The organism is Sphingorhabdus sp. EL138 (assembly GCF_945882965.1).
In the GTDB taxonomy this organism is placed as follows: domain Bacteria; phylum Pseudomonadota; class Alphaproteobacteria; order Sphingomonadales; family Sphingomonadaceae; genus Sphingorhabdus_B.
Window position 1 is genome coordinate 1 of record NZ_CAMCWY010000008.1, and the last position, 104256, is coordinate 104256.

At 55.2% G+C, this 104256-nt stretch carries 90 protein-coding genes, 1 tRNA gene and 3 pseudogenes; 39 read left to right on the top strand and 55 right to left on the bottom strand.

Going from position 1 to position 104256, the window contains the following annotated elements; translation table 11 throughout:
* A pseudogene (locus Q0N43_RS04830) lies at positions 1–135 on the bottom strand (S-(hydroxymethyl)glutathione dehydrogenase); the annotation flags it as partial.
* A gap of 38 nt (positions 136–173) precedes the next feature.
* The gene (gene purU, locus Q0N43_RS04835) at positions 174–1031 is read right to left on the bottom strand and encodes a formyltetrahydrofolate deformylase (protein WP_295443316.1); all 858 of its coding nucleotides are present in this window, start codon (positions 1029–1031) and stop codon (positions 174–176) included.
* 240 nt (positions 1032–1271) lie between these two features.
* Between purU and Q0N43_RS04840 the strand changes: the two genes are divergently transcribed.
* The 7 genes from Q0N43_RS04840 to Q0N43_RS04870 all read left to right on the top strand — a co-directional run bounded on the left by Q0N43_RS04840 (position 1272) and on the right by Q0N43_RS04870 (position 12624).
* Positions 1272–3932, top strand: coding sequence for a TonB-dependent receptor (locus Q0N43_RS04840; protein WP_295443319.1), 2661 nt, complete (start codon positions 1272–1274; stop codon positions 3930–3932).
* A gap of 129 nt (positions 3933–4061) precedes the next feature.
* Positions 4062–6062 (top strand): tetratricopeptide repeat-containing sulfotransferase family protein, encoded by a 2001-nt coding sequence (locus Q0N43_RS04845; RefSeq protein WP_295443567.1) that lies wholly within the window; start codon positions 4062–4064, stop codon positions 6060–6062.
* A gap of 11 nt (positions 6063–6073) precedes the next feature.
* Positions 6074–7381 carry an MFS transporter gene (locus Q0N43_RS04850; RefSeq protein ID WP_295443322.1) on the top strand — a complete coding sequence of 436 codons (1308 nt, stop codon included), beginning with the start codon at positions 6074–6076 and terminating at the stop codon, positions 7379–7381.
* Complete coding sequence (locus tag Q0N43_RS04855; protein ID WP_295443324.1) at positions 7374–8813, top strand: aldehyde dehydrogenase family protein; 1440 nt, start codon at positions 7374–7376, stop codon at positions 8811–8813. The genes Q0N43_RS04850 and Q0N43_RS04855 overlap by 8 nt, the downstream gene beginning before the upstream one ends.
* Positions 8810–9997, top strand: a complete 1188-nt coding sequence (locus Q0N43_RS04860; RefSeq protein WP_295443328.1) for a mandelate racemase/muconate lactonizing enzyme family protein — start codon at positions 8810–8812, stop codon at positions 9995–9997. The genes Q0N43_RS04855 and Q0N43_RS04860 overlap by 4 nt, the downstream gene beginning before the upstream one ends.
* Complete coding sequence (locus tag Q0N43_RS04865; protein WP_295443331.1) at positions 9994–11619, top strand: GMC family oxidoreductase N-terminal domain-containing protein; 1626 nt, start codon at positions 9994–9996, stop codon at positions 11617–11619. Before Q0N43_RS04860 ends, Q0N43_RS04865 begins: the two co-directional genes overlap by 4 nt.
* A gap of 69 nt (positions 11620–11688) precedes the next feature.
* Positions 11689–12624 carry a LysR substrate-binding domain-containing protein gene (locus Q0N43_RS04870; RefSeq protein WP_295443334.1) on the top strand — a complete coding sequence of 312 codons (936 nt, stop codon included), beginning with the start codon at positions 11689–11691 and terminating at the stop codon, positions 12622–12624.
* Between the two features lie 10 nt (positions 12625–12634).
* On the opposite strand, the gene Q0N43_RS04875 is transcribed toward Q0N43_RS04870, so the two are convergent.
* The 3 genes from Q0N43_RS04875 to Q0N43_RS04885 form a co-directional block, all read right to left on the bottom strand.
* Positions 12635–13588: an NAD(P)-dependent oxidoreductase gene (locus tag Q0N43_RS04875; RefSeq protein ID WP_295443337.1), complete on the bottom strand. Its 954-nt coding sequence runs from the start codon at positions 13586–13588 to the stop codon at positions 12635–12637.
* Positions 13589–13734: 146 nt separating this feature from the next.
* Positions 13735–14517 carry a lysophospholipid acyltransferase family protein gene (locus Q0N43_RS04880; RefSeq protein WP_295443340.1) on the bottom strand — a complete coding sequence of 261 codons (783 nt, stop codon included), beginning with the start codon at positions 14515–14517 and terminating at the stop codon, positions 13735–13737.
* A gap of 116 nt (positions 14518–14633) precedes the next feature.
* Positions 14634–15398 carry an SDR family oxidoreductase gene (locus Q0N43_RS04885; RefSeq protein ID WP_295443343.1) on the bottom strand — a complete coding sequence of 255 codons (765 nt, stop codon included), beginning with the start codon at positions 15396–15398 and terminating at the stop codon, positions 14634–14636.
* Between the two features lie 162 nt (positions 15399–15560).
* On the opposite strand from Q0N43_RS04885, the gene Q0N43_RS04890 reads away from it, so the two are divergent.
* Genes Q0N43_RS04890 through Q0N43_RS04905 form a run of 4 tightly spaced genes read left to right on the top strand, consistent with a single transcriptional unit; the run spans position 15561 to position 22744 of the window.
* Entirely contained in the window at positions 15561–17978 is a 2418-nt protein-coding gene (locus tag Q0N43_RS04890) for an FAD-dependent oxidoreductase (RefSeq protein WP_295443346.1), read from the top strand.
* Between the two features lie 4 nt (positions 17979–17982).
* Positions 17983–20427: an FAD-dependent oxidoreductase gene (locus Q0N43_RS04895; protein ID WP_295443349.1), complete on the top strand. Its 2445-nt coding sequence runs from the start codon at positions 17983–17985 to the stop codon at positions 20425–20427.
* The gene (locus tag Q0N43_RS04900; RefSeq protein ID WP_295443351.1) at positions 20427–21677 is read left to right on the top strand and encodes an aromatic ring-hydroxylating dioxygenase subunit alpha; all 1251 of its coding nucleotides are present in this window, start codon (positions 20427–20429) and stop codon (positions 21675–21677) included. The genes Q0N43_RS04895 and Q0N43_RS04900 overlap by 1 nt, the downstream gene beginning before the upstream one ends.
* On the top strand, positions 21674–22744 hold the full coding sequence (locus Q0N43_RS04905) for an alcohol dehydrogenase family protein (protein ID WP_295443354.1): 1071 nt from the start codon (positions 21674–21676) through the stop codon (positions 22742–22744). Before Q0N43_RS04900 ends, Q0N43_RS04905 begins: the two co-directional genes overlap by 4 nt.
* On the opposite strand, the gene Q0N43_RS04910 is transcribed toward Q0N43_RS04905, so the two are convergent.
* Positions 22741–24057: an aspartate aminotransferase family protein gene (locus Q0N43_RS04910; RefSeq protein ID WP_295443357.1), complete on the bottom strand. Its 1317-nt coding sequence runs from the start codon at positions 24055–24057 to the stop codon at positions 22741–22743. The genes Q0N43_RS04905 and Q0N43_RS04910 overlap by 4 nt on opposite strands.
* 121 nt (positions 24058–24178) lie before the next feature.
* Positions 24179–24661 (bottom strand): Lrp/AsnC family transcriptional regulator, encoded by a 483-nt coding sequence (locus tag Q0N43_RS04915; RefSeq protein ID WP_295443362.1) that lies wholly within the window; start codon positions 24659–24661, stop codon positions 24179–24181.
* Positions 24662–24789: 128 nt separating this feature from the next.
* Between Q0N43_RS04915 and Q0N43_RS04920 the strand changes: the two genes are divergently transcribed.
* Positions 24790–27132 (top strand): transketolase, encoded by a 2343-nt coding sequence (locus Q0N43_RS04920; RefSeq protein WP_295443365.1) that lies wholly within the window; start codon positions 24790–24792, stop codon positions 27130–27132.
* Between the two features lie 283 nt (positions 27133–27415).
* Here Q0N43_RS04920 and purC read toward each other — a convergent pair whose 3' ends face one another.
* Positions 27416–28195, bottom strand: coding sequence for a phosphoribosylaminoimidazolesuccinocarboxamide synthase (purC, locus tag Q0N43_RS04925; RefSeq protein ID WP_295443368.1), 780 nt, complete (start codon positions 28193–28195; stop codon positions 27416–27418).
* Between the two features lie 154 nt (positions 28196–28349).
* On the opposite strand from purC, the gene aat reads away from it, so the two are divergent.
* A complete protein-coding gene (gene aat, locus Q0N43_RS04930) occupies positions 28350–29111 on the top strand; it encodes a leucyl/phenylalanyl-tRNA--protein transferase (RefSeq protein WP_295443370.1) in 762 nt (253 codons plus the stop codon).
* Between the two features lie 35 nt (positions 29112–29146).
* Here the strand turns inward: aat and Q0N43_RS11495 are convergent.
* From Q0N43_RS11495 to Q0N43_RS04970, 8 genes and pseudogenes are all read right to left on the bottom strand, one after another.
* Positions 29147–29557, bottom strand: a pseudogene (locus Q0N43_RS11495) (DUF2155 domain-containing protein); the annotation flags it as partial.
* On the bottom strand, positions 29554–29940 hold the full coding sequence (locus tag Q0N43_RS04940) for an NADH:ubiquinone oxidoreductase subunit NDUFA12 (RefSeq protein ID WP_295443373.1): 387 nt from the start codon (positions 29938–29940) through the stop codon (positions 29554–29556). The pseudogene Q0N43_RS11495 and the gene Q0N43_RS04940, both read right to left, overlap by 4 nt.
* A 40-nt stretch (positions 29941–29980) precedes the next feature.
* A complete protein-coding gene (locus tag Q0N43_RS04945) occupies positions 29981–30493 on the bottom strand; it encodes a DUF192 domain-containing protein (RefSeq protein WP_295443376.1) in 513 nt (170 codons plus the stop codon).
* A gap of 46 nt (positions 30494–30539) precedes the next feature.
* A complete protein-coding gene (locus Q0N43_RS04950) occupies positions 30540–31121 on the bottom strand; it encodes a class I SAM-dependent methyltransferase (RefSeq protein WP_295443379.1) in 582 nt (193 codons plus the stop codon).
* Positions 31122–31334: 213 nt separating this feature from the next.
* Positions 31335–32534 (bottom strand): FAD-binding domain-containing protein, encoded by a 1200-nt coding sequence (locus Q0N43_RS04955; protein ID WP_295443382.1) that lies wholly within the window; start codon positions 32532–32534, stop codon positions 31335–31337.
* Positions 32535–32536: 2 nt separating this feature from the next.
* A complete protein-coding gene (locus Q0N43_RS04960; protein WP_295443385.1) occupies positions 32537–32881 on the bottom strand; it encodes a thiol-disulfide oxidoreductase DCC family protein in 345 nt (114 codons plus the stop codon).
* A 116-nt stretch (positions 32882–32997) separates the two neighbouring features.
* A complete protein-coding gene (locus tag Q0N43_RS04965) occupies positions 32998–33525 on the bottom strand; it encodes a CarD family transcriptional regulator (RefSeq protein ID WP_295443387.1) in 528 nt (175 codons plus the stop codon).
* 211 nt (positions 33526–33736) lie between these two features.
* The gene (locus Q0N43_RS04970) at positions 33737–34252 is read right to left on the bottom strand and encodes a helix-turn-helix domain-containing protein (RefSeq protein WP_295443390.1); all 516 of its coding nucleotides are present in this window, start codon (positions 34250–34252) and stop codon (positions 33737–33739) included.
* 194 nt (positions 34253–34446) lie between these two features.
* On the opposite strand from Q0N43_RS04970, the gene Q0N43_RS04975 reads away from it, so the two are divergent.
* Both Q0N43_RS04975 and Q0N43_RS04980 read left to right on the top strand, forming a co-directional pair.
* The gene (locus Q0N43_RS04975; RefSeq protein ID WP_295443393.1) at positions 34447–34803 is read left to right on the top strand and encodes a hypothetical protein; all 357 of its coding nucleotides are present in this window, start codon (positions 34447–34449) and stop codon (positions 34801–34803) included.
* Positions 34804–35026: 223 nt separating this feature from the next.
* Positions 35027–37120 carry a bifunctional (p)ppGpp synthetase/guanosine-3',5'-bis(diphosphate) 3'-pyrophosphohydrolase gene (locus Q0N43_RS04980; protein WP_295443396.1) on the top strand — a complete coding sequence of 698 codons (2094 nt, stop codon included), beginning with the start codon at positions 35027–35029 and terminating at the stop codon, positions 37118–37120.
* A 28-nt stretch (positions 37121–37148) separates the two neighbouring features.
* Here the strand turns inward: Q0N43_RS04980 and Q0N43_RS04985 are convergent, their stop codons facing one another.
* Positions 37149–37682 carry a RecX family transcriptional regulator gene (locus Q0N43_RS04985; RefSeq protein WP_295443398.1) on the bottom strand — a complete coding sequence of 178 codons (534 nt, stop codon included), beginning with the start codon at positions 37680–37682 and terminating at the stop codon, positions 37149–37151.
* A 106-nt stretch (positions 37683–37788) separates the two neighbouring features.
* Here Q0N43_RS04985 and Q0N43_RS04990 point away from each other — a divergent pair, with 106 nt between their 5' ends.
* Positions 37789–39516, top strand: coding sequence for a fatty acyl-AMP ligase (locus Q0N43_RS04990; protein ID WP_295443401.1), 1728 nt, complete (start codon positions 37789–37791; stop codon positions 39514–39516).
* A 9-nt stretch (positions 39517–39525) separates the two neighbouring features.
* Here Q0N43_RS04990 and arsC read toward each other — a convergent pair whose 3' ends face one another.
* Entirely contained in the window at positions 39526–39873 is a 348-nt protein-coding gene (arsC, locus tag Q0N43_RS04995) for an arsenate reductase (glutaredoxin) (RefSeq protein WP_295443403.1), read from the bottom strand.
* A gap of 162 nt (positions 39874–40035) precedes the next feature.
* Between arsC and Q0N43_RS05000 the strand changes: the two genes are divergently transcribed.
* A complete protein-coding gene (locus tag Q0N43_RS05000) occupies positions 40036–42138 on the top strand; it encodes a TonB-dependent siderophore receptor (RefSeq protein WP_295443405.1) in 2103 nt (700 codons plus the stop codon).
* Here Q0N43_RS05000 and Q0N43_RS05005 read toward each other — a convergent pair.
* From Q0N43_RS05005 to Q0N43_RS05015, 3 genes are read right to left on the bottom strand one after another with little or no spacing between them, the layout of a single operon-like run.
* Positions 42135–42695, bottom strand: a complete 561-nt coding sequence (locus Q0N43_RS05005) for a gamma carbonic anhydrase family protein (RefSeq protein ID WP_295443408.1) — start codon at positions 42693–42695, stop codon at positions 42135–42137. The genes Q0N43_RS05000 and Q0N43_RS05005 overlap by 4 nt on opposite strands.
* A 46-nt stretch (positions 42696–42741) precedes the next feature.
* On the bottom strand, positions 42742–43743 hold the full coding sequence (hemB, locus tag Q0N43_RS05010) for a porphobilinogen synthase (protein WP_295443411.1): 1002 nt from the start codon (positions 43741–43743) through the stop codon (positions 42742–42744).
* A gap of 39 nt (positions 43744–43782) precedes the next feature.
* Positions 43783–45372, bottom strand: coding sequence for a M23 family metallopeptidase (locus Q0N43_RS05015; protein ID WP_295443414.1), 1590 nt, complete (start codon positions 45370–45372; stop codon positions 43783–43785).
* A 235-nt stretch (positions 45373–45607) separates the two neighbouring features.
* Between Q0N43_RS05015 and Q0N43_RS05020 the strand changes: the two genes are divergently transcribed.
* Both Q0N43_RS05020 and Q0N43_RS05025 read left to right on the top strand, forming a co-directional pair.
* The gene (locus tag Q0N43_RS05020) at positions 45608–46228 is read left to right on the top strand and encodes a 2-hydroxychromene-2-carboxylate isomerase (RefSeq protein WP_295443416.1); all 621 of its coding nucleotides are present in this window, start codon (positions 45608–45610) and stop codon (positions 46226–46228) included.
* Entirely contained in the window at positions 46225–47022 is a 798-nt protein-coding gene (locus Q0N43_RS05025) for a crotonase/enoyl-CoA hydratase family protein (protein ID WP_295443419.1), read from the top strand. Before Q0N43_RS05020 ends, Q0N43_RS05025 begins: the two co-directional genes overlap by 4 nt.
* On the opposite strand, the gene Q0N43_RS05030 is transcribed toward Q0N43_RS05025, so the two are convergent.
* From Q0N43_RS05030 to Q0N43_RS05040, 3 genes are all read right to left on the bottom strand, one after another.
* Positions 47019–47453 (bottom strand): acyl-CoA thioesterase, encoded by a 435-nt coding sequence (locus Q0N43_RS05030; RefSeq protein WP_295443422.1) that lies wholly within the window; start codon positions 47451–47453, stop codon positions 47019–47021. The two genes, Q0N43_RS05025 and Q0N43_RS05030, sit on opposite strands and share 4 nt — an antisense overlap.
* Positions 47454–47588: 135 nt before the next feature.
* On the bottom strand, positions 47589–48743 hold the full coding sequence (locus tag Q0N43_RS05035; RefSeq protein ID WP_295443425.1) for an acyl-CoA dehydrogenase family protein: 1155 nt from the start codon (positions 48741–48743) through the stop codon (positions 47589–47591).
* 88 nt (positions 48744–48831) lie between these two features.
* Positions 48832–50445 carry an MFS transporter gene (locus Q0N43_RS05040; RefSeq protein ID WP_295443571.1) on the bottom strand — a complete coding sequence of 538 codons (1614 nt, stop codon included), beginning with the start codon at positions 50443–50445 and terminating at the stop codon, positions 48832–48834.
* 277 nt (positions 50446–50722) lie between these two features.
* Between Q0N43_RS05040 and Q0N43_RS05045 the strand changes: the two genes are divergently transcribed.
* The gene (locus Q0N43_RS05045; RefSeq protein ID WP_295443428.1) at positions 50723–51472 is read left to right on the top strand and encodes a Bax inhibitor-1/YccA family protein; all 750 of its coding nucleotides are present in this window, start codon (positions 50723–50725) and stop codon (positions 51470–51472) included.
* A 143-nt stretch (positions 51473–51615) separates the two neighbouring features.
* Positions 51616–52365, top strand: coding sequence for a hypothetical protein (locus Q0N43_RS05050; protein WP_295443431.1), 750 nt, complete (start codon positions 51616–51618; stop codon positions 52363–52365).
* A gap of 22 nt (positions 52366–52387) precedes the next feature.
* On the opposite strand, the gene Q0N43_RS05055 is transcribed toward Q0N43_RS05050, so the two are convergent.
* Positions 52388–52816, bottom strand: a complete 429-nt coding sequence (locus tag Q0N43_RS05055; protein ID WP_295443434.1) for a CBS domain-containing protein — start codon at positions 52814–52816, stop codon at positions 52388–52390.
* A gap of 63 nt (positions 52817–52879) precedes the next feature.
* On the opposite strand from Q0N43_RS05055, the gene Q0N43_RS05060 reads away from it, so the two are divergent.
* Positions 52880–53173, top strand: coding sequence for a hypothetical protein (locus tag Q0N43_RS05060; protein ID WP_295443437.1), 294 nt, complete (start codon positions 52880–52882; stop codon positions 53171–53173).
* Complete coding sequence (locus Q0N43_RS05065) at positions 53170–53565, top strand: acyl-CoA thioesterase (protein WP_295443440.1); 396 nt, start codon at positions 53170–53172, stop codon at positions 53563–53565. The genes Q0N43_RS05060 and Q0N43_RS05065 overlap by 4 nt, the downstream gene beginning before the upstream one ends.
* A gap of 71 nt (positions 53566–53636) precedes the next feature.
* On the opposite strand, the gene Q0N43_RS05070 is transcribed toward Q0N43_RS05065, so the two are convergent.
* Positions 53637–54374, bottom strand: a complete 738-nt coding sequence (locus Q0N43_RS05070) for a DUF4167 domain-containing protein (RefSeq protein ID WP_295443443.1) — start codon at positions 54372–54374, stop codon at positions 53637–53639.
* A gap of 180 nt (positions 54375–54554) precedes the next feature.
* A complete protein-coding gene (gene prmC, locus Q0N43_RS05075; protein ID WP_295443448.1) occupies positions 54555–55403 on the bottom strand; it encodes a peptide chain release factor N(5)-glutamine methyltransferase in 849 nt (282 codons plus the stop codon).
* Positions 55404–55518: 115 nt separating this feature from the next.
* On the opposite strand from prmC, the gene Q0N43_RS05080 reads away from it, so the two are divergent.
* Positions 55519–56112 (top strand): fasciclin domain-containing protein, encoded by a 594-nt coding sequence (locus tag Q0N43_RS05080; protein WP_295443451.1) that lies wholly within the window; start codon positions 55519–55521, stop codon positions 56110–56112.
* Between the two features lie 113 nt (positions 56113–56225).
* Here Q0N43_RS05080 and Q0N43_RS05085 read toward each other — a convergent pair whose 3' ends face one another.
* From Q0N43_RS05085 to uvrA, 4 genes are all read right to left on the bottom strand, one after another.
* Positions 56226–56546: a hypothetical protein gene (locus tag Q0N43_RS05085; protein WP_295443454.1), complete on the bottom strand. Its 321-nt coding sequence runs from the start codon at positions 56544–56546 to the stop codon at positions 56226–56228.
* A gap of 88 nt (positions 56547–56634) precedes the next feature.
* Complete coding sequence (locus Q0N43_RS05090) at positions 56635–58137, bottom strand: alkaline phosphatase (protein WP_295443457.1); 1503 nt, start codon at positions 58135–58137, stop codon at positions 56635–56637.
* A gap of 139 nt (positions 58138–58276) precedes the next feature.
* Positions 58277–58492, bottom strand: coding sequence for a hypothetical protein (locus tag Q0N43_RS05095; protein WP_295443460.1), 216 nt, complete (start codon positions 58490–58492; stop codon positions 58277–58279).
* Positions 58493–59606: 1114 nt separating this feature from the next.
* Positions 59607–62591, bottom strand: coding sequence for an excinuclease ABC subunit UvrA (gene uvrA / locus Q0N43_RS05100; protein ID WP_295443463.1), 2985 nt, complete (start codon positions 62589–62591; stop codon positions 59607–59609).
* Between the two features lie 201 nt (positions 62592–62792).
* On the opposite strand from uvrA, the gene Q0N43_RS05105 reads away from it, so the two are divergent.
* Entirely contained in the window at positions 62793–63611 is an 819-nt protein-coding gene (locus Q0N43_RS05105) for an NUDIX domain-containing protein (RefSeq protein ID WP_295443466.1), read from the top strand.
* 155 nt (positions 63612–63766) lie between these two features.
* Here the strand turns inward: Q0N43_RS05105 and Q0N43_RS05110 are convergent, their stop codons facing one another.
* On the bottom strand, positions 63767–64084 hold the full coding sequence (locus tag Q0N43_RS05110) for a 2Fe-2S iron-sulfur cluster-binding protein (protein ID WP_295443470.1): 318 nt from the start codon (positions 64082–64084) through the stop codon (positions 63767–63769).
* A gap of 154 nt (positions 64085–64238) precedes the next feature.
* On the opposite strand from Q0N43_RS05110, the gene trxB reads away from it, so the two are divergent.
* Positions 64239–65192, top strand: coding sequence for a thioredoxin-disulfide reductase (gene trxB / locus Q0N43_RS05115; protein WP_295443473.1), 954 nt, complete (start codon positions 64239–64241; stop codon positions 65190–65192).
* A 6-nt stretch (positions 65193–65198) separates the two neighbouring features.
* Here the strand turns inward: trxB and Q0N43_RS05120 are convergent, their stop codons facing one another.
* Positions 65199–67271 carry a malate synthase G gene (locus Q0N43_RS05120; RefSeq protein WP_295443475.1) on the bottom strand — a complete coding sequence of 691 codons (2073 nt, stop codon included), beginning with the start codon at positions 67269–67271 and terminating at the stop codon, positions 65199–65201.
* A gap of 369 nt (positions 67272–67640) precedes the next feature.
* Between Q0N43_RS05120 and Q0N43_RS05125 the strand changes: the two genes are divergently transcribed.
* Positions 67641–68858, top strand: a complete 1218-nt coding sequence (locus tag Q0N43_RS05125; RefSeq protein WP_295443478.1) for an argininosuccinate synthase — start codon at positions 67641–67643, stop codon at positions 68856–68858.
* 193 nt (positions 68859–69051) lie between these two features.
* A complete protein-coding gene (locus tag Q0N43_RS05130) occupies positions 69052–70791 on the top strand; it encodes a D-aminoacylase (RefSeq protein ID WP_295443480.1) in 1740 nt (579 codons plus the stop codon).
* Positions 70792–70825: 34 nt separating this feature from the next.
* Here the strand turns inward: Q0N43_RS05130 and dnaN are convergent, their stop codons facing one another.
* Entirely contained in the window at positions 70826–71941 is a 1116-nt protein-coding gene (gene dnaN / locus Q0N43_RS05135) for a DNA polymerase III subunit beta (RefSeq protein WP_295443483.1), read from the bottom strand.
* A 142-nt stretch (positions 71942–72083) separates the two neighbouring features.
* Between dnaN and Q0N43_RS05140 the strand changes: the two genes are divergently transcribed.
* From Q0N43_RS05140 to Q0N43_RS05155, 4 genes are all read left to right on the top strand, one after another.
* On the top strand, positions 72084–72731 hold the full coding sequence (locus Q0N43_RS05140; protein WP_295443485.1) for a histidine phosphatase family protein: 648 nt from the start codon (positions 72084–72086) through the stop codon (positions 72729–72731).
* A 314-nt stretch (positions 72732–73045) separates the two neighbouring features.
* On the top strand, positions 73046–74071 hold the full coding sequence (locus Q0N43_RS05145; RefSeq protein WP_295443488.1) for a histidine kinase dimerization/phosphoacceptor domain -containing protein: 1026 nt from the start codon (positions 73046–73048) through the stop codon (positions 74069–74071).
* Positions 74072–74120: 49 nt separating this feature from the next.
* A complete protein-coding gene (rlmN, locus tag Q0N43_RS05150) occupies positions 74121–75362 on the top strand; it encodes a 23S rRNA (adenine(2503)-C(2))-methyltransferase RlmN (protein WP_295443491.1) in 1242 nt (413 codons plus the stop codon).
* A 3-nt stretch (positions 75363–75365) separates the two neighbouring features.
* Positions 75366–75947: a septation protein IspZ gene (locus Q0N43_RS05155; protein ID WP_295443493.1), complete on the top strand. Its 582-nt coding sequence runs from the start codon at positions 75366–75368 to the stop codon at positions 75945–75947.
* Here Q0N43_RS05155 and Q0N43_RS05160 read toward each other — a convergent pair.
* Together Q0N43_RS05160 and Q0N43_RS05165 are read right to left on the bottom strand one after the other, a co-directional pair.
* On the bottom strand, positions 75944–76717 hold the full coding sequence (locus Q0N43_RS05160) for a thioesterase family protein (protein ID WP_295443496.1): 774 nt from the start codon (positions 76715–76717) through the stop codon (positions 75944–75946). The genes Q0N43_RS05155 and Q0N43_RS05160 overlap by 4 nt on opposite strands.
* Positions 76718–77308: 591 nt before the next feature.
* Positions 77309–77383: transfer RNA gene (locus Q0N43_RS05165), tRNA-Val, on the bottom strand.
* 160 nt (positions 77384–77543) lie between these two features.
* Here Q0N43_RS05165 and Q0N43_RS05170 point away from each other — a divergent pair.
* Entirely contained in the window at positions 77544–78413 is an 870-nt protein-coding gene (locus tag Q0N43_RS05170) for an N-formylglutamate amidohydrolase (RefSeq protein ID WP_295443499.1), read from the top strand.
* A 225-nt stretch (positions 78414–78638) separates the two neighbouring features.
* Here the strand turns inward: Q0N43_RS05170 and Q0N43_RS05175 are convergent, their stop codons facing one another.
* The 3 genes from Q0N43_RS05175 to Q0N43_RS05185 form a co-directional block, all read right to left on the bottom strand.
* Positions 78639–78956: a cytochrome b/b6 domain-containing protein gene (locus tag Q0N43_RS05175; RefSeq protein WP_295443502.1), complete on the bottom strand. Its 318-nt coding sequence runs from the start codon at positions 78954–78956 to the stop codon at positions 78639–78641.
* 16 nt (positions 78957–78972) lie between these two features.
* Positions 78973–79752, bottom strand: coding sequence for a SapC family protein (locus Q0N43_RS05180; RefSeq protein WP_295443506.1), 780 nt, complete (start codon positions 79750–79752; stop codon positions 78973–78975).
* 66 nt (positions 79753–79818) lie between these two features.
* Positions 79819–81258 (bottom strand): FAD-binding oxidoreductase, encoded by a 1440-nt coding sequence (locus Q0N43_RS05185; protein WP_295443510.1) that lies wholly within the window; start codon positions 81256–81258, stop codon positions 79819–79821.
* A 90-nt stretch (positions 81259–81348) separates the two neighbouring features.
* Here Q0N43_RS05185 and Q0N43_RS05190 point away from each other — a divergent pair, with 90 nt between their 5' ends.
* Entirely contained in the window at positions 81349–81852 is a 504-nt protein-coding gene (locus tag Q0N43_RS05190; RefSeq protein WP_295443513.1) for a hypothetical protein, read from the top strand.
* Between the two features lie 115 nt (positions 81853–81967).
* Positions 81968–83362 (top strand): DEAD/DEAH box helicase, encoded by a 1395-nt coding sequence (locus Q0N43_RS05195; protein ID WP_295443573.1) that lies wholly within the window; start codon positions 81968–81970, stop codon positions 83360–83362.
* A 199-nt stretch (positions 83363–83561) separates the two neighbouring features.
* On the opposite strand, the gene Q0N43_RS05200 is transcribed toward Q0N43_RS05195, so the two are convergent.
* The 4 genes from Q0N43_RS05200 to Q0N43_RS05215 form a co-directional block, all read right to left on the bottom strand.
* Positions 83562–86231, bottom strand: coding sequence for a TonB-dependent receptor (locus Q0N43_RS05200; protein ID WP_295443516.1), 2670 nt, complete (start codon positions 86229–86231; stop codon positions 83562–83564).
* A 273-nt stretch (positions 86232–86504) separates the two neighbouring features.
* Positions 86505–87521, bottom strand: a complete 1017-nt coding sequence (locus Q0N43_RS05205) for an NADP-dependent oxidoreductase (RefSeq protein ID WP_295443518.1) — start codon at positions 87519–87521, stop codon at positions 86505–86507.
* Entirely contained in the window at positions 87521–89206 is a 1686-nt protein-coding gene (locus tag Q0N43_RS05210; protein ID WP_295443521.1) for an amidohydrolase, read from the bottom strand. The genes Q0N43_RS05205 and Q0N43_RS05210 overlap by 1 nt, the downstream gene beginning before the upstream one ends.
* Positions 89207–89292: 86 nt before the next feature.
* A complete protein-coding gene (locus Q0N43_RS05215) occupies positions 89293–90162 on the bottom strand; it encodes an NAD(P)-dependent oxidoreductase (RefSeq protein WP_295443525.1) in 870 nt (289 codons plus the stop codon).
* Positions 90163–90218: 56 nt separating this feature from the next.
* On the opposite strand from Q0N43_RS05215, the gene Q0N43_RS05220 reads away from it, so the two are divergent.
* Entirely contained in the window at positions 90219–91439 is a 1221-nt protein-coding gene (locus tag Q0N43_RS05220; protein ID WP_295443528.1) for a threonine ammonia-lyase, read from the top strand.
* A gap of 104 nt (positions 91440–91543) precedes the next feature.
* Positions 91544–92293, top strand: a complete 750-nt coding sequence (locus Q0N43_RS05225; RefSeq protein WP_295443530.1) for an arginyltransferase — start codon at positions 91544–91546, stop codon at positions 92291–92293.
* 64 nt (positions 92294–92357) lie between these two features.
* Here the strand turns inward: Q0N43_RS05225 and Q0N43_RS05230 are convergent, their stop codons facing one another.
* The 11 genes and pseudogenes from Q0N43_RS05230 to Q0N43_RS05280 form a co-directional block, all read right to left on the bottom strand.
* Positions 92358–92840, bottom strand: coding sequence for a GAF domain-containing protein (locus Q0N43_RS05230; protein WP_295443533.1), 483 nt, complete (start codon positions 92838–92840; stop codon positions 92358–92360).
* 12 nt (positions 92841–92852) lie between these two features.
* The gene (gene arfB / locus Q0N43_RS05235; RefSeq protein WP_295443576.1) at positions 92853–93254 is read right to left on the bottom strand and encodes an alternative ribosome rescue aminoacyl-tRNA hydrolase ArfB; all 402 of its coding nucleotides are present in this window, start codon (positions 93252–93254) and stop codon (positions 92853–92855) included.
* A gap of 52 nt (positions 93255–93306) precedes the next feature.
* Positions 93307–94020, bottom strand: a complete 714-nt coding sequence (locus tag Q0N43_RS05240) for a pirin family protein (protein WP_295443536.1) — start codon at positions 94018–94020, stop codon at positions 93307–93309.
* Between the two features lie 137 nt (positions 94021–94157).
* Positions 94158–95483: pseudogene (locus Q0N43_RS05245) on the bottom strand (M20/M25/M40 family metallo-hydrolase).
* Positions 95484–95499: 16 nt separating this feature from the next.
* Positions 95500–96264, bottom strand: a complete 765-nt coding sequence (locus tag Q0N43_RS05250) for a metallophosphoesterase family protein (RefSeq protein WP_295443538.1) — start codon at positions 96262–96264, stop codon at positions 95500–95502.
* 30 nt (positions 96265–96294) lie between these two features.
* On the bottom strand, positions 96295–97470 hold the full coding sequence (locus Q0N43_RS05255; RefSeq protein ID WP_295443541.1) for a saccharopine dehydrogenase NADP-binding domain-containing protein: 1176 nt from the start codon (positions 97468–97470) through the stop codon (positions 96295–96297).
* Between the two features lie 75 nt (positions 97471–97545).
* Positions 97546–97899 carry a hypothetical protein gene (locus Q0N43_RS05260; protein WP_295443544.1) on the bottom strand — a complete coding sequence of 118 codons (354 nt, stop codon included), beginning with the start codon at positions 97897–97899 and terminating at the stop codon, positions 97546–97548.
* Positions 97900–97914: 15 nt separating this feature from the next.
* The gene (gene dcd / locus Q0N43_RS05265; protein ID WP_295443547.1) at positions 97915–98469 is read right to left on the bottom strand and encodes a dCTP deaminase; all 555 of its coding nucleotides are present in this window, start codon (positions 98467–98469) and stop codon (positions 97915–97917) included.
* A 102-nt stretch (positions 98470–98571) separates the two neighbouring features.
* A complete protein-coding gene (locus tag Q0N43_RS05270; RefSeq protein WP_295443550.1) occupies positions 98572–99003 on the bottom strand; it encodes a cytidine deaminase in 432 nt (143 codons plus the stop codon).
* Positions 99000–99626 (bottom strand): GH25 family lysozyme, encoded by a 627-nt coding sequence (locus tag Q0N43_RS05275; protein WP_295443553.1) that lies wholly within the window; start codon positions 99624–99626, stop codon positions 99000–99002. Before Q0N43_RS05275 ends, Q0N43_RS05270 begins: the two co-directional genes overlap by 4 nt.
* Before the next feature lie 147 nt (positions 99627–99773).
* Positions 99774–100256 carry a UPF0262 family protein gene (locus Q0N43_RS05280; RefSeq protein ID WP_295443556.1) on the bottom strand — a complete coding sequence of 161 codons (483 nt, stop codon included), beginning with the start codon at positions 100254–100256 and terminating at the stop codon, positions 99774–99776.
* A 149-nt stretch (positions 100257–100405) separates the two neighbouring features.
* Here Q0N43_RS05280 and Q0N43_RS05285 point away from each other — a divergent pair, with 149 nt between their 5' ends.
* Positions 100406–101890, top strand: a complete 1485-nt coding sequence (locus tag Q0N43_RS05285; protein WP_295443559.1) for a replicative DNA helicase — start codon at positions 100406–100408, stop codon at positions 101888–101890.
* 249 nt (positions 101891–102139) lie between these two features.
* Here the strand turns inward: Q0N43_RS05285 and ubiG are convergent, their stop codons facing one another.
* Positions 102140–102874 carry a bifunctional 2-polyprenyl-6-hydroxyphenol methylase/3-demethylubiquinol 3-O-methyltransferase UbiG gene (ubiG, locus tag Q0N43_RS05290; protein WP_295443562.1) on the bottom strand — a complete coding sequence of 245 codons (735 nt, stop codon included), beginning with the start codon at positions 102872–102874 and terminating at the stop codon, positions 102140–102142.
* Between the two features lie 54 nt (positions 102875–102928).
* On the opposite strand from ubiG, the gene Q0N43_RS05295 reads away from it, so the two are divergent.
* Positions 102929–104185, top strand: a complete 1257-nt coding sequence (locus tag Q0N43_RS05295; protein ID WP_295443564.1) for an aspartate kinase — start codon at positions 102929–102931, stop codon at positions 104183–104185.
* The last annotated feature ends 71 nt before the right edge of the window (positions 104186–104256 follow it).

Genomic DNA, 104256 nt, shown 5'->3' on the forward strand with positions numbered 1-104256 from the left:
ATAGGCATCAGTATGGCAAATGCCAGTCGCCATGATCTCGACCAACACTTCGCCAGCCTTTGGACCTTCCAAATCAAGCTCGACAATCTCCAATGGCTTCTTCGCTTCAAATGCAACGGCTGCGCGGGTCTTCATGGCAGGGATCCTTAATTGTTATGTGATGTGCGCGTATTTTATTTAAACACAATAGTGCGGTTGCCGTTCAGCATCACGCGATGTTCCAAATGGAGCTTGACCGCACGGGCAAGTACCCGGCTTTCGGTGTCTTGGCCCTGCGCAATTAAATCATCGACGGTGTCGGCATGGTCAACGATGGACACGTCCTGCGTGATGATCGGCCCTTCGTCAAGGTCGGCGGTTACATAATGCGCCGTGGCACCAACCATTTTGACGCCCCGTTCATACGCACGGTGATACGGCTTTGCGCCTTTGAATCCCGGCAGAAAGCTGTGGTGAATGTTAATCACACGGCCATCGAGTTTGCGGCAAAGCTGGTCCGACAGGACCTGCATATAACGCGCAAGGATGATGAGATCGACTTGCTGTTCTTCCACCATGGCCAGCAATTTGGCCTCTTGTTCCACCTTGTTTTCTGGCGTGATCGGCAAATGGTGAAAGGCCATGCCTTCATGCTCTGTGCGGCGTTGCCAATTCAAGTGGTTGGATACCACGCTGGTGACTTCCATCGGCAGCCGGTTGGTGGAGGTTCGGTACAGCAGGTCGTTCAAGCAATGACCGCCTTGGCTCACCATGATCATGGCGCGGAGTTTTTTGCGCAAGTCGTGGATGCGCCACTCCAACTGGAAAGCGGTCGCAATGGGCATAAATGCGGCGCTAAAACTTTCTTGTGTCGTTTCGGCGGCGCACGCAATCGCAATACGCATAAAAAACCTGCCGGTATTTTCATCGCTATACTGCGAGCTTTCGACGATGTTGCAATCCTGGCTGGCGATTGAGTTGGCGACAGCGGCGACGATACCCTTTCGGTCCTCGCACATGATTAACAGAACAAAGTCGGCGCCCGTTTTCATCTTGTACCCTACTCCCATAGAAATTGGCCCCCGCCTAGCCTCCCAACGCCGCAGGCACCAACTCGTTCAGGCATATATTAGGTCTTCTAATCGGGATATGTAGATGATGTAATTGATTGACGAATTTATTTTACCAATCGCGAAAATTTGGTCAGTTGCTTGCGTGGGCCTCCAGTTTCAATCTGCAAAGTGGAGTTTAAAAACCCTCGCAATGTCGGGGGATGGTTGAGGGGAAGAAAATTGAAAAGTTATTTGAAAGTTTCGACTGCGGCGCTTGTGATTGCGTCGGCCAGCGTTGGCATCGGCATCAATCCTGCATTTGCTCAACAGTCGGCTGAGGAGCAGGACCGCGGTATTGCGGATATCGTTGTGACCGCAACACGTCGCGAAGAGTCGGTAAACAAAGTTCCGCTCGCGATTACCGCTTTGGGTGGTGACACGCTGAGCGATCTCAACATAACCAAATTCGACAAGTTGATCGAATATCTTCCTAATGTGCGCGCTGCTTCACGCGGTCCTGGTGCATCTTCGATCTTTATTCGTGGCCTCTCGACGGATTCGCCGGGTCTGCAAATTGCCGGTACTGCCGGTGCGCAGCCTACGGTCGCGCTCTACATTAACGATGCACCTGCATCGCTTGTTGGCCGTAACCTTGACCTTTACGCAGTTGACCTTCAGCGCGTCGAAGTTTTGGCAGGCCCACAGGGCACGCTCTTTGGCGCAAGTGCGATGGGCGGCGCGGTCCGCTACATCACGAATAAGCCAGACACGAGCGCGTTTAGCGCCGGTTTCAACTCCAGCTATGCCTTTACCAAGGGCGGTGAAGAAAGCGTTGCCGGCGATGCATTTATCAACATCCCCGTCGTGCAGGATAAGTTGGCCGTTCGCGCCGTATTTTATACCGACCGTCAGGGTGGCTATATTGACAATATTGCGGGGACATACCAAATGCCGTTCAACGGCAATGTTGGCGTTGCCGGAAAATTACCGACGGGCAACCCATTGTTGGTAACTCGGGCTCTTCAGTCGTGTACTGCGGTTCTGAATTGCACAGGAAGCGGTTATCAGGCACCGACGCGCCAGACTATCGATAATGACGCATTTGTCGAAGATAATTATAATGACGCGACCTATCGCGGTGGCCGTATTGCCCTGACTTGGAAGGTGACCGACGATTGGTCTGTCGACCTCATGCACGTGCGCCAGGAACTAGATACTGATGGCGTGTTTGACTTTGAGCCCGATGTTGGTGACCTTAAGGTAACCAAGTTTGCTGATAACAGTCTTCGCGACAAAGTTAACCTGTCTACTTGGGCTGTCAACGGCCGCTTGGGCGCGCTTGACCTGATCTACACGGGTTCGTTTATGAAGCACAGCGCCACTCAGGTTGCTGATTATGCGGGTTATTCGAACATTGGGCTTTATTTGCCTTATTATGAATGTGATGCGGGGGTTTATTATAGCAGCCAGGCCCAGACCGCGGGGAATACATGTTACGCGCCAAACAAAAGCTATCAGGTTCGCAACCGGACTGAGCGTATGACGCAGGAGCTTCGTATCACAACGCCTGTTGACAAGCGCATTCGCGGAACATTCGGTCTATTTTACGACGAGAACAAATTATTCGACAATACCGACTGGTCGTATCTGCAAGAGGCTGCTGGATATATCTACCGCCGTGCGCCGAATGCTTCGGTCAATGCTAACGACACTAGTATTCGTCCCGTCAAGGTCGGCTTCTTTAACGACATCCAACGCAAGGATAAGCAGTTTGCTGCTTATGGTGAAGCCTCGTTCGACATCATTCCTGAAAAGCTGACGCTCACCGGTGGTCTGCGTTACTACAACGAAAAAGCATCGATCAATGGCTCGTCCAATGGTAGCTTTGGCGGAGCACGGGGCGTTTACAATGCCGTTACGGGAACATATTCCGCCGCAGGATCACCGCCCACAACGTATAACGTTAGTGCCAACCTCAATCAGCTTTACGCCGATGCCTCACCTGCAAAATATGATGGCGTATTGTACAAAGCCAACTTGACCTATCGCATCGGCGACGGTTCTCTGGTTTACGCAACCTATTCGGATGGTTTCCGTCCAGGCGGCTTTAACCGGCGTCCTTGTCGTGTACCAAGCGCGATTTGCCCCACCAATGCAGATTTTGTCCGCCTTGGTACATATGTGCCTGACAAGGTACAAAATTATGAAGTTGGTGGGAAGTTCTCACTGCTCGACCGGCGTTTACAGGTCAATTTTGCAGCGTATCAGATCGATTGGAGCAATATCCAGATCACGATATTTGACCAGAATATTTCCAACCAGACCTTTACGACGAACCTGCTTGATGCGCGGATCAGAGGCCTTGAGGGTGATGTAACATGGCGCACAACGCCAGAACTCACATTCAACAGTGCGTTTTCGTATAACGATTCGGAAATGACGAAGTATCGGAAGAATACCACCTTGCTTCGTCCGCTAGGAAGTCCGTTGGCGCTAAGCCCCAAATTCCAGTTCAATGCGCGTATGCATTGGGAAAAGGAACTTTCGTCGGGCCTCGCTCCATTTGCTCAAGTTGGATTTCATTATGTCGGTAAGAGTATTTCCGACGTAATAGACAATGTCGACATTAGGTATGGCGGCAGCACGGCAGTCGTATATAACGGTGTCACGGTCAATCCGGGTGACGTGATTGCGCCAATTAAAGCCGCGCAAAACCTTGGTTCATACAGCACGGTTTCGGCATCGTTCGGCGTCTCCAAAGACGAATGGCGGCTGGAATTATTTGGTGACAACCTGACCGATGAGCGGCCCGAGCTTTACAAGAGCGGGAATGACGGTGAGCTTCGTACAACAACCTCACGTCCACGTACAATCGGACTGCGTTTCTCGTACAAGATTTAAGCACCACGGCGGGCGCCCCTAGGAAACTAGGGGCGCTTTGCCATTTCTGCATTTCTGCATTGCGTTAAGCGTGCGAATTGCTGCAGGGTTCGTGCAATCGTTCGTCACAATATGGGAGAATAGGTGACAATGTTGGCCGAGGCCTCGCCGGATACTATTGACGCCAACTTGCGTGAAGCTCGGTCGCATTTGCAAAATGCCCGCTTGGCTGAAGCAGAGGCCTTGTGCGTTGGCATACTTAAAAACGCATCCGATAACATTGATGCTATGTATACTTTGGCAGTCACGCAGCGGATGCGGCGGCAAGTGCCGTCAGCACTCGCTACTCTTGATGGATTGCTTGCTGTTAACTCAGGCTATGGCCGTGCGTGGCAAGAGCGTGGGCATTGCTTTCGCGATGCCGGTCGTGTCGAAGAAGCGGTCGCTGCTTATCAACGTGCCGTGACGCATAATGGCGCGCTTGTTGCAAGCTGGCGTATTCTTTCCGAATTACATGAAGCGGCTGGGCGCGAAGGGCCGGCTAACTTTTCGCATGCGCAATATACGCATCTGTCTGCCCTTCCGGCTGAGTTGCTAAGCGTCGCGAGCTTTATTCAAGAAGGGCGCATCTACAAGGCCGAGCAATTGTGTCGCGCCTTCCTGCAGCGCAACGGCCACCATGTTGAGGCGATGCGATTGCTTGCCGACATCGGCATGAAATTCAATGCCTATGACGAGGCGGAGTTTCTGCTCGAGTCTTGTAAGGTGCTGGAACCTGACAATGTCAGCGCGCATTTCGACTACGTAAAAGTATTACGTAAGCGGCAAAAGTTCGAACAGGCACTCAGCGAAGCATCAGAACTGCGCGGAAAAGAACCGGGTAATCCCGAGTTTGAAATGTTGTACGCCAATGAAAATCTTGCCGTCGGCAATTTTGATGAAGCGATGTTGATTTATGAGGCCCTGCTTGGGTCAATGCCCAATAATCCGGGTATAAATCTGACCTATGGGCATGCGCTAAAAACCGTTGGCCGACAAAATGAAGCAATTTCCGCCTACCGACGGGCGTATGAAGTGCGGCCGGACTGCGGCGATGCCTATTGGAGCCTCGCCAATCTGAAGACCTACCGGTTTGATGACACCGAAATTGCGCAAATGCAGACGCGACAAGCCTCGCCCATGACGGCGCTTGATGACCGGTATCACTTATGTTTTGCGCTTGGTAAAGCGTTGGAAGATCGGGGCGAATATCGTGCTTCGTTCGAATATTATGAGCTGGGCAATCGTTTAAAGCGTGAGGAGCTGAAATATAATCCGAGCCGACTGTCGAACGAAATGCGGCTGCAACGCGAATTGGTGACGGCTGATCTGCTTGAAAAATTTTCAGGGGCGGGTTGTCCTGCCCGTGACCCGATTTTCATTGTCGGGCTGCCGCGCGCGGGGTCGACCTTGCTGGAACAAATCCTCGCCTCGCACAGCCAAGTGGAAGGGACGATGGAGCTCCCGAATATCTTTGCTTTGGCCTTCCGGCTCGACCGGCAGCGCGTTGTGGGGGAAGAGCCCGAATATCCCTCCAATTTGGCGGATTTGACGCATGAAGATGTGACCCGTTTCGGTGAAGAGTTTATCCGCGACACGCAGGTCTATCGCAAAAAGGGCACGCCCTTCTTCATCGATAAAATGCCAAATAATTTCCGTCATATTGGCCTCATCCACATGATTTTGCCGAACGCCAAAATTATCGATGCGCGGCGCGGAGCCATGGGTTGCTGCTTTAGCGGGTTTAAGCAACTCTTTGCCGAAGGTCAGGAATTTACCTACGGACTAGAGGAAGTCGGGCAATATTATGCCGATTATGTGCAGCTCATGGATCATTGGGATAATGTGCTGCCGGGTAAAATATTGCGCGTCTGTTATGAGGAAGTCGTTGCGGATCTGGAAGCCCAAGTCCGGCGCTTGCTCGATTATTGCGGCCTTCCTTTTGAAGAAGCATGCCTCAATTTCCACCAGAACGAGCGCGCGGTCCGCACCGCGAGCTCGGAACAGGTGCGACAACCCATTTTCAAAAGCGGTGTCGATCAGTGGGAAAATTTCAGCAGTTTTCTGGATCCACTGCGCAATAAATTAGGGCCAGAACTGGCTACAACCTGAGAGGGAGTTTCATGGCGAACAATACACAGTCGGTTCCGGTAAATGTCGATGAAGTCTCCTCGCTGGGGCAGCGTTGGTATGTCCTGATCATCATGATGTTGGTGTATACGATCAGCATCGCGGACCGTTATGTCTTGTCCACATTGCTTGGCCCGATTAGCGAAGAATTGAACCTAAGCGATACGGAAACGGCATGGCTTGGACTGCCGCTGGCGCTTTTCTATGTGATCATGGGCATCCCCTTGTCATGGTTGTGCGACCGAACGAACCGCCGCAACCTTCTGGCCGCGTCGGTTGCAGTCTGGTCATTTATGACGGCGATTACGGGCTATACGCGCGGTTATTTAGACTTGCTTTTGGCCCGTGTGGGCGTTGGCATCGGTGAGGCTGGCGGCACACCGGCGTGCAATTCGATTATTGCTGATTATTTCCCCGCCGACCGGCGTTCCATGGCCATGACCATATTCGCACTGGGCGCGCCCATCGGGGCGTGGCTTGGTTCGGACATTGCGGGCTATGTCTCTACATTGCGCGGCTGGCGCGCCGCTTTCTTTGTGCTGGGCGTACCGGGTATCATTTTGGCGCTGATCATCCTAGTAACGATTAAGGAACCAAAGCGCGGACGCCTTGACCTAGTGCAGGAAGATAAGGCGCCGACAATCATGGAAACGTTGAAATTCCTCTGGTCACAAAAATCGGCCGTGCATGCGATGACGGGCAGCGGCCTGTCTGCACTTTGGGGCTGGGGATTGATGTGGTTCACGCCACTGTTCCTGCAGCGCACTTATGGCATGGATGAAGGCGAAGCTGGCGGCATGTTGGGCTGGATTTATCTTATCGGCGGTATTGGTGCGTCGTTGTTAACGGCATGGGTGGTGGCTCGCCCTACGTATACCGATCCACGAAAAATCGCTCGGCTTTTGGCCGTGGTAACGGCATTGGCCACTATCCCCTCATTCCTTGCATATTATACGCGGGATCTGGGGCTAGCGCAGGTTATGTGGTGGTTGTTTATTCCGGCAATCTATTTCTACATCGGTCCGGCATTTGCACTATGTCAGAACTTGGCTGCACCCAAAATGCGGTCCATGGCCGTGGCTATATCCTTGCTTGTTGCGAATGTTCTGAACCTGATTGTTGCGCCAACTATTGTTGGCAGCCTCAGTGACTTTTTTGATGCTACAGGCGGCGGCAATGCAGATTCTCTACGTCTTGCACAGCTCATTCTCGCGCCAACGGGTTTGTGGGCGGCCTGGCATTATTGGCGCGCCGAAAAATACATTATTGAAGATCAAAAGAGAGCCATTGGATATGTCTAATTCCGCACTTAAGTCTTATATCAATGGCGCATGGGTCTTGCCTGCGACATCCACGGCAACGGTGGATGCGGTAAACCCTGCCACAGAAGAAGTCTGCGCCATTGTTGCGGTTTGCGGGTCCGACGATGCTGATCGGGCCGTCCACGCCGCACGGGCGGCATTTGATGGCTTTGCCGCGACCACGCTTGAACACCGGATTGCCTTGGTGGAGAAGCTGATCACCATTTTTGAGCGACGCTATGACGAAATGGTCAATGCCATTTCGACCGAGATGGGCGCGCCTTATGACTTGTCGCACGATGCGCAGGCGGAAAGCGGTCCCGGCCATTTGAAAGCGACGGTTAAAGCCGTGCGTGAAATGACTTGGGAATATGATGTCGGCACAGATGGCATTGTCACGCATGAACCTATCGGCGTCTGCGTGCTGATCACGCCATGGAATTGGCCGATAAATCAGATCGTCTGCAAGGTGGGTCCTGCGCTTATTACCGGTTGTACGATGGTATTGAAACCCAGCGAGATTGCGCCATTGTCAGCGCAATTATTCGCCGAGATGGTCGAAGAGGCCGGATTTCCGAACGGCGTATTCAACATGGTCCACGGCACGGGTGCGTCGGTCGGCGATACGCTGACCAGCCACCCCGAAGTCGACATGATCTCCTTCACCGGATCGACACGGGCGGGCATTCAAATTGCCAAAAACGCCGCAGATACGGTCAAGCGTGTTGCCCAAGAACTGGGTGGAAAATCAGCTAATATCGTTTTTGCGGACAGCGATTTGGAAGCAGCGGTCACGCGCGGCGTTTTGGATTGCTATGGCAATACCGGCCAATCGTGCAACGCACCGACGCGTATGCTTGTCGAAAAATCGGTTTATGACGCGGCAGTTGCCATTGCGGCCCGTGTTGCGAAAGCCGCAGTGCTTGGCGACCCGATGGAGAAAGGGCCGCATTATGGCCCGGTGGTCAGCAAGGCGCATTATGACAAGATACAGGCCCTTATTCAGGTCGGGATTGATGAAGGTGCGCAGCTTGTTGCCGGCGGCACTGGCCGGGCCGAGGGCTTTGATCGGGGCTATTATGTGAAACCCACGGTCTTTGCCGGCGTCCATAACAAGATGCGTATCGCGCAAGAAGAAGTGTTCGGGCCAGTGCTCGTGCTGATTCCCTTTAAAGATGAAGCCGATGCCATCGCTATCGCCAATGACTCGCCATATGGCCTTTATGCGTATGTGCAGACCAGCGACATGGATCGTGCGCACCGTGTCGCGCGGCGTATGCGGGTGGGCGGTGTGAGCATCAATGGCACAAGCCAGGATTATATGGCGCCGTTTGGTGGGTATAAACAATCGGGTAATGGCCGCGAATATGGCGAGTTTGGGGTTCGCGATTTTCTGGAGATTAAATCGATCAGCGGGTTCCGCACTGCATGAAGCTGACCGATATCGAAACCTTTGTCGTGGGCAATCCGCCGCCGCATTTTGGCGGACGCTATTTTGTCTTCGTCAAGATAACGACCGACAGCGGTGTGTCGGGCATTGGTGAGGCCTATTGCGTGCCGTTTGAACCGCATCTTGTGGCCAAAATGATCGAGGATGTGTTTGCGCGTTATGTCGCAGGCAATGACCCGCACGATATCGAAAATATGTGGCGCAGAGTGTATTCCAGCGGCTTTACCCAGCATCCCGATTTGACCCTGATGGGGGTTTTGTCCGCGCTCGAAATGGCGTGTTGGGACATCATCGGCAAAGAGGCGAACAAACCAGTTTACAAGTTGCTTGGCGGACAGGTGCATGAACGATTGCGCGCCTATACCTATATCTATCCGCGACCCAGCGATACAAAAGACGTATATCACGACCCCGACCTCGCGGCGGAGCGGTCGGCGGAATATTTGGCCCAAGGCTTTACCGCATTGAAATTTGATCCCGCAGGTCCGTATTCCGCGTTTGATGGGCGGCAATTGTCGTTGGAAGCCCTTGATCTGTGCGAACGCTTTGCAAAGTCTTTGCGCGAAGCGGTTGGCATGAAAGCCGACCTATTATTTGGCACGCATGGCCAAATGACGGCGGCGGGTGCCATTCGCCTTGCGAAGCGGCTAGAGACTTATGACCCTTTGTGGTTGGAAGAACCCGTGCCGCCCGATGCGCCCGAAGAAATGGCGAAGGTGGCAAGAGCAACATCGATTCCCATTGCAACGGGTGAACGGCTGACAACCAAATATGATTTCGCACGGCTGTTGCGCGCGGGCGCGGCGGCCATTTTGCAAATGAATCTTGGCCGGGTCGGCGGCATATTGGAAGCAAAGAAAATCGCCGCCATGGCGGAGGTTGATCATGTCCAGATTGCGCCGCATTTATATTGCGGACCAATTGTCGGCGCGGCCAATATCCAGATTGCGACGTGCTCGCCCAACTTCCTTATTCTTGAAAGCATTGAGAGTTGGGGTGGCTTTCACACCGAAATCCTGAAATCACCCATCCGTTTTGAAGAGGGGCATGTCATCCCGTCGACTGCGCCTGGTCTAGGGGTGGAATTGAACGAAGATGTCGCGCGCGCCAACCCCTATACGGGTAATATGCTCCACCTTGAAATGACGCAGCACCCCGTTCAGTGACTGAGGAATTCGACTATATCATCGTCGGCGCAGGCACCGCGGGTTGTGTGCTTGCCAACCGGTTGACCGAAGACGGCAAATACAGCGTCTTGTTGCTTGAGGCAGGCGGCAGCGATTGGTCCATCTGGATTCAAATGCCCATTGGCTATGGCCGCACCTTTTTCGACAAGCGGATTAACTGGATGTACGATACCGAGCCAGTTGAAGCGCTTGGGGGCAGGCGAAGCTACTGGCCGCGCGGCAAGGTGATTGGCGGTTCGGGCTCGATCAATGCCATGGTCTATGTGCGCGGACAGCCGTGCGATTTTGATGACTGGAAAGCCTTGGGCAACGCAGGCTGGGGCTGGGACGATGTGCTGCCTTATTTCAAAAAGTCAGAGGATTTCGACTGGCATAGCGCGCATCACGGCCAGGGCGGGCCGCAGCATGTCACCGATGCTTCGCCATTTGCGCACCCCATCTGCCGTAGCTTTATCGAGTCTGCGCAGGCATTGGGCTTTCCTGCCAGCAGTGACTTCAACGGCGGCCGGCCAGAGGGCGTGGGATATTATCAAATCAACACGCGTGGCGGTTGGCGTGCATCAACGGCGAATGCGTTTTTGCATCCGGCGCGCAAGCGCAAGACGTTGAAGCTTCAGACATTAGCGCATGTTTCGCGCATATTGTTCGAAGGACGACGCGCAGTAGGCGTTGCTTATACCTGCAAAGGCGTAAGCAAAGAGGCAAAGGCGCGGCGCGAGGTCATTCTTTCGGGCGGCGCGATTAACTCGCCCCAATTGTTAATGCTGTCGGGTATCGGTCCCGCGGAGCATTTGAAAAATGTCGGCATCGATCCGCTGATCGACGCCAAGGCCGTTGGCCGTAACTTGCAGGACCATATTGCCGTGTCCTATTTCTACAAGGTCCGGACGGCAACGTTGAATGATGTGCTCCACCCGTTGCTGGGCAAATTGCGGGCTGGTTTGCGTTATGTCGCAGACCGGGCAGGACCATTGTCGTTAAGCGTCAATCAAAGTGGTGGGTTCGTGCGGAGCGATGCGACCAAAGAGCACCCCAATTTGCAACTCTATTTCAGCCCGGTCAGCTACACCAAGACCCCCTTGTCGGAACGCAAACTGCTGAATCCCGATCCGTTTTCGGCATTTTTGCTGTCGCACAACCCTTGCCGCCCAACCAGTCGGGGGCATATTGAACTTAACAGTTCGGACTCTTCCGAACATCCTGCCATCCATCCCAATTATCTGGCAACGCAGGCGGACATTGACGACGTATTGGCCGGTAATCGGATATTGCGCCAGCTCGCGGCGACCAAGCCGCTTGCCGATATAATAACCGAGGAGCTTATTCCGGGCGCGCAGGTTGACGGTGATGAAGCCTTGTTGGCTGACTTCCGCGCCCGCGCCGACACGGTGTATCATCCGACAAGCAGTTGTATGATGGGGACGGACCCTGCCACTTCGGTGGTTGACGTTCGCTTACGCGTGCACGGCATTGAGGGCTTGCGGGTGGTCGATGCATCCGTGTTTCCGACTATTACATCAGGAAATACCAACGCACCAACGGTCATGGTCGCGGAAAAAGGCGCTGCGATGATTTTGGAAGACGCAAAATTGATGCGTTAATTTAATTTACCAGTCCTTTTCGGCTGTGCTATTCCCGTGCCACCGCGCGAATCTGGGGAGGGAGTGGCAATGCATCCGAAGATTGATCTTAAGCAATTGCCGCCTTTAAAAGCGCTGAAAGGCTTTGAAGCGGCGACGCGTCACCAAAGTATCCGCGATGCGGCCGATGAGCTTTGCCTGACGCACCCTGCGGTCAGCCATCAAGTTCAGCTTATCGAAGATGCGCTGGGCGTAACTTTGTTCGTTCAAGAAGGACGCCATATTGTCTCGACCGAAGAGGGCAAGGTGCTTTACCCTTATGTGCGGGCCGCGTTTGAATCATTGTTGGAGGGCGTCGAAGAAGTTCATCGCAATGCCCTGGATAAGCCGCTTCGGGTGCAAACCTATGTGACGGCGTCAATCCGCTGGCTTGCAAAGCGCGTGCCGCAATTTCTGGCTGACCATCCCGAAATCAAACTCACGCTCAATACGTGCGCGGTTGAATGGGAATTTGACGATGTGCATGCTGATGTTGGGTTGGTCTATTGCGCAACCGAACCCGACCCGGCCAAGTTTCATTGGGTACCGCTGTATGAATATGCCCTATTCCCGGTATGCAGTCCTGAGGTGGCAGCAGCCATGGGGCAGAATCCCGCCCCACAACAATTGATGACTAAACCTCTCGTCGCCATTTACACCGAAGTGCAGAACTGGGAAACGTGGTTTGCTTCTGCCGGTGCCGAGTTTGAACCTTCCGTGCCGTATCTTATGGTTGATACCTTGGCTGTTGCGCTTGAAATGGCGCTAAATGGCGAAGGGATTGCTCTGGTCAACGGCCCGTTTGTGGATCAGGACCTAGCCGCAGGCCGGTTGGTGCAGCCTATCGCGCACAAGGCGGTATGTCCCGGCGCGTGGGGGTTGATCTGCCGTAAAGATATGCGGGAGAATCCCCGAATCCGGACTTTCATGGATTGGGTGTTCAAAAATGTCGCAGATAGCCAGTCGGCTAAGGTTGCGGCCAGCTAGGTCCTAAGTCTTAGCGCTTGGCCACAACTTCGTACCCGGGTTCTTCGGGTTCATCATCGACCATATCGGCAGGGAAGCCAGTGCCCAACACTTTAATTCCAAGCGGCTCTTCATAGCGGCGGATGATGTTCGGTGAAAACTCACGCGGACCGTAGGCGGCCTCACCCTCTTTGAATATCTTCACGATAAGCGGCGAAAGCTCAACGGGCACATTGGCAGCATGGGCAATTTTGTCGAACAGGCCGACATCCTTGCTGACCAGATCCATCGTAAAGTTGATGTCGCGGCTTCCGTTCAGGATAACCTGACTTTCGGTTTCATGGACAAAGCTGTTGCCCGATGAAATCCGGATAGCTTCATATGTTGTGTTCATATCAAGGCCGATCGCCTTGCATGTCGTCAACGCCTCAGCCAACGCAACGAGATGCACAGTGCATAGATAGTTCGTCATCACCTTCAGTTGCGATGCAGTCCCCAGATCGCCTGTGTGCAATATGCGGCGTCCCATCGTTGTCAAAACAGGCAGAACGAATTCGAACGCGGCACGTGGGCCGCCAGCGAAAATCGCGATATTGCCCGTGTCGGCACGGTGACAGCCGCCGGAGACGGGACATTCCATAAACATCGCGCCGCGCGCTTCGACGAGCGCGCCAAGTCGTATGATTTCACTGTAATCGGTGGTGCTCATTTCAAGCCACGCTTGCCCTGGGCGCATCACTTGCAAAAAGCCATCTTCGCCTTCGGCCACGGCTGCACTGGCGGCAGGCGATGGCAGGCAGGTGACGATTAAATCAACAGCCTCGCCCAGTAACTTGGGTGAGGCCGCCGATGACGCGCCGCGCGCGACATATTCGGCGACTAAAGCGTCATCAAGATCACGGACAGTCACGTCATGTCCGTTACGGATCAGGCTTCCCGCCAGTTTTCCGCCGACATTGCCAAGCCCGATAAATCCGATTTTCATGATTGCACCCAGTTGTTTTTCAAAAAGCGTTACCCGCCGATTGAAAAAGTTAGAGCGCCGTCGATGCGTGGCCACAATTGAAAAATTTGGCCGATTGGGTGAATTATTTTGCTATTCCTGCGCGTATGGCAGCGTAGCTGGCTGTTTTAGTAAACGTCGTAACCAAGCTTTGCAGATAATGCCTCGGCCATCCGTGTCCGCGCAAGGGCGCACACAAGTTTACGGTCAGCAAGCGCGCCGGGGTCGAACGGTTCGAGGAAATGCACACCAACGTCATAGCTGCCAGGCCGCGTAAATGCGCGCCACGCGCTTTCCCAGCCGGTTTCTTCGCCCAGCCAAGCTATCTCTGGGCCATCATTGCCGAAATCGATCAACACAGGTTGAATCAGCATTGGCTTGGGTGGCGGAGCCAAGGTCGCAAACAGGGATTGTTTGAACGGCAAAAGCCCACTGCCATCGGACGTCGTACCTTCTGGAAAAAGCGTTACCGACCAATTTTCTGCAATCGCTTCGCGCAATTCGGCCACTTGCTGAGCGACATTTTGTTTTTCGCTGCGGCTAATGAAAACGGTTCGGTTCAGTTTTGCGAGCCAGCCAATCACTGGCCAATCCCTCACACCATCCTGCGCCACAAAAGAAGAGCCGGTAATCCCCGCCAAAATCGGGATATCGTGCCACGAGATATGGTTGGCGACAAAGAATACGTCTTTGCGCAATGGATTTCCGTAAACCGTTACCCGCGCGCCCAGCGCACGTGTGGAAATGCGCAGGAACAACATAGCCCATGGCGAAGGCAGTTTTAGCAGATGCCAGACGAGATGTAGTGGTAACAAAGCCACCAACGGTAACGCGATCCAAAGCACCCGAACGATGCACAGAGCATAGGCCTGAACATCTAACTTCCGGATAGAAATGGAAATGGTTGCCATTGAGCTTCGCTTTACAGTTAAGATTTCTTCTCAGACCCCTTCGCCGTAGATGTCAACTGTGACTATGTTGTGACGGTGTAAGGGGACGGCGTTTCTGCCAGTCCACGCAAAATCCTTCAACGTTTTTTCAAACGAAGATCATCCCAACTGGCATCCGCGACCCATCCGCCGTCTACAGGGAGGCTAACGCCGTTTATAAAGCTGTCTTCCTGCGCCAGAAACGCAATGGCACGCGCAACATCTTCTGGTTTTGCAAAACGGCCCATGGGCACGCGGTTGATAATGTCTGAATCAGAATAGGCGCCCGAACCTTGGTCCGCTTCGTCCATTTCGGTCTTGATCCAGCCGGGACATATCGCGTTGACGCGCACGCCGCGACTGCCCCATTCGGCGGCAAGTGTGCGTGTTAATCCGATCAGCCCATGTTTTGACGCGTTATAGGCCGAACGGTCGATAACGCCGTGCAAGCCCGCAATTGAGGCGACGTTAACAATATTACCCTGCCGACGCGCCAGCATTTGCTTGCCAAATTCCCGGCACAACAAAAACGGTCCGGTCAGATTAATGTCCATGACGCGCTGCCATTGGTCTAGGCTTGTGTCTTCGGCGGGGCATATCATGCTGATACCGGCATTATTTACAAGGACGTCGACTGCCGTGTGATCGCGCGCAACTTTTTCGGCCAGTTCGGTCACGAAAGCTTCCGAGGAAATGTCACCCGACACAGCGGATACGCTTTGCCCAAGGGCCGATAGCGTTTCGATTTGCGCATCAAGCGGCTGCACATCTGTCAGGACGACATGATATCCCATCGCGGCAAACGTCTTCGCGGTCGTATAGCCGACCCCTTGCGCAGCACCCGTAACCAATACAACCCGCATGTTTTACCTTCATATCAGAATATTATATTGCCTTCCTTACAGACACCATCGGTTGTGATCCAAAAATTTTTTTAACCGATCCCGTCATATTCCCCATTTGTGCCTGACCTTGAACCCGCCATAAGGTTCGACGAATTTAATGCCTAAAGGAGCACGGCTGTCATGCAAACATCGGCGCGGGTTGTCATCATTGGCGGGGGCATAATGGGCGCCTCGCTGCTATACCATCTCGCTGAGCTTGGATGGACCGACTGCTTGTTGATCGAAAAGGATGAGCTGACGTCCGGCTCGACTTGGCACGCCGCCGGGCAGTGCCCGAACATCACCGGAAGCTATAATCTCGCCAAAATGCATGCGTATAGCAATCAGCTTTATCCAAAGCTTGAAGGGCTGACGGGGCAATATGTGAGCTGGCATAAATCCGGCGGAATTCGCCTTGCGACCAACGGGCGCGAGTTGGCTTGGATGCGCTATATCGAGGGTTTTTCCAAAATCATCGGCTTTGAAATGGAAATTATCCCGCCAGAGGAGATCCTGCGCCATAATCCTTTTATGACACTCGAAGGGGTCATTGCGGGCGCACGTACAACTGAGGACGGACATGCTGATCCTTCTGGTATCTGCAATGCGCTTGCGATTGGTGCGAAGAACATGGGCGCAAAGATTGTCCGCAAAAACCGTGTGACTGGGCTGACCCAATTGCCGTCGGGCGAATGGGATGTTGAGACGGAAAAAGGCACGATTAGAGCAGAAATCGTCGTGAACGCCGCGGGCTGCTATGCTCGGCAAATCGCGCAAATGGCGGGTATCGATATTCCGGTGACCAATATGGAGCATCATTATGTCGTCACCGATCCCATTCCGGCGTTTAAGGATCGCGAGGAGGAAATCCCGGTTATGCGCTGTCCGCATGTATCGGGCTATTTCCGGCAGGAACAGAAAAGCGGCCTGATAGGCGTGTATGAAACGACAGGCTTGGCCGAGGCGTGGGCACCACGCGGCGGGCACCCGGAATGGGATTCGACCAGCGAGCTGTTCCCCGAGGACCTTGAGCGGATTGCCCCATGGCTTGAACGCGCGATTGAGCGGATGCCGATATTTGGCGAGGTTGGCCTGCGGCGCTTTGTAAATGGCGCTATCCCGCATACCCCTGATGGCGGGCCTTTATTGGGGCCAGCGGTAGGGCTGAAAAATTTCTGGCATTGCTGCGGCACCAGCTTTGGTATTGCGCAAGGCGGCGGCGCTGGCAAGTATATGGCGCAATGGATGGTGTTTGGCGATGCCGACATCAACATGACCGAGTTCGACCCGCGCCGTTATGGCCCTTATGCGGACGAAAATTACAGCCGCGACAAGGTTTTCCTCGATTACCGGATGACGTTTACGACGCGACTTCCGGGTGAAGAAGAACCCGACGGTCGTTCACAAAAGACCAGCGCGCTATATGGCAAATTGCTGTCGGCGGGTGCTGTCTATGGCGAAACCTATGGCTGGGAACGGCCCAAATATTTCGCGCTTGACGGGGCCGAGGAGCAAGGCGGCTATCAACGCACCAACAGCTTCGACGCGGTCGCCGCCGAGGTGAAAGCCGTTGCCGAAGGCGTCGGTGTGCTCGATCTGTCCGGTTTTGCCAAATATGACGTGTGCGGGCCCGATGCCGAGGCTTTCCTCAACCGTATTTGTGCGAACCGTATGCCAAAGAAAGTGGGCGGTATCGGCTTGGTACATCCACTGTCGGTTCAAGGGCGCATTTACGGCGAAATGACGGTCACGCGCTTTGCCGACGATCATTTTTATTGCCTGTCGGCGGCGGCGGCCGAACAACGTGACTGGGATTTGCTGATTCAAAGCAAATTGCCGCATGAGGATGTAACCATCCGCAATTTGACGATGGACTTGGGCGTGCTGGTGATGAACGGCCCACGTTCGCGCGATGTGCTGGCAAAGCTCACCAATGCGGACTTAACGAATGACGGTTTCCGCTGGTTAAGTGGTCAAGAGATCACAATCGCGGGCATAAAAATGCGCGCGCTGCGTGTGTCCTACGCCGGTGAGCTTGGGTGGGAGCTGCATCCTGCGATGGAGGATCTTGCGGCGCTTTATGATGCTGTTTGGGAATCTGGGCAGGAATATGGCATCGTCAATTACGGGCTATATGCCGCAAATACGATGCGGATCGAAAAAGGCTATAAGGCTTGGGGTTCCGAACTCACGAACGAATTGACAATGATTGAGGCCGACATGCCGCGCTTCATCAATTTCAACAAGGATGACTTTGTCGGCAAGCAAGCGACACTCGATGCGCCCGACCGCTTCCGCATCGTTTATGGTGCGGTGGACGCTGCCAATGTCGACGTGCGCGGCGCAGAACCATGTTTGATTGGCGACCAATGCATCGGCCTGACGACGTCAGGTGGCTACGGCCACCGTGTGGGTAAAAGCCTGTTCTTTGCTTGCGTGCCGATTGAAAATGCAGCGCCCGGGTCCCGTTTCGACATCATGCTACAGGGCGAACGACGTGTTGGAACGGTGCTGGAGCATCCTGCCTATGATCCCGATAACGCAAAAATGAAGGTGTAATCTAGTGGCTGAACTCCCCAAAAAGGCGAAGGTCGTCATTATCGGTGGCGGTGTTATCGGTTGTTCGATTGCCTATCACCTGACAAAGATTGGTTGGGACGATGTGGTGTTGCTTGAACGCAAGCAATTGACCAGCGGGACGACATGGCATGCGGCAGGTCTGGTGGGCCAATTGCGTCCGTCGATTAACATGACCAAGCTCGCAAAATACACAGGCGAGCTGTATCGGGGGCTTGAGGCGGAAACCGGGCAGGCCACAGGCTATCGCCAGTGCGGTTCCATTTCGATGGCAACCAATGCAGAGCGTTTTGAAGAACTGAAACGCAGCGCCTCTATGGCGAAAGTGTTTGATCTACCCGTCCATGTGGTGACGCCACAGGAAATCAAAGAGCTCGCGAAGATCGTCAATGTTGATGATGTTGTCGGCGGCATTCACATCCCGAGTGATGGTTATGCCAATGCGGTCGATATCACGCAGGCGCTTGCCAAAGGCGCACGTACCGGCGGCGCAAAAATATTTGAAAATACCAAAGTCACCAAAATCCGTCACAATGGCGACCGGATAACGGGCGTTGATACGGCAGACGGTTCGATTGATGCCGATTATGTCGTGATATGTGGCGGCATGTGGACGCGCGACTTGGCGGCTAGCGTGGGCGTGGCTGCGCCATTGCATGCATGTGAGCATTATTATGTGTTGTTTGAGGGCGTCGAGGGTATCGACAACACGCTGCCTGTCCTGCGCGATTATGATTATTGCGGCTATTATAAATATGACGCGGGCAAATTGCTCGTTGGCGCATTTGAACCCAATGCACGGCCATGGGGTATGGACGGAATTTCCGAAGATTTCTGTTTTGACGAAATTGCGGGCAGCTTCGAACATTTCGAACCGCTGTTGATGGATGCGATGCGCCGCGTTCCCGCGCTTGAAAAGGCAGGTATTCAGAAATTCTTCTGCGGCCCCGAAAGCTTCACACCCGATGTGCGGTACCATCTGGGCGAAAGTGCCGAATTAAAGGGCTGCTTTGTTGCAGCGGGCTTAAACTCTATCGGCCTGCAATCCGCAGGCGGCGTTGGCAAGGTTATGGCCGATTGGATCCGCGACGGCATTCCACCGGCAGATCTTTGGACGGTCGATATTCGCCGCAACATGCCGTTCCAGATTAACCGCAAATATTTGCGTGAGCGCGTTACCGAAAGCCTTGGTCTGCTGTACGCAACGCATTATCCGTTCAAGCAGTATGAAACCGCGCGTGGCGTCCGCCGCTCTGCCATTCATGATCGGCTGGTCGCAGCGGGCGCTTGCCATGGCGAAGCCTTTGGCTGGGAGCGGCCCAATTGGTATGGCGAACCTGGCAGCACGCCCAAATATGCATATAGCTATGGCCGCCAAAACTGGTTTGAGGCCAATGCCGAAGAGTGCAAGGCCGTGCGCGAGGCTGTGGGCCTGTTTGACCAAAGCTCCTTTGCCAAATTCCGGCTTGAAGGGCGAGATGTCTGCGCTGTGCTGAACCGCGTGTGCGCCAATGACGTCGATGTGGCACCGGGCAAGCTGATTTACACCCAATGGCTTAATGAAAAGGGTGGGATTGAAGCGGATTTGACGGTCACGCGGCTGTCGGAAACTGCTTATTTGATTGTCACTGGGGCCGAGACTGAGATCAAGGATTTTAACTGGCTGAAACGCCACACGCCCGATGACGCGCACGCTGTCCTGACCAACGTGTCGTCGGGCATGGGAGTCATTTCCATCATGGGGCCAAATGCGCGTGCGCTGCTTCAATCGATTTGCCCCAATGATCTGTCGCATGAGGCGTTTCCCTTTGCAACATCGCAGGAAATCGAACTTGGCTATGCCATCGTGCGTGCCTCGCGGATCACCTATGTCGGGGAATTGGGTTGGGAGCTTTACGTCCCGACCGAGTTCATGACGGGCGTTTATGATGAAATTGTCGCAGCAGGGGCGGCCTTTGGCCTGAAACATTGCGGTTATCATGCGCTCAACGCGCTGCGCATGGAAAAGGCCTATCGCCATTGGGGCCATGACATAACCGATGAAGATACGCCCTTGGAAGCCGGGCTCGGCTTTGCGGTGAAGATGGACAAGGTTGGCGGATTCATTGGGCGTGATGCGTTGTTGGCGCAAAAGGAGGCTGGCCTGAAGCAGCGCCTTGTGCAGTTTCTTTTAAAGTCACCCGAACCCATGCTCTATCATAATGAACCCATCTGGCAGGGTGACCGGATCGCCGGATATATCCGTTCGGGCATGTACGCCCACACCCTTGGCGGTGCGTGCGGGCTTGGCTATGTCGATGCAGCAGACGGGGGCGTGGTCGGACCAATCGGACCTGATGATTATGAGATCGAAATTGCCGGTGTCCGCTATCCAGTGACCGCCTCGCTTAAACCATTTTATGACCCTTCAAACATGCGGATCAAAATTTAATGACCGAAACATCACATGCCATCATGCAACAGCTCGCTGCAAAGACTCAGGTCGGGTACAGCTTTGATCAGGAATTTTACACCAGCGACGCGGTGTTCAAGGCGGATTTTGAACAAGTCATCAGCCAGAAATGGCTGCTGGCCGGGCATGTGTCGCGAATCCCCAATAAGGGCGATTATTTCCTGTTTCGGGTTGGCAATGAGCAGATCATTGTCATTCGTGAAAATGCCGACAGTGTCCGCGCCTTCTTCAACGTCTGCCGCCACCGTGGATCGACGATCTGCCAGTCGGAAAGCGGCAATGCGCCGCGCCTGGTCTGTCCCTATCACGCTTGGACCTTCGGTCTTGATGGGCGGCTTATTTCTGCGCGGCTTATGCCAGAAGATTTCGACAAAGCGGAAAACAGCCTGTTTGCATGCCATATCCGCGTGTTCCACGGCCTGATCTTTATCAATATGAGCGAGGATGAGCCGGTCGATTTCGATGCCACCTTCGGCGATATGGGGGCCATTCTCGATTATCACGGCTTTGCAGATGCGCGTATTGCGTATGCAGGCAGTTATCCAACGACCGCAAACTGGAAACTGGTCGTGGAAAATTTCTTTGAATGTTATCATTGCGTGCCGTCGCACCCGGAATTCTGTTCGATGCATGCATCGGAATCGATTGTTGCCGTTGGCGCTGGGCCAAGTTCCGGACCAGCAGACGCCATCGCCAGCTTCGCGCCTAAGTTGCAAGCGTGGGAACAAAGTGCCGCAGCCGCAGGCCGCCCAATCGGCACTATTGATGAGGCACCCAGCAGCAGCCACCTGCGCCTTTTGATGCAACGCATGAACAAGGACGGCTGGGCCTCAGAAACGCAAGATGGCTCTGCACCCGCACCGCTCATGGGCAAGCGTACCAAAGCGGATGGCGGACGGATGCACTTAAGCTTTAGCCCGTTCAGCCAAATTGTTGCAGATGATCATTTCGCCATCCTGTTCCAATTCACGCCGCGCGGCGCATTGGCGACCGATGTTGAGATGATCTGGCTGGTGGATGGACGCGCGACCGAGGCGGAAGTCGACATTGAAAAAATGATCTGGGGCTATCACGCAACAACGACGCAGGACAAAGTCATAACCGAAAACAATCAGGCGGGCATCATGTCCAGCCGCTATCGCCCTGGCCGGTATTCCGACCAAGAAGGCAGCGTGCTCAACTTCCAGAAATGGTATCTCAACCAATTCGGACTGGAACGCGCCGAGTGACAATAGCCGCCAATATGCGCGCGGTCCTGCTGACCGGCCATGGCGGCTATGATAAGCTTAGTTTTCGAGACGATGTTCCGGTGCCTACACCGGGGCCAAATGAGGTATTGATCCGCGTTGCGGCAGCGGGCGTCAATAATACCGATATAAACACCCGCATCGGCTGGTATTCCAAGTCAGTGGCAGAAGCCACGGACGCGGGCGCTGCATCTGGTATAGATGGCGCTGGCAACGATGGCTGGTCGGGCGCAGCCTTTCAATTTCCGCGTATTCAGGGGGCCGATGCGTGCGGGCGCATTGTAGCGGTGGGCGATGATGTTGACCCAGCACGCATTGGGGAACGCGTGTTGGTTGAACCTGTCTTTCGCGGCGCGCGCGCCTTTGATATTCGCTATTTTGGTTCCGAAGTCGACGGCGGCTTTGCGGATTATGCCTGCGTCCCGTCGTTGCATGCGCACCGCGTTATTTCGGAGCTGTCCGATATTGAGCTGGCAAGCTTCCCCTGCGCTTATGGGACCGCAGAAAACATCCTGACGCGGATTCATGTGCAGGCGGCCGAACGCGTGCTGATTACCGGGGCATCGGGCGGCGTTGGCTCTGCCGCGGTACAACTTGCCAAAAGGCGTGGTGCTGAGGTGACCGCCATGGCAGCCGACGCAAAGGCGGAGATTGTTCGGTCGCTGGGCGCGTCGCGGGTCGTTCCACGCGATGCCAATCTTGAAGCATTGTTTGGGCAGGAATCTTTCGATGCCGTTGTCGATATTGTCGGAGGATCGCAGTTTGGCCCCATCCTAAACGTCCTGAAACGCGGTGGTCGTTATGGCGTTTCAGGTGCCATCTCTGGGCCCATTGTCGATCTTGATCTGCGGACTTTGTACCTTAAGGATTTGCGCTTGATTGGCTGCACCGTTCTGGAACCCGACGTATTCCCAAACCTTGTCTCTTATATCGAACGCGGTGAAATCCGGCCAGTGGTGGCCGCAACTTATGACCTATTCGACATCGTCAAAGCGCAGGGAGCATTTTTGACCAAGCAGCATGTTGGAAAGATTGTCCTGTCGCTTTAATCGACAGTTTCGATCAATTCACTGATCCGGCCGACAATTTCATCGATATGGGATTTTTGCAAGATCAGCGGCGGAGACAGCGCGATGATATCCCCTGTCGCGCGCACGAGCACGCCATTGTCGAAGCATTTGTGGAACAATTGCATGCCGCGCTTGCCAACGCCGGCGGCATGTGGCGCAAGTTCGATAGCCGCAACGATGCCCATGTTGCGGATGTCGATGACATTTTTCTTGCCTTTCAGGCTGTGTACCGCGTCCTGCCAATAGCCGTGGAGGGAACCTGCATTTTCGAAAATGCCTTCCGACTTGTAAAGGTCCAACGTTGCCAAGGCTGCCGCTGCGGCCAAGGGGTGACCGGAATAGGTGTAGCCGTGGAACAATTCGATGCCATCGGGACCGCCTTCGACAACGCCGTCGTGGATATGGCGGCTGACCGCGACAGCGCCCATCGGCACAGCGGCATTGGTCAGGCCTTTTGCCATCGTAATAATGTCGGGCGTCACGCCTAATGTTTCTGATGCTGTCGTACCGCCGACACGACCAAACGCCGTGATGACTTCGTCAAATATCAGCACGATGCCATGCTTACGGGTAATCTCACGCAATTTTTCGAGATATCCGATCGGCGGCACCAACACGCCAGTTGAACCCGCCATGGGTTCGACAATGACCGCCGCAATGGTCTCCGCGCCATGCAGCGCGACAATGGCCTCCAGATTATCTGCAAGATGCGCGCCCCATTCGGGTCGGCCCATCGTAAAGGCGTTATGTTCAAGATTATGGGTGTGCGGAAGATGGTCAACACCCGTCAACAGGGTGCCGAATTGCCGCCGGTTGTTGACGATGCCGCCAACCGAAATACCACCAAAGCCGACGCCATTATAGCCGCGTTCTCGTCCGATCATGCGGGTCCGTGTGCCTTGGCCAATCGCGCGTTGGTAGGCGAGCGCAATTTTGAGAGCCGTATCGACCGATTCAGAGCCCGAGTTGGTAAAGAATATCCGGTCGAGGCCTTCAGGCATGAGCGTTGCGAGGCGCGAAGCCAGTTCAAACGCCAGCGGATGTCCCAATTGGAATGGTGGGGCATAATCAAGCTCTGCGGCACATTTCTGGATCGCTTCGACAATAGGTGGGCGGCAATGACCTGCGTTGACCGCCCAAAGCCCAGCTGTGCCATCAAGGATCTGCCGCCCATCATCGCTGGTATAATGCATGTCCTTCGCAGATTTGAGCTGGCGCGGCGTCGTCTTGAACGCCCGGTTTGCCGTAAACGGCATCCAAAATGCAGCGAGGGGGTCATTTTCCAGTTTCATCACGTCACTCCACCAACGGGTCTTTCGCTCTTATGCGACGGTAATACCGTCATTCTCGATTGAAAAGATTGTTGTGTCCGGAAAATTTTATAGGGGGCCTCAGATGCCGACAGCTGCGCGATCATATGGGGGCTTCCAAAGTGGGAACGGATGTCTTGTAAATGACAGGCCGAAGCGCAAAGCTGGTGGTCACATTGGCAACGCCCTTCACCCGGGTCAGCCGGTGGCGCAGAAAATCCTCAAATTGCGTCAAGGATGCAACCAATATGCGCAATTGATAATCTGCCTCGCCTGTCATCAGATAACATTCCATGACCTCAGGAAAGCTGGCGACAGCCGTCTCAAAATCCTCCAAATGACGATCATCCTGTTGATCAAGGCGTACGCGGACAAATGCTGTCACGGAAAGGCCGATCTTATCAGGGTCAACCAAAGCGACATAGTGCGTGATGGTGCCGTCGGATTCCAACTGGCGTACCCGGCGCAGACAAGGGCTGGGCGATAAGCCGACCCGTTCGGACAGTTCCTGATTGGACATTCGGCCATCGGATTGAAGGCAATCGATGATCTTGCGGTCAATTGCATCTAGGTCAGTTTTTGGCATAATTTATACCTATTTGAAGTAATTTAAGCATGTTCTACCAAATATCATGGCATCTGCCGTTGCGATACGCAAGGACATGCGGGGATGTGCTGGCTAAAGTCTTGCTTTGATTTAAGCGGAACATAGCCATGGCCAATATTGTCGCCGACAAGCGTGAAGAGAAAATAGCAGCCATCGAAACCATCGACTCGCGGCTGCGTTGGTTGGCCTCGTGGACCGTGCATAACGCTAACCACATCCGGCCAAAGCGGGACGGGTTGAAGGTCGGCGGGCATCAGGCAAGCTGTGCGTCGATGACGGCGATTATGGCGGCGTTGTATTTTCATGCGCTGCGCCCGAATGACAAGGTTTCCGTCAAACCACATGCGGGACCTTTGCTGCAAGCCATCCATTACCTACTGGGCAATCAGTCGCTGGAACAATTGCAACAGTTTCGCGCTCTTGGCGGCGCACAAAGCTATCCGTCCCGGACAAAGGATAAAATTCCGGTGGATTTCTCCACTGGGTCCGTAGGCTTGGGTGTTGCGATTACCGCCTTTTCAAGTCTGGTGCAGGATTATTTGATTGCGCACGGATCGATAGAAGAGGGCAATGCAGGCCGCATGATTTCGTTGATGGGCGATGCTGAACTGGATGAAGGCAATATCTACGAATGCCTCATTGAAGGGTATAAGCACGACATCCGGAACTGCTGGTGGGTGGTCGACTATAACCGGCAATCGCTCGACAGCACGACGGCAGACCGGATGTTTCGGCGCTTTGACGATATTTTCGAGACCATGGGATGGCGGGTCATCACCTTAAAGCATGGTAAGTTGCAACATGCAGCTTTCACCCGGCCCGGTGGGAAGTCGCTGGAGGACTGGATCGAAAATTGCCCCAATGCGGAATTCGCCGTTTTGACGTATCAGGGCGGTGCGGCTTGGCGGGCGCGCCTGATGGCAGATATTGGCGGCAAACCGCATGTGAAAAAGCTGCTGGATAGTTTTGAAGACGATGGTCTGGCCGCACTGATGACCAATCTGGGTGGCCATTGCATCGAATCATTGATGGATGCTTTTGACAGTGCCGGTGATGAACGGCCCACCTTGTTCATTGCCTATACGGTCAAAGGCTACGGCCTGCCGCTGGCGGGGCACAAGGACAATCATTCCGGGATGATGAACCCCGGTCAGATTGATCAGCTGCGCATGGCCATGGGCATCGCGGCGGGGGAGGAATGGGAGCCATTTGCCGGTCTTGGTGGTAACATGGCGGCACGGCTCAAAGATTTTATCGGGAACAGCGTTCTTGCCGCCAAGCCGGAAGAGCCCGTATCGCCGCAAATACACGTGCCCGCTCGCTTCGCAGTTCCGTCGGGTGATGTACAATCCACGCAGGCGGCATTCGGCAACGTACTTCTCGATCTTGCCAAATCATCGGAGGAGCTGGCAGACCGGATCGTGACCACTGCGCCTGATGTGACGCAGACAACCAATCTGGGCGGTTTTGTGAACCAGCGCGGGTTGTTTCGCCGGTCGGACGTGGCGGATATTTTCCGTGAGGCCAAAATTCCATCCGCTCAGAAATGGGCGGCGCATGCGGCCGGTCAGCATATTGAACTTGGAATTGCGGAGAACAATTTCTTCTTGTTGCTGACGTCGCTTGGTCTGGCGGCACCGCATTTCGGCACGCGCCTTATTCCGGTTGGTACGGTGTATGATCCCTTCATCGCCCGTGGTCTCGATGCGTTGAATTATGGTTGTTATTCAGATTCGCGTTTTCTGCTCGTCGGAACGCCGTCTGGTTTGACTTTAGGACCAGAGGGCGGCGCGCATCAGTCTATTAACACGCCGTTGATTGGCATGGGACAACCGGGCCTTGCGTATTTTGAACCTGCTTATGCCGATGAAGTTGCTTTATTCATGCGGTGGGCGTTTGAATATCTGCAAAAACCCGAGGGAAGCTCTGTCTATCTTCGGCTGAGTACGCGTCAGGTCGCGCAAGTCGAACGGGCCAATACGGATTGGGAGGCAGATGCTCTCAAAGGTGGATATTGGTTGCGGCCACCCGCGGCAGGCGCAGAAGCGGCTATTGCATTTACAGGGGCCATCGCGCCTGAGGTGTTGGCGGCGTATGAAGACATGCTGGATGATATTCCCGGTTTAGGCGTTTTGAACGTGACCTCGCCCGATGTGCTGCATCGTGAATGGTCCGCGAGCAAGGCTGCGCGCTGGACAGACCGGAACGCGCAAACATGTCATGCGGAGGATTTGTTGTCCATTTTGGCACCCGATGCAGGCATTGTGACGGTGATTGACGGTTCGCCGGGCGCTCTGTCCTGGCTGGGCGGCGTACACGGTCGGCGGGTCAGTCCGCTGGGCACGGATCGTTTCGGTCAGACGGGGGATTTGCCCGACCTATACAGCGAATATCGGCTCGACTCCGCTGCGATTATGGATGCCATGGCGGAGCTGTTTTTAAAAAGGTGAATAACCAAAATTGACTTGAAATGGCTTCGAACTTTATTCAGCCGATTTTGCGCCACCGCTGACCATGTCTTCTGGGAGTGCGCGGAATATCAAAACGCCCGTGCCTTACGCTCCAGCCCGGTTAAAGTTGCGCGCTATAATCCTTACCATCATCTGCGCGCGTTAGCGGTTCTGCCACAGACGATTGCGAGTCCAAGGATAAGGCGCAGCGCATTTTTCATACGCTTAGATTTCTTCCATGGACGCGTGGAAGCTGCAATATTTTCTCGTGCAAATTATTGATTTACTTACCTTTGCGTAATCGGTGGCTGACCATGTCGAGGACCGCCCCTTCGCTTTCGTCCGGCATTAGGCCAAGGCGGCGGGCGACTTCTTGATAGGCTTCTGCTTCGCCGCCAAGGTCACGGCGGAACCGATCCTTGTCTAGCTTCTCGCCGGTTTCAATATCCCACAAGCGGCAACCATCGGGGCTGATTTCATCGGCAAGGATGATTCGCGAAAAATCACCGTCGAACAAGCGCCCAAACTCAAGTTTGAAGTCCACAAGCCGGATGCCGATGGCGGCAAACATGCCACACATGAAGTCATTGATGCGGATCGCCATGGACGAAATGTCCTGCATTTCCTCCTGCGTTGCCCAGCCAAAGCAGGCGATATGCTCCTCTGCGACCAATGGGTCGCCAAGGTTGTCGTCCTTATAACAATATTCCAGCAAGGTATGCGGAAGCGGCGTGCCTTCTTCGATACCAAGGCGTTTTGACAAGGAACCGGCGGCCACGTTGCGCACGATCACTTCAATCGGGACGATTTCGACCTGACGGATCAACTGCTCACGCATGTTCAGGCGACGAATGAAGTGCGTCGGGATGCCGATATGGCTTAACCGCGTAAAGACATGTTCCGACACGCGGTTGTTGATAACACCCTTGCCGGAAATTGTGCCCTTTTTCTGGTTATTGAAGGCGGTGGCATCATCCTTGAAATATTGGATTAACGTGCCGGGTTCAGGACCTTCATAAAGAATCTTGGCCTTGCCTTCGTATATTTTGCGGCGGCGGGTCATATGCGGTCCCTGACTTTGCTTGAAATGACACGCCCCGGTGGAGTTGGCCATTGAGGAGCCTAACTCTGCCGGGGCGATTACAGACACTATAATCCATTGCATGCGTCGGCGCAATTCGAGATAGGCAAATAGGACGGACACGAAAGGACATCATTTGCCCATCGATCTGGATTTACTGCTTCAGGCCTACGCCAATGGCATATTCCCGATGTCTGATGCCCGTGATGACCCCGATACCTTTTGGATTGAACCGGAGTTTCGGGCGGTCATGCCGCTGGATGGCTTTCGTTTGTCAAAGTCGCTTGCCAAAACTATCCGGCAGGACCGGTTTGTGGTCACCGCCGACACCGCTTTTGCGCAGGTCATTGCCACTTGCGCCGAAGCGCAAGCTGACCGACGGGACACTTGGATTAATCCGGATATCGAAGAGGCGTTCTGCCGCTTGCACCAAATAGGGCGGGCACATAGCATCGAATGCTGGTCCCAAGGTCGCCTCGTGGGCGGGCTTTACGGGTTGGCGTTGGGGCGCGCGTTTTTCGGGGAAAGCATGTTCTCGCGCGAAACCGACGCGTCTAAGGTTGCTTTAGCGTGGTTGGTCGCACGGCTTCGACTTGGCGGGTTTGAATTGCTCGATTGCCAGTTCATGACCGACCATTTGGCCAGCCTAGGGGCAATAGAAATGACCCAGAGCGCGTATCTTAAACTGCTTGAGGCTGCTCTAACAAAAGCCGTTCAAGCCTCTTCAGGGCTGGCTTCTTCAACCGCAGCGGGGGCGGCCTCAGGCGGCGACTGGGGGTCACTTGACGGCGCTTTGGCTGCTGGATCCGCTTTCGGAGCCTCTTCAGAAGATTTCTTCTCTACAGGTGCCTCTTCGCCGGGGAAGCGCATCTTGCAAGCCTTGACCCACACATCGTAAATCGGGTGCTCGACAACATTGGCTGCGGGATTTTCCTTGAACAGCCAACCCGAAAAAACATTACGCCATCTTTCGGCCTCAGTCGTCCCGGGGGGGCGCTCATTCACGAGCAATTGCACAAATGCACCTTCCTCAGGTGGATTTTCCCACGGCGCTGTTTTCTCGCAAGCCCTCAGCCGGATGACCACTTTGTCGAAGCGAATAGCTTGGCCGGGTTTCAGCTCAACGTCGCGCGTTTGACCATTTCGCTTGTTCAGCAGGCCAAGCACCGCAACGCGTTCTGCCATAGGGGTGCCAATGGTTTTGCCGGACATGGCAATAATTTTGTCTTTTGTCGCAAGAGCCTTGCCCGATTTTGCGGGCGCAAGCGTTTCATCCTGTGCAGAACCGCACGCGGCAAGCGTTGCCAATAAAGACAACCAGATTAAACCGCGCGAACGGATCATGATGCGTCGGGACTCCACGCCTCATAATCACCCGCCGCGCGCGCACGATGGCCGCCACGCTCAATGGATCCTGCTGGACGATAAGCAGCGTCGGTGCCGGTGAGATTTGGCATCGCTGCGGTTTCATACCCCCTGTGTGGCGGCAAGTAGCTCTCGGGATCGCCATCATGTGTGCCATGCAGCCAGCCATGCCAATCGGGCGACACGCGGCTTGCATCATTGGGGCCGTTATAGATCACCCAGCGGCGTTTGCCGTCGGATGATTGATAATATCGGTTACCTGAGGCGTCGGCGCCCACCGCTTTGCCTTTGCGCCAGCTATAGATTGCCGTGCCGATGGTCGCGCCATCCCACCAAGTGAAGATTTTTCCGAATATACCCATGCTTTTGGCGATTAGGAGCAAGCATGATTCCGTGCAATCCTTATTTGGTTGTCCATTGCACCCTGTCGCCGGCAACGATCCCCAGTTCAGCCGCGAGACCGCCGCGCAATTCCAACACAGCAGCAACTGGCTCGCCCGACGCAACGGGTATGGTGGAATAAGGGATCGTGTTGTCGGCGATACTCTCAATCGTGCCATCCGCGCGCACGAAGATGATGTCCAAAGGGATCACAGTATTTTTCATCCAGAAACTCGCAAAGCGCAGTTCTGGAAAGGGAAAAATCATACCCGCATTGTCGGCCAGCTCCGTCCTGAACATAAGCCCCTTGGCTTGCTCTGCGCTTGTTCTTGCGGCCTCAACGGTGAAGCTATGCGTTTTGGTGGCATTGGTGACGCATAAGGTCACTTGTTCCAGTCCCGCTATGGACTGGCCTGCGGCTGCGCCCGGAGTGCAACCAGCCGCCGAGGTTACGCCATTGGCTGGCATATTGCAGGCGGTGAGCGACAGTGCGATGGCAAAGGCACTGTACCGACTAAACGGGCTTAAGGTCATTAACGGTATTCCTCTTTTTTGATCCCGGGACAATGGATGGCAGCGTCTACAGCCTGTTTGGTGAGGCAGCGTTCGCTCCAGCCAATCGTGCCTCACCCCATTCAACCCAGCCAAGCCATTTTGGCGTCCGTTTCATATAATGTCCTTGCGGCGCATTACACACAAAGCCAGCGTCAGATATGGCCTGGGTCACTGGCCGGGTCAAATGGCAACCACCGGCAATCCGTTTCCAGATCGGCTCGATACGGCTTTGCCACGCGGCGGCCGATGGATTTGGAGCGCGGCCATGTTCGACAAACAGCAAGCGTCCGTTTGGCCGGAGCACGCGCTTTGCCTCTGATAAAGCGGCGCTTGGGTCCTGCACTGAACATAGCGTGAAGGTTGTGACAACGCAGTCGAAACTGCTGCTGGCGAAGGGAAGCGCCTCTGCGACGCCGGGCATGAAGTTGGCTTTCATCCCTTTGCTTTCCAACGCCAGTTGTGCGCGGGCAAGCAATTCAGCAGATGGGTCGACCCCTGACAGCGAACGCACCTTGTCCCAGTCATAATAATCGAGATTGGGCGCGCCGCAGCCAAGTTCAAGAACATCGCCAGAGGCGTGCGGCACGACCTTGGCCCTATCACGCATCACCGCAGGTTGCGTACATGCGCAACCTATTAATCGCGGAACGACGTTCCTGTCCCACCAATTGCTCATGTTATTTTGACACCGTGATTTAGGAGCAAATGATGCTGCCTAAACTGTCCCAGAAAACATATGGTATGATCCATGAAGTGCCCCCTTGTGTATATTGCCCAAACAATATGCTCGGCTTGGTTTCGCGCAACCCATTTTTGCGGTCTATCTGGAAAGGCCCATTTCCTTAAGGATTTTGGAAATATTTTCTTTGAAAGGGAAGAAGCCTTTCGTTGCATGTGGCCAGAAGTTTTCGTCCCAAGCGCGTCGGACTTGAAACAGCGGAACGCCTTCGGCGGCCAATATTGGAGCGATGCGGCAAAGCGCGTCGGCTACCGGGCCTGTGGGGGCGTAGGATGTGATGACTTGTTCTGCCCCTGCCGCGCGCGCTTGTGTAATAAGGGCTGCCGCATCCAAGTTACCGAGCAATGCTGTCGGGCATTTGAAGGCGTTACTGACGCGTTCAGTGACGTCATGGGTCGTGGCCGCGACAAAGGCTCTGGCATTGTCACCCCACAAAGTTTCCGGGTCGACCAAGATGCTGGCGCCGATGATTTTGGCAGGTGCGCCAAAGACCGACTCAGGGTGCATATCCTCCGGCGTTACCAACAGATATGCAGGCTTATGCGCGTCGAAAAATGCGGCTTGCGGCAAAGGACGCAGCGCTGGTGTCGTCACGTCCGCTGGCATCGTTGCAATGGTCGCCAGACCCTTTGGCACAAATCGTCCATTGGTAAAGCGCGCGATATTGTCGGCTGTTGCAAGATAGGTTTTGCCTGCTGTTTGTAAGCCCGCAACCCACCGCCAGGACAATGTATTGCTGGCCGCGTCGGCATCCACCAAATGCCGCAGGAAGAAGTCAGCGCCCAAGGCCCAAGGGAGGCGCAGAGTGAATATCCAGATTGACGCAAACCACATTCTGGCATGGTTGTGGAGATAACCGGTTTGCACCAATTCGCGCGCCCAGTCGTCAAACCCTTCGATGCCGGTCTCGCCTGCCTCTGCACTGCGGATCGCGCGGGCATTGGGGAAGCTGTCAAGTTGCCGGTCACGCTCTTGCCGATATTGTGTCCATACCGACGGCCGCATCTCAAGCCAGCCCTTCCAATATGTCCGCCACAGAACTTCTTGTACATATTTTTCGGCGGCTGGCAGGCTGTGTCGGCCAAGCGCGGCACCGACGACTTCTTGCTCGGTTAGCATGCGATAGCGCAGGTATGGCGAGAGCTTTGACACTGCGCCTGCTTGCTCCGGCCCGGGGTCAATATTGCGGCCAGACGCATAGGCGTGGCCAGCCCGCGGCGCAAACTGTATGAGACGAGACAGCGCAGCATTCCGCGTTGCAGGGAAGGTATCGAGAAGCATATCTAGTCCAGTAATTTTTGCAGGCGCGGCCTGATGATGAGGAAGCGGTTATAGAGCCGTTCGAGCAACTGCAGCACAAGGCGGTTACGGGCGATGAGGCCAAGCGGTTTCAACAACGGAATGGCCCGCCACATGGCGGCAAAGGCGGCGGCGCCCGATAGGATGATTCCGTCTTCGCTGGCGTGGAAGCGCGCGAGCATCATTTGACGGTCAAGCGGACACACCGCATCTGCAGGCGCTATGTCGAGGAAATCGATTGCCTGCCGCGTGTCGAGCCGACGCATCAATGCAATCTCGCGAATGCACAAGGGGCATGCCCCATCGTACCAGACTATTACCATGGCCATGTTGCCTCATATCATTCGGGACATCTAATTGTCAGGCTGGGCGTTACGCGGTAGCATAAGGCCAGAAAAAAGGGCGCCGTTTCCAGCGCCCTTTAGATTTTTCCGGTAAGGAAAGTTTATTCCGCTTTTTCGTAATACTGTGGTGCGGCTTCGTTGAGGATCACGAGGATCTTGGCAAGCGCCGCTTTTTCATCGGTTTTTTCCATGGCGGCCAGTTCGCGCGCGAGGCGGCTTGAGGCGGCTTCGAAAATCTGCCTTTCGGAATAGCTTTGCTCTGGTTGGTCGTCGGGACGAAACAGATCGCGCGTCACTTCGGCGATTGATACCAGGTCGCCCGAGTTGATCTTCGCTTCATATTCTTGCGCACGACGTGACCACATGGTGCGTTTAACCTTGGGCTTACCGGTCAAGGTGTGCATCGCTTCCTTCAGCGTCTTGTCGCTCGAAAGCTTGCGCATGCCAACGCCTTCGGCCTTGTTGAAAGGCACGCGAAGCGTCATTTTTTCTTTTTCAAAGCGCAGCACATAAAGCTGAAGCTGCATCCCTGCGATTTCGGAATCCTGAAGCTCTATTACGCGACCAACCCCGTGCTTGGGATAGACCACATAATCGCCTACATCAAATATCGCCGCGGTGGACGTCATATTACGACCTTTCTGATTATTCGGGAGAATAGCGTGTTCAGGCAACAGAGCGTCGCCCATCAGACTTTCTTCGATCGTCCCTTACGTCATGAACCTGTCGCTGCCTGGATTGGACGCGCAGTCATCAACCATTTTTGGCTTGTCGACACATGGTGTAACAGATTCGCAATAAAAATTCAATGGCCGCTTTACAGCATGTCAGTAGCGCGTGTTAAATCGCGCTTAACTTCCTAACGCGATCATCGACTTCATGCGTGTCGGCGCTGATCGGCGTAATGTCTGCCGCGTTCATCCAGCATAGGTCCATGTGGCCAAGAACCCGTGTATCATGGCTGCGGATTGTGACGGGCAGGATTGGTTGTCTGTCACGGTCATCGACCAAAACCGGATTGGACAAAACGCCCGTACCCCATTTTTCGCCCCATTGGCGCAGGGCAATCATCGCTGGCAGGAGGTCGAGCCCTTTTTCCGTCAGGCGATATTCAACCTTTCGCCGGTCGTCGGGGCAGGGGGTGCGGTGTAATATCCCGCTTTCGGTCAAGCGAGTCAGGCGGTTGGCCAATATGTTGCGCGCAATGCTGAATTCGGACAGAAACTCCTCAAAATGCCGAACGCCATTAAAGGCCGCGCGCAATATCATGAATGACCAGCGTTCACCCATCGCCTCCAGCGCCGTGGGCAGGCCACATTCGGCGAGCTGGTGCAAAGGTTCCCGCAATTCAGCCATAAAACATCCTCCCAATCGTAGATTGCGACCTTTGTTCCAAATAATCAACCCAAATTGCAAATTTAAGTTGCAAATAGAAACTTATAATAATAGGTATTGATTCGCAACTGATTTATCAGAGGCGCAAACCACAGACGAAGAGCAAAAGTTCCGGGCTGTAATTTGAAAGTATAGCAAATCTGAAGGATTATATGATGACTCTCTCCCATATTTCCGCCCGTATGGGCGCGCTTGTTGCCGCCACTGCTTTGAGCGCAACTTTTTTGTTCGTAGCGCCGCAGGCGCATGCCGCCACCAATGGTAGCTATTATAAAGCCGAGCTGGCACAGACGACCACTGCTGAGCCACAACTGCTGCGCAGCGTATATGTAAAGTGCGAAGGCACAAGCTGCCGCGCGCCAATGGCGTCGACTGCACCAAAGAATATGTGCGTCAGCATCGCACGTAAATTCGGTGCAATTACGGCCTTCACCGCTGGTGAGCGCGTGTTCACGGCTGAACAAGTTGCGGCATGCAATGGTGATAATGCACAGGCAGTCGCCAAGAACTAAGCCGACACGGAATTTTTTGGCTCCGCTCTCCTACCCCCAATGCTGCCTGTTTCGGGCAGCTTTAGGAGCCGAATGCAAACTGCGCTGGAAGATCCACGTCTTCCAGCGCATTTTTGTTGTCACGCGGCTAAGCTTAAGCCCTTCCAAGTCGTAAAGTGGTCCTGACCCTAGCCCAAAAACATTTTCCTGTTGCATCGCAGCGTAAAAGACCCAAGTTGGACTGATGATGCGGCAATATGAACTGGTTGAGCGGGTGCGGGCGTATGCACCTGATGTCGATGAAGATCGGCTTAACCGGGCGTATGTGTTCACTGTGCAAATGCATGGGGCGCAGAAACGGGCCTCTGGTGATCCGTATTTCAGCCACCCGGTGGAGGTTGCAGGGCTGATGACTGACCTCAAAATGGATGAGGACACGATCATCACCGCGTTGCTGCACGACACGGTTGAAGATACGCTGACCACTATTGAGGATGTTGAACAGCGCTTTGGTCCCGAGGTCGGGCGCTTGGTCGATGGCGTTACCAAGCTGTCAAAGATTGAAGCGCAGACCGAGGATGAACGGGCGGCGGAGAATCTGCGCAAATTCTTGCTCGCAATCTCCGATGATATCCGCGTGCTTTTGGTCAAGCTCGCCGACCGGCTGCATAATATGCGGACGCTGCATTTCATTAAAAGCCCCGAAAAGCGGCGCCGTATCGCCAAGGAAACGATGGATATTTATGCCCCGCTGGCCGAACGGATTGGCATGTATGAATATATGCGCGAGATGCAGTTGCTCGCCTTTGAACAATTGGAGCCTGCCGCCTATCAGACGATAACAGGCCGCCTGAAACAAATCCGCGACAAGGCGGATGTCGAGATTGACCAGATCAACCAGACCATCGCTTGGGAAATGGAGCAGGCTGGCCTTAAAATCAAAATTTTTGGCCGCGAAAAGCACCCATATTCGATCTGGAAAAAGATGCAGGAACGCCATGTCGCGTTTGAACAACTGACAGACATCAATGCCTTTCGCGTTATTACCGAAACGACCGAAGACTGTTACCGCGCCTTGGGCGTGCTGCATCGGCGCTGGCAAATGGTGCCCGGAAGGTTCAAAGACTTTATCTCCACGCCTAAGCGCAACGGGTATAAATCGATCCATACCACGATTATGTTCGCCAAGAATATGCGGGTGGAGGTGCAAATCAGGAGCGCCGAGATGCACCGCAACTCGGAAAGTGGTTTTGCTGCCCATTGGGCCTATAAGCAGGATGACAAGCCCGATGGGCAGGCGGGCTGGCTGCGCGATCTGATCGAGATACTCGAGACAAGCCAAGACGCCGAAGACATTCTCGAAAACACGCGGATGGCGATGTATCAGGACCGCATTTTCGCCTTTACACCTAAAGGCGCGCTGCACCAGTTGCCGAAGGGTTCAACGGTCGTTGATTTTGCATATGCTGTGCACACCGACCTCGGAGACAATGCCGTTGGTGGCAAGGTCAATGGCCGTCATGTGCCGTTGCGAACGCAGTTGCGCAACGGTGACATGGTCGAAATTCTGAAGTCAAAGGCGCAAGAACCGCAACAGGCGTGGCTGAACTTTGTGACCACGGGCAAGGCACGCGCCGCCATCCGTCGCCATGTCCGACACCGGGAACGTGATGAGCTGGTTGTGATTGGACGCAAGCTGTATGAAGAAATTGCCGCGCGTATGCCGGGCAAAATCGGCAAAAAGGCGCTTGCGGCGGCGCTGACGCGGTTAAAGCTGGAGGATGAGGACGAGCTGATGCATCGCATTGGCTTAGGTAAAATCAACGACCGTACGGTGATGGAGGCGCTGGTGCCTGGTTTCGACGCGGATGGCAGCCACATCGATTTTCCGGGCCAGGAAAGCGCGATCTCTATCCGTGGCTTGACCCCTGGCGTGGGGTATCATCTTGGCGAATGCTGCCATCCCATTCCCGGCGACCGAATTGTCGGGCTGCGGCTGGCGGGGCAGCCGGTTGAGGTGCACACCATTGAATGCGACCGGTTGGCCAATGGGACAGACGCGGACTGGGTTGACTTGAGCTGGGGGCAGGGCAGCGACGGCGCGTCGGCGCGGCTTCGGGTTATCATCCATAACAGGCCCGGCACATTGGGCGAGATTGCCGGGATATTCGGCTATCACAAGGCCAATATCATCCACCTGCGGATGACCGCGCGCGATATCGAATTTCACACATTTGAGGTGGATTTGGAAGTGCATGATCTGCAACACCTCATGCGCATCATCTCCGCACTTCGGGCGTCAGAGGCGGTGGCGACAGCAGACCGGGTTTACGACTAGGGTAGGACCCTAGGTCCTGACCCTAAACTCAGTCTTCGCTGATCTCATCGCCGGGTTCGGCATATACAAACCGTTTTGCCAATTCAAAACTATGTCCGGCGCGCAGGAACGCGTTCAACTGCTTATGCCGTTTCTCTTGTGGTGCGGCTTCCTGTGCAAAGGGACCAAGCCGTTTTCGCCTGGCGAAGTTTTGGGCAGCGGTGAAGATGCTATCGTCCATATGCGTTTTAGCATGTATAGCATCGGCGTCACCAATCCCGCTGGCGCGCAAATCCTCGTTTAGCCGTCGCCCGCCAAAGCCCCTGTGGACGAAGGACCGGCTGCGGGCCTCGGCAAATTGGGCGTCGTTGATATAGCCCAAGGACGTGAATTGCTCGGTCAATCCGGCAATGTCTGCGGAATATTCATCCTCCCAGCCCCGTTCGCGTATTTTGCGCGTCAAATAGCCAGCCAATTTTGACTGTGTAGTGGCATATTTACCGACATAATGCAGCGCCAATTGACGCAGCCTTTCCGCATTTAACGGTGGAGCGGGCTTTTTGGCAGGGCGGTGTTGGTTCACGCCCTATTCTTGCCACAGTCGGGCCGAAATTTGAACTGCTATCCTCGGCTAAGGAAGTTAATAAAAGTGATATGGGCTAATGCGCAATTACGCTATGGGAAACATTATGAGCGCACTCGCATCCACGCCAACGCAGGACAGCTTGCAACGCCGCTTCTCCGACTTTGCAACGCTTGGTGAGGCGCTCGATTACGCTGCCTTGGGTAAGCGCGGATTGAACTTCCATGATATGCGTGGGCAGTTAGCGCGGCCTTATCCTTATAGCGAAATGCGCGAAGACGCGCTGAAAATGGCCTATCGGTTGATCAGCTATGGCATTTGTAAAGATGACCGCGTTGCCTTGGTCGCTGAAACAGGGCCAGATTTTGCGGCGCTGTTTTTCGGATGTGTCTATGCGGGCGCATGGCCCGTCCCACTGCCGCTACCGACCTCGTTTGGCGGCAAGGAAAGCTATGTCGATCAATTGTCGGTGCAGTTGAAAAGCTGTGATCCCAAGATATTGTTTTTCCCCGCCGAACTGGCTGACATGGCCAATGATGCGGCGCGGGCATGCGCTGTCGAAGGCCTGGATTGGGAAAGCTTCAGCGACCGTATTGCGCCCAAAACCGAATTGCCAGCGGCGGAAACGGACGAAATTTGTTATCTGCAATATTCCAGCGGATCGACCCGTTTCCCGCATGGTGTCGCGGTGACGCATAATGCATTGTTAAACAATCTGTCGGCGCACTCGCACGGTATGGAAGTGACCGAAAATGACCGCTGCGTGTCGTGGTTGCCTTGGTATCATGACATGGGCCTTGTGGGTTGTTTTCTGTCGCCAGTGGCGAATCAGGTGTCGACCGATTACATGAAGACGGAGGATTTTGCCCGTCGCCCGCTGGCGTGGCTTGACGTCATCAGTGCCGCCGACGGCACGGTTATCAGTTACTCGCCGACATTCGGCTATGACATTTGCGCGCGGCGGATTTCGAGCCAGAGCCATGTGAACGACCGCTTTGACCTGTCCAAATGGCGGCTTGCAGGCAATGGTGCGGACATGATCCGGCCTGACGTGATGCAGGCATTTGTGGACACCTTTGGCGATGCAGGGTTCAAGGCGTCGGCGTTCTTGCCAAGCTACGGCCTTGCCGAAACCACGCTTGCGGTGTCGATCATGCCGCCGGGTGAAGGCATTCAGGTTGAATTGGTTGAAGAGGCCGAGCTTACAGGCCACCCCGGCGCTTCGGACCGCCCGGTTCGATATCGTGCAATCGTCAATTGCGGGCGTGCCGTAAAGGACATGACCATCGAGATCCGCGACGATAACCGCGCGGCAGTTGCGGACAGGATAATTGGCAAAGTGTGGTGCACTGGCCCGTCCTTGATGAAGGAATATTTCCGCGACAAGGAATCTACCGATGCTTGCTTGGTCGATGGATGGCTCGACACTGGCGACATGGGATATCTGTCGAATGGCTATATCTACATCGTTGGCCGTGCCAAGGACATGATCATCATCAATGGCAAAAACCATTGGCCGCAGGACATTGAATGGGCGGTGGAACAATTGCCGGGCTTTAAGGCTGGTGACATTGCTGCCTTCGCCGTCACAATGCCGGGTGGCGAAGAAACGCCAGCGGTGCTGGTGCAATGCCGGACCACGGACGAAGCCGAACGTGCCAAGCTACGTGAACAAATTCGGGACAAGGTTCGTTCGGTCACTGGCATGAACTGCGTCGTTGAATTGGTACCACCGCGCACCTTGCCGCGGACAAGCTCCGGCAAGATGAGCCGAGCCAAGGCGCGCAATTTGTATCTGTCGGGTGAAATTCAGCCTTACGCCATCGCGGCGTAATAGGGTGGCTTACAGGATTTCGTAGACCTTTTCCTGAGGTCGACATAGCCGGACGCCCTTAGCTGTTTCAACAAAGGGCCGTTCAACCAAGTTTGGGTGCTCGACCATTGCGTCCAATATCTGTTCGGGCGATGCACCTTCGATAAGGCCCAATTCTTCAGCAGGCGATCCGCGTGTGCGTAATGCCTCGCGCGGCGTCAGGCCTGCGTCATGGAGCAGTTGTTCAAGCTTTTCGCGGGCAAATGGCTGTGTGCGATAGGCGATGACATCAACCACGACGCCTTTGGTTTCCTCCAGGATTGCCAAAGTTTTTCGGGAGGTTCCGCAATCCGGATTGTGCCAAATCGTTGCATGCATAAGTGAAAATCCCTCCTGTCTGGGTTCAATACTGCAAACCTGCGACCAGATGCAAAAGCAATCCAACGATTTTTACAATTTTCAATTGCATATGATAACGCTTCTCAATAGTGAACCAAAATAGATTTGCGAGTCATTCGCAATAAAGTAAAAAGGCCCATTATGCTCCGCCTGTCCGCGTCTGTTATCGCTGTGTTGTCTGCTTCCGCATTTGGGCAACCCGTAAGTGCCGAAGAAGCGTTTGACGTCGAAGCCTATGATGACAGCCGGGCGATCATTGTGACTGGCATAAGCGACGGCTATCTTGCGACCAATTCGGTTACCGCGACAAAAACCGATACGCCGCTTATCAATATCCCGCAGACCATCAACGTCGTGACCCGCGCGCAGTTGGACGATCAGGCGCATCATTCGCTTGCGGACATATTGCGCTATATTCCCGGCACAACCGTGGGCCAAGGCGAGGGCAACCGCGACCAGATTACCTTGCGCGGGCAAAACACCACCGCTGACTTCTTTTTGGATGGTGTGCGCGATGACGTCCAATATTATCGCGGGCTTTATAACATCGAGCGGGTCGAAATCCTGAAAGGGCCTTATGCCCTGATCTTCGGTCGCGGCGGTGGCGGCGGCATTATCAACCGCGTGCAGAAATCTCCTTTGAGCGATGATTATATCTATGCAGGTCAAGCCAGCATCAACAGCTTTGGCGCTTATGATATGTCGGCGGATGTCAACGCGCCCTTAAGCGATGTCGCAGCCGTGCGCATCAACGCTGTTTACGAAAACTTTGACAGCCATCGCGACTTCGTTGGGGGTGCGCGCTATGCTTGGAACCCTTATGTAGCGTTCAAATTGAATGACGCGTGGAAGCTTGGGCTCTCCTATGAATATGTGCATGACGACCGCACAACCGACCGTGGCATCCCTTCAATCGCCACTGGTCCCGGTCAGCCCAACCGACCGATCGCTGGCTACCGCGACCAATTTTTTGGCGTTCCTGGCGTCAACTACACCAAGTTGGAGGCGCAAATCGCTAAACTGCGGCTTGATGGTGCGTTGACTTCAAATTTGAGCTTTAGCGGCACAATATTATATGGCGACTATGACAAAACTTACCTGAACGTCTATGCCAATATTGCTGCGACTGCGCAAAATGGCACCGTTGCTTTGGCCGCTTATAGTGATCCGACTCAACGTGAAAATTTCATCGCGCAAGCCAATTTGGTCTGGGATGCCGAAACTGGCCCGCTGATGCATAAAATCTTAGTCGGCACCGAATATGGAGACCAAAAATCGGCCAATCGGCGTTTCAATGGCGCGTTGTCCACGCCAAGCTTCAATCTTGCCAATCCTATTTTCCCGACCGTCAATTTCAACGCATTGTCGCGCGATACCGTGTCCGACGTAAAATTCTTCTCCGCTTATGTTCAGGATCAAATCAGCTTTGGCGACCATATCGACGTTGTTGCTGGCCTGCGTTATGATAAATTCAACATTGAAGGCACTGACCTGTTTCCCGTCGTTGACCGGCCCTTTGCCCGGAAGGACGAAAAAGTCAGTCCGCGCCTTGGCCTGATTTTCAAGCCGCAGGAAAATATCTCTTTATATGGCAGCTACAGCCAGTCTTTCCTGCCACGCTCTGGCGACCAGTTTTTGGCGCTCACGGTGACGCAGCAGAATCTCGCGCCGGAAAAGTTCACAAATTACGAGATTGGCGCCAAATGGGATGTGCAGCCCAATCTGAACCTGACGCTAGCCGTGTTTCAGTTGGAACGCAGCAATGCGACGACCCCTGATCCACGCAATCCTGTGGCCAGCATCAATATCGGCACGACCCGGACGCAAGGCGTTGAACTGGCGGTCACGGGCAATATTACGTCATCATGGCAAGTGCATGGCGGCTACAGCTATCAGGACGCAACCCTGGCTGGCAATGACAGCGTGCGCTTGGGGCAGGTTCCCCAGCATCAGGCGAGCCTGTGGAACCGCTATGAATTTAACGATCGATTTGCCGCTGGCCTTGGCATCATTCACCAATCAAGCCAGTTTGCCGCAATCCGGACCAATTCCAATACAACAAAGCTGCCGGCTTTCACGCGGGTTGATGCGGCGTTTTATTATGACCTGAGTGATGCTTTACAATTGCAGTTGAATGTCGAAAACCTGTTCAACACCGATTATTATTCGGATGCGCATAACAATAATAACATATCGACGGGTGCGCCGATCAATGGCCGCTTCACCATAAGGGCGAAGTTTTAAGCCGAGGTTGCGGCGGCATGTGCCTTGGCATTGTGGACATAATGCGCAACGCCAAGCCGCATCCCCATGACCGCAGCGTCGTCCAGATCGCGCACAAAGCGCGCAGGCGAACCCGCCCATAATTGCCGCGTCTCTATCCGTTTGCCTTGGGTCAGCATGGCACCAGCGGCGAGCATAGCGTCGCTTTCAATCACTGCGCCGTTCATAACGGTGGAGGACAGGCCAACAAATGCGCGATCATGCAAGATGCAACCGTGCAGCATGACATTATGTCCAACGAGCACATCGTCACCAATGATGGTGGGAAATCCGTCCTCAACCCCGGGCATCGGGCCATCGCAATGGACGATGCTGCCGTCCTGAATATTCGTTCGCGCGCCAATGACCACGCGGTTCACCTCTGCGCGGATGACGCAATTATACCAGATGCTTGCGTCTGCCCCGATGGTGACATCCCCGATGATACGGCAACCCGGCGCGATAAAGGCGCTGTCGTGGATTATTGGTGTTTTACCGTTCAGCGTAATGATGCTGATGTCGTTGCGGGTGTGTGTCATTGGCTTTTCCATAGCTAAGGTGCGGAAGGACGGATGCGCTTAGGCGTTACGCCTTAAGTAAACGCGCCGCCAATGCCGCATGATAGGTCAATATTCCCGAACATCCTGCGCGTTTGAACGCCGTGAGCGTTTCCAGCACAAGCGCATCACGGTCGCCTGCGCCGACCGCTGCGGCAGCCTCAATCATCGCATATTCGCCCGATACCTGATACGCGAACACAGGCACGTCAAAGCGCTCACGCACCCGCTGGACAATATCGAGATAGGGCAGGCCGGGCTTCACCATGACGCTGTCTGCGCCTTCGGCAATGTCCATGGCAACTTCGCGCATGGCTTCGTCGGTATTGGCAGGGTCCATTTGGTAACATTTCTTGTTACCCTTTAATAGGCCGCGCGAGCCGACGGCATCGCGGAATGGCCCGTAAAAGGCGCTCGCATATTTGGCGGCATAGGACATGATCTGAACATTATGGTGCCCGTTCATTTCAAGTGCTTTGCGAATAGCGCCAACGCGGCCATCCATCATATCGCTTGGCGCGATGATGTCTGCGCCCGCATTGGCTTGGTTGATCGCCTGGTCGACGAGCACGGCTACGGTGTCATCATTGACCACATAGCCGTCATCATTGATCAGCCCATCTTGCCCATGGGTGGTGTAAGGGTCGAGCGCGACATCGGTCAAAACGCCGATCTGGTCCCCATGCGCTTGTTTGATAGCGCGAATGGCGCGGCACATGAGGTTATCGGGATTGAACGCTTCTGCGCCATTTTCTGTGCGGCGGTCCGCCTGCGTATTCGGGAACAAAGCAATGCAAGGTATGCCCAATTCTATGGCTTCGGCAGCGCGCATCACAATCTGGTCAACGGACCAGCGCGAAACCCCGGGTAAGGTCGCAATCGGTTCCTCAACGCCTTCGCCTTCGGTTACGAACAAAGGCCAGATAAGATCGGCAGGGGAAAGCATATTCTCGCGCACCATCGCGCGGCTCCAACCCGTTACGCGGGTGCGGCGCAGGCGGCTATTTGGGAAAGAAGATATATCGTTCATCCAAAACACTTAGCGGCGATAGTTTCTTTCCTCAACGCCTTATCCGCCAGTGAGTGTCTTGTTATCCCGAAACGTTAATCGATCGATTTCCCGTTTTGGCGCTTCGTCTTTTTTGGTTGCCGTACGCAATTGCGCAAGTGCCGCGCCTGGCTTGACGGACTTCATGCTTTGAAGCTTGACCTTGAAACGGGTGAGGTCACTGCCGGACAGCTGCGCACGCTCGGTAAACTTCACGGACATTGGGTTTACCGCGCGCCCGTTGCGATACAGCTCATAATGCAAATGCGGTCCTGTTGACAGGCCTGTGGAGCCGATATAGCCAATAATTTGCCCCCGCCGGACTCTGCTACCGGCGCGCGCTGCTATCCTGCTCATATGACCATAGCCACTCGCAAGACCGCCACTGTGGTTGAGCCGCACAAAATTGCCATAGCCGCCATTGCGCCCAGCAAAAGCCACTACGCCGTCGGTCACCGCAAAAATGGGCTGGCCATAAGCCGCCTTGAAATCAAGGCCGGCATGCATCCGCATATAGCCCAAAATCGGGTGTCGCCGTCCGCCAAAACCGGAGGTCACGGCGCCATTGACAGGACGGCTGAGGGTGCCTTTCGATTCACCGACGCCCGATGCCTCAAACCATTGGGTGTTGTTACCCATCGTCCATTTCAGCATCTGGATATTGGATTTTCCATCGCGATCTACGCCCGCATATTGCAGTTCACCCACTTTGACTTCGCCGGTTTCAGCGCGCTTGTAATCGATGATGATGTCAAATTGGTCAGTCGGCCGGATGTTGTATAAGGATGTGCGTCCGGTAATGACTTTCAGATAATCCTGAATAGCACGCGCAGGCGCGCCAGCGGCCCGCGCCGAACGGTAAATGCCCTCGCTACCCACTGTCCCGCGAATACGCAGCGGCGTGTTGTCGACGTTTATTGGCTTTTTGCGCAATCTTAAACTGCCGCCCTCACGATTGATTTCGAGATTGAGGTCAAATCGCGCGCGAAAGGTAACCGATTCAAGCGGTCTCGGCTGGTTTTTCGACGGTCGCGTCCCAAGCACAATATCAATGGGCGTACCAGGCTCAATCTCCGACAATGCCGTTACACCCGATACCATGTTCACGACATTATCTGCCTCACTGCCGCCAACACCCGAACGTTGGAGCACGCGGGCAAAGCTATCGCCGCGCCCCAAAGATGCCGTGAGCGCGATGCGCGGGCGTTCCGGGCTGTCGGCCAGTGCGACAACAGCGTCGGTGGCGGCCATGCGCTTGCCGGTGTCGCTGCCATAACCGATTGGCATAATCATTTGTGCGCGCGCCTCTTCAAACTCTGCCGCGTTGGGCATTGCAGGCTGCACGCCGTAAATCGGTCCGTAATCTGGCAGAAGGGCAAGCGCAGCGACGCTTAATGCTATTAAGGTGCCAAGCCCACGGAACCAGCGAAGCGATCCAATATCTTCGCCAAGGTCTGGCACAAAATCGATTTCGGCCAGGCGGTGAACCCAGCTCGTGACAGACGCATGTGGTTCGGATTTTTGACGCATCGAATGGGTCATGGCATCGGGCACCGACACATCAATGTCCCAGCCCTGTCCAGCAAGCCGTGTTTCTTTGCCGTCAAACATAAGGCGCATAATCCACGACCGTCTTCCCAGCCCCACGGGGGTTCCCGCATGCACTCCTGTGGCGTATGGCGGTTAAAGTCAAATTAACAGCAACCTTGCCAGTGTCGAACTGCGGCAAACGGTGCAAATTCCTGGACAAGCGTTGGAACTTTTGCCCATGGGCAAAAATCAAAATTTATCAGCTTCATAAAATATGACGCAATGCTATGGCTGATATTGGCAAAAGGAGAGGCACATGAACGGCGAACGGGTTGAATTCTTCTACGATCTTTCAAGTCCATGGACGTACATTGCGTTCCACAATCTTGATGCCCTGATCGCACGCACCGGCGTGTCTGTCTGCTTGCGTCCCATATTGGTCGGCGGCGTTTTCAATGCAGTCAATCCGTCTGTATATGCCGCACGAGAAGCGGCCGATAACCCCAAGTTTAAGCATAGTTGGCGGGTTATGCGCGATTGGGCAAAGCTGGCGGGCGTGGAAATCAACTTTCCCAGCATCTATCATCCGGCAAAAAGCATCCATGCGATGCGTATGGCAACTGCGCTCGCAGGCGATCAGGTGGCGCTAAAGACGTTCAGTAAGGCTGCCTTCGAAAGCTATTTTGGCGCGCAGGAAAATCTTGACGACCCCGATGTGTTGGTCGCGGTGGCGAACAAAGCGGCGCTTGACGGAGAGGCCATGCGCTTGGCGTCACAGACCGATGCGGTAAAGGCCCAGTTGCGCGCCAACACAGACGAGGTAATCGCGCGTGGCGGCTATGGTTCGCCGGCCATATTTGTTGACACTGACAAGATGTATTTTGGCAATGATCAATTGCCTTTAGTGGAATTTGCATTGAACAGGAGCGAAGCATGAACGACCGCGTATCCATTTCCATCGACAATCATGTCGCCGACGTCCGCTTGACGCGTGCGGACAAGATGAACGCGCTTGATCCAGCGATGTTTCAAGGGATCATAGCCGCAGGTGAAGAGCTTGCCAGCACGAAAGGCATACGCGCTGTGGTGTTGTCGGGCGAAGGACGCAGCTTCTGCGCAGGCCTTGACATGGCCAGCATGGCCAGCGGCGGCGCAAGCGCGAACAGCGGAATGGGTAGCCTGACCGACAGGACGCATGGCAACGCCAACACATTCCAACAGGTCGCCATGCTGTGGCGCAAATTGCCGACGCCAGTGATTGCGGCGGTGCATGGTGTGTGTTTCGGCGGCGGGTTGCAAATTGCGAGCGGCGCAGACATCCGCGTGGTCGCGCCTGATGCGCGGCTTGCGGTGATGGAAATGAAATGGGGCCTTATCCCCGACATGGGTGGATATGCTTTGTGGCGCGGGATGGTGCGAGAAGATAGTTTGCGTGAACTGACCTACACCAACCGTGAGTTTTCAGGGGCCGAAGCGCTCAATCTGGGCTTTGCGACGTTTGTGGACGAAAACCCGCACGCCAGCGCGATGGCCATTGCGCGCGAAATTGCCGACCGCAACCCGCACGCGATGCTTGAAGCAAAAGCGTTGTTCAATGAATATGCCGATATGGACGAAGACGCGATATTGATGGCCGAAAGCGTCCGCCAAGCCCGCGTCATCCGCAAGCCCAACCAGATTGAAGCGGTGATGGCCGGAATGCAGAAGCGGGCGGGAGTGTTTGCCGATTAAGCCGACTTAACGTGCAACCTTTCAAACTCCGCGCGCAACTCTTGCGGTAAGGGGGTCGGGCCGTTCGCATCGGTTAGCACGACGGTGGTGATGCAGGTCGCCTTGCATTCGCCACCTTGAAACGCAGCAGAGGCGATGTCCCAGCTGCTGCGGCCGATCCGCAATATGCCGCTGGCAATTTCCACATGTTCGGGGAAATGCGCCTCGGCAATATATTCAAGCGCCACGCTGACGATTAGCCAGCGTTGCCCGGGCGCGCGGCGTTCGACCGCGATGGCGTGATTGAACATACCGCGGCCATGTTCGAACAATCCGGCCATCGAGACATTGTTAATGTGGCCCAGCAAGTCCAGATCGGCAAAACGCGTTTCTGTGCGGTGTTTGAACGGATAGCTTGCAGGGTCAAGCTGCCAGCTTTGCGGTTTGGGCATAAGGAACCTTTATCAACAGTCGTCACCCTGAACTTGGTTCAGGGTAAATTTATCAGCCTCAACCGCCGGTTGTGTGGCAAGATGGACCCTGAAACGAGTTCAGGGTGACGGAGTAGTCCGGGAATATAGATCGTTCTAAAGACCCCGACCAATCAGTTCTTTCATGATCTCGTTCGTACCACCAAAAATTCGCGTTACGCGGGCGGCGCGCCACATGCGGGCGATGGGATATTCGTTCATATATCCCGCACCACCATGTAATTGCAGACAGGCATCGACCACTTCCCATTGCAAATCGGTGTGCCACAATTTGGCAGCTGCGCCTTCTTCGGCGGTCAGTTCTTTTTTGTAATGGCGGTTCAATGCCCAATCGAGATGCGCCCAGCCGACTTGCAGTTTTGCCTTGATATCGGCCAGTACGAAGCGGGTGTTTTGGAAGTCGAGCAATGGCTTACCAAAGACGATCCGGTCGCGGCAAAAGGCGACGGTTTCGTCAAATGCCTTTTGCGTGCTTGCCATCGATGACACGGCGATGGAAAGGCGCTCTTGCGGCAGTTCGCTCATCAGATAGATAAAGCCCTTGCCCTCTTCACCCAAGCAGTTGGTCATTGGGACGCGGACATCTTCGAAGAACAATTCCGACGTGTCGGCTTCGTCCATGCCGATTTTGTCGAGGTTGCGGCCGCGCTTGAAACCTTCACGGTCAGCCTCGACGAGGACAACCGACATGCCCTTATAGGCGGGCTGAATTTCGGTGTCGGTTTTGACGCAGACCAAAATCAGGTCGGCATTCTGGCCATTGGTGATGTAGGTTTTGCTGCCATTGATGACATAATGATTGCCGTCTTTCTTGGCAGTGGTCTTCATGCTTTGAAGGTCGCTTCCGGTGCCAGGCTCGGTCATGGCGATGGCGGTGATAACCTCGCCCGAAATCATCTTAGGCAGCCAATGCTTTTTCTGCTCTTCGCTGCCATAGCTGGTGATGTAGTTGACTACGATGTCGGACTGGAGCGAAAAGCCGGTGGCGACACCGCCATAATAAGCCGATTCCTCGTCAACAATGGCGTTATAGCCAAAGTCGAGGCCAAGGCCGCCATATTCCACTGGAACAGTGGGGCAGAGCATGCCGACTTCGCCCGCCTTGGGCCAAATGGATTTGGGGACAATGCCGTCTTCCTGCCACTGCTTTGCGTGGGGCGCGACTTCCTTTTGCAGGAATTGGCGCACCGACTGGCGGAACGCCTCATGATCTTCATTATAGGCAGTGCGTGGAATGGTATCGAGCGACATGGTAACTCCCCTGCAAATTTGTCCTGCGGATATGCCTTATCAATGGCAGGAAGTTAACGCGGACGTCAAGCCGAATTTAATCGTTCGATTAAACCGGTTCGCCCGCTTCGCGTGCGCGCTCGACTATCGTCTGTTCCGACTTGGGTACAGTGCGATAGGCGGCTATTAACAAGGCCAAGGCAACAGGTGCAACGGCGATGAGCGACAGGATGCCAACGCGCAAATTGCCCACCAGCTTCCCTTCGACCATCGTTCCGGCAAGGTCGGAAATCTGCCCGACCATATAAGGTCCAAACGACAGCCCGACGAGCGTGGTGCCCAAGAAAAACGCGGCGGTCGCAGTGCCGCGCATCCGTGGCAACACGAGGTCCTGCGTGGTGGCTGCTGCTGCGCCGAGTGCCGTTGCGCCAAGCATCCCCGCGAGGAAGTTCATGACGTAGAACAATGTTGCATTATCGGTGGTGTGGCCAATAGCGATAGGAATGATCGGGCCGAGGACGCCGAGAATGATGACAAGGATCCGGCCGGCGGGATTTTTGGTGCGCAGTGCATCTGCCACGCGGCCACCGACGATTACGCCCAAAAAGCCGCTTAGTGCGCCGTTGGCGCCGAGGATGAAGGCCAATTCCTGCTTCGGCAGGCTAAGGACTGTCTCAGCATAAGGTGCGGACCAGAATGCGAGTGCATAGGCCGCCAGCGCGACAAGGCCATAGCCGAGGGTTGTGCAGATAAAGGCAGGCGTGCCCCAAATCAGGCGGAAGGTCGCAGGGTCCTTGGCGCGAAGCGTCGATGCCCATGAGAACACGGCATAATAGCCAAAACCAACGGCGGACCATTGCGGCAGATTGCCTGTGAGCTGGATCATCCAATACGCAAAGGCCGCAATGGCCGCGCCGGTTGCGACGTTGAGGGCGAGCGCAGCAGGGCCGCGCTGCCAAGCGCCGAGCAGCGTAAAGGGCGGAACGATCATCGACAGGTCGCTCACAAATGCGCGGAAAGGGGCGGGGTGTGCAGGCGTTGCCAAACCATCCATCGCACCGCGTTTGGGCTCGCGCAGGCTTGCGACCCATAATCCTACCAAAACGCCTGGAACACCAACGGCGAGAAACGCCGCTTGCCAACCGACCAGTCCAAGTGGCCCTCCTTGCGGATAGGCTTCGTTCCAGCCTTGGACGATGAGCGCGCCAATGAACAATGACACGCCGCCGCCAATATATAGGCCCGACGAGTATATCGCGAGCGCGGTCGCGCGCTGCCGTTTCGGGAAATAATCGGAAATCAGCGAATACGCCGTTGGACTTGCCGTGGCCTCGCCAACGCCAACGCCCATACGCGCTATCGTCAACTCTGCCTGATTGCGGGCAAAGCCTGACAAGGCAGTCATGATTGACCATAAAGCAAGGCCAATTGAAAGCAGTTTCACCCGGCTCCAATTATCCGCAAGTCGTCCAAGAGGAATGCCGAACAAAGCGTAAAACACGGCAAAAGCCGCGCCGCCCAAAAAGCCCATATCTGCGTCGGTCAGGCCAAGGTCAGCCTTGATATCGACTGCCAAGATGCTAAGGATTTGGCGGTCGATGAAGTTGAGGATGTAGACGATCACCAGCACCAAGAGCACATACCAGCTGTAACTGCTTGCCCCTGGCAATGGGGCTTCGGGTTCCGGTAAAGCGACGTTGTTGTTGTCATCTTCGGTCGTCATACGCACATCACGCTCCCTATCGGGCTGTTTGCGCCCTCTGGCGTTATGGCTAGCAGAACAGCAAAGCGGTGCAACCCGATTCACGAAAGGCGTGTTCACGCCCGAAATGCGGGTATAGCTGCGGCCATGAACGAAACGGGCGAGGCAAAGACACCCTTTTTGTCATGATCTGTTAAAAACGTTACGTTCCATGTCGTGTTTCGCTTGAATCTGGAACGATTTCATCCAATATACTGTGCTTACGGCCATATTGCCGTGTTTTGAGGAGAAATAAGTCATGGCACAGTGGTCCGATCCGCGGGTAACCGGGACCCAGTCAAGTCTTGCAGGTGTCGGCTCACGCGCCGGTGACGTCGCTTTTGACGCCGGTCTGCGTTCGCACATGCTCAAGGTTTACAATTATATGGCGTCGGGCGTATTGCTGACTGGCATCGTTGCGATGTTGTTTGCAAGTAGCGCCTTTGGTCAAAATCTGATGATAAACGGCGGCGCGTTGCGCTGGGTTGTTATTCTGTCACCGCTTGCGCTGATTCTCGTAATGAACTTCGGCTTGAACAAGCTGTCGACTGGTGCATTGCAAGCCTGTTTCTGGGCCTTTGCAGGTCTGATGGGGCTGTCGATGTCGACAATCTTCTTGGTCTATACAGGGGCGTCGATCGCAACGACTTTCTTTGCGACGGCAGCGGCTTTTGCTGGACTTAGCCTTGTCGGGTACACGACCAAGAAGGACCTGAGCGGCATGGGCACGTTTCTGATCATGGGCGTCGTCGGCCTGCTCGTTGCGTCACTTGCCAATATCTGGTTCCAGTCGAGCACCTTGCAGTGGGTTGTTAGCGCTGCTGGCGTGCTGATCTTTGCGGGCCTTACCGTTTACGACACACAGATGATCAAGAATACCTATCTGCAACTGCGCAGTTCGAATTCTGACTTCATCGGCAAGGCAGCGATCATGGGCGCGTTGACACTCTATCTGGACTTCATCAACATGTTCCAGTTCTTGTTGAGCTTCCTAGGTAACCGCGAATAACCATCCGCGGTTCAAACTAAAAAGATCATTATGGCCCGGTGGTGAACCACTGGGCCATTTTTCTTGGGGATTTGGTCGAACATGGCTTTTCTTTCCGTGTAAAATCTTGTTGAGGTCAGGTTCAGCGTATCGGAGACCAAATAATGCGTCGGGGTATAACAAATCTAGCAGCGCTCATCCTCGTCACTGCCGTCGCCGCTTGTGCACCGCCGCCTGTTAAGGTCGCCCCTGCCGCCATTCAACTGCCACCCCCACCGCTCCCTATTATGCCCTTGCCACCGGGCGGTGCTGCTTTGTCGATGACCATACCGCCTGTGGGCTTGGATGGCATCCGCGTGACCCCAAATCGCGGCCTCAGCCGGGACGAGCAGATATGGCATTTCCGTTCTGCATTAAACGTTGCCGCGCTCAATTGTCAGGGCCCAGTGTGGGGACAAATCGCGACCGAGTATAATAAGTTCATTGTCATCCATAAGGTGCTGCTGTCGAAAACCAGTAAGTCGGTTGATCGCGAATATGTGAAGCGCTATCCAAAGCAGAATGGCCTGCGTATCCGCGATACGCGCATGACGGATTTGTACAATTATTTCGCGTTGCCGCCTGTGCGCGGGCAATATTGCGATATGGCGTTGCGCAAGCTGCAAGAGGCTAATCAGGTGCCGAAAGAAGCTTTGCCCGAATATGCTATGGGCAGCCTCGCAGATATCGACAATGTGTTTGTCAATTTCTACGAAACCTATGTAAAATACGAACTTGATCTGGCGGATTGGAATATGAAATATGCGCCAAAGCCTGTTTATAGCCCGGCCAACAACATCATGGCCCCGCCGGTAACAACGCAGCCCGTGGCGGCCCCTCCCGCCAATGTGACGACGCCATCGCAACCGCAATAGCGTTAACGGGCGGGCACTTTTTTCACGCCATGCTGATGTAATCGCGCATCGCGGCAGCTTCACCTTCGATTTTTTCGATGCGGTGCTTAACCAAATCGCCGATTGAGACAAAGCCCACAAGTGCATCATCCGTGATGACTGGCAAATGCCGGATACGGCGTTTCGTCATCAGTGATAATGCCGATAATATTGCGGTGTTAGGTGTAACGCAAATGGCAGGCGCGGTCATCGTATCGGCAACCGCCTTGGTCAGAAAATCCGGACCATATTTGGCAACGCCATACACAATGTCGCGTTCGGAAAATATGCCGACCACGGACATACCATCAACCACGGGCAATGCGCCAATGCGCTTTTCCGCCAACCGGGCCACAACATCTCCAACACTTTCATGCGGCGATGCCGTCAACACGTCGTGATGGTGATTGGCCAATATTGCAGAAATCGTCATAGACTCTCTCCCTATATCCTTGCCCCCGATGGAACTTATAGCATAAGACGGCCTTATCAAGCTATGACTCGTCCCTCCCGCCTCGATGATCCCGAATATGCTAACTTCGCGTGGCAGCGATACTGGCGTCTCATGCGGTGGATGTTTGGCGTCACATTGCTTGTAACCGCCATCGTATTGGGGACATTCTGGTGTCAGAATGGTATGGTTTCCATCCATTTCTTCATCGCGACCGCAGGCGCAATTGTTGGCGCAATCATGCTCACGGCGGCGCTGATGGGCTTGGTTTTCTTATCTAGTGGGTCGGGCCATGATGAAGCCATTGATGATCCATTTGAAGATGAAGCCGACCGGTGACGGAGAATATCCGAAACCTGCCGCAACGGAATGACCCAGTATTACGCGTCATTCCGGGGCCAGCGGATATCAATGCCAATGGCCACATCTTTGGTGGCTGGGTGCTTGGTATGATGGATCAGGCCGGCGGCATAGTGGCGGGCCGTATCGCACAGGGTGCCTGTGCCACGGTCGCTATCGAAAAAATGGAATTCATCGCGCCGATATTGTTGCGCGACATTATCTCCGTCTTTGCAACACTTGAACATCGCGGGCGGACATCAATGGGTGTCCGGGTTGAGGTAATAGCCACGCGCGCGCGTGGCCAACAAGAGGTAAAGGTCACCGAAGGATTATTTACCTTCGTCGCGTTAGACGAAAACCACAAACCAAGGCCCTTGCCCGAGGGTTGAAGGCGCCGGAAACCCATCAAGCGCCAGTTTTCTTGTTCCAGCAGAAACGGCGTCATTGCCTTAGGTTGAAATCATTCCGCCGCAGTCGCAACCGCATCTCCACCAACAGGCTTCACGCGGCGGGCACGGGGCTTACGCGCTGGCTTTTCGGCGGCATCGTCTTCACTGGACGATATCGCAATGGAAGGCGGCAATACGGCAAGGTCGAGGCTAGCGGGGGCATCGTCAACGTCTTCGCTGTGATGGCGGCGCGGGCCGCGATTTGCATTCCGGTTATTTGCAGCGCGCTGAGCACGCTCATTGCGTTCTGGGCGGCGTGGGCGCGTATCGCGCGGTTCGCTGTCGTGAGATTCCTCATCGGATGCGTCTTCTGCGTCGTCATTCCCCGATGAAGGCTGGTCATCATAATTGGGCGATCGATCATAATTCGGGGTGCGGTTGTCATTTTGCCAATCGTCGCGATCATCGCGATTGTCATCGCGCGCATCGTCACGGGGGCGGCGCTCGCCTTGCTGTTCCTGACGCGCTTCTTGGCGACCACGGAAATCGGCGAGTACGCGGAAATAATGGTCGGCAAACTGCAGATGATATTCCGCGTTAACGCGGTCACCGTTAAACTGCGCATCTTGGGCCAGCTTCTTATATTTTTCCAACATCTGCGCTGCGTTACCGCGCGCACGATTATCGATCTGGTTCTGATAGTCAAAACCACTGCGATTGTTATTTTGCTGCCGGTTGCTGTTGTTATTATTGTTATTGCGACCGCGCCGACGATTGTTGTTCTGCTGCTGCCTGTTGTTGGTATTCATCAGGGCTGACCCGTCCTCTTTTTAGCACTTTGATTGCATGAAACCCCTGAACCCGGTTTGGGTTGCGCGCGGGTCAGCGTTGACCCTTATACTTTGTCCATCTGCGCTGGGGGGGCGGCTTCGCGCGAAAAAACCATGAAGTCGGAGTTTTTGCTGTGAAGCGTTTTTGTCCTAGTCCCACTATTCTGGGATTCCAAGCGAAAAGCGTATGCCCCGCGGATTACCAGCAAGATCATGATGTAGTTCCGTAAAAAATCCTTCTTTTGCAGAAATTTGGTTAACGGCTTGTGCCTGATTATATCCGATTTCGAAAAAGGCAACTCCGCCTAAATTAAGCAATTCGCGCAGCGATGGGATCAGGACTCGGTAGTCATTCAGACCGTCTGCCCCTGCAAACAATGCGCTGTGCGGTTCATGCGCCGCCACCATCGGGGCAAGCATAAAGCTGTCCTCAATATATGGTGGGTTACACAGGATAAGGTCAAATTGGCCAAGCCCGTCGGCCCACCCCGATTTGGTCCAGTCGCGCAGTTCAAATTGGACACGGTCGGATAATCGGCAGCGGTTGGCATTATCGCTGGCGACGGCAAGCGCCTTTGCGCTGATATCAATGCCGATAGCTTTGGCGTTCGGAAAGATAGACAGGGCCGCGAGCAACAGCGCCCCTGACCCTGTGCCAAGGTCCGCAATGCGCATGGGTGCGTTATGTTCGCCAAACCAATCAATCGCCGCCTGAAGCAAGGTCTCGCTGTCTGCGCGCGGGATCAGCACGTCAGGCGTGACACAAAGTTCAAGGTCCCAAAACGCCTGCACCCCAGTGATATAGGCGACCGGTTCGTCGGCCACCCGGCGCGCGAGCAGGCCACTATAGCTCTCGGGCACGGTTAAGTCCTGCTGCTGCAACAGCATCGCTGATCTGTCGATGCCAAGCGCATGCGCCATCAACAACTCCGCGTCTAATCGCGGTGTCGGGCTTATGCCTTCAAGGGCAAAGGTTGCTTCCCGCAGGACAGGGGCAAGGCCAGTCATCACCCGTCCGTATATCGCGCAGCAGTTAAAGCCCAACTATATTTCCGCCTTGTGCACCCATTCAGCCCCTTGCGACGTTAAGCAGATTGGGAAACCATATGGAAAGACTTAGATTATGAAAAAATCGACATTAACATGGGCCATAGGCCTGTCTGCGCTGGCTTTGTCGGCATGTAGCGGAAGCGAGCCTGCGCCAGCCGAAACCGAAGTTGTACAAGACGACGCCATGGCATCTGACACGATTGTTGCAACCGAACCGGCCGGGGACAAGACTATCGTCGCATTGGCACAAGGCAACACACAGGTATCGACACTCGTCACCGCCATAACCGCTGCTGGCCTTGGCGAAACCTTGTCGGGCGCTGGCCCATTCACCGTGTTCGCGCCATCAAATGACGCATTCGCCAAGTTGGACAAGGCGACGCTCGACGGCTTGTTGAAGCCGGAGAGCAAGGCCAAGCTTGCTAGCCTGCTTACTTATCATGTCGTTGCCGGCAATGTGAAGTCGGGCGATCTTGCCAAGCTGATAACGGACGGAAACGGCACTGCGACCGTCAAGACGGTCAATGGCGGCACCTTGAAGGCCAGCATGTACGGTAGCAAAATTGTCCTGACCGATGCCAAGGGCGACAAGTCAACCGTCACTGCGGCAGACATGGTCGCGTCAAACGGCACGATCCATTTGGTCGATACTGTCGTAATGCCATAAGATTTCGGGCCACTTCGGCGGCCTGAATGTCCTCATTATCCCCCTAGCAGGCGAAAGAGGACCAAATGAACCCCGTCCGGACCCCTCCCCCGGACGGGGTTTATGCATGTGCTTCATCCTGCCGCGGGATTGACGGTTACTGGACCAAGCTCTTTGAAGCAGGCCTGCAACTGGGCAATGCCTTCGGACGGGCTGGGCGGGTTAGCGACAAGATCGCCCAAGCTTTTGCCGTCCATGACCTTGTCCGCCGCACAGCCGCAGACCTGATTGACGTCGACCTGAATGCCCTCGGGGATTTGTTCGCTGCCGGCGGTGGTGCAGGTAGCGACGATGGACTCGCGCACACTGACCTTAATTGTGTCGTTCAACGCCCCGCCTTCACCGCACGCGGCCAGCGTGAGTGATAAGAGTGCGACTGATAATATGCGTTTCATGGCTTTTCCTCTGTCCAGACACCCCCGAACAGGAAATGTGGGCGGCGCGGCGGGCTTTACAAGCCCGCCTTGCTTGAAACGCGCCACATTACTTAAAACCCAACGCCGCGCGCATGATCTGGAATATGGTGTTCTGTTCAATCGTCCCTTTGAACAAATGCGCCTTTGGCCCTGCGGCGCGGGCAACGACGTCGTCACCGCCATGCGTTTCGGCGAACATGCTGATCAACGATTGCTGACGATAGTTAAGCGCCTCGGTGTCCTGTTTGGACGGGTCAGGGCGCTCGGCCGCGTTCACTGCGCCGGGGCCATTGGCATAGCCCAAGGTGGTGTAGGCCTTTCCATCCATCGCCAGGGTCGGCGTGCCAACAGGGGCAGAGACCACGCCAAGGATCGGGTTCCCGCGCTCTGGATAGCCAGCGATCGTGAACACATGGCTATGGTCCGATGTCACGACAATCAACGTATCGCGCAGGTCGACGCTGTCCATCGCGGCCTTTAACGCAGTGTTGAGCGCAACGGTGTCTTGCAAGGCGCGGCGGGCATTACCGCCATGATGGGCATGGTCAATCCGGCCCGCCTCGACCATCAGGACATAGCCCTTTTTATTCTTGGACAGCATCGCAATCGTCTTAGTCGTCATTTCGGCGAGCGATGGTTCTTTGCCGCCAGCCGCCGTGCGGTCGGCCTCAAACTGCATATGCGATGGTTCAAACAGGCCAAGCAGCTTGGTCGTTTTCTTTGGGTCAACGGCGACGAAACTGTCATGGTTCCACACATAAGCGCCCTTGGGGTTGGCGGCGGCCCAGCTTGCGGCTAGGTCCTTGCCATCGGCGCGCTTGCCCTTTGCATTGGGATATTCAGGGTCAGCCATGGTCGCCGGAATGAAGTGCTGACGCCCGCCGCCCAACATGACCTCAAGCCCGTCACCATGCGGCCATTCGACCATCTGCCGGGCAATGTCCGTGCAGCCTGCGGCCTTGGCCGCAGCGGGCATATTGGCATCCACCTCCCAATCGCGCTGCGCCACATGGGCGTAGGTGGAGGCGGGCGTTGCGTGCGTGATCGTCGCGGTGGAAACGATGCCCGTGGCAAGGCCCCGGTCTTCTGCCATGCCGAACAAGGATTGCACCTTGTACGGCGCAGTCGCGGCGCAGTCATTCTCAATGGCTTCGGGGCCAACGCCAATCACGCCATTTTTGGTTTTGACGCCAGCGACAATCGCGGTCGCGGTCGGCGCGCTGTCGGGCACTTGCGCGTCATGGGAGTAAGTTTTGACTAAGGCGGTGTGCGGCAAACGGTCCATTTGCGCGACATAGGATTCGCCGTCGAGGCCAAGCTGCTGCCCCTCAAAAATCCGCCCGGCGGTCAGCGTGCTCACGCCCATGCCGTCGCCGATAAAGATGATGACATTGCGCGCCTTATTATTGTTGGGCTTATCCGCCTCCAACCGTGCAAGTTCGGCTTGCCCAGCGTTGAGATAGCCGTCGGTCGTGGCGATCGGTGGCTTGGCGGGGGCGGGCGCACTTTGCGCCAACAACGGCGCGGTGATCAGGCAGGATGCCAAAAGGGCGGATGACAGTTTACGCATGCGATACTCCTCAAAAGGCTGTCTTATCCATCGCAGACCAAGATGACCGACGCATGACAGGGGCATGATGGGACGTGTTTACACAGGCGCGCTTGGCTTGGCGAGGGGGCGTGCGCGTGGATTTACCGCCGCGTGCCGATCACCACCTGCCGCCAGCATCCTCTATGGCCTTCAGCAAAGCCTTTTTGCTTTCGGTGCGGTTTTCGCCGCTGTTGCGGGGCAGGTCGGGTTCTCGCCCATATTTGGCTTTATAGGCTTCTCGACGGCGCACGACTTCAGCCCCGAACTCTTCGAGAGTCGGGATTTTCGGTTCAGCCTTGGAGCGCTTCGATGCCATATTCGCCTGCGGTTTCATATCTGATACGATTATCCATATAGTCCAAATCGGCCTGATTATGAACGATAAACAGCCGCTGCGCCTGTTCGCGTTGATCCTTCCCCTCTCCCCTTGCGGGAGAGGTGGCCCGAAGGGTCGGAGAGGGGGCCGGGCCGCGTTGGTGGCGCTCCGTCTGGATTCTGTGCGCGGAATATCGGCACGCAAACGCGCACCGCACCCCCTCCCTAACCCTCCCCCGTCAAGGGGGAGGGGACTGCGCGTCGCCGCCAGCGATGAGAATAACGCGATAGGCGGGCATAAGGAGGGTTTGCCGGATTGGACGTGGGTTGGGAAGGGTTTTTGGTTCACGCAGAGGCGCAGAGGCGCGGAGGCCAGCCGCAGAGGCGCGGGGAGTTTCGGCGCGGCTTCCCCGTTGCAGGCCCCTCCCTCAGCCGTTCCGGCTGCCACCTCCCCATCGCAAGTCGATAGGGAGGATTTGGCTTACTTCGCCTCTACCGACCCCGGTTTCCCCGTTGGAATTCCGGTGACAACTGCGACAACCCCGAAACAGGTTTCGCTTGCAATGTAGGATTTGTTTTGAGATTCTGTGCTCCACGCCCGCAATATTTGCGGGACCGGCTCTTTGAATGTGTTGAACCCCAGCCCGGCTTTCGGACCCGGCAAACCAACGTCGCAAAGTCGAGATAAGTTTACAGAAACACCGCGTTTTGCATATATGTTTGTAAACTTAGAACCCCGATGACATCTGCGTCATCCCCGAAATAGCGGCAGCTTTTTGGTCTTCGTCATGCTGAACTTGGTTGTGCGATGCACGCCTTCGGCTCCGGCATCTTACTTTCTGCAGACGGACGGAATTAAGATCCTGGAACGTCAGTCACCGCAGGTGAAACAAGTTCAGGATGACGGTGGGTGTTTTGGTAGACGGGTCGGGCCAACCTCTTCTTCTTGTCTTCGCGTCTTTGTGCGAGATATATTAGCGCAGGGTTCCCGCTCGAACGGACTTGGCGTTGTGCGTGACCGATAGGGCACAGCCCCTCACCTAGCTTCGACTAACGAGCGAGCTCGTAAGTCTGCGCAACCCTCTCCCGCAAGGGGAGAGGGGCCCACCCTTCCCGCCTGCGGGAGGGGAAGCTCAGCTTGCCTTCGCCAACATGGGAGCGAGATAATGCCCGGTGTATGATCTCGGCTCCTTGGCGACCTGTTCCGGTGTGCCTTGGGCTACAATTTCGCCGCCCTTGACGCCGCCTTCGGGACCCAGGTCGATCACCCAATCGGCGGTTTTGATGACGTCGAGATTATGTTCGATGACCACGACGCTGTTGCCCTGTTCGACCAGACGGTGGAGCACTTCAAGGAGTTTGCGGACATCCTCGAAATGCAGGCCAGTGGTCGGCTCGTCGAGGATGTACAGCGTCTGGCCAGTGGACCGGCGGCTGAGTTCCTTGGCGAGTTTGACGCGTTGCGCTTCGCCGCCCGATAGCGTCGTTGCCTGCTGCCCGACCTTGACATAGCCCAAGCCAACCTCCCCCAGCATAGCCATTTTGTCGCGGATCGGGGGGACGGCCTTGAACACCTCCACCGCGTCCTCCACCGTCATGTCGAGCACGTCGGCGATGCTCATGCCCTTCCATTTGACCTCCAACGTTTCGCGGTTGTAGCGTTTGCCGTTACATTCCTCGCACGTCACATAGACGTCGGGCAGGAAGTGCATCTCGATTTTGATCAGGCCATCGCCGCTGCATGTTTCGCAGCGTCCGCCCTTGACGTTGAATGAAAACCGGCCCGGTTTATACCCGCGTGCGGCGCTTTCGGGCAATTGCGCGAACCAGTCGCGGATGTTGGTGAACGCGCCGGTGTAGGTTGCTGGGTTTGACCTTGGCGTGCGGCCAATGGGGGATTGGTCGATGTCGATCACCTTGTCGCAATGTTCAAGGCCAGTGACCTTGTCATGCGCGCCGGCAATGACGCGCGCGCCATTTAAGGACCGTGCCGCCGAGGCGTAGAGCGTGTCGATGGTGAAGCTCGATTTGCCGGAGCCCGATACACCGGTGATGCAGGTGAACGTGCCCAAAGGAATGCTCGCGGTGACGTTCTTTAGGTTGTTGGCGCGGGCGTTGTGGACGGTGAGCTTCTTCTTATTGCCCTTGCGCCGGGTCTTGGGCACTGCAATTTCGCGGGTGCCGTTGAGGTATGCGGCGGTCAGGCTGTCTTTAGATTTCAGGATTTGCTTCAATGTCCCTTCGGCCATGACCGTGCCGCCATGGACGCCAGCGCCGGGGCCCAAGTCCACCACCCAGTCGGCGGTGCGGATCGCGTCCTCGTCATGTTCGACCACAATGACGGTGTTGCCCAAATCGCGCAAGCGGCGCAGCGTGGCGAGCAATCGGTCATTGTCTTTCTGGTGCAAGCCGATGCTGGGTTCATCAAGCACATAGAGCACGCCCGACAGGCCGGAGCCGATTTGGCTGGCGAGGCGGATGCGCTGGCTCTCCCCGCCGGACAAGGTTCCGCTGGTCCGGTCAAGGTTGAGATAATCGAGCCCGACATTGTTGAGGAAGCCCAACCGTTCGTTGATTTCCTTGAGGATCGCCTTGGCAATCTGCTGCTGCTGATTGGTTAGTGTCTGGTCAACGCTGCCGAACCAGACCAAAGCGTCGCCGACGCTCATTTTGGTGGGCGTGGCAATATCGACGCCTGCAATCTTGACGCTAAGCGCTTCGGGCTTAAGGCGCGCGCCGTGGCAGGTCTCGCAGGGCTGCGATGTTTGGTACTTCGACAATTCCTCACGCATCCACGCGCTGTCGGTTTGCAGCAAGCGGCGGTTGAGGTTGCCAATGACGCCCTCAAACGCCTTGTTGACGGTATATTCCTTGCGCCCATCCTTGAACGTCAGCGCGACCGCCATGCCGCCCGTGCCTTGGAGGATGATAAGCTTTTGTTCCGGAGCCAAATCTTCCCAAGTGGACTCAAGGCTGAACCCATAGGCCTTCGCAAGGCTCGACAGTACTTGCATATAATAAGGGCTTGGCGGGTTCGACTTCGCCCAAGGCACAATCGCGCCCTTTTTTAAGGACAGATGTTCGTTGGGGACCACCAGTTGCGGGTCAAATTCCTGCCGCTCGCCAAGGCCGTCACAATCGGGGCACGCGCCTTGCGGGGCGTTGAAGGAGAATAGACGCGGCGCAATTTCGGCAATGGTAAAGCCGGAAACGGGGCAAGCGAATTTTTCCGAGAACACAATGCGGTTGGCGGGCAGGCCAGTGCCCTTCATCTTGGTTTTGGGACAACTGCCATCTCCTTCAACCGTAAGCCCTGAGCCTGTCGAAGGGCGGCTCTCGGCTGTGGGTCGTCCTTCGACAGGCTCAGGACAATGGTTTTGTAATTCCGCCACCGTGGTATCTGCGAGGTCCACAAACGCTAAGCCATCGGCAAGATTCAGCGCGGCTTCAAAGCTTTCGGCTAGCCTTTGCTGGATGCCGTCTTTGACGACAATGCGGTCAACGACAACTTCAATGTCATGCTTGTACTTTTTGTCGAGCGCGGGCGCTTCTTCAATCACGAAGAGTTCGCCGTCGATGCGCACACGGGTGTAACCCGAACGCTGCCATTCGTCGAGTTCCTTGCGATATTCGCCTTTGCGGCCTTGCACCACTGGCGCGAGCAGGAAGGCGCGGGTGCCTTCGGGCAAAGCCATTACGCGGTCGACCATCTGGCTGACGGTCTGTGAGGTAATCGGCAGTCCAGTCGCGGGCGAATAAGGCACGCCAACGCGCGCCCATAACAGGCGCATATAATCGTAAATCTCGGTCACGGTCGCCACCGTCGAGCGCGGGTTGCGGCTGGTCGTTTTCTGCTCAATGGAGATTGCAGGGGAAAGCCCCTCAATATGCTCGACATCCGGCTTCTGCATCATCTCCAAAAACTGGCGTGCATAAGCGGAGAGCGATTCGACGTAGCGGCGCTGCCCCTCGGCATAAATGGTGTCGAACGCGAGGCTGGACTTGCCTGAACCGGATAGGCCAGTGATAACGATGAGCTTATCGCGCGGCAGGTCGATGTCGATGCCCTTGAGATTATGCTCGCGCGCACCGCGCACCTTGATGTGGGTGAGTGACATAGTATAGCTTGTTCCAGATTTGTTCTAAAAGCGCAAGCGAGCGCGTTGTTGTAGAAGTGGGCTAAAATTCATCGAATTTCAAGCTAGGCTTTTGCCGTATCCTAGTTCCCTTCGCATTTGCGACGTGTCGGTGCATCATCAGCCGCGATGCCGTCACGACGATAGATTGATTTTCCGCTTCTAACATGTTCGAAAGCATGCTTGAGTAAACTCATGGAAACTGAACTGCGCAACCACCCGATCAGCGGCGAACCGCTTCCCGTCGCGACGCCTGCTGCCACGATGGTTATTTTTCGGCAGAACCCTGATGGCGGCGCGCCGTTATTGTTGATGGTCGAGCGAGTCAAGGCAATGGCCTTTGCCGGCGGCGCTGCGGTCTTCCCCGGTGGCAAAGTTGACCCTGCCGATTTTGATTATGCGCAGATGTTGGGTTCGCCTTTGCCGATAGATGAGGCCGCCGCCCGGCTTGCGGCGATCCGCGAAACTATTGAGGAGGCCGGGCTTGCATTGGGGCTGTCTGGCGTTTCGGATGCCGCTAATTGCGTTGCGGCGCGTGCAGCGTTGCATGATGGCGAAAGCCTGCAGGCCGTTTGCAACCGTTTTGGTTGGGAGCCTGATTTTGATCAGCTTGTTTTATGGTCACGCTGGCGGCCGCCCGCTTTTGAAAATGCCAGCCGCGTTTTTGACACGCGTTTTTATCTAGTGTATGCGGGCGACACCACGCCACGTGCGACCGTTGACCAGACCGAGAACCGGATGCTGTTTTGGGCAACGGCTGCTGAGGTTTTGGAAAAAGCAGACCAAGGCCAGGTGAAAATCATCTTCCCCACGCGGCGCAATCTGGAACGGCTGGCTATGTTCGGTGACTTTGACGCTGCCGCTGCGCATGCGGCGGAACATCCTGTGTCGACAGTGCTGACGTATATCGACAAGCGCGCGGACGGAAGCTGGCTATGCATTCCCGACGGCCATGGGTATCCAGTGATTGAGGAACCGCTCGGCAGCGCCATGCGCGGGTGATTAAGCGTCGCTGAGAGGCATTTCTGGCAAAAGCTTGTGACCTTCACCGTCACCCTGAACTTGGTTCAGGGTGCATCTATCCTCTCAGGCACCGGGCGTGATGCATGATAGACCCTGAAACAAGTTCAGGGTGACGCAGTCGGGAGTATATAAATTCAATCCTCAGCCGCGATTGTCACGATCAAGCCATCGAGCGCATCGCTGACGGGGATCTGGCATGACAGGCGCGAGGTTTCGTTGCGGTGATCGGTGCTGTCGAGCAGATCGTCTTCGTCCGCACTCATTTTTGGCAAGCGGTCGGCAAAGGCAGAGTCGATATGCACATGGCACGTCGCACAGGAGCAGCAGCCCCCGCACAAAGCAAGTAATTCGTCAAAACCATTGTCGCGGATCACTTCCATTAGCGACAGACCGTTTTCGGCTTCGACTTCGCGACCTTCGCCGTTACGTGAAATTACCGTGACTTTGGCCATGAACTGCTCCTTGTATTCTGAATGTTGACGGACTGATAGGTTGCACCTGCGGACATGTGAAGCCCTAATTTAATGGGGATAAGTCAGGTGCTGCCCTTGGCCAGCGCCGCGCCAACGCCTATGTCCGCAGCCAACAGAATCAGAAAGACAATTCATGACCGAAAATCGCCACGCCCCTGTTATCATCATTGGTTCCGGCCCTGCGGGATATACCGCCGCGGTTTACGCTGCGCGCGCAAACCTGACGCCAATGATGATCACCGGCGTTGAAGTTGGCGGGCAATTGATGACAACGACGGAAGTCGACAATTGGCCCGGCGATGATGCAGGCGTCATGGGCCCTGAATTGATGGAACGGATGCGCAAACATGCCGAACGTTTCGGCACGCGCATTGAGAATGACTATATCGAGAAGGTCGATTTTTCGAAGCGGCCCTTTGTGCTGACGGGAGGGGCGGGCGACTATACCGCCGATTCAGTTATCATCGCGACAGGCGCAAGCGCGCAATATCTTGGGCTGCCAAGCGAAACCGCGTTCATGGGTAAAGGCGTGTCGGCTTGCGCCACATGTGACGGCTTCTTTTACCGCAATAAACCAGTTGCCGTGATCGGTGGCGGAAATACCGCTGTAGAAGAGGCTTTGTATCTGGCGAATATCGCCAGCCATGTGACCTTGGTCCACCGCCGCGATAAATTAAAGGCGGAGAAAATTCTGCAAGACCGCCTTTTTGCGCGTGCGGCAGAGGGCAAGGTAACGATCAAGTGGAACCACAGGCTGGATGAAGTCTTGGGCGACGCAATGGGTGTCACTGGCATGCGGATCGCCGCGACCGATGGCGACGGCACAGAAGATATCGAACTGCATGGCGTATTCATCGCCATCGGGCACAAGCCAAATACGGACATTTTTGAAGGCCATCTCGATATGGCAGGCGGCTATATCAAAGTGCGCGGCGGGTTCGAAGGGCAAGCAACCGAAACCAGCGTCCCCGGCGTCTTTGCCTGCGGTGATGTGATGGATCATATCTACCGGCAGGCGTGCACCAGCGCAGGCACTGGATGCATGGCGGCGCTGGATGCAGAGCGCTTTATCGACGCGCTGGCTTAGGCCATGTCAGCCTTCTGCTTTCTTCTCCTGCCGGAATTTGTGCAGCAGCGGTTCAGTATAGCCATTGGGCTGCGTGACGCCTTCAAAAATCAGGGCGCGGGCGGCCTTTAACGCAAGGCTTTCTGCGTCCAGCTTTTCATAGAGTGGATCGCCCGCATTTTGTCCATCGACCTTTGCCGCCATCTTGGTCAGCGCGGCATCGACCTGCGCCTCGGTCGCAATGCCGTGCAGCAGCCAGTTGGCGATATGCTGAGATGAAATGCGCAAAGTAGCGCGGTCTTCCATCAGGCCGATGTCGTGAATGTCGGGCACCTTGGAACAGCCGACGCCTTGGTCAATCCAGCGCACGACATAGCCCAATATACCTTGAGCGTTGTTTTCCAGCTCTTGAGCCACATCCTCGTCCGACCAGTTATGACCAACGGGGGCGACGGGAATGGTCAGCAGCGGATCCAGCCCCGGTGTAGCTTCCTTGGCAAGTTCCGCTTGGCGGGCAAAGACGTCAAACTGATGATAATGCATTGCGTGCAAGGTCGCCGCGGTTGGTGAGGGCACCCATGCGGTGTTCGCGCCAGCCTTGGGATGGCCAATTTTCTGTAATATCATGTCGGCCATCATATCGGGCGCGGCCCACATACCCTTGCCGATCTGCGCCTTGCCACTAAGGCCGCAGGCAAGGCCGATTTGGACATTGCGCGCTTCATAGGCTTGAATCCACGAAGAGGCTTTCATCTCGGCTTTGCGGATCATCGGGCCAGCCTGCATGGCCGTGTGCATTTCGTCGCCGGTGCGATCCAGAAAGCCAGTGTTGATGAACACAATACGTTCGCGCACCGCATGAATGCAGGCGGCAAGGTTTGCGCTGGTGCGGCGTTCTTCGTCCATCACGCCGACCTTGATCGTGTGGCGCGGTAGACCAAGCACATCTTCGACAGCGTCAAACAGGTCATTGGTGAATGCGGCTTCTGCAGGGCCGTGCATTTTTGGTTTCACGATGTAGATTGAACCCGCGCGACTGTTGCGGTGGGTGCCAAGGCCTTTGAGGTCATGCAGCGCGCACAGCGATGTGAGCAAAGCGTCGAGTATCCCTTCGGGCGCTTCGCTACCGTCCGCGAGTAAGACCGCCGGGTTGGTCATCAAATGTCCGACATTGCGCACGAACATCAGGCTGCGGCCAGCGAGGGTGAGGCCGTCATAATCGCGGTCTGGTTCAAGCGCGCGGGTGACAGTTTTGCCACCTTTATCAAAGCTGGCGATGAGATCGCCGCGCATCAGGCCAAGCCAGTTTGTGTAGGCTGCAACCTTGTCATCGGCGTCAACAGCCGCGACCGAGTCCTCCAAATCGATGATGGTCGTCAGTGCGGATTCAAGGATGACATCGGCGATGTGTAACGCATCGGTCGCGCCCACAGGGTGCGTTGGATTGACCAAAACCTCAATATGCAGGCCATGATGTTTGAACAGGTAACGCGTGCTGTCACCAGCCAGCGCCTTAGCTAGGAAATAGGGATTTTCGCCGCCAGCTAAAGCCGCCTGCCAACCGGGAATGGCGTCATCAAGAAAATGGCGCGCATAAGCAACGACCGCATCACCTCGGTCGGTGTCATAGCCACCAGGCCGTGCGGCGGGTGCCGGCAGGACGTCAGTTCCGTATAGCGCATCATACAAGCTACCCCAGCGCGCATTGGCGGCGTTGAGGACGAAGCGGTCATTGAGGCTGGGCACCACAAGCTGAGGCCCGGCCATCGTTGCGATTTCCGCATCGACATTTTGGGTACCAATGGCAAACGGCGCGGGTTCAGTGACCAGATATCCAATTTCGCGCAAAAATGCCTGATAGGCAGGCATATCGGTGATTGGTCCTGGGTTTGCCTTGTGCCAAACGTCAATCTGTAGCTGGATCGCGTCGCGCTTGGCGAGCAATTGCCGGTTAACAGGCACAAACCGCGAAAGAATATCGGCTAGTCCTGACCACAGAGCATCCGCAGCTATGCCCGTGCCAACAAGGGCATGGCTCTCAACAAATTCGGCAAGCTGCTCGGCAATCCGAAGTTCGGCACGCGTCACATATTTAGTCATAATTGGGCTCCAGCAAAAACGGCGCCTGGGGAGATTCTTATCGTTGCGCATCCCCTAACGGGTGTTGCCCATCGACAAAAGGAAAAAACTGGACTGGTAATGAACTCGGTGACGCGTCATGAATCGGGCTGAGGCAAAAAATCCGTAAGGTCGATCAAGCACAGCCCGCCTAGCGTCGCGTTTGCATCCTTAGCTTCAACCTTAATGATGTCTCGGCATCTGTGAAGTAGCCAGTCGTTCCACTCGAACGAGGCATGCCTCAACATATTTGGTTCCTCGTTCTTGGACTTTGGCAGCTCTGGCAGTTGTCCAACCGCGCCTAAGCTGTTAGGCGCGCCGCAGATATTTTAGCTTCGGAACAATTTTGATATGACAGACAGCATCAAAAAAGTCGTTCTTGCTTATTCAGGCGGTCTCGACACCAGCGTTATCCTGAAATGGTTGCAGGTGGAATATGGTTGCGAAGTCGTGACCTTTACCGCTGATTTGGGGCAGGGCGAAGAGCTTGGACCAGCGCGCGAAAAGGCGGTGCTGATGGGCGTCCCCGACCACCATATCTACATTGACGATCTGCGGGAAGAATTCGTCCGCGACTTTGTTTTCCCGATGATGCGTGCCAATGCCCGTTACGAAGGCGACTATTTGTTGGGCACGTCGATTGCGCGTCCGTTGATTTCGAAACGGTTGATTGAGATTGCAGCGGAAACCGGCGCTGATGCCATTGCGCATGGCGCAACGGGCAAGGGCAATGATCAAGTGCGTTTCGAGCTATCGGCCTATGCGCTGAACCCCGATATCAAGGTCATTGCGCCTTGGCGCGAATGGGACCTGACCAGCCGGACGCGCCTGATTGAATGGGCCGAACAACACCAAATCCCCGTGCCAAAGGACAAGCGCGGCGAAAGTCCGTTTTCAACCGACGCCAATTTGCTGCACACCTCGTCCGAGGGCAAAGTGCTTGAGGACCCATGGGACGAAACACCCGATTATGTCTATTCGCGCACGGTCAATCCCGAAGATGCGCCAGACACGCCGGAATATATCACCATCGATTTTGAAAAAGGCGACGGCGTTGCCCTGAATGGTGAAGCCATGTCGCCTGCGACGTTGCTGGCGGCGTTGAATGAATTGGGTCGCAAGCATGGTATTGGCCGACTTGATCTGGTCGAAAACCGTTTCGTCGGCATGAAGTCGCGCGGCATGTATGAAACGCCCGGCGGCGAGATTTACGCCCGCGCCCATCGCGGCATCGAAAGCATTACGCTGGATCGCGGCGCGGCGCATTTGAAAGACGAGCTAATGCCCAAATATGCCGAACTGATTTACAACGGTTTTTGGTTCTCGCCAGAGCGCGAAATGTTGCAGGCCGCGATAGACCATAGCCAAGTGCATGTGTCTGGCACCGTTCGATTGAAACTGTACAAGGGCCTTGCGAGTGTCGTTGGCCGCAAATCGCCCAACAGCCTGTACAGCGAGAAGGTTGTGACCTTTGAAGACGATGCTGGCGCTTATGATCAGAAAGATGCAGCAGGCTTTATCAAGCTGAACGCGCTGCGCCTGCGTTTGTTGGCGGGACGCAAAGGGTAAACCCGCCGGTAAAGCGGTTCAAATCTGCTACCGCGTTTCTCCGCGTCGTATGTACCTCTGCGTGAAGCCATTTTGCACGCAGAGGCGCAGAGAACGCAGTTGGCAGACAAACAAGAAAGTTCTTTGGGCACGCAAAGGTTTAATTGCCTGATTAAAGCTGATACGCTCCGGCCGGGAAAAGAGGAGAGTCGGCATGCATGATCTGGTTATTCGGGGCGGGACTATAGTCGATGGCACGGGCGCTGCGCGCTTTGTTGCCGATGTTGCGGTTGATGGCGGCATTGTAACGGCCATCGGCAAAATCAGTGCGACTGGCCGCGAAGAAATCGACGCAAGTGGCAAGGTCGTTGCACCCGGATTTGTAGACATTCACACCCATTATGACGGCCAAGCGACGTGGGACAGCGAGATGGCGCCATCCAGCTGGCATGGCGTAACTACGGTGGTCATGGGCAATTGCGGCGTTGGATTTGCCCCTGCAAAGAAAGACAAGCATGACTGGCTCATCGGCCTGATGGAGGGCGTGGAGGATATTCCAGGCACTGCGTTGGCCGAGGGCATGGCGTGGGATTGGGAGACCTTCCCCGAATATATGGATGCGCTTGAACGCCGTCCCCGCACCATCGACGTCGCAACGCATGTGCCCCACGGGGCGGTGCGCGCTTATGTGCTTGGTGATCGTGAAATGCCCGGGGCCGTGCCAACTGACGCCGACATCGCAGAAATGTCCCGCATTGTCGAAGAAGGCATGAGAGCAGGGGCGCTTGGCTTTTCAACATCGCGAACCGTGCTGCACAAATCCGTGGACGGCGAACTCGTTCCTGGAACCACGGCCACAAAGGAAGAGCTGATCGCTATCGGTCGCGCCATGGGCCGCGTCGGATATGGAGTGTTTGAAATGGCGAGCGATATGAAACGCGATTGGGATGAATTTGGCTGGATGGGCGCGTTGAGCCGCGAAACCGGTTTGCCCGTCACCTTTGCTGCTTTGCAATCCATCGCCAAGGAAATGCCGTTGGAGGAACAGATTTCCTCAATGATGGCCGAAAATGACAATGGCGCAAACATCGTCGCGCAGATCGCCTTGCGCGGCAATGGCATCATAATGGCATGGCAGGGAACGGTGCATCCTTTCCGTTTCAAGCCAGCATGGGCAGAGATTGAAGCGCTGCCATGGGCGCAGCAGCTTGCGCGCTTGAAAGACCCTGCGTTTAAGGCGCGAATGATTTCCGAAGACTCGGTGTTCCCCGAAAGCGATATCATCGATTTGCTGCGCATCGTTGCCGGTGGCTGGCCTGTACATTTTGAGATGGGGCCTGAATTCAACTATGAGCCACGGCAGGATGAAAGCGTCCTGGCGCGAGCCATTGCGGCTGGCGTCAGCCCTGCCGAATATGCCTATGACCTGTTGATGCAGGACGACGGCACCGGGTTCATCTATTTCCCAATCCTCAATTATCGCGACGGCAATTTGAACTTCCTTGAGGAGCTGCAAACCCGCGATGACTGTGTGAACAGCCTGTCAGATGGCGGCGCGCATTGCGGCACGATTTGCGATGCAGCCAGCCCGACCTTCATGCTGCAACATTGGGTCCGCGACCGCGCAGGGCAACGCATCACGCTGGAGAATGCGATTAAGCGGCAGTGCCATGACACTGCGCGGCTATATGGACTAAATGATCGCGGCATATTGAAGCCGGGTTATCTGGCGGATATCAACGTCATTGATCTAGTTCGGTTGAAGCTTAGTAAACCATGGCTGGCGTTCGACTTGCCCGCCGGTGGCAGGCGCCTGCTGCAAAAGGCAGATGGCTATGTCGCGACTGTGAAAGCCGGTGTCGTCACCTTCCGTGAAGGTAATATGACTGGCGCGTTGCCCGGAATCGTTGTGCGTGGGCCGCAGAGTATCGAAATGGCTGAAGCGGCGGAGTAAGGGAGGGCTTCTAGCGCGGAAGCCACTCCATTTATCAAACCCGCATTGGCATCAAAACATACAACGCTGTCGACTTGTCATTCTCGCGAATGAGAGTCGGGGCGCTGGCGTCGGCCAAGTGGAGTTCGACCACGTCGCCTTCAATCTCGCTCAATATGTCCATCAGATAGCGGGCGTTAAAGCCGATTTCGAAACCTTCGCTGCTATATTGGCCGGAGACTTCTTCGGCGGCAGTGCCGTTTTCGGGGCTGGTGACCGACAAGGTGATCTTGTCCTGATCCAGTGCCATTTTGACGGCGCGGGTTTTTTCGGTAGCGATGGTCGCAACGCGGTCGACGCCTTGGCTAAAGGCCTTGGGGTCGATGCGCAGCAATTTGTCATTCGCGGTCGGAATGACGCGACTGTAGTCAGGAAAGGTGCCGTCGATTAGCTTCGACGTCAGGATGACGTGATCGAATGTGAAGCGGATTTTGCTTGCCGATAGGTCCACCTGAATGGAGTTGCCGCCGCTTTCGTCGAGCAGCTTGCGGATTTCGGCGACGCATTTGCGCGGCACGATGATGTCGGGCATATTTTCTGCGCCAGCAGGACGCGGGAGTGTGACGCGCGCAAGGCGATGGCCATCGGTCGCCGCCGCCTTCAAAACGGGCTCCGCATCGTCAGTGACGTGCAGGAATATGCCGTTGAGATAATAACGCGTTTCTTCGGTCGAAATCGCAAAGCGCGTTTTATCGATGATCTGGATAAGCGAGCTAGCAGGAATTTCGAACGAGGTGGGCAAGTCACCTTCGGCAATCGTCGGGAAATCGTCGCGCGGCAGGGTTGCGAGCGAGAAACGCGCGCGGCCTGCGTTCACCGCCATGCGGCCATCGGCGGCGTGCAGTTGGACTTGCGAACCTTCGGGCAGCTTGCGCGCGATTTCGAACAATGTATGCGCCGAAACCGTGGTTGCACCGGGGGTTTCGACATCGGCGGCAAAAGTTTCAACGACTTGCAAATCAAGGTCGGTCGCGGTCAGTTTGATCTTGCCGTCTTCGCTTGCTTCGACAAGGACATTAGACAATATGGGTATGGTGTTGCGCCGCTCCACTACGGACTGGACGTGGCTCAGGCTTTTCAGCAGGGTCGCGCGTTCGATCGTGGCTCTCATTCAAATTCCCCTTGTCGGGCCGGGTGGTCCACAGACCAACCAAAAAACCCTATTTCTACACCGAACCTGTCATAACCGCTTTGACCATTAGGGCAAGTCGATAGCTTTTGCCTCTAACAAAATCCTGTGGAATAAGGGCAATATGGGAATTTCAACACATAATCGACGGCTTTTCATCGCGCGGCATGGGGAGACAGTGTTTAACAAAGTGGCACGGATGCAAGGCCAGGCCGAATTGCATACGCCGCTGACCTGGGAAGGCTGCATTCAGGCGCGCGATATGGGCCGTGCGTTGGCGAACTATCTGGGTGCGGATGCAAGGCCGCAGCTTTGGTCATCCACAGCAGGCCGCGCGCTGCAAACGCTCGCCTTAATTGCCGAAGAAATTGACGCCGATTGGCACGAGACCAACCGCGACGACCGTTTGCTTGAAATCGACGTCGGACGTTGGTCAAGCCGGACCTATGCCGACATTGCCGCTGAAATCGGCCCAATCGTCGACGTCGAACATAAATTATTTTCGGTTCGGCCCGATGGCGGTGAATATTATGAAGATGTGGCGCAGCGTTTGTCGCACTGGCTTGGCGCATTGCCCTTTGATCAGGATATGCTGATCATCTGCCACGGTATGACCGCGCGGGTGCTGCGCGGGTTGCTGCTTGGGATCGAACCGATGGCGCAGTTCGGCGCGCCCATCGCGCCCAGCCTGGCACAAGGGGGCATGGTGATGATCCGCGACGGTGTCGAAGCGTTGGTCATCGATGGCAGCGGGCAAAGCGAGCGCGCGTGAATGAGGCCGTATGGCTGCTAGGCATTCGGCGACGTCGTTAACCATTAAAACGGTTCCAGAAAACGGAAAGTCAACTGTCGATAAATGAAGTCTTCGCGGTGCGCCCTGTGCCATCGACGCTGCTGCCTTGAGATGTATTCAAATAAAAAATAATTTAAAGCTGAATTGACTCACTCTAATGCTTTAGGCCTGTTACAACACGTTACAACACGTTACAACACGTTACAACACGTTACAACTGAAACCGTAATTACGAAATGCGCCTGGGTATGGCTCTCGTCCCGCGAACCTCCAGCTTATAACGGCTATATGCCATGGAAAAGCAACTGAACCTTTTGCCCGAGCATGCCGACAATATGTCGGTCGCATTGATATCGTCATCTTTTTCACCGCTTATATTGTTGCGTGAGGATCTGACGATTATCGCGGCGAGCAAGTCCTTTTGCCTTGCATTCGACATCGATTTTGCGGGCGTGATGGGCAAAAAACTGGCCGATTTGGGTGGGGGTGAGTGGAACGTGCGACAGTTGAACACGCTGTTGCAAGCCACGGTGTCGGGCAAAGCTGTAATTGATGTCTATGAAATGGATCTCGTGCGGCCGGAAAAGGGCACGCTACGCCTTTTGATAAACGCCCATACGCTCGATTATTTTGAAGCCGAAAGCATTCGTGTCGTGCTCGCCATCACCGATGTCACCTCGCAGCGCTTGGCTGATAAGGTGCGCGACGATCTTGTTCGCGAAAAGCAGTTGTTGCTGAACGAAATACAGCACCGCATAGCGAATAGCCTTCAGATTATCGCGAGCGTCCTGCTGCAAAGCGCGCGCAAGGTGCAGTCGAACGAGACGCGGGAGCATTTGCGCGACGCGCATAACCGCGTTATGTCCGTCGCAATGCTGCAAAAGCACCTGTCGTCGACCGCTGTCGATAATGTCCGCCTCAAAAATTACTTTGCGGATTTGTGCAATAGCATCGGGGCATCCATGATCGGTGACCCCGGGCGGATAGAACTCACCACGCAATGTGATGACAGCATCGTTGACCCAGATACCTCAGTCAGCCTTGGCCTGGTTGTCACCGAATTGGTGATCAATGCGTTAAAGCATGCTTTTCCGGGTCGGACCCAGCACGGGTCGATCAAGGTTGGCTTCAGTTCGGCTGGCAAGGCATGGACACTTGTCGTTGAAGATAACGGCGTCGGCATGCCCGAGAATGAAGAAGACCGTAAACCCGGCTTGGGCACAGGTATTGTCGAGGCATTGGCAAGCCAACTGGCCGCTGTTGTGATGATTTCGGATGCGGCACCGGGAACAAAGGTTTCGGTGGTCCGTACCGCATAAGGCGCAAGGCTGGCTTTTCGGGGACAACATAATTATAGGCGCGGCTATCATGCAGATTCCCGGCCATATCGACCCCGTTGTCACGCCGCGCGCAATTACCCCGCGCAGCGATGGACGCATTGACCTCATGGGGTTGAGCCATCTCCAAATTCGGCAACTATTTGAAGAATCGCAGTTGGACGAAAAGGCGGCAAAGCTGCGTTCCAAGCAGGTGTTCCATTGGATTTACCATCGCGGTATCACCGATTTTGAGGCGATGACCGATATTTCGAAAATGATGCGGCCTTGGCTCGCCGACCGCTTTGTCATTGGCAGGCCAGAAGTGGTCGAGGCGCAAGTGTCGACCGACGGCACGCGCAAATGGCTTTTGCGCACTGACGATGCGCAGGATTATGAAATGGTGTTCATCCCCGATGCAGATCGCGGGACTTTGTGTATTTCGAGCCAAGTTGGCTGCACGCTCAATTGCCGGTTCTGTCATACGGGCACGATGCGGCTGGTGCGCAATCTGACGCCCGGCGAAATCGTTGGTCAGGTTATGCTGGCACGCGATGCGCTTGGCGAATGGCCAAAGGGCAATATGGCCTTTTCAACGGCGGATGAAGATGACGACGACGATGTTGGCCATTACACCGCCGATGGCCGCATGCTGACCAACATTGTACTCATGGGTATGGGGGAGCCCTTATACAACTTTGACAATGTCCGTGACGCTATGAAGATTGTAATGCATGGCGACGGTCTTGGTCTTTCGCGTCGCCGTATCACGCTGTCGACGTCGGGTGTCGTGCCGATGATGGCGCGCGCAGGCGAGGAGATTAACGTTAACTTGGCGGTATCGCTGCATGCAGTGGTTAAAGAGGTGCGTGACGAACTGGTACCCCTTAACCGCAAATATGGCATTGATGAATTGCTGCGTGCTTGCGCCGAATATCCCGGTATCAGCAACGCGCGGCGGATTACGTTTGAATATGTGATGCTGAAGGGCAAAAACGACAGCGACGAAGATGCGCGCCAACTTGTAAGCCTTATCCGGCAGTATAAACTGCCCGCCAAGGTCAACTTGATCCCCTTCAATCCATGGCCCGGCGCAGACTATGAATGTTCTGACCCCGAACGGATTAAGCGTTTTTCGAGCATCATTTTTGAAGCCGGTGTCAGCGCGCCCATCCGCACACCACGTGGCCGCGACATCATGGCGGCATGCGGGCAGCTGAAATCCTCCAGCGAGAAGAAAAGCCGCGCTGAACTTGACCGCCTCGCCGAAGAAAAACAGGCGGCTTTGGGCTAAGGCATGACCGCGCAAGGCACAGACATGAACGGCGGCGTATTCGCGCGCCACAACCGTCTGCCTTTTGCTATTGATGTCGCCACTGGTTTATTATTCTACTTCGTGGCCAAGTTTACCGATTTGCAGACAGCAGCTTTGGTTGGCGTTGTAGTCGGTTCTGTCTTGGTCACGTTTCAGCGGATCACAAAAATCGACGTCACGGGCGGCCTCGCTTTGTTCGGCATACTCATGCTTTGTATATCGGCGGGCTTAGCAGTCTGGTTGAATGATGACGAATGGATAAAGCTACGCGGCACAATCACAGGATTGATCGCCGCCAGCTTCTTCATCATCGATGGTGCGCGGGGTGGACCATATATCGGCAAAGGCTTGGCGCGTTACATGCCATATTCGGATATCAATGCGGGCCGCCTTGCTATCGTCATGGGCATGATCGGGATTGTCATGGCGGCGTTGAATTATGGCGCTGCAAAGTTGCTGACGACCGACAATTGGCTGTTTTACAAAACCTTCATCGATAATTTTATCGTTATTGGCCTTGTAATGCTTGCCATGCGCTATGCCCGGACAAAGCCAACTGTTTAAGCGAAGATCGCGACCGATTGCATACCCGTTAGCACCGCTTCGCCCCAGCTGTTCCATACCGTCATATACTGGCTGCTTGCGCCGTTTGCGGCATGGTGCGTTTCGCTCGATAGATACCACCAGCCATTTTCGGTGGTTGGTGCATCGGTCAACATATTGATTTGCCAGTTCATGGAGCTCACCATACCCTTTTCGGTCATGAGCCCCATGGCCGACGGCGGCAGGGCGTCACCGATGCAGATAAGCTCGGCAACTGGGTCCAGCCCTTGATGCTCGGTCAGCCGATGCCAACTTGCGAGCCGATTGGTCGCCATCCCAAGTTCAAGCCGTTTGTCCGGATATTGCATATGACCCGTGAAAAACTCCGGTGGGCCGCTGCGCATAGTATCGGCCGTTGGAATAAGCGGGAGAGGCCGAGCCGGGATATTCGCATAATCCAGATGGCTTTGCCTGCGGTTCATGAAAATGAAATTGCATGTCAGGCCAACGCCATCTGCGCCCTTGATTTCCGCCTGAATGAAGGCGGTGTTCTTTCCACGCCGCAGGATATGTGCGCTGACCTCTATGTCGCCCGCCAGAGGCCCCACAAACGCAATTTGGGCCGATTGCAGAGGGGGCAGATGATCCGCTGCCAGCTTGGCCGCCTGATAGGCCAGAGCGGAACTTAGGCCGCCATAGGACGTGCGTCCCTGATGCCAGCTTGGCGGAATAGATATCTTGTGAGTCTTGGCGGCGGGCGAAAACTGTGCGAGAAGCGATGCTAGGTTCATGCCTTTGGCTTAGCGATGGAAAATCAATGCCGCAAGCCGGGGACGGAAATTGGCGGCGGAAGGCCTGTCCTTCCGGGATCCGCTCCACCTTGTCCGTCAGGATATGTGCACGCTATATTTCATGGAAGATACCGCTCCCTCGGCGAGATCGCTCTCTTGCTTGGTTACAGTGATCTAAACGCCTTCGGCCTTTCCAGCGCCCCGACCTTTACCAAGAGCCGTTACAATGACAATATCATTCAACTTGATGCTGATACCTCTGTGATCATCGAAGGCTATATGCCTGCTAAACTTACTGACCTCTTGGGTAGCAGCATGCACTGTTCATCGATCGTGCTGTAGATCAAATAAGCATGTGCCGCCCCGAAAGTTTCGGGCTGCACCTGCTTGGTTTGATGTTCCATCTGACGGTAGCGTCAGAAAACCAATGATCCGTCAGTCCAGCTGTCGTCATAGATCTGGATGGAATAGCTATTATGGTTTTAGGATGGCGGGTATTGAATTGCCAAATCGAGGTGTGGAGGGGTTTTGCCCGTAGGTGAAAGGCAAAGAAAAACCCCGCCAACCCATTAAGGCGGCGGGGCTTTTAAATGGTGGGCGTAGCAAGGATTGAACTTGCGACCCCTGCGATGTCAACACAGTGCTCTACCACTGAGCTATACGCCCACTCTGCGCAATCCTCTAGCTGGGCTTGCCCTATCATTCAAGCCTATTTCAGTGCACGGAAACTTTCCTTTGCAAACACGCGTTCGACCTTGCGCGCAAGATTTTTGCGCTATCTTGCTAAGACTCTGCCAATTATGTCCGTGGGAAGCTAAGGGGAAGCATGGCACCGACGGATATAGATGGATTCGCAAAATGGGGCACGGACACACCCTCCGTCCCGGTACTGCTGTCCGTGCCGCATGCCGGGCGTGACTATCCATCGGAGCTGTTGGATGCGTTAAGGCTGCCGCCGGCGGCCCTATTGCGGCTTGAGGACAGATATGCAGATGTGTTGACTCGGCGCTGCGTCCAGTTGGGATATCCTGTCATTATGGCGCACCGTGCGCGGGCGTGGATTGATTTGAACCGCGATCAGCAGGACATTGACACAGAAATGGTTCAAGGGGCGCTGCGAAGTGATTATCCGCCACCAGGGGTCAAGCAACGCGGCGGTCTTGGCCTAATTCCCCGAAGATTGTCAGGCGAGGGTGAATTGTGGAAACGGCAATTTACCTTGGATGAGGTGGCGCACCGCATATCGTCGTTCCACCGACCTTATCATGAAGCGGTTGCGGATGTACTTGAACACATGCGGCGGCGGTTTGGTGTTGCTATATTGCTTGACCTGCACAGTATGCCGCCGATCCGTGGTGCAACTTCTGGACCAGCGCCTCAATTTGTCATCGGTGACCGTTTCGGCAAAAGTGCAGCGTCGCGATATGCCGAGTTATTGATGGCGCGGTTGCAGGCTCGAGGGTTTAGGGCCGCGCTGAACCACCCTTATGCTGGCGCGTATATTCTGCGCCGCCACGCGCGGCCACATGCAAACATCCATGCCATTCAGTTGGAAATAGACCGCTCGCTGTATCTCGACCCCGATTTGCTTTATCCTGGAGCTGGTTTTGACCGTATAAACAGCATGATTACGGCTTTAGTGTCGGCGCTTGCCGACGAAGCGTTGGGTTCCGCGACCCTGATTGCTGCGGAATGATGGTGAAAAAAACCACCCCGGATCGTTCCGGGGTGGCCTAGGTTCAGGGAGTTGATGTCTTCACAGACATCGGTGGACGGAAACGGGAGGGGATGATTCCGTCCATTGATGAGAATGGGGTGTTGGCATTACGGTTTCAAGACTCACGTGGAAAACAAGGGTAGATTGCCGACCAGCCGCCCGACGGTTGCGAGGAATTGTGTGGTGGCCTTTGCCGCGCCCGCGTCAGGGCCACATGCGCTGGAGGAATGGCATGCGGTCGATAAACTGATGTGTCAACGCGCCGAAGACATGTAATCCGATTAGAATGATAAGAGGCGTGGCAAGAAATTCATGACCTTCTTGCGCGAAGTCGGCAAGCGCCGCGTTTTTGCCGCCCGCCATATCAAACGTGAATAGACCAAAGAAGTCCACTGGCGCCGCATTATTATTGGCACCGATCATGAGCCAGCCAGTCAGTGGCATAACGATCATCAGAATGTAGAAAAGAACGTGCGCGGTGCGTCCTGCCGTCACTTCCCTAAAAAGGTGGCGTGACGGCATGAAGCGATCGGTTGGCTTAGTTCGAAGGCAGTTCCGTCACTTGCGGTACCTTACCTTGTGCGACCTGAACTGCAAAGATTTCCCGCATTAATTGCAAAGAAAATAAATGTGCATGGATCAGCGCAAGAATGCCGTTTTGGTTCAACTTGCGAACAGTATCGCCACGAAGCTCGCGCAATTTGTTTTCATCGATCATTTTAAAACCACGATAGATGAAGGGCTGCGCCTGACCTTCTTGCTGAATGGATACTTCACCATCCATGAGAAGGTCGAGCTTTTTGATTTCCTCAACAAAAGCGTGCGTTTGTGCGCCAGCATTTTCAAAGTCTTCGCAGAACTTCAAAATCGCTTTTGTATTCTCGCTTGGCTTGCTGTCTTCAAACAAAGGCGTGCCGTCTTCAAATTCGCCAACCGCACCGGATGTTGGGTCAAAGCACAACGACAATTCGTCGGTGTCCGGACGCAGTTTCGCCAGCAGGAAAGGATAGCGACGGACATATGCAGGAATGTAAACGGGACGATCAAATTGCCCTTCGTCATTCATGAACGTGTTCACGCCTTCATTCATACCCATCAATACGAGTGGTACGGGGTTTTCCGACGCCGAGAAGATGATTGGATAGGTGCGCGACGCCGGCACAAATTCTTCAATCGTCAACGGGATGGCATGTTGGCCCTCAAGAAATTTAGCGTTTTCGAGCATGCGTGACTTCCACGTTACATGATCGTTGCTGCTCAACGGCACCAGGTCGTTGTACAAAAGCGGGAGGTTAGCGGCTTGGGGCGCGGTGGCCATATGAAACTCCATCGTTGATTTATACTAAACAAATTTTGAACGCGCCGTTTAAGCGGACAGTTTTGTTTACGCAAGCGGAACAAGTTTACCGGGGTTCATAATTCCCAACGGATCAAGCGCATTTTTAATGGCCCGCAATGCGCCAAGCCGCGCCGGTTCGATCAGACGTTCGAACTCGGCGATTTTAGCCTGTCCAATACCATGTTCGGCGGAAAGCGACCCGCCATAAGCGCGCACACGGTCGTAGACATGCGACGTGATCACTTTGCCGTGGCCTTCGTACCAGGATGTTATATCTATTCCGACCGGGGCTTTGACGTGAAAATGGATGTTGCCGTCGCCCAAATGCCCAAAGGCAAGGGTTTTGGTGCCGGGATAGGTGTTTTCAATCACAGGGGATTCATCCTCAATGAAACGGGCCATCGCCGACACGGGGACGCTGATATCATGTTGCAGCGCAGGTCCCGCCGCGCGCTCAGCTTCTGCAATGGAATCGCGGATTTTCCAGAATGCTTCGGCTTGCGTGTCGCTGCGCGCAATGGTTGCGTTGCCGAGTAGATTTTCATGCATGGCCTTTTCCAACAGGTGCGTGGCCAGTTCGCCGGGGGGCATCTGCCCTGGATCATCTTGCACAAATTCCATCAGCGCATGCCAGCGATGCTTAGTATCCAGGGGCGACCGGGTTCCGGCGATGTGGGTTGTCACGGCATTAAGCGCGCGTTGTGGCAGGATTTCGAAACCTTCCAAGCGATCCCGGCCTTGCCGTTGCATGAACAACAGTAAGTCATATGCTTGGGCAGGGCTGTCAACACCGGCCCATACGACGCAGCGATCTATCAGAGCCGGGACCGTGTGTACGACGGCCTTGGTAACGATACCAATCGTCCCCTCTGCGCCAATTAGCAGTTGTTTCAGATCATAGCCGCGATTGTCTTTTTTCAATGGTGCCATTGCATCGTAGATGGATCCATCGGGCAAGACCGCCTCTAGGCCGGCCACGAGCATCCGCATGTTGCCGTGGCGGAGCACTTGCGTTCCGCCCGCATTGGTTGAAATCAACCCGCCGACAGTGGCAGAACCCTTTCCACCCAAGGTCAGCGGAAAGCGGCGTCCAACCGCCGCTGCGGCCTCGTGCAAATTCTGCAGAATAACCCCCGCATCGCAGCATATCAGCCCATCTTCTGCGTCCATCGCGGTTATGTTGTTCATGCGCCGCAAAGACAGGATTAGCTGCTGACCGCTCTTATCTGGCGTTGCGCCAGCAACCATCCCACTATTGCCACCTTGCGGAACCAGAGAAATCCGGTGCTTGGCCGCTAGCTTCACCACTGCGGCAACCTCGTGCGTATTGGCTGGCGAAAGCAGGGCACGGGCTGCGCCTGTAAATCGGCCGCGCCAATCGGTCAGCCAAGGCGCAATCACGTCGGTTTCGTCCGAATAGCCCTTCGGTCCCAATATGGCGCGAAATTCCGATAAAATCTTTACATCTGGCACAGTTTTTTCCATTGTACGTGGCGGTCCTGGCTTTTAATTCATTATAGGTTCAAGCCTATCGGGTAAAGCCATCCGAACTTCAACTTCATACCGGAATGTTTCTTGCGCGCACTATTGGTAATCATCCTTTTTGCGGTCGCATGGACAACATTGCCGTATAAGGCTTTGGCGCAGTTTAAGGTTGCCGCGATCAATAGTCCGTTCATGCCCTTTTTGGGGTTAAAGACCAACTTTAATCAGGTACGTATTGACCAAGGTGTGATCGTTCGATTTCCTGCCTCGGCTTCAGCGCCGGTAACATTGGGTGCGCAGCGACAGTCCGTTGGCCCGATCAAGTATAAGGAAAAAAAGATCGGCAAATGCCTTTGGGTCAACAGGCTCGGAGGTTCGCGTCCTGGTCCTGACCGCAGTCTGGATTTGGTGACGCGGGACGGCATTCTGATTCGTGCGTATCTAGGCGAGGGCTGCCTGGCCCGCGAATTTTACGCCGGAACCTATATGGAACGGTCGTATGACGGCAAATTATGCGTCAACCGCGATCTTTTGCATGCACGCACTGGCGCCAAATGCGATATCGACAAATTCAGGTTGCTAACCCCGCGCTAGCGCCCGTTCCATCGGGCATCTATCTTGACATTTGTCGCGGTAGCGACCAATGGCCACGCTCGTTGCCGTGAATTTGCTTCTGGTGGCGCTGCGCCATTTTTTTCCGGAACACTATATGCGTTTTGCCGATATCGGCCTGTCCGACGAGTTGTTAAGAGCCTTGAGCGAGGCTGGCTATGACACGCCGACCCCAATTCAGGCTGCAGCTATTCCGCAAGTCCAAATGATGCGTGACATCATTGCCATCGCCCAAACAGGGACGGGCAAGACGGCAAGCTTCGTACTCCCGATGATTGACGTGCTCGCCAATGGCCGCGCGCGCGCGCGTATGCCGCGCAGCCTGATCTTGGAACCAACACGCGAACTGGCTGCGCAAGTTGCAGAGAATTTTGAAAAATACGGCAAATATCATAAGCTGTCGATGGCGCTTCTGATTGGTGGCGTACAAATGGGGGATCAGGTCAAGGCGCTTGAAAAGGGCGTTGACGTTTTGATTGCTACCCCCGGCCGGTTGATGGATTTGTTTGAGCGCGGCAAGATTTTGCTGACTGGTTGTGAAATGCTCGTCATTGACGAGGCGGACCGTATGCTCGACATGGGCTTTATTCCCGATATTGAACATATCTGCACAAAGCTGCCACCAACGCGCCAGACATTGTTGTTTTCGGCAACGATGCCGCCACCGATTAAAAAGCTGGCGGACAAGTTCCTGTCGAACCCCAAATATATCGAAGTAGCACGTCCGGCGACGGCGAACGTCAACATCGAGCAGTTTTTGGTCAACGTGTCACCGACGAAAAAGCGAGAAGTTTTGCGCGACCTTTTGCGGACCGAAAAAGTGTCGAACGCGATTATCTTCTGCAATCGTAAGACGACTGTCCGCGAATTGAACACAAGCCTTCAACGCCATGGCCTTCGGTCTGGCGAAATTCACGGTGATATTGACCAAGCGTCGCGCCAGAAGCAGTTGGAAGCGTTCAAAAATGGCGACATTGACCTGCTTGTGGCATCCGACGTCGCCGCACGCGGGCTTGACGTCAAGGGTGTGAGCCATGTGTTTAACTTCGATGCGCCATGGCATCCCGACGACTATATTCACCGCATTGGCCGCACGGGCCGGGCTGGCGCCAAGGGCAAGGCATTTACATTTGTCACCAAGGCCGATGAAGAAGCGATTGAAAGCATTGAAAAGCTGATCGGCAATAAGATTACGCGTTTGGGCAAAATCGAAGCGCCCACCGAGGGTGAAGAACGCGTGCCGGCAAAGCGCGGGCGCCGAACACCTTCGGCTAAGGCCAAGGAAGCGCGGCCTGACACGCCTCAGCCAGCAGCCGAAGCGCCAGAGCCGAAGCCGTTACCTGAGAAAGTTGTGGCCAAGCCAGCGCGTGAGAAGTCAGCGCCTAAGGCTGAGGTCGCCAAGCCAGATCAGTCGAGCGGTGCCGCGACGTCAGGCGATGATGGCTGGAACGGGCCAATGCCCGGTTTCTTGAGCGTAGGTTTCGGCAGTTAAGCAACGCCTGCGGCGCGATTAGGCGCATTTTTTCAAATGATATTTCTATCGTCATCCTGAAACAAATTCAGGATGACGAAGGCCGCGCGCAGAAGTGATTTATGCGTTCACGGCCTAGATCCGATTTCACTTTCTCTTCATCCAACAAAAAAGGGCCCGCATCGCTGCGAGCCCTTTTTCATTTAAGTGAGCGACGTTTCTAGAACTTGCCGCGCAATGTGATGCCATAGGTCCGCGGTTCGGCAAGGAACTGCGAGAAGATCTGCCGACCACCGGGATATTGTGGATCGACAAATGGCGCTGAACTTTGACCCGCTTGGAATGGCGAGTTGAATGCGACCTGTGCATAATCCTGATTGAAGATATTTTGGCCCCAAAGCTCAAGGCCCCAAGCTTCGTCAGCACCACGAAGACCAATACGCGCGTTGAATACGGCGAAACCGTCCTGCTCCTTCTGCGGGAACAAGTCAGAACCCGTGTTATAATCGCTGGTCATACGGCCATCGATATACACCAAGCCGCTCATGCCATTGCTGCCGATATCAGGCGTCCATGTGACGCTTGAGGTGGCAACAAGTTCAGGTGCGTTGGACAGGTTATCGCCCGGCAATTTGCGCAGCGCGGAATCGAGCGCCGCACCGTTCTTTGTGCCGATCAGATCATCCCGATAGGTGGTCTTGGCATAAGTCAGACCAGCTGCCATGCGGAAGTTACGTGCAGGCACAAGCGATGCTTCAAGCTCAAGACCTTGTGTGCGAACACCATAAGTGATGTCGCCCGTGGCGCAGCTGCCGGTTGTATTGCTGAGGTCTGTATCCGCGTTTGAGCCGCCAACAAGATTATCACAACCATTGACATTCTGAACGAGGAAGACGGTGCCGTTGAAGGTATTCAACTGGAAGCTGCTGAAGTCCGAACGGAAGGCCGAAACGCTCAGGCCAAATGGGCCATTTGAGAATTTCGCACCCAGTTCATAGCTGTCCACCAATTCGGGATCGAACTGAAGGTTGCCGACCAAAGCCTGCGCTCCGCCAAGCGAAGCAAAGGTTGATACTGGCGATTTCAGTGCCGAGCGGTCAAGATTGAAACCGCCTGCCTTATAACCGCGTGCAAAGCTCGTGTAGAGCAGAAGATCATCGACAGGCTTCCACGAAAGAATGGCCGTTCCGGTGATTTTATCTTCATTGCGGTCATCACGGATCGACACGCCGTTCAGTTCAGCGGTTGAGTTACCCTGACAGGAAAGGCCGATGATCCCGCCTGCCGTTGGGCCAAGAGGCCCTGCAAGCAGAGGACCAAGTGCCGCCTGATTTGCGGTGCAGACCGTATTGTCGTTACCGAAGGTTGCATCAAATTTCTTCTTGTCCTTGGTATAGCGAAGGCCAAGAGTTAGATCGACAGTATCGGTGATGTGCACGATGTTATGCGTAAACACAGCCCAGTTGGTTCCGTTCTGGAAATACCGGTCATTGGTCGTGCCGACATTGTTCATAGTGTCGAGACGGTCAAGCCCTGCAAGGATAGCAGGACCACCAGCACCAAGCGCGGTCAATCCTCCGGCAATGGCGCCGCGAACGGGCGCGCTGAGGCATGCCTGGCCAGACGGCAGATAACCCGACGCGAGACTGCCACCGGAAACAATGCGGCAATTTGCAAAGCGGCCATATTGATTGCCGAAACGCAGATTGTCACGAACAGTCAGCTTTTCATTGGCAAAGAAGCCACCGACCAACCAATCGAGCTTGCCGTCAAATGCCTCACCCTGCAGGCGCAATTCTTGCGTAAACGTGTGGAACTGACGATAGGCGTCATCGCTTGGTGCGCGATATAGGATGTCGACTTCGCCATAGTCTAAGTCGCCAGCCTGACCCGAACGATATTGGCGATAGGCGGTGATTGAGGTCAAGGTCGCGCCACCGAAATCATAATCAATCTGGCCGGAGAAACCATAGTCCTTGGTCTCGCCGGTGAAGACGCGGTTCGGGCTGACCGAAATGTTGCGGTCATAGCCTTGGTTGAACGCTGCCAATGGCTGACCGAGGTCACGTAACACGTTAATTATGTTGTTGGACGTGGCAGTCGACGCGGCGCCAACAGCGCTTGGAGTGATCAAATTGCCAATGAACTGGTTGACCGTTCCATCGACATAGGTCGCCGCGCAGCATTCTTCTATACGCGATGTGTAATCCGCAATTAGGCGGACGGACAGCGCATCGGTTGGCTGAAACAACAATTGTCCACGTAGGAAGTAACGGTCACGATTGTTTACATCAGCGCCATTCTGGTCATCGCGGTAGAAACCGTCACGCTTTACATACACGCCGTCAACGCGGAACGCGAGCTGGTCCGAAATCGGGCCAGTAAAGCTGGTCGCCGCGCGCATGAAGTCATAATTGCCATACGTCAGCTCGCCGCTGCCACCGAAGGTGAAGCTTGGCTTTTTCGAATAGATGCTGATCAGACCAGCGGAAGAGTTACGTCCACCTAACGTGCCTTGTGGGCCACGTTGTACTTCGACGCGGTCAATCTCGCCAAGTTCGTTCAGGCCAATGCCCGAACGCGAACGATAAACGCCGTCGATGAACACAGGGACCGAGCTTTCAAGACCGGGGTTATCGCCTACGGTGCCAATTCCGCGAATACGGGCCGAGCCATTGGCTTCTGATCCGGTTGAGGACACGAGCAATGATGGTGCAACTTGGTTGAGCTGACGAATATCGTTAGCGCCACTGTTTTGCAGCGTTTCGGCGTTCACGGCGGAAATCGCGACAGGAACGTCGGAAAGCAGCTGGCTACGGCCCTGGGCCGTTACAACGATTTCTGCGTCGGAACTGTCTTCGGCTTGCGGCGCTTCTTGTGCGTATGCCATACTAGGCACAGCAAGTGCGAGGCAGGCGGCCGACAAATTCAATGCACGGCTAAACGATTTGTCACTTCGCAACATATTTTCACTCCTATTGTCACATGCTCGTCACAGTTTATCGAAAGCGCGCACAAATGTCATCGGCGTTAACCACTAAAATCATTAAATTATTATTGTGCGTCAATATTGCAACATTGGCGACTTTGACGTCGCGGAAACGTTACGTTTTGGATTGCAGGTCTCGCGCGCCATGCCCAAAAATGCTGCGCAACAATTTGCTCAGAGCTTAACGAGCATCTTGCCGGTGTTCTCCCCGCTGAACAGACCGATAAAGGCTTCGGGAGTCTTCTCCAGCCCGTCTTTGACGGTCTCACGGCCTTTGACGGCTCCTGATTGAATAAGCCCAGCCATGTCCGCGTTGAATTCTGGCACTTGCGCATAAAAATCAGGATAGAGAAAACCTTTGATCATGATGCGCTTGCCGATGATCATCGGAAGATACTGCATAGGCTGCGCCTTGAAGTCGTTGTAGACATCAATCATGCCGCAAATCGCAAAGCGCGCCCACTCCTTCGCCGTGGCAAGCGCGGCGTCAAAATGTTCGCCGCCAACATTGTCGAAATACACGTCAATACCGGTTTCGCCCATGTCCTTCAGGGCCGTCATTAACTGCGGCAGCACCTTGCCGGATTTATAGTCAATCACGGCGTCCGCGCCCAGTTCTTTTACCCAAGCGCATTTGTCAGCGCCACCTGCCGAGCCAATGACTTTCATGCCCTTGGCTTTGGCAATTTGGGTCACTGTGGAGCCTACAGCGCCGGCCGCAGCCGACACGAATATTACTTCGCCCGCCTTGGCTTCCGCAACTTTAAGCAGGCCGAACCATGCGGTGCCGCCGGGCATACCGATGATGCTTAACCAATGTTGGTCCGGCACGCCCAAATCGGGCAGCTTCACAGGTGGCATGCCGGCAGGCGGCGTTTTGTCGCCGCCAAAGACGACCGTGTCACGCCAGCCCGCCATGTGAAGCACCTTTGCGCCGACAGGAAATTCGGCATTGTTGCTTTCGGTCACAGTACCAACTGCGCCGCCAGTCATGGGTTCGCCCAACATGAACGGGTCAGCATAGCTTTTCGCGTCATTCATACGGCCACGCATATAGGGATCGACCGACAGCCAGCCATTGGTTACGCGAAACTCTTCCGCGCCAAGGGGGGCGTCCGGATGTTCAACAATCGCAAAATTGCTGTTGTTCGGAAGCCCAACCGGGCGGCTAGCCAATGTCCATGCGCGCATTATCGTTTCTCTCCATTCATTTTTTCGTCTGCAGCATTTGTTGCAGCATTTTTATAGACAGGTCGTCCCCCGACCCACGTTTCCTTGACGGTTGCATGACGCAATTCTCCGGGGCTTGCAAGCAAAGGGTCGACATCTATCAAGATAAAGTCAGCATAATGTCCAGGCGTCAGTGAACCGAATTTGCCCTCTGCAAAAGCAGCATAGGCTGCGCCTGTCGTAAAACCGGCAAGCGCCTGTTCACGTGATACGCGCTCTTCTGGCCGCCAGCCGCCAAAGGGTTGGCCCTCGCCATCTTCGCGGGTTATCGCGGTGGCAAGGCCAGCAAAGGGATCCGCCGATTCTACCGGCACGTCGGAACCAAAGGCAAGTTTGCCCCCGGCGCGTGCAATGGACTGCCATGCATAAGCGCCATTAAGGCGCGCTCGACCCAACCGCACCTCGGCCATCAACCGATCCGATGCCTGGTGCACAGGCTGCATCGACGAAATAATACCATGCTTGCCAAGCTTTTGCAGATCGGCTGGATCAACGATCTGGACGTGTTCAATCCGCCAGCGTTGATCACCCTTGTAGGTTTCGGACAATTCCTCAATCGCGCTGATGACTTCCGCATTGGCGGCGTCACCAATAGCGTGAACGGCGGTTTGAAAGCCGTCCATGGATGCGCGGACCATGAGGTTTCGGATTTCCGCGCTCGCTAGAAATTGGAGACCCGTTTGCCCAGCGGCATCAGCATAAGGCCTTTTCAACCACGCACCCCGGCTGCCCAAGGCACCATCGAGATATAGCTTCACCCCGCCAAGTCGGAGCTTTTCATTATACAACCATGGGCTTGGCCGCGGACCAGCAATTGCGACCATATTGTCGATGCCGCCCGCATAAGCGAAAATCCGCATCGTCAGCCAGCCAGCATCGCCCGCCCGGCGGTAGCTTTGCCAATCGTCCATAGTTGTGCCCATGTCGGCAATGGCGGTGATGCCTAAGCTATGGAGTTTCTTCTGCGCCTCACCCAAGGCAATATCGCGCTCCAGCGGCTTTGGCAGGGGTACAAATTTGCCAACCAGATCCGCCGCGGCGTCAACAAATATGCCGCTTGGCTTTCCGCTGATAAATTCGATACGCCCACCTGGCGGAGATTTTGTTGTGGCGTTGACGCCAGCGATGTCCATCGCACGACTGTTTGCCCAACCCGCATGGCCATCGACCCGCTCAAGCCAGACGGGACGGTCGCTGACGGCGGCATCAAGGTCTTGGGCCGTCGGGAAGCGGCCAAGGCCCCATTTTTCCTGATTCCAACCGCGACCAATAATCCAGCGGCGTTCGGGATATGTTGCGGCATAGGCCTTGATCGCAGCCTGTGCTTCGGAAAGGCTGCTGGTGGCGGAAAGGTCAAGCGTCAGCAATTGGAAGCCAAGGCCCATGACATGGCCATGCCCATCAATCAGACCGGGTAATAATGTAGCGCCGCGTCCGTCCAAGCGGAAATCGAGTTGCTCGGGAAGCTTATCCTTTTTGGTGAGCAGTTCCGTCACCTTACCGTCGCTACCCATCAGCATGGCGTTAAAACGTATGACTTTGCCGTCTTTGTCGAGCGTGATGCCGTTAACGTTTTCGACAAGCCCATCGGCGAATGCGGGCGAAACGGCGGTGCTCGCGAACAGGGCGATCGCGCATAATTTCAAAAATAGCCATTTCTTGTCTGACACGAACGGGGATTGGACTGAAGACGGAGCTTGAAGACGGGGCGCCAGTGATAATGCGGTTTTCATCATCCTTTAGGCAACCTTTTCACAATCGCACTGGTATCTAGCCGCCCCCCGCCCATATGCTGCACATCGGCGTAAAACTGATCAATTATTGCAGTGATGGGCAAAGTTGCGCCGACCGCGCGGGCTTCTTCGAAGGCTAATCCAAGGTCCTTGCGCATCCAATCGACCGCAAAGCCGAAATCGAACCTATCCTCTGCCATCGTCGCCCAGCGATTATCCATTTGCCAGCTTTGCGCCGCGCCGCCGGAAATGGCTTCATATACCTTTTCAACGTCCAGTTCAGCGGACTGCGCAAAGCGCAGCGCCTCCGACAAGGATTGTATAACGCCAGCAAAGGCGATTTGATTGCACATTTTCGTGATCTGACCCGTGCCGGGACCGCCGACATGGACGATACGTTTGGAGTAAGCCGCAATAATGGGTGAAGCTGCCGCAACAGAAGCTTCCGTCCCGCCACACATGATAGACAAGGTGCCGTTCTCTGCACCCGCCTGCCCGCCCGTCACGGGCGCGTCGACGATCAATAACCCCCGCGATTTCGCCTCAACGCCAAGCTGTCGAGCAATCCGTGCGGAAACCGTTGTATGGTCAATATACACGCTGCCCTTGGCCATCGCCGAGAACGCCCCGTCGCGGCCAAGCGTGACGCCCGACAGGTCATCATCCGTGCCGACACAGCTAATCACGACCTCGGCGTCTTTGGCCGCGTCTGCTGGCGAAGTGCCAAGCGTGCCGCCATAAGCTTCGACCCATTTTTCGGCCTTGGTGCGCGAACGGTTATACACCGTCAAATCATGCCCCGCCTGTTTGAGATGCCGCGCTATAGGGCCGCCCATGACGCCCAATCCGATAAAAGCTATTCTGGTCATTCTTTAGTCTTAATGTCTGTTTTCAGTTAACACCAGATGCGTTAGGGCCATTTTATATGTCTGACCTATTGACCCTGGACCATGTCCGCGCCGCCCATGACCGTATTCGCGATTCCATCGTGGCAACGCCGACCCTGCACAGCCAGACTTTGTCAAAGCTGACGGGCGCAAATATTTACCTGAAGTTTGAAAACTTACAGTTTACGGCAGCTTATAAAGAACGCGGCGCGCTAAACGCAATCCTTCTGCTTTCGGAGGAACAACGCAACAAGGGCGTGATCGCGGCGTCGGCGGGGAACCATGCGCAGGGGCTTAGCTATCATGGCACCCGCCTCGGCATTCCAGTGACTATCGTCATGCCAGTGCCAACGCCAACGGTTAAGGTCATGCAGACTGAGAGCGTTGGTGGCAAAGTCGTGCTGTTTGGCGAGACTTTTGACGACGCCTACAAACATGCACGGCAGCTTGAGGCCGAGCAGGGGTTGACCTTTGTGCATCCTTTTGATGACTCAAATGTTGCCGCCGGGCAGGGTACTGTTGCGCTTGAAATGCTTGAGAGCATCCCGTCCCTTGATATGTTGGTAGTACCTATTGGCGGCGGCGGCTTGCTATCTGGCATGGGGACCGCCGCGCGCGCGTTGAAGCCCGATATCGGCCTCATCGGCGTTCAAGCCGAGCTTTACCCATCCATGTATGCTTTGCTGAACAATCTGCAAATGCCATGCGAAGGCGACACTTTGGCGGAAGGGATAGCGGTCAAAATCCCCGGCGCATTCACCAGCGAAGTCATCCGCGAACTGGTCGACGAAATTGTACTTGTGAATGAGGCGCACTTGGAAACCGCAGTCAGCCTGCTGCTGCAGATTGAAAAAACCGTTGTCGAAGGCGCTGGTGCGGCGGGTCTTGCTGCGGTGATGGCTCATCCTGAGAAATTTGCAGGCAAGAATGTCGGCGTCGTCCTGTGCGGCGGTAATATCGATACGCGGTTGCTGGCAAATGTACTTTTGCGTGATCTTGCGCGGTCCGGTCGCTTGGCGCGTTTGCGTTTGACTCTTCAGGACCGCCCGGGCGCGTTATTCAAGGTGATGCGTTTGTTCAATGAGCATAATGTCAACATCATCGAAATTTACCATCAGCGGATTTTTACGACCTTGCCCGCCAAGGGTTTGATCACCGACATTGAATGCGAAGCGCGGGATGCCAATCAATTACAGGGACTTGTTGATGGTTTGAATGTTGCTGGCTACAAGGTCGAGCGGGTAGAGCTTAACAAATAATCAGGCATCGCCACAAAGATGGTAAATGCGCTTTCCAGCATTGGTTGCCCAGTGCATACACGGTAAACAACTTATTAAGAGCTAATGCTCCCCGCGGAGAGAATATGAGCGCACCAGTCCGTTTTCCGCGATTTTTTGTAACCAGCCCTGGCCCTTGCCCTTATCTACCAGGCAGAACAGAACGGAAAGTCTTTACCGAACTCAATGGCAATCACGCCGATGAATTGAACGAGGCGCTTGGCCGCATTGGGTTTCGTCGAAGCCAGAATGTCGCTTATCGGCCAAGTTGCCCGGACTGTAAGGCATGCGTATCGGTGCGCGTGCGAACGGACGAATTTAGGCCTAATGCTACACAGCGCCGAATTTTGCGGCGCAACGCCGATCTGGTTGTTAGCGCCTGTCGCCCTTGGTCAACGACCGAGCAATATGACCTGCTAAGCCATTATCTTTCCGCACGCCATCCCGACGGTGGCATGGCGAATATGGATGATATGGATTATGCGGATATGGTCGAACAATCACCTGTGCGCAGCCAAGTGATTGAATACCGAACTCCGCCGCGATTCGGCCGGACTGGCGAATTGGTCGGCGCATGCCTAACAGATCAGCAGAGCGACGGCATGTCGATGATCTACAGCTTTTACAATCCCGAGATTGCAGGCCGGCCTAGTCTTGGCAACTTCATCATCATGAACCATATCTTGCGCGCAAAGGCCGCAGGGCTTCCTTATGTGTATTTGGGTTATTGGGTGAATGGTGCGGCACGGATGCATTATAAGACCCTCTACAGGCCGTTGGAGCGCCTTGGGCCGGACGGGTGGGAATGTTTCGATCCCGATGCTGAGACGGTCTAGAATTTGTTCTTAGGCAAGGCCATTCCGCTGAACAGCATCGGAGTTAAGGCCTTTGGATTACCAGTCAGATTCTGTAAGCAATCATCCGTGCAAGCAGTTCAGCACCTTTTGCGTCTTCGGTATCAAAGCGGTTCAGCGTTGGGCTATCGAGGTCAATCACTGCGATAACTGTGCCATTACGCTTCACAGGCACCACCAGTTCCGACGCGCTATTGGCATCGCAGGCAATATGGCCGGGGAAGGCGTGGACGTCTTGCACCAACTGCGTTTCGCCCGATTGCGCCGCAGTCCCACAGACACCTTTGCCAAAGGGTATCCGAATGCAGGCTGCCTTGCCCTGAAAGGGCCCAAGGACCAGTTCGCTATCGACCACGCGGTAGAAACCCGTCCAGTTTACGTCCGGCAAATATTCCCAAAGCAAGGCGGCGATATTCGCCATATTGGCAACGGCATCAGGCTCACCGCTGGTCAACGCATCGGCAGCGCGAAGCATTTCGGCGTAAACGTCGGATTTAGGGGCTGTGCTATCAATTTCAAATGCGTACATATTGTTGCCTTATCAATCAAAACTGACCTTGCCACGGTTTTTCTTGATCGTGGATCGGCCCTTTTTGGCGTCAACCCGCCGTGCCTTGACGGCTTTGCTTGGTTTGGTAGCGACGCGTCGGGGTTGGCGGATGTGCGCGCGGTCGATCAGCGCGATCACGCGCGCACGGGCATCCTGCCGGTTGGCCTCTCGCGCACGGTGACTGCGTGCGGTAACGATCAGTTCACCTGCTATTGTCATCTTGCTACCCGCCAGGATTTTCAACTGGCGAAAGGCATAAGGTTGCAGACCCAGCGCATAGATATCGACACGCAATTGGCACGCGGTGGCGACCTTGTTGACATTCTGCCCGCCCGGCCCGGTTGAGGCGAGGAAAGTTTCTTCAAGATACTCTTCGGGAAGGTCAAAGGCCATGGCGACGGCTGTAACAGCCAACGCCACATTTTGCCAACATCACACGCATGGATTAACGCGAGTCGACCAGAACGATTTCTGCGTCTTCTATTGCCGTGATCATGACCCTACCTTCGCCGATTGCCACACCGTCGCGGGCATTTGCACGCTGACCGTCGATTTCAATCGCGCCGGTTGCTGCCACCATATAGGCGTGACGGCTTGCGCCAATGGCATATTCCAAGCGGTCACCCGCTTTGATCGTTGCGCCGAGCACGCGGGCGTTGGTACGGATGGGCAGGGCTTCATTATCTTCGTCAAAGCCACTGGCAAGGATTTGCCACGCGCCCGAACGATCACCCTTGGGAAATGGCTTCGCGCCCCAGCTCGGCGCTCCGCCGGTTCGGTTGGGTATGATCCATATCTGGAAAAGAGAGGTTGGTTCATTCTCCAGATTATACTCCGCATGCCGGATGCCGCTGCCCGCGCTCATGACCTGCACATCGCCCGCCGCCGTGCGACCTTCATTGCCAAGACTGTCTTTGTGCGTGATCGCGCCGGTGCGGACATAGGTGATGATTTCCATATCGGCATGCGGATGGGGAGGAAAGCCCGACTGCGGCGCAATCACGTCATCATTCCACACGCGGATTGCACCCCAGTCCATCCGTGCAGCGTCGTGATAGCTGCCGAATGAAAAATGGTGATGTGCGTCAAGCCAGCCATGGTTCGCCGCGCCAAGCGTTTCAAAAGGACGAATTTCAAACTTGGACTTTGCGTCGGTCATGTCACGCACGCCTTTAGCAAAATGTTTTAGATGTGCCTAAGATAGAACACAACCTTGCGATGCGAAAGTAGATTTGATCGGGGAAGGTTTTGACATTGGTTGGCGTATTGCTGCGTTGCCCGACAGCAGTTTGCTGCTTAACGCCGTGGCGGTAGGCCAGCGAAGGTGATCGTGCTTTCCGCGCCTTTCGCACTTAAGGCACTTACGCCGACAAAATGATCATCAACGATCAAGCCCTCTAGCACTGTTTCGGTGCCCTGCAGTTCAAGGAAAAAGCTCCAATCCTGCGCATCGGCGCGGCGCTGATACACGCGATAGCGTTGCGCGCCGGGGCTTGCGTCCCATGTGACTGTGGTGTTGGAGGTGACAGCGCCGCCCAATGTCGCGGACGCAGGCGCTGGCGGCGCATCGGCCAATGCCGTTGCCGTCAGGACATTCAACATCGTCACCTTTGCCAAATAGTCAAAGTCCATCTTGTCGATGGTATCACCATATTCAATGCCATTTTCGGTGCGCAGAACTTGATGCTGGTAGTGATAATTTTCAACGCCGACGGTCTACCGGATAGCCGGAAAGCCAAGCCCGAGCGCAGGCAAATGGTCACCGCCGCGCGCAAAGCGGTCAGGCCGGCGGACGCCAAAGACATCGAGTGTTACCTCAGGATAGGCCTGAGCCGCAAGCTTGTCGGCAAAGCGCATCAGCGAACGGCTTGGTCCGTCATCTTCAACGCCACTATTGCGCCGCGCCATCTGCCCCGCCAGATCTTCGGATGCACGAATGCCTTCGCTGAACACCCGCACGACATTATCAACCTTGCGTCCGTCGGTGCCAAGCGTGCCGCCGACGATATCATTGTTCAACTTGGCGCTGACTTTCCAGCCACGTTCCTTGGCGGTTTCGGCGAGTAGCCGCCCACCCCTCAGGCCCTGTTCCTCGCCTGACAGCAGGGCAAAGACAATCGTCGCCCCATTCTGCGGCTGTTGAGACATGATCCGTGCGGCCTCAATCACCAATGCGCTGCCCGAACCATCGTCACTCGCGCCTGGCGCATCCTTGGTGAAATCCATCACGTCGGACACGCGGCTGTCGATATGTCCGGCGATAATGATGACATGGTCCCAGCCCATTTTGCCGGGCTTTATCGCGAGCACGTCGACAATATTGACGCCATTTGGAATGCGCGGGCCCGACATATTGCGTTCGAGCAATTCGGTCTGCAGGCAGCCGTTGCACGCCTTGGCGATTTTCACAAATTTGCTTTGCGCCCATTTGCGGGCAGCACCGATGCCGCGTTTTGGGTCCGTCGCCGATGACAGCGTATGGCGCGTGCCAAAGCTGACGAGTTTCTCCACGTCGGCTTTCAACCGCTCTGCCTTCGGCGTGGCTGGGGGGCTCGCCAGTGCGGCCAAGGGGGCGGCAAGGCCAATTGCGATGATGCACGCGCAGACGAATAGTTTTTTCATGATGTTTCCCCGCCCGTCATGTTTGTAGATACCAGCGATCGCCGCCCTCAAGCGCCAGCGCGGTTAACTTGCCCGAATCATAGGCGCCGGTATCAATGCCAATGCGCGACCCGCGTTCTTCGACCTCTTCATATATGGTGTGGCCGTAGACAATGACCTTTTCCAGATCGCCGCGTTGCCCAACAAATTCATCGCGTATCCAGCGCAAATCGCTTGGCTTTTGGTCTGCCAAAGCGACACCGGGGCGAATACCGGCATGGACAAAGGCATAATCGCCGATGATAATCTGGTCTTCAAAGCTTTCGACAAATGCGATGTGCGCTTGCGGGACTAAGGTCGCCAGCCGCTCGGTCAGTTGCTCCATATCCAAGGCCATATATTCGTCGCGGGTGATGGGATACGACAATAGCGTCTCCTCGCCGCCAATGCGCAGGAAAAAACGCGTCACCTTTGGGTCGCCCTTGCGGCAGGCGCTGACAAACACTTCCTCATGATTGCCCATCAGGAACCGGACATTTTTGCCAGATGCCTGTAACGCCATCGCGGTTTCAATCACTGCCGCGCTGCCGGGGCCTCTATCCACCAGATCGCCCAGAAATATGATCTGCGTATCGGCAGGGCCGCGCGCTTGGTCGTCGGCGTCAATCTTGGCCAGCAAGGCGGATAACAAGTCATCGCGTCCGTGGATGTCGCCGATTGCATATACCCGCACGCCGTCTGGCACCCGCGCGGTATCGAGCGGGCGCGGGGCAACGGCTTTTTTGAAAAGGCGACCTAACATGGCTTGCGCCCTATAAGCCCGCCTGATGAATTATGAAAGCGGTCCGCCTTCAACGGCGAAAATCAATCCGGCATTTTTCTGCAACCGGTCAACAAGCTGCGCCCCCAGGGCAGCCCCCGGTGTTGTCACGCCGCCCGGACCATCCTGTTCGCACAAGGCAATCGCGGTTTCGCTGATCATCTTGCTGGTCGAACCATAGCCGGGGTCACGGTCGCCCTTGACGCTTAATCGCGCCGTCCGGCCATCGGGATATTCGGCGATGAACAGCACGTCATAAAAGCCGGTGTCGCGTTCTTCTTTGGTCGGGCCTTCGCCGGGCTTTGGATCATCTGCGCCGCCCATCATTGGGGTGGAGGCGACATGCTTGGCCATGGCTTCGCCTTGTTCGCCCGGACCCGTTAGCATCATTTCATCATAGGTAAAATCCGCGCCATATGCATGGTCAAGCAAATGGTTGGTGCGGTGAACATTTTTGGTGTTAATCGGGGCCATGACAAAATTGGTCGCCCAACTGCTCAGGCTTTCGTCATATTCCGGCTTATTGCCCGCTGGCTGCGGCGGGCCAGCAAAATCGGCGGATAGGCTGAACGGATTGGTCAGATAGCCGATTACCGCCGGGTCCTTACTTGCGGCGGCCATAGTGGCTTTCAAGCTGGCTGCGGTACCGCCCGAAAAAGTGCCCTTCATCGCGCGCACGCGGCCCTTCACCCGCGGTGCCGGCGCGCCAAATGTCGCCACGCAATGCTTTTGCAGCATCATCACGCCAAGGTCGAAGGGGATGGAATCAAAACCAGCGGAAAATACGATCCGCGCGCCCGACGCCTTGGCCGCGGCATCATGCTGGTCGATTTTCTGGCGCATCCATGCCGGTTCGCCGCATAAATCGGTATAATCGGTTCCATTGGCAACGCAGGCGGCAACAAGTTCATTACCATATAATTGATAGGGCCCAACCGTTGTCAAAACGACCTTAGTGCGCTTGACCATTGCGTCGAGCGTAGCGGGATCAGATGCATCGGCCACAATCAAAGCTGTGTCTGCGGCGGCACCAATCAGGTCGCGCACTTCTTCCAACTTGGAAAGGCTACGCCCCGCCATCGCCCATTTCACGCCAGTTTTACCTTTGAGATATTCGGCCACCAAACGCCCAGTATAGCCCGTGGCACCATAGACAATGATATCGAATTCGCGTGGGGTGGTGGGCATGAAGTTTCCTCTCTTTGGGCGTGACGGCGTTATAAGTTTACAAACATATATGCATAAGCGGCTTTTTTTGTAAACTTATGAAGCGCGTGGGCGTGCTTTGGCATGGCTGCGCGGCGGGGGCGAGCGCAACACTCTCATGATGTGCTTGGTATCGGGGCCAGTTTGAACTTCAAACACGCCGCACAACCGCATTTTAATCGTGGTGACGCCGTAAATGGCGCGTTCCATGGCATAATCGAACATCATGCCCCGCCCGAACCCCAACGCCCGGTCCCATTCCGCCGCAAAGCTGCCCGCGTCGGCACGTTTTTTGAGGTTATAGGCCGAAATCCGCGACATCCCCACCGCCTGCGCCGCAGAATCAACCGTGCCCAGCGCCGCCAGCGCAACCAAAAACAACCGCTGCCGCTCCGGCGTCCAACCATCCAACCCTTTAAACCCCAATCACAACTTCGGCAAAGTCACCCCGCGCTGGCCCATATATTTGCCTGCGCGGTCGGCGTAGCTGGTTTCGCAGGGCTGCTCGCCTTTTAGGAACAGGAACTGGCACGCGCCTTCATTGGCGTAGATTTTGGCGGGCAGAGGCGTGGTGTTGCTGAACTCCAGCGTCACATGGCCTTCCCAGCCGGGTTCCAATGGCGTGACGTTGACGATGATGCCGCAGCGGGCATAGGTGCTTTTGCCGAGGCAGATGACCAGCACATCGCGGGGCACGCGGAAATATTCGACGGTGCGGGCCAAGGCAAAGCTGTTGGGCGGAATGATGCAGACGTTGGTCTTGCGGTCCACAAAGCTTCTTGGGTCAAAATCCTTGGGGTCAACGATGGAGCTGTCGACATTGGTGAAAATCTTGAATTCATCGGCCACGCGGGCGTCATAGCCATAAGAGGACAGGCCATAGCTGATGCAGCCATCCCGGCGCTGCGCCTCCACAAAGGGTTCAATCATGCCGGTCGCTTGCGCTTGCTCGCGGATCCAGATGTCGGACAATATGGACATAATCACTCCCTGTTAACTGGGCCGCTTTTGCCATTTTGCAATGTGCGTGCAAGAGGTGGTCACGAAAAAATTGTGCGTATCTCGCGCGCCCCGAAAAGCGGATTATTTCAAGCTGGCCGGACCAAAGCCGTGCGGCAGCAATTCGGACAGATGAAATGTCGTATAGCCCGTTGCATGTGCGCAATGCACCGGAATGTCGCTTTGGGTGAGGTCCGCCACTTCCTTGATAATCTGACGGCATCGACCGCAGGGCATAATGGGGCCTGCGCCCGTTCCGATTTGTCCGACCAAGCCGCCCGCGACCGCAATCTCACGGATCGCGCGTAATTGGCCATCGCTATTGGCCTTAGAAATCGCGACGGTTTCGGCGCATAATGTCATGCCATAGCTGGCATTTTCAAAATTGCTGCCAGTCACGATCTGGCCATTGTCGAGTAACAACGCCGCGCCCACATGAAAGTTGGAATAAGGCGCATAAGCGGTTTTGGCAGCGTCGATTGCGGCTTGGACTAAGCGCGTGGTGGTCACGCTCATTTGCGCACCACGACCCAGCGCACCGCGCCGTCAATGCCACTGACGCGGCGGTGCGTGTTGGCGGTCCACATCACCCAAGGGCGCGCAGAATAATCGGGCGAAATGCCATTGCCTTCAAGCCAGATGTTGCGGTCAATCGACTTGCTCACTTGATACGCCTCCTCAAACGCAGGCGTTAGTAACAGGATTGCCGGAGTACCGCTATGCGCCTCAATCAGGTTTAAGAACGTAGCTAACTCCGCCAAGATCAAGGCGCGGTTCGGGCGGCTGTTGCAGCCTTCGGAAAAATCCATTTGCACCGCAGGGGGCAATGCGCGGTCGTTGCGGGGCACACTGGTGATAAACATCGTCGCCTGTTCGGACGCCGAACGGCACAGGTCATAATGATGCAGCGCGCCAAAGCGAATGCCGGCCTCCTGCAATGCCGCCAGATTGGTCTGAAACTGCGGATCGCGGCCGAGCGCGCCTTCGACGGCTGTGATATAAGCGAAATCAACGCCCGTTGCGGCCAATTCCGACCATCTGGGTTGGCCGTTGCTTTCATTCGCGATGATGCCCTGCACGGGATAGCTATCCCGCGATGGGGCCCAGCCAGTGACAAAGTTCCACAGCCCAAAGCCCATAAAAGTTATACCCAGCAGGAGCACGCCCCAGCGGATCAATTTGTGATTTCGCCTTGGCATGCAACCCCGTTTAACGCTTTTTGATTCGGCTTTGTTACTAGGCGCTCTGTCCTTGCGAAGTCGAGAGGTGTTGTGGCGCGTTGGGCGCTACGCCTTGATGTGTAGAACGCAGATAAGCGTAAACAGTCGGCGGGCGGTGGCAAAATCCACTTCTACTTTGCCGTCAAGCCGCTCCATCAACAGCTCTGCTGCCTCATTATGTACCCCGCGTCGTGCCATATCGATGGTCTCAATCTCCGCCGCGCTGGCCTTGCGAATGGCTTGGTAATAGCTGTCGCAAATGGCGAAATAATCCTTCACCGTCCGCCGAAACCGGCCAAGGCCAAGCACTAGGGTTTCGTGCGGCGTCCCATCTTCACGGCGGATATCGAGGATGAGGCGGCCGTCTGCGACGCTGATGCTCAAATGATATGGTCCAGCATAGCCATCGCCCATGTCGCGCAGCGGTTTGAAAAAATTATCTTCAATCAGGTCAAAAATGGCGACGCGGCGTTCCTGTTCAATATCGGCATTACGCCGCAGGATCGTTGCTTCGTCCAGTTCAACTTTGATGATGCGTGGGTCCGCCATAGAAGGCTGTGTTAGCTTCAGATAATTTTGGGGCAAGGGGTTAACGAGATACGGGCAAATGCGTTGTGCAAAATATTGTCCACAGCCATATCCCCGCACTTCTTTTTTGCGCCCCTTGCGCAGTGGGACGTGGTACAGGATAGGAAGCCATGGCCGAATTGATCAGACTTGCCGCAGCGAATGAAGCTGAACCCCAACGCTTGCCGCGCAATATTGAGGCAGAGGCGGCGTTTTTGGGCGCTATCCTCATTGATAACCGCGTGATTGAGGATGTCTCGATCAAGCTGCAACCGGACCACTTTTTTGAGCCACTGCACGGACGGATTTTTGAACAAATCCTGCGCCTGATTGACCGCAACATGCTGGTCACACCAGTCACGCTGAAGCCGTTTTTTGAAGCTGATGAATCCATGCGCGAGGTTGGCGGGCCGGGGTATTTGATCAAACTCACCGCCGATGGTGCAGGCTTGATTGGCGCGCGCGACTTTGCCCAGCAGATTTACGATCTTGCCTTGCTGCGCGAGCTGGTGACGGTGGGCCGGACGCTGGTGGACAATGCGCTCGACACCAGTGAAAGTGTTGATCCCAAAGGGCAGATTGAAGCGGCGGAAAGCGCGCTGTATAAAGTCGCCGAGGGTGAAGGCGAAACTGGCTCCATCAAGAGCTTCCTCACCGCATCGACCGAGGCCATCCGCAATGTCGAAAAGGCGCTTAATTCAGGCGGCAGCCTTTCAGGGATCACAACCGGCCTCAACAGCATCAACACCAAATGTGGCGGCTTGCACAATTCCGACCTTGTGATTTTGGCCGGACGTCCCGGCATGGGTAAGACATCATTGGCCACCAATATTGCGTTCAATGCCGCACGGCGATGGATACGCGAGCGTGAGGACGGCATCGAAGAGTCCAAGGGGTCCGGTGCAAAAGTCGCCTTTTTCAGCCTCGAAATGTCCGCAGACCAGTTGGCGACACGTATCTTGGCCGAGCAATCGGGGATTAGTTCTGAATTGCTGCGTATGGGTAAAATTTCCCGCGACGACTTCCGCGAGTTGTCGCGCGCATCGCGTGAATTGCAGGAATTGCCGCTTTACATTGACGATACGCCTGCGCTGACGATTGCCGCATTGCGCACCCGGGCCCGGCGGTTACAGCGTCGGCACGGCATTGGCCTGATTGTTGTTGACTATTTGCAGCTACTCCAAGGCTCAAGCCGCGCGAACGACAACCGCGTTAATGAAATTTCTGAGATCAGCCGCGGTCTGAAGACATTGGCGAAAGAATTAAGCATTCCTGTTATTGCACTGTCGCAGCTTAGCCGTGCGGTCGAACAGCGTGAAGACAAGACGCCGATGTTGTCCGATCTGCGCGAGTCCGGTTCAATCGAGCAGGATGCCGATATGGTATGGTTCGTCTACCGCGAAGATTATTATGAGCTGATGAAAAAACCCGATGAGGGCACGCCCGCATTTGAGGCCTGGAACGAAAAAATGGAGCGGATTCACGGCGTTGCCGAACTTATCATCTCCAAACAAAGGCATGGTTCGACAGGACGTGTGCGGATGAAGTTTGAAGCGAAGATTACGCGGTTTAGCGACCTTGCCGATGACCAATATACCGATGCGCGATATGATTGAGGCGCGTTTGGAACGAAGGTTCATGTAAAAAAAACCGCGTCACCCTGAACTTGTTTCAGGGTCCATCGTGCCAAACGACCGGCGGTTGCAGCTGATGAATAGACCCTGAAACAAGTTCAGGGTGACGAAGTAGGGGGTTCGGTGTGATGAAGTGGGGGGTTCTGCCCTTTCGATGGGCCAGTGCCCCCACCAACTTCGCCTAAGCGCACGCGCTAAGGCTTCGTATCCTCTCCCAAGGGGAGAGGAGGATCACCGCAACCGCGCACTTAGGATATAATTCAACGCCTTATTTTCACTCAAATGCAGACCCGACATCGGCGAAAAGGCGATGCCTTGCATATCGATGACCTCCAGCCCCGCATCGGCAAGTAAAGCGGTCAGTTCTTCGGGCGTCAGGAACTTGTCCCAATCATGCGTGCCGCGCGGGACTTGGCCGAGGCGTTCGGCGGCCTCCACCAGAAATAGGCGCGATACTGCCGTGCGGTTGGGCGTTGAAAGCAGCAATAGCCCGTCGGGCCTTAGGTGACGGACCAATTCGGCAACAAAGGCCGCCGGGTCCATAACATGTTCGATAACTTCCATGCAGGTGACAACATCAAGCTGGCCAAGGCCTTGCGCTGCGATTTCGCCAGCGCGGTAGTTTATGGTCAGGCCAGACAAGGCCGCATGCGCCATGGCCACATCAATATTTTCAGGCGCGGCGTCAACGCCCGTCACGGCCCCGCCAAGCCGCGCAAGTGGTTCGCAGAGCAAACCGGCACCGCATCCGACATCAAGCGCGGTTTTGCCCGCCAGCGGATATCGCGACTTGGTATCACTGCCAAAATGCGTATCTATCGCAGACCGGATAAAGTGCAATCGCACAGGGTTCATTCTATGCAGCATCGCAGAGCTGCCCTTTGGGTCCCACCATTCGGCGGCAAGAGCGCCAAAATGTGCGGCTTCCGCAGCGTTAATTGTCTCGGGCAAGCTTGCGTTTGTCATGTCCTACCCCTATCAGGGCCAGCGATTGTAATATAGCAATTTTTGAAGGTTTTCATGGCGCGTATAGTAATGAAATTTGGCGGCACGTCGATGGCCGGCACAGAACGCATCCGCCGTGTCGCCCAATTGGTCAAGCGTCAGGCAGAACGCGGCGACGAAGTGGCCGTCGTCGTCTCCGCCATGGCGGGCGACACCGACCGCCTCGTCAATTTCTGTCGCGAGGCCAATGCGCTGTATGATCCGGCCGAATATGATGTGGTTGTAGCGGCAGGCGAGCAGATTACCGCTGGCCTGCTGGCGATCACGTTGCAAGCGCTTGGCTGCGAAGCGCGAAGCTGGCTTGGCTGGCAAATGCCGATCCATACCGATGATGCCCATGCCAAGGCCCGGATTGCGTCCGTTGATACCGAGGCATTGCTGGCGTCGATGCAGGCAGGGATTATCGCGGTCATTCCCGGGTTTCAGGGGCTGACGGACGACAACCGCATCACCACATTGGGCCGTGGCGGGTCGGATACATCGGCCGTCGCCATTGCCGCTGCGGTAAAGGCCGACCGCTGCGATATCTATACAGATGTGGACGGCGTCTACACCACGGACCCGCGTATCGTTGCCCGCGCGCGTAAGCTTAAAGCCGTCACCTACGAAGAAATGCTTGAGCTGGCGTCGGTTGGTTCAAAAGTATTGCAAACCCGCTCCGTCGGCCTTGCGATGAAGGAAGGCGTGCGGATTCAAGTGCTGTCCTCCTTTGTTGACGACAGTGCGCCCGACGCCGACAGCATCCCCGGCACGATGATCGTGACCGACGCAGATTTGGAGAATAGCCAAGTGGAACGCCAACTGATCACCGGCATCGCGCATGACAAGAATGAAGCGAAAATAACGCTCACCCGCGTTCCCGACCGTCCGGGCGCTGTGGCCAATATTTTCACGCCCTTGGCCGATGCCAACATCAACGTCGATATGATCATTCAGAATGTGGGCCGCGATAAGGGCGAGACCGACGTAACCTTCACCTGCCCGCAAGCTGACCTTGCGCGCTGCACCGACATATTGGAAAACCGCCGCGATGCCATTGGCTATAACCGCCTGATCCCGGACACTAAGGTCGCGAAAATTTCGGTGGTCGGCGTCGGTATGAAAAGCCATGCCGGCGTTGCCTCGACGATGTTCAGCAGCCTTGCGGACCGAAAAATCAACATTCAGGCGATTTCAACATCCGAAATCAAAGTCAGCGTGTTGATTGACGAGGATGAAACCGAACTGGCTGTGCGGGTGTTGCATACGGCTTATGGGTTGGATGCGGAGTGAGGAACTTTTTCCGCCTTTGCGTGAACAAAAAATGGTTCTAACCTATGACTAAACTCCAACATCTCATGCAA

What these genes read in the sequence shown, in the direction of transcription:
- Q0N43_RS05090 (WP_295443457.1), bottom strand. Translation starts at nt 58,137, where the DNA reads ATGCGTAAACTGTCATCCGCCCTTTTGGCATCCTGCCTGATCACCGCG.
- Q0N43_RS05175 (WP_295443502.1), bottom strand. Translation starts at nt 78,956, where the DNA reads ATGCCGTCACGCCACCTTTTTAGGGAAGTGACGGCAGGACGCACCGCG.
- Q0N43_RS04970 (WP_295443390.1), bottom strand. Translation starts at nt 34,252, where the DNA reads ATGGCTGAATTGCGGGAACCTTTGCACCAGCTCGCCGAATGTGGCCTG.
- Q0N43_RS05225 (WP_295443530.1), top strand. Translation starts at nt 91,544, where the DNA reads ATGAGCGCACCAGTCCGTTTTCCGCGATTTTTTGTAACCAGCCCTGGC.
- Q0N43_RS05060 (WP_295443437.1), top strand. Translation starts at nt 52,880, where the DNA reads ATGACTCGTCCCTCCCGCCTCGATGATCCCGAATATGCTAACTTCGCG.
- Q0N43_RS05280 (WP_295443556.1), bottom strand. Translation starts at nt 100,256, where the DNA reads ATGGCGGACCCACGCATCATCAAAGTTGAACTGGACGAAGCAACGATC.
- dcd (WP_295443547.1), bottom strand. Translation starts at nt 98,469, where the DNA reads ATGTCCATATTGTCCGACATCTGGATCCGCGAGCAAGCGCAAGCGACC.
- Q0N43_RS05205 (WP_295443518.1), bottom strand. Translation starts at nt 87,521, where the DNA reads ATGCGCGCATGGACATTGGCTAGCCGCCCGGTTGGGCTTCCGAACAAC.
- Q0N43_RS05025 (WP_295443419.1), top strand. Translation starts at nt 46,225, where the DNA reads ATGAACGACCGCGTATCCATTTCCATCGACAATCATGTCGCCGACGTC.
- Q0N43_RS05250 (WP_295443538.1), bottom strand. Translation starts at nt 96,264, where the DNA reads ATGTTAGGTCGCCTTTTCAAAAAAGCCGTTGCCCCGCGCCCGCTCGAT.
- Q0N43_RS05070 (WP_295443443.1), bottom strand. Translation starts at nt 54,374, where the DNA reads ATGAATACCAACAACAGGCAGCAGCAGAACAACAATCGTCGGCGCGGT.
- Q0N43_RS05170 (WP_295443499.1), top strand. Translation starts at nt 77,544, where the DNA reads ATGGCACCGACGGATATAGATGGATTCGCAAAATGGGGCACGGACACA.
- Q0N43_RS04960 (WP_295443385.1), bottom strand. Translation starts at nt 32,881, where the DNA reads ATGGCCATGGTAATAGTCTGGTACGATGGGGCATGCCCCTTGTGCATT.
- Q0N43_RS05270 (WP_295443550.1), bottom strand. Translation starts at nt 99,003, where the DNA reads ATGAGCGTGACCACCACGCGCTTAGTCCAAGCCGCAATCGACGCTGCC.
- Q0N43_RS05095 (WP_295443460.1), bottom strand. Translation starts at nt 58,492, where the DNA reads ATGAAACCGCAGGCGAATATGGCATCGAAGCGCTCCAAGGCTGAACCG.
- Q0N43_RS05085 (WP_295443454.1), bottom strand. Translation starts at nt 56,546, where the DNA reads ATGAAACGCATATTATCAGTCGCACTCTTATCACTCACGCTGGCCGCG.
- Q0N43_RS04870 (WP_295443334.1), top strand. Translation starts at nt 11,689, where the DNA reads ATGCATCCGAAGATTGATCTTAAGCAATTGCCGCCTTTAAAAGCGCTG.
- Q0N43_RS05140 (WP_295443485.1), top strand. Translation starts at nt 72,084, where the DNA reads ATGGGAATTTCAACACATAATCGACGGCTTTTCATCGCGCGGCATGGG.
- Q0N43_RS05295 (WP_295443564.1), top strand. Translation starts at nt 102,929, where the DNA reads ATGGCGCGTATAGTAATGAAATTTGGCGGCACGTCGATGGCCGGCACA.
- Q0N43_RS05230 (WP_295443533.1), bottom strand. Translation starts at nt 92,840, where the DNA reads ATGTACGCATTTGAAATTGATAGCACAGCCCCTAAATCCGACGTTTAC.
- Q0N43_RS05185 (WP_295443510.1), bottom strand. Translation starts at nt 81,258, where the DNA reads ATGGAAAAAACTGTGCCAGATGTAAAGATTTTATCGGAATTTCGCGCC.
- Q0N43_RS05155 (WP_295443493.1), top strand. Translation starts at nt 75,366, where the DNA reads ATGACCGCGCAAGGCACAGACATGAACGGCGGCGTATTCGCGCGCCAC.
- Q0N43_RS05045 (WP_295443428.1), top strand. Translation starts at nt 50,723, where the DNA reads ATGGCACAGTGGTCCGATCCGCGGGTAACCGGGACCCAGTCAAGTCTT.
- Q0N43_RS05240 (WP_295443536.1), bottom strand. Translation starts at nt 94,020, where the DNA reads ATGACCGACGCAAAGTCCAAGTTTGAAATTCGTCCTTTTGAAACGCTT.
- Q0N43_RS04915 (WP_295443362.1), bottom strand. Translation starts at nt 24,661, where the DNA reads ATGCCAAAAACTGACCTAGATGCAATTGACCGCAAGATCATCGATTGC.
- Q0N43_RS04940 (WP_295443373.1), bottom strand. Translation starts at nt 29,940, where the DNA reads ATGGGTATATTCGGAAAAATCTTCACTTGGTGGGATGGCGCGACCATC.
- Q0N43_RS05040 (WP_295443571.1), bottom strand. Translation starts at nt 50,445, where the DNA reads ATGACGACCGAAGATGACAACAACAACGTCGCTTTACCGGAACCCGAA.
- Q0N43_RS05145 (WP_295443488.1), top strand. Translation starts at nt 73,046, where the DNA reads ATGGAAAAGCAACTGAACCTTTTGCCCGAGCATGCCGACAATATGTCG.
- Q0N43_RS05050 (WP_295443431.1), top strand. Translation starts at nt 51,616, where the DNA reads ATGCGTCGGGGTATAACAAATCTAGCAGCGCTCATCCTCGTCACTGCC.
- dnaN (WP_295443483.1), bottom strand. Translation starts at nt 71,941, where the DNA reads ATGAGAGCCACGATCGAACGCGCGACCCTGCTGAAAAGCCTGAGCCAC.
- arsC (WP_295443403.1), bottom strand. Translation starts at nt 39,873, where the DNA reads ATGCATGCAACGATTTGGCACAATCCGGATTGCGGAACCTCCCGAAAA.
- hemB (WP_295443411.1), bottom strand. Translation starts at nt 43,743, where the DNA reads ATGAACGATATATCTTCTTTCCCAAATAGCCGCCTGCGCCGCACCCGC.
- Q0N43_RS05255 (WP_295443541.1), bottom strand. Translation starts at nt 97,470, where the DNA reads ATGCCCACCACCCCACGCGAATTCGATATCATTGTCTATGGTGCCACG.
- Q0N43_RS05130 (WP_295443480.1), top strand. Translation starts at nt 69,052, where the DNA reads ATGCATGATCTGGTTATTCGGGGCGGGACTATAGTCGATGGCACGGGC.
- rlmN (WP_295443491.1), top strand. Translation starts at nt 74,121, where the DNA reads ATGCAGATTCCCGGCCATATCGACCCCGTTGTCACGCCGCGCGCAATT.
- Q0N43_RS05125 (WP_295443478.1), top strand. Translation starts at nt 67,641, where the DNA reads ATGACAGACAGCATCAAAAAAGTCGTTCTTGCTTATTCAGGCGGTCTC.
- arfB (WP_295443576.1), bottom strand. Translation starts at nt 93,254, where the DNA reads ATGGCCTTTGACCTTCCCGAAGAGTATCTTGAAGAAACTTTCCTCGCC.
- Q0N43_RS05035 (WP_295443425.1), bottom strand. Translation starts at nt 48,743, where the DNA reads ATGTCGCTCGATACCATTCCACGCACTGCCTATAATGAAGATCATGAG.
- trxB (WP_295443473.1), top strand. Translation starts at nt 64,239, where the DNA reads ATGACCGAAAATCGCCACGCCCCTGTTATCATCATTGGTTCCGGCCCT.
- purC (WP_295443368.1), bottom strand. Translation starts at nt 28,195, where the DNA reads ATGACCCGCCGCCGCAAAATATACGAAGGCAAGGCCAAGATTCTTTAT.
- Q0N43_RS04845 (WP_295443567.1), top strand. Translation starts at nt 4,062, where the DNA reads ATGTTGGCCGAGGCCTCGCCGGATACTATTGACGCCAACTTGCGTGAA.
- Q0N43_RS05015 (WP_295443414.1), bottom strand. Translation starts at nt 45,372, where the DNA reads ATGTTTGACGGCAAAGAAACACGGCTTGCTGGACAGGGCTGGGACATT.
- Q0N43_RS05110 (WP_295443470.1), bottom strand. Translation starts at nt 64,084, where the DNA reads ATGGCCAAAGTCACGGTAATTTCACGTAACGGCGAAGGTCGCGAAGTC.
- uvrA (WP_295443463.1), bottom strand. Translation starts at nt 62,591, where the DNA reads ATGTCACTCACCCACATCAAGGTGCGCGGTGCGCGCGAGCATAATCTC.
- Q0N43_RS05285 (WP_295443559.1), top strand. Translation starts at nt 100,406, where the DNA reads ATGGCCGAATTGATCAGACTTGCCGCAGCGAATGAAGCTGAACCCCAA.
- Q0N43_RS05120 (WP_295443475.1), bottom strand. Translation starts at nt 67,271, where the DNA reads ATGACTAAATATGTGACGCGTGCCGAACTTCGGATTGCCGAGCAGCTT.
- Q0N43_RS04855 (WP_295443324.1), top strand. Translation starts at nt 7,374, where the DNA reads ATGTCTAATTCCGCACTTAAGTCTTATATCAATGGCGCATGGGTCTTG.
- Q0N43_RS04880 (WP_295443340.1), bottom strand. Translation starts at nt 14,517, where the DNA reads ATGGCAACCATTTCCATTTCTATCCGGAAGTTAGATGTTCAGGCCTAT.
- Q0N43_RS05080 (WP_295443451.1), top strand. Translation starts at nt 55,519, where the DNA reads ATGAAAAAATCGACATTAACATGGGCCATAGGCCTGTCTGCGCTGGCT.
- Q0N43_RS04945 (WP_295443376.1), bottom strand. Translation starts at nt 30,493, where the DNA reads ATGACCTTAAGCCCGTTTAGTCGGTACAGTGCCTTTGCCATCGCACTG.
- Q0N43_RS05200 (WP_295443516.1), bottom strand. Translation starts at nt 86,231, where the DNA reads ATGGCATACGCACAAGAAGCGCCGCAAGCCGAAGACAGTTCCGACGCA.
- Q0N43_RS04955 (WP_295443382.1), bottom strand. Translation starts at nt 32,534, where the DNA reads ATGCTTCTCGATACCTTCCCTGCAACGCGGAATGCTGCGCTGTCTCGT.
- Q0N43_RS04875 (WP_295443337.1), bottom strand. Translation starts at nt 13,588, where the DNA reads ATGAAAATCGGATTTATCGGGCTTGGCAATGTCGGCGGAAAACTGGCG.
- Q0N43_RS04885 (WP_295443343.1), bottom strand. Translation starts at nt 15,398, where the DNA reads ATGCGGGTTGTATTGGTTACGGGTGCTGCGCAAGGGGTCGGCTATACG.
- Q0N43_RS04860 (WP_295443328.1), top strand. Translation starts at nt 8,810, where the DNA reads ATGAAGCTGACCGATATCGAAACCTTTGTCGTGGGCAATCCGCCGCCG.
- Q0N43_RS04980 (WP_295443396.1), top strand. Translation starts at nt 35,027, where the DNA reads ATGATGCGGCAATATGAACTGGTTGAGCGGGTGCGGGCGTATGCACCT.
- Q0N43_RS05180 (WP_295443506.1), bottom strand. Translation starts at nt 79,752, where the DNA reads ATGGCCACCGCGCCCCAAGCCGCTAACCTCCCGCTTTTGTACAACGAC.
- purU (WP_295443316.1), bottom strand. Translation starts at nt 1,031, where the DNA reads ATGAAAACGGGCGCCGACTTTGTTCTGTTAATCATGTGCGAGGACCGA.
- Q0N43_RS05160 (WP_295443496.1), bottom strand. Translation starts at nt 76,717, where the DNA reads ATGAACCTAGCATCGCTTCTCGCACAGTTTTCGCCCGCCGCCAAGACT.
- Q0N43_RS05275 (WP_295443553.1), bottom strand. Translation starts at nt 99,626, where the DNA reads ATGGGCTTTGGGCTGTGGAACTTTGTCACTGGCTGGGCCCCATCGCGG.
- Q0N43_RS04990 (WP_295443401.1), top strand. Translation starts at nt 37,789, where the DNA reads ATGAGCGCACTCGCATCCACGCCAACGCAGGACAGCTTGCAACGCCGC.
- Q0N43_RS04920 (WP_295443365.1), top strand. Translation starts at nt 24,790, where the DNA reads ATGGCCAATATTGTCGCCGACAAGCGTGAAGAGAAAATAGCAGCCATC.
- Q0N43_RS04975 (WP_295443393.1), top strand. Translation starts at nt 34,447, where the DNA reads ATGACTCTCTCCCATATTTCCGCCCGTATGGGCGCGCTTGTTGCCGCC.
- Q0N43_RS05000 (WP_295443405.1), top strand. Translation starts at nt 40,036, where the DNA reads ATGCTCCGCCTGTCCGCGTCTGTTATCGCTGTGTTGTCTGCTTCCGCA.
- Q0N43_RS05215 (WP_295443525.1), bottom strand. Translation starts at nt 90,162, where the DNA reads ATGACCAGAATAGCTTTTATCGGATTGGGCGTCATGGGCGGCCCTATA.
- Q0N43_RS05030 (WP_295443422.1), bottom strand. Translation starts at nt 47,453, where the DNA reads ATGCCCAAACCGCAAAGCTGGCAGCTTGACCCTGCAAGCTATCCGTTC.
- Q0N43_RS05220 (WP_295443528.1), top strand. Translation starts at nt 90,219, where the DNA reads ATGTCTGACCTATTGACCCTGGACCATGTCCGCGCCGCCCATGACCGT.
- Q0N43_RS04910 (WP_295443357.1), bottom strand. Translation starts at nt 24,057, where the DNA reads ATGAAACTGGAAAATGACCCCCTCGCTGCATTTTGGATGCCGTTTACG.
- Q0N43_RS05005 (WP_295443408.1), bottom strand. Translation starts at nt 42,695, where the DNA reads ATGACACACACCCGCAACGACATCAGCATCATTACGCTGAACGGTAAA.
- Q0N43_RS04890 (WP_295443346.1), top strand. Translation starts at nt 15,561, where the DNA reads ATGCAAACATCGGCGCGGGTTGTCATCATTGGCGGGGGCATAATGGGC.
- prmC (WP_295443448.1), bottom strand. Translation starts at nt 55,403, where the DNA reads ATGACTGGCCTTGCCCCTGTCCTGCGGGAAGCAACCTTTGCCCTTGAA.
- Q0N43_RS04950 (WP_295443379.1), bottom strand. Translation starts at nt 31,121, where the DNA reads ATGCGTGATAGGGCCAAGGTCGTGCCGCACGCCTCTGGCGATGTTCTT.
- Q0N43_RS05020 (WP_295443416.1), top strand. Translation starts at nt 45,608, where the DNA reads ATGAACGGCGAACGGGTTGAATTCTTCTACGATCTTTCAAGTCCATGG.
- Q0N43_RS04900 (WP_295443351.1), top strand. Translation starts at nt 20,427, where the DNA reads ATGACCGAAACATCACATGCCATCATGCAACAGCTCGCTGCAAAGACT.
- Q0N43_RS05055 (WP_295443434.1), bottom strand. Translation starts at nt 52,816, where the DNA reads ATGACGATTTCTGCAATATTGGCCAATCACCATCACGACGTGTTGACG.
- Q0N43_RS04850 (WP_295443322.1), top strand. Translation starts at nt 6,074, where the DNA reads ATGGCGAACAATACACAGTCGGTTCCGGTAAATGTCGATGAAGTCTCC.
- ubiG (WP_295443562.1), bottom strand. Translation starts at nt 102,874, where the DNA reads ATGACAAACGCAAGCTTGCCCGAGACAATTAACGCTGCGGAAGCCGCA.
- Q0N43_RS05195 (WP_295443573.1), top strand. Translation starts at nt 81,968, where the DNA reads ATGCGTTTTGCCGATATCGGCCTGTCCGACGAGTTGTTAAGAGCCTTG.
- Q0N43_RS04965 (WP_295443387.1), bottom strand. Translation starts at nt 33,525, where the DNA reads ATGACGTCCACCGCGGCGATATTTGATGTAGGCGATTATGTGGTCTAT.